This is a genomic window from Kineococcus sp. GCM10028916, assembly GCF_042674865.1.
Lineage (GTDB): Bacteria > Actinomycetota > Actinomycetes > Actinomycetales > Kineococcaceae > Kineococcus.
In genome coordinates this window covers 173015-288357 of sequence record NZ_JBHTFM010000016.1, presented here as the reverse complement: position 1 = coordinate 288357, position 115343 = coordinate 173015, and the positions used below count along the sequence as shown (strand labels likewise).

Sequence of the window (115343 nt, the reverse complement as noted above, 5' to 3'; positions counted from 1 at the left end):
CTGCTCGTCGAACGAGGCGACTGGCCGGGCACCGCGGAACTTTCGCGCGACCACCTGCGCAACCCGCGGGCGGCGACCGGTCTGGACCCGCTGACCGGACCGCGCGGTGCTGAGGACCCGCGCACGCTGGCCGGTCGGGTGCTGCAGCCGGGGGACGGCGGGTGGAACGCCAACGCGATGCTCGTGGGCGGCGGCACCCGGGTCTACGGCGCGCAGGCCTGGCGGTTCGCCCCCGACGACTTCCGGATGGCCACCCGCTACGGGGTTCCCGACGGCAGCGCACTGGCGGACTGGCCCATCGGCTACGCCGACCTCGAGCCCTACTACGACGAGATCGAGTGGACCCTCGGCGTCAGCGGCCGGGCCGAGGGGGACACCGCGGCGGGGCCCCGGCGTCGGCCGTACCCCATGCCGCCGTTGCCGGGCGGGGTCCAGGAACGGCTGCTCGCGGCGGGGGCCTCGACCCTCGGCCTGAGCACGACGGCCGTCCCGCTGCTGGTGAACACCCAGGATTTCGGCGGTCGGGCGGCCTGTGCCCGGTGCGCGCAGTGCGTGGGTTTCGCCTGTCCCGTCGACGCCAAGACGGGGACCCACAACACGGCCGTGCCGTGGGCGGTGGCGAGCGGGAACTGCGACGTCGTGCCCGGCGCGCGGGTGGACCGCGTCCTGCCCGGGACCGCCGGCCGCGTCGCGGGGGTCTCCCTCGTCGGGACCCTCGACGGCGTCGCCTGGCGGCGCACCGTCCTCGCGGAGGAGGTCGTGCTGGCCGCCGGGGCCGTGGAGACGGCGCGGGTGCTGTTGACGAGCGCGCACGACGGCGACCCGGCGGGGATGGGCAACGCCACCGACCAGGTCGGGCGCCACCTGCAGGGCCACGTCTACGGCGGGGCCACCGCGGTGTTCGCCGAGGAGGTCGTGGACCTCCTCGGGCCCGGGCCGGCCATCGCGACCGGCGACTTCCGGCACGGCAACCCCGGCCTCGTGGGCGGCGGGATGCTCGCGAACGAGTTCGTCCCCACGCCCGCGGGCACCCGCCGGGCGCTGGTGGCGGCGGGTTTCCTCCCGGCGTGGGGACCGGCCGCCCGCTCCGGGCTGCGGGAACTGGCCCGGCACCTGGTGCAGGTCGTGGGACCGGCGCAGGAGGTCACGCTCGCGTCGTCGCGGGTGCGCCTCGACCCCCGCGTGCGGGACGGTTCCGGGGTCGCGGTCGCGCGGTTCTCGGGCGGCATCCACGACGAGGACCGGCGGACCCAGGAGTTCCTCTCGGCCCGGGCCGCGGACTGGCTGTCGGCCTCCGGCGCGTCGCGGGTGGCGCGCCGCCCGCCGCCGGGCCCCGGGCCGAGCGGCGGTCAGCACCAGGCGGGGACCGCCCGGACGGGAACGGACCCCGCGCGTTCGGTGACCGACCCGTTCGGACGGGTCTGGGGCTACCGGAACCTCCGCGTCGTCGACGCGTCCCTGCACGTCACCAACGGCGGGGTGAACCCGGTCCTGACGGTCCTCGCCGGAGCCGCCCGGATCGCCGACGACATGGTCCGGGGGAGCACCCGCCGCTCGCCCGCCTGATCACCGTCGGGCATCACCGTCGGGCATCACCGTCGGGCATCACCGTCGGGCATCACCGTCGGGCATCACCGGCCGAGCGCCCCGGCCCACGCCTCGCCCGCCGTCCGCACCGGCCCGCCCGTGGCCAGCGCCTCGGTGATGGCCAGCGACAGCAGCTGGTCCTGGGCGGCCTCGGCCAACGGGTACGGTCCGGGCCCCTCACCGCGGGCCCAGGTGCCCGCGCGCTCCAGCAGCGTGGCGACCGCGATCTCCTCGTCGGAGAGGCGCGCCCCGACGTAGGGGTTGCGGAACAGGACCTCCCCGTCCGCGGAGAGGACGTCGAGGTCGAAGCCCTGGACGTCCTGGTGGTGCCCGGTCTGGCGACGCTCGATCGAGGACGTCAGCACCGTGGTCGCGTCCGCGAGGCGGACGAGGCGGTCGTCGACCAGCTCCCCGAGGCTGCCGCGCACCACGAGCCGCCGGTGGCGCAGCGGGTTGCGGGTCTGGGTCTCGGTGAAGTCGTAGAGCGCGCTGCGGCCGTCGCCGAAGTCGAACGTGGCGATCGTGGTGACCTGGGGGCGCGGTGCGGCGTTCCCGGTCCAGCCGGCGCGGGTGATCGGGTCGGCCAGGGGGGCCGTCGTGGCGCTCGCCACGACCCGGGCGGGCTCCGCGCCGAGACCCAGGAACCCGCGGACCACCGAGGTGGCGTGGTGCAGCTGGGTGGAGGACACCTGGACCGAGGTCGGGGTCCCCAGCGAACCCTGCCGGACCAGCTCGAGGCGGGCCGCGTTGTGCGGGGACAGCAGGTACTGCTCCGCCACCTGCACCCGGGCGTCCGGCCCGGTCGCGTCCCAGAACGACCGCAACCCGTCCAGGTCGGCGGCCGGCGGGGTCTCCGTCAGCACCGCGGCGCCCCGCTCCAGCAGCTCCACCACCAGCCCCGGGGCGGCCGCGGCGGCCACCGAGACGACGACGAGGTCCGGGGCGGCGCCCAGCAGCCCGTCGAGGTCGCGGTGGACGGGGAGCCCCCGCGCGGTCGCGGTCGCCGCGGCGGCGTCGCTGCGGACCAGGACGCCGCTCACCTCGAAGTGCTCCGGCAGCCGCGCCACCAGGTCCAGGTGCAGACCGGCGCGGAAACCTCCCCCCGTGAGGGCGATGCGCGCGGGTCGGGTGGGGAGGCTCACCCCGCCGACGGTAGTGGCGCCAGGACGCGTGTCCACCCGGCCGCACGGGGTAGCTGGACCCCGTGAGCGTGCGCATCGGCATCTCGGGGTGGAGCTACCGCGCCTGGCGGGGAGACTTCTACCCCGCGGGCCTGCGCCGGCGCGACGAGCTCGCCCACGCCGCGGCCCGGCTGTCGACGATCGAGATCAACGGGTCGTTCTACTCGCTGCAACGCCCGACGACCTACGCGACGTGGCGCGAGCAGACCCCCGACGGGTTCGAGTTCGCCGTCAAGGGCGCCCGCTTCGTCACCCACCTCAAGCGGCTGCGCGACGTGGAGCGCCCGCTGGCCAACTTCTTCGCCTCCGGGGTGCTGGCCCTGCAGGACCGGCTGGGACCCGTGCTCTGGCAGCTGCCCGAGAGCGTGCACTACGACGAGGAGGTCGTGGCCACCTTCCTCGCGCTGCTGCCCCGGACCGTCGGGCAGGCCGCGGCCCTGGCCCGGCGCCACGACGAGAGGCTGCCACCGGAGCGGGCGCTCACCCGGGCACCGCGGGGCTTCGCCGGACGGCGCCTCCGCCACGCCCTGGAGTTCCGGCACGAGTCCTTCTGCACCGAGGAGGCGCTCGCGCTGCTGCGCGCCCACGACGTCGCCTGCGTGGTCGCCCAGTCGGCCGGGCGGTGGCTGCAGGCCGAGGCCGTCACCAGCGACCTGGTCTACGTCCGCCTGCACGGCGACGAGGAGCTCTACAGCAACGCCTACTCCGACGCGGCGCTGGACGCCTGGGCCGCGAAGGTCCGTGCCTGGTCGCGCACCGCGGACGTCGTCGTCTACTTCGACAACGACGCCCACGGCCACGCTCCGCACGACGCGTTGCGGCTGGCCGCCCGGCTGCCGGAGGCGGACACGGGGAACGCGGAGGCCCTCCGGGCGAGGGCTCGTTAGGATCGGGGACGACAGCGCACCCCTCAGCACGGAGGCGAACTGCCCCACAGGGCGATCATGGCCAGCACCGACCGCACCCCCGAACCCTCGGCCCAGACCTCGGCCGTGACCCGTCACGTCATCGTCGTGCCGCCCGAGGTCGCGATGGTCTCCCTGCTCGGCGCCCGCGACGAGCTGTTGCGGGTCCTCGAACGGGCCTTCCCCAAGGCCGACGTCCTGGTCCGCGGCAACGAGATCACCGTCTCCGGCGCCGCCGGTGAGGTCGCCCTCGTCGAGCGCCTCGTGGACCAGATGACCGCCGTCCTGCGCGCGGGTCAGCCGTTGTCCCCGGACGCCGTCGAACGCTCCGTCTCCATGCTGCGGGCCCAGGCCAACGGCACCGGCGACGACCGTCCCGCCGACGTCCTGACCCTCAACATCCTCTCCAGCCGGGGTCGCACGATCCGGCCGAAGACGGTCGGCCAGAAGCGCTACGTCGACGCCATCGACGAGAACACCATCGTCTTCGGCATCGGCCCGGCCGGTACCGGCAAGACGTACCTCGCGATGGCGAAGGCCGTGCAGGCGCTGCAGGCCAAGCAGGTCAACCGGATCGTGCTGACCCGCCCGGCCGTCGAGGCGGGGGAGCGGCTCGGGTTCCTGCCCGGCACCCTGACCGACAAGATCGACCCCTACCTGCGTCCGCTCTACGACGCGCTGCACGACATGCTCGACCCCGACTCGATCCCGCGGCTGATGGCGGCGGGGACGATCGAGGTCGCGCCGCTGGCCTACATGCGCGGGCGCACCCTCAACGACGCGTTCATCATCCTCGACGAGGCGCAGAACACCTCCGCCGAGCAGATGAAGATGTTCCTGACCCGTCTCGGGTTCGGCTCGAAGATCGTCGTCACCGGCGACGTGACCCAGGTCGACCTGCCCAGCGGGACGGACTCGGGGCTGCGCGTCGTCCAGGACATCCTCGAGGACATCGACGACGTGCACTTCTCGCGGCTGACCTCCACCGACGTCGTCCGCCACCGCCTGGTGTCGGAGATCGTCGACGCCTACGAGCGCTACGACGACACCCGCCCCGCCCGCCACGGCGGTCACGGGGGCCGCAGCCGATGAGCATCGAGGTCGTCGACGAGAGCTCGTTCGCGGAGGGCCGCGGCGTCGACACCGTCGAGGTCTCCCACCTGGCGCGCTACGTGCTGGAGGAGATGCGGGTCCACCCGCTGGCGGAACTGTCGGTCCTGATGATCGACACCGAGGCGATGTCCCGGCTGCACGTGCAGTGGATGGACGAACCCGGCCCCACCGACGTGATGTCGTTCCCCATGGACCAGCTCCGTCCCGGCCGCGAGGGCCGCACCTCCGAGCCGGGTCTGCTCGGCGACGTCGTCGTGTGCCCGGAAGTGGCTGCCGCGCAGGCGAAGGCCTCCGGTCACGCCACGGCCGACGAGGTCCTGCTGCTCGTGACCCACGGCATCCTGCACCTGCTCGGCTACGACCACGCCGAAGCCGACGAGGAGCGCGAGATGTTCACGCTCCAGCGACGCCTGGTGCTGGGGTTCCTGGCCCGCATCGGTCGCCCCGGTGACCCGACCCCCACCGTCGGCCACCGCGCGCTGCCGTCGGGGGGCTGAGCGGTGGGTGCGCCGGCCGTCCCGCTCCTGCTCCTGGCGCTCGCGCTCCTCTTCGCCGGCGGACTCGTCGCCGCGGCCGAGTCGGCGATCGCCGGCACGTCGCGACGCCGGGCCCGCGATCTCGAGGCCGACGGGCGCCGGGGCGCCCCGGAACTGGGCCGGGTCCTGGAGTCCGCGGCCTCGGTGCTCACCGTCGCGACGCTGCTGCGCGTCGTCTGCGAGACCCTCGCCGCGGTCTGCGTGACCGTCGCGGTGGCGAGCTGGACCGGTTCCTGGTGGCTCGTCCTGCTGCTGGCCGGTCTCGGGATGTCGGCGCTGGACTTCGTCCTCGTCGGCGTCGGTCCGCGAACCCTCGGGCGGCTCCACTCCGAGTCCGTGGCCCTGCGCGCCGCGCCCGTGCTGGTCCGCCTGACCACCGTCCTGGGGCCGGTGGCCCGGGCGCTGGTCGCCGTCGGCAACGCCGTCACGCCCGGGCGCGGACTGCGGCACGGACCGTTCGGTTCCGAGGCCGAGCTGCGCGAGATCGTCGAGCTGGCCGGGGAGACCTCGGTCATCGAGGCCGGTGAGCACCGGATGATCCACTCCGTCTTCGAGTTCGGCGACACCCTCGTCCGCGAGGTCATGGTGCCGCGCACCGACATCGTGTCGGCTCGCCGCGGCACGGGGCTCTACGAGGTCGAGGCCCTGTTCCTGCGCTCGGGCTTCTCCCGGATGCCCGTCGTGGGCGATGACTCCGACGACGTCCTGGGCGTCGTCTACCTCAAGGACGTCGCCCGCCGCTTCCACGCCGACCCCGACGCCGCCCGCGCCGAGCGGGTCGAGAGCGTCGTCCGCCAGACGGTGTTCGTCCCCGACAGCCTGCCCGTCGACGACCTGCTCAAGCAGATGCAGCGCGACACCACGCACGTCGCGATCGTCGTCGACGAGTACGGCGGGACGGCCGGTCTCGTGACGATCGAGGACGTGATCGAGGAGATCGTCGGCGACATCGCCGACGAGTACGACCGCGAGGCCCCCGAGGTCGAACCGTTGCCCGACGGGGGTTTCCGGGTCTCCAGCCGCCTGCACGTGGAGGAACTGGGCGACCTGTTCGAGAAGGAGATCGAGGACGAGGACGTCGACACCGTCGGCGGGCTCCTCGCCAAGACCCTCGGGGAGGTCCTCGTCCCCGGCGCCGTGGGCGAGGTCCACGGGTTGCGGCTGGAGGCCGACGGACGCGTCGGCCGCCGCAACCAGGTGCGGACGGTGCTCGTGCACCGCCTGCCCGAACACCCCGAGGACGCAGAGTCCGAACTCGTCGACGACCACGCCGGAGGGCACCAGAATGACTGAAGAGACCACCCCCCACCGGTCCGGGTTCGCCTGTCTCGTCGGGCGACCGAACGCGGGCAAGTCGACCCTGACCAACGCCCTCGTCGGCCAGAAGGTCGCGATCACGTCGTCGCGACCGCAGACCACCCGCCACACCGTGCGGGGCATCGTGCACCGCCCGAACGCCCAGCTCGTCCTCGTCGACACCCCGGGTCTGCACCGGCCCCGCACCCTGCTCGGGCAGCGGCTGAACGACCGGGTCCACGAGACCCTCGCCGAGGTCGACATCGTCGCGATCTGCATCCCCGCCGACGAGAAGATCGGCCCCGGGGACAAGTTCATCGCCGAGGCCCTGGGCAGGATCCCGCGCTCCACGAAGATCGGCCTGGTCACCAAGACGGACAAGGCCTCCAAGCAGCAGGTGGCCGAACAACTGCTGGCGCTGGTCTCCCTGGGCGAGCAGGTGCTCGGAGGTTTCGCCGACGTCGTCCCCGGGTCGGCCAAGACCGGCGAACAGGTCGACACCGTCGCCGACGTCCTGCTCGGGCACCTGCCCGTCGGGCCGCGGTTGTACCCGGACGGGGAACTCACCGACGAACCCGAGTCCGTCATGGTCGCCGAACTCGTCCGCGAGGCCGCGCTGGAGGGGGTCCGCGACGAGCTCCCGCACTCCCTCGCGGTCGTCGTCGAGGAGATGAACGAGGGCGACAACGGTGTGCTGCAGATCTTCGTGTGGCTCTACGTCGAACGCGATTCCCAGAAGGGGATCATCATCGGCAAGGGCGGCGCGCGGTTGAAGGACGTCGGGACGAGGGCTCGCCGCTCGATCGAGGCCCTGCTCGGGACCCGCGTCCACCTCGACCTGCGCGTGAAGATCGCGAAGGACTGGCAGCGCGACCCCAAGCAGTTGCAGCGCCTCGGGTTCTGAGCGCCTTCGGTGCGCACCTGGTTCGCCTTCACCGCCCGCGACACCCGGGACCTGCTGCTGTCGTTGCTGCCCACGGCGTTCGCGCTGTGGATCAGTGCGCACCTGGTCGCCGGGGTGGAGGTGTCCTCGCCGTTCTGGCTGCTCGCCTCCGCCGCGGTCCTCGCGGTCGGTGACCTGGTCGTCCGCCCGTTGCTCGGCCCGCTGGTCGCCTTCCTCGGCCCGCTGCCGACGGTCCTCATCGGGGTCTCCGTGCAGCTGCTGCTGCTGCACACGGCGCTGACGGTGGTACCGGGTCTCGACCTGCGTGACCTCAACGCCCTGTGGTTGGTCTACTTCTGGACCGGGCTGGTGGCCGTCGTCGCCCGCTGGGTCATCGGGGCCAACGACAGCCGGTGGGTGGTGCGGGAACTGCTGCGCCACCGGCCGCGTCCGCCGGGGGAGGCGTGCCCGCCGGGGTTGCTCGTCGTGCAGGTCGACGGGCTCTCGATGCCGTTGCTGCAGTTCGGTTTGCACTCGGGAACGCTGACCACGATCGCGCGGTGGCTGCGCGAGGGCAGTCACCTCGCGGAGGGCTGGCGCGCGGCGCTGCCGTCCACGACCCCGGCCAGCCAGGCGGGGTTCCTGCACGGCAGCACCGAGGACGTCCCGGCCTTCCGCTGGTGGGACCCGGAACTGCGCCGGGTGCTGGTCTCGAACCGCCCGGCGGACGCCGCGATCATCGAGGGACGGGTCCGGGCCGCGGCGCACGCCGCCGGGCGCACCGGGCTGCTGGCCCGCGACGGGGCCAGCATCGGCAACGTGTTCTCCGGCGAGGCCGGCCACGCGCACCTCGTCGTCTCCACCTCGCGGGCGGGGGGATCGGGGCGCCCCTACCTGCGCTACGTCGCCCGTCCGTTCGTGGTGCTGCGCAGCCTGCTGCTGACGGTCGGGGAGATCGTCAAGGAGCTCTACCAGGGCTGGCAGCAGCGGGTCCGTCGCGTCGAACCGCGCATCCCGCGGCGCGGCTGGTACGTCCTGCTGCGCGCGGTGACGAACACCCTGCTGCGTGACCTCAACGTCGTCCTGGTGGCGCAGGAACTCTCCGCCGGGCGCTCGGTGGTGTTCGTCGACTTCCTCGACTACGACGAGGTCGCCCACCACGCCGGCGTGGCCCGGGCGGAATCGCTGGACGCCCTCGCCGGGATCGACCGGGTGCTGCAGACGCTGGCGGACGTGGCCGCGGCCGCGCCCCGCGACTACCGCGTCGTCATCGTCTCCGACCACGGGCAGGCGCAGGGGCCGACGTTCGAGCAGGTCTCCGGGCGGCACCTGCGCGACCTCGTCTACGACCTGATGGACCGCGAGGGCCCCACCCACCCCGTCGTCACCACGGCCGCCGGGGAGGAGATGCGGGGCCGCGTCGACGTCCTGGTCCGCGACTTCGCGACGTCGACCCGGGCCGAACTGGTCAGCAACCGGCACGAGGAGGTCGTCGCCTCGGGACGCGACTCCGTCGTCGTCGCGACCGCCGGCTGCACCGCCCTGCTCTCGATGCCCGACGCACCGCAGGGGCGGCTGGACCTGGACGAGGTGGACCGTCGCTGGCCCGCGCTCGTACCGGGTCTGGTCGAGACCCGCGGGGTGGGTTTCGTCGTCGGCCGTCGCGACGAGGAGGTCGTCGCCGTCGGTCCCGAGGGTGAGCACCACCTCGTCTCCGGCCGGGTGGAGGGAATCGACCCGCTGCTCCCGTTCGGGCCGCGCGCCGCCGGGGAACTGCTGCGGATGATGCGGTTCGCCACCGCTCCCGCGCTCTTCGTGCACTCCACGGTGGACCCCGTCTCCGGTGAGGTCCACGCCTTCGAGGAACAGGTCGGCTCGCACGGCGGACTCGGTGGGTGGCAGACCGAGGCGGTGCTGGTGCACCCCGCGGAGTGGAAGGTCGCCGAGGACCTGCGCGACCGGTCCGTGCCGGGGGAGGCGCCGATCGTCGGGGCGGCGACGATCCACGAACAACTGGTCCGCTGGATGAAGGAGGTCGACCTGTGAGCGCGTCGTTGCGGTGGCTGGGACACTCGACGGTGACGCTGGACGTCACCCGTTCCGCCGGGAACCTGCGCATCGTCACCGATCCCGTGCTGCGTCCGGGGTTGGGGCACCTGCGGCGGCGTCCCCCGACGCCCGCGCCGTCGGCGTCGGCCGGGTGCGACCTGGCCCTGGTCTCCCACCTCCACCACGACCACCTGGACCTGCCCTCGCTGCGACGGCTGCGGCCGGCGGTGCTCGTGACCCCGCCGGGTTCCTCGGACTGGGTGCGCTGGAAGCTCCGCGTTCCCGCGACCCGGGTGCTTGAGGTCGCCGTCGGGGCCACGGTGGAACTCCCGTTCGCCTCCGGTGCGGTGCAGGTGAGCGCGTTGCCCGCCCACCACACCGGCCACCGGACGGGAGCCCGGTTCAGCCGGGCCCCGGAGGCCGTGGCCGTGGAGCACCTCGTGCGGATCCCCGGGACCTTCCCGGAGCGCGACCCCGACGACCTGCTGGTCTGGGCCGTCGGCGACACCGGTGAGTTCGAGGAGTCCGACGCGGTGCTCGCCGCGGGGGGACGTTCCCCCGACGTCGCCCTCGTCCCGGTGGGGGGCTGGGGTCACACCCTCGGCCCGCACCACCTCGACCCGCAGCAGGCCGCGGACCTCGTCGCGCGGGTCCGGCCGGGAACCTCGATCCCCGTGCACTGGGGGACGCTGCACCCCGTCGCGCTGGGCGCGACCATGGGGGACCGGTTCGTGGAACCCGGCCGCCGCTTCGTCGCCGAGGCCGCACGCCGCGGCGTCACCGGCGCGGTGCAGTTGCCCGTCGGGGGTTCGCTGACCCTCTGAGGAGCAGGGTTGCGCGACGTGCGGCAGGTGCCGACGTCCGCGACCTCCGGCGTGCCGGTCCCCTCACCGCCTCCGACGCCGAGCGCCTGGTCCGCGAGGCCCGCCGGGTCCCGCGCTGAGACGCGAACGGCCCGCCACCCCGAGGGGGCGGCGGGCCGTTCGTCGTCCGGGGACCGCTCAGAAGAACGTCGGCTGGCGCAGGACGTAGTGCTCCTCGAGCGCGGTGACCTCGTCGTCGGTGAGGTCGACGTCGAGGGCGGCGACCGCGTCGCGGAGGTGGTGCACCTTGGTCGCCCCGACGATCGGTGCGTCCACGACCGGATTGCGCAGCACCCAGGCCAGCGCGACCTGCGCCATCGACACGCCACGCTCGCCGGCGATCCGCTCGATCGCGTCGACGATGCCCTTGTCGGTGTCGAGGCGGACGGGGTTGCCCTTGGGGTCGGTCTGCGGTTCGTCCCCGGCGCGCGCGGTGCTCTGCTCGCTCCACGGGCGGGCCATCTTCCCGGCCTGCAGCGGACCCCAGGGGATGGAACCGACGCCCTGGTCGGCCAGGAGGGGGAACATCTCCCGCTCCTCTTCGCGCTGGGCGAGGCTGTACTGGTTCTGCATGGAGACGAAGCGCGTCCACCCGCCGAGGTCGGCGGCGCTCTGCAGCTTCGCGAACTGCCAGGCCCACATGCTCGAGGCGCCGAGGTAGCGGACCTTGCCGGCCTTCACGACGTCGTGCAGGGCCTCCATCGTCTCCTCCACCGGGGTGGCGGGGTCGAAGCGGTGGATCTGGTACAGGTCGATCCAGTCGGTCCCGAGGCGTTGCAGGGACGCGTCGACCTGCTCCAGGACGGCCCGGCGCGAGAGCCCGGACTGCCCGGGACCGGGACCCATCTCCCCGAACAGCTTGGTCGCCAGGACGACGTCCTCGCGGCGGGTGTACTTCCGGATCGCCTCACCGGTGACGCGTTCGGAACTACCGCGGCCGTAGACGTTGGCGGTGTCCCAGAACGTGATGCCGAGTTCGACGGCCTCGCGGAAGATCGGCTCGGCGCCCTCGGCGTCCAGGGTCCAGGTCTGCTGCTCGTTGCCGTCGCCGAAGCTCATGCAGCCGAGGACGATCCGGCTCACGGTGAGGCCGGTCGGGCCCAGGTGGGTGTGTTCCACGGTGTCTCCTCGGGGGTTCGCGGGGGCGTGCGACGGCACCGCCGCCCGGGGGGCGGGGGCGGCGGTGCCGAGTGGGGGGAGGGTGCTCAGGGGACGCGGTAGCCCGCGGCGCGGAACAGTTCGTACCACTCCGCCCGGGTCAGGGCGAGGTCCGAACCCTGGGCCGCGGCCCGCACCCGTTCGGGGTTGGTCGTGCCGAGGACGACCTGCATGTTCGCCGGGTGCCGGGTGATCCAGGCGGTGGCGATCGCGATGGTGGGAACGTCGTACTGCTTCGCCAGGCGGTCCAGGACGGCGTTCAGTTCCGGGTACTTCGGGTTGTCCAGGAAGACCCCGTCGAAGAACCCGGCCTGGAACGGCGACCAGGCCTGCACGGTGATGTCGTGCAGGCGGCAGTAGTCGAGGGTTCCGCTGTCGCGGGAGATCGACTGGTCGAGGCCCTGCATGTTCGAGGCGACGCCCTGGGCGATGAGCGGGGCGTGCGTGATCGAGAGCTGCAGCTGGTTCGCGACCAGGGGCTGCGTGACGTGCTTGCGCAGCAGGTCCATCTGGCCGGGGTTCTGGTTGGAGACCCCGAACGCGCGGACCTTGCCCGCGGCGTGCAGTTCGTCGAACGCCTTGGCGACCTGCTCGGGTTCGACGAGGGCGTCGGGACGGTGCAGCAGCAGGACGTCGATGTAGTCCGTGTTCAGCGCCTTCAGCGAACCCGTCACCGACGCGATGATGTGCTCGTAGGAGAAGTCGAAGTACGGGCCGTCGGGGACGATCCCGGCCTTGGTCTGGATGATGGTGTTCTCGCGCTCGGAGGAGCTGAGGGTCACCGCCTCGGCGAACCGCTCCTCGCACTTGTGCATCGAGCCGCCGTAGACGTCGGCGTGGTCCAGCATCGTGATGCCGACCTCACGACCGGTCGCGACGAGGGTGCGGATCGCCTCGTCGTCCATCTCGGCGATGCGCATCAGGCCGAGGACGACGTTGGGCACCTGCAGGTCGGTTCCACCCAGGGGGAGGGTCTTCACGAACGGGCTCCTTCGGAGAGGCGGGTGATCTCGTCGGCGGTCAGTTCGAGGTCGGCCGCGGCCAGGGAGTCCTGGATGCTGGCCGGGCGGGAGGAGCCGGGGATCGGCAGGACCACGTCGGCGAGGGCGAGTTCCCAGGCCAGCGTGACCTGCTGGGGGCTGACGCCGTGGGCCTGCGCGACCTCGGCGAACACCGCGTGGTTCGACCCGAGGTCGGCGGCGTTGGAGATGCCGCCCAGCGGCGACCACGGCAGGAACGAGACGCCGAGCGAGGCGCAGTGCTCCAGCTCGCCCTGGCTGGAGCGGAACGCGGGGGAGAACTGGTTCTGCACCGAGGTGAGGCGGCCGCCGAGGAGGCGGTCGGCCTCGTCGATCTGGGCGACGTCGGCGTTGGAGATGCCCGCGCGGACGATGACGCCCTCGTCGAGGAGTTCCACGAGCGCGCCGATGGAGTCGGCGAAGGGGACGTCGGGGTCCGGGCGGTGGAACTGGTAGAGGCCGATGGCCTCCACGCCGAGGCGCTTCGCGGAGGCCTTGGCAGCCTCCTTGAGGTAGGCGGGGTGGCCGTTCTTGGTCCAGGACCCGTCGCCGGGGCGCAGGTGGCCGCCCTTGGTGGCCACGACCACGTCGTCGGTGGGGGAGCCGTACGCACGCAGGGCGCGGGCGATGAGCGACTCGTTGTGCCCGACCTCGTCGGCGTCGCGGTGGTACGCGTCGGCGGTGTCGATGAGCGTCACGCCCGCCTCGAGGGCGGCGTGGACGGTGGCGATCGCGCGGTCGTCGTCGGGACGACCTTCGATGGAGAGGGGCATCCCGCCGAGTCCGATGGCGGAGACCTGGCGGGTGGTGGGGGATCCGGGGCGTCCGAGGCTGCGCTGCTTCACGTCTTCGACCCTAGGAACCCATCGGCCAGAAGTCCAACATCTGCTCCTTCTCGTTCGCAGAAGTAGGATTCATGGCATGGACCTCCGGCAGATGCAGTACGTCGTCGCCCTCGCCGACGAACGGCAGTTCACCCGGGCCGCCGCCCTGAGCGGAGTGTCGCAGTCGGGTCTGTCCGCCGCGATCCGGACGCTCGAGGACGAACTGGGGACGGCGCTGTTCGCCCGCAGCCCCCGCGTGGTGCAACCGACCGACGCGGGACTGGCGCTGCTGCCCTTCGCCCGCACGATGCTGGCCCAGGCCACCGCGGCGCGCGACGCCGTCGTCCAGGCCACCCAGCGGCTCTCCGGGACGTTGCGGGTCGGGGCCGAGCAGTGCCTCGGCGTCGTCGACGTCTCGACGTTGCTCGAACGGTTCCACCGCCGGTTCCCGCAGGTCGAGATCCACTTCGAGCAGGCCGGGTCGCACGACCTGCTGGGGCGGTTGCGCGAGGCGGAGCTGGACCTCGCCTTCGTGGCGACGACGGAACACCTCGGGGCGCTGTCCGCGGACGAGCTCGGGCGCGAACCGCTCGTGCTGCTCACCCCGCCCGAGCACCCGCTGGCCGGGCGCTCCGTCGTGGAGTGGAGCGAACTGGCCGGCTTCCCGTTCATCGACTTCGTCCCCTCGTGGGGGGTGCGACCCATCACCGACGCCGCCTGCGCCGCCCACGGCGTGCACCGGCGGGTCCGCTTCAGCGTCGGCGACGTGCACGCGCTGCTCGACCTCGTGGGCCGGGGCCTCGGCGTCGCGATCGTGCCGCGTCACGTGGCCGCGAAACCCGAGGCGACCCGGCTGTCGGTGGCGGCGATGCCCGCCGACACCCCGGAGTGGATCGTCTCCGTCGTCACGTCCCCGGGGTCGTCGCCGGCCCCGCAGCTGCTGGAACTGCTGGAGGTCGATCAGGCGGGGACGGTGGAGACCGCGAACGTGCGCAGGAACGGGAACGGCGTCCCGTAGTCGCGCGCCGGGTACGCCTCGCGGAGCAGCGCCGCGTACTCGCGCTCGAACTCCACGGCGCTCTCGGCGTCGAGGGCCTGCAGGACCGGGCGCAACCCCGTGCCGCGCACCCACTCCAGCACCGGGTCCGGGCCGGGGAGGACGTGCTGGTACTCCGTCTGCCACACCTCGGCGAGGAGTCCGGCCCCCGCGAGGAGGTCGAGGTACTCCTGGGGCGTCGCGACGGACTCGGTGCCGCGCAGCACCCCCGCCAGCCGGTGGCGCCACGGCGGGGACTCGGCGAGTTCACGCATGAGGCGGTGCGAGGGGGCGTCGAAGTTCGACGGGACCTGGAAGGCGAGCCACCCGCCGGGGACGAGCTGGGACGCCCACCTCCGCAGCAGGTCGCGGTGCTCGGGAACCCACTGCAGGACGGCGTTGGAGACCACGACGTCGACGCCGGTGGCGTCGAAGTCCTGGGCGCTCGCGACGCCGAACTCCACGCCCGCGTGGGTCGGGGCCTTCGCGATCATGTCGGGGGAGGAGTCGAAACCCCGCACCCGGGCCCCCGGCCACCGCTTGGCCAGGGTGGCCGTGAGGTTCCCCGCCCCGCAGCCGACGTCGACGACCTCACGCGGCGCCTTCGCCTGGATCTGCGCGACCAGGTCGCCGAACGCCCGGGAGCGCGGGGTGGCGAACCGGGCGTACTGACTGGGATCCCACTTCACGGTCCCGACCCTACGCCTGCACCCCTCGGGTGGTCAGCGGTCGAGCGCGGGACGCTTCGGGTCGAACGTCCAACCGGGGTGCAGGAACTGCATGGCGATCGCGTCGTCGCGGGCTCCGAGACCCTCGCGCTGGTACAGCTCGTGCGCCGCCGCGACACGTTCCTCGTCGAGTTCCACCCCCAGGCCGGGGGTGGTGGGGACGTCGAGGTGGCCGTCGCGGATCGGGAACGGTTCCTTCGTGAGGCGCTGGCCGTCCTGCCAGATCCAGTGCGTGTCGATGGCCGTGACGTCACCCGGCGCGGCGGCCGCGACGTGGGTGAACATCGCCAGCGAGACGTCGAAGTGGTTGTTGGAGTGCGAACCCCAGGTCAGACCCCACGCCTCGCACAGCTGGGCGACCCGGACGGATCCGGCCATCGTCCAGAAGTGCGGGTCGGCGAGCGGGATGTCGACGGCGCCGGCGCGGACGGCGTGCCCGAGCTGGCGCCAGTCGGTGGCGACCATGTTCGTCGCCGTTCGCATCCCGGTCGCCCGCTTGAACTCGGCCATCACCTCCCGTCCGGAGTACCCGCCCTCGGCCCCGCACGGGTCCTCGGCATAGGCGAGGACATCGCGCAGGTCGCGGCCGTGGCGGATCGCGTCGGCCAGCGACCAGCCGCCGTTGGGGTCCAGGGTGATCCGGGCGTCGGGGAAGCGCTGCGCGAGCGCGGTGACGACCTCGACCTCCTGCTCGCCGGGGAGGACACCGCCCTTGAGCTTGAAGTCCGCGAACCCGTACCTCGCCTGCGCCGCCTCGGCGAGGCGCACGACGGCCGCGGCGTCCAGCGCGGGTTCGTGCCGCAGCCGGGACCAGTCGTCGGCCGCGTCCGGTTCCTCCCGGTAGGCGAGGTCGGTCGTGCTCCGGTCGCCGACGAAGAACAGGTACCCCAGGGCCTGGACCCGGTCCCGTTGCCGTCCCTCCCCGAGGAGGTCCGCGACGGGGACCTCCAGGAACTTCCCGAGCAGGTCCAGCAGCGCCGCCTCGAACGCCGTGACGACGTGCACGGTGGTGCGCAGGTCGAACGTCTGCGGGCCGCGTCCGGCGGTGTCGCGGCCGGCGAAGGTGCGCTGCACCTCGGCCAGCGTCTCGCGGTACCGCGCGAGCGGGCGTCCCACGACGAGACGGCCCGCCTCGACGAGCGTGGTGCGAATCGCCTCCCCGCCGGGAACCTCACCGACGCCGGTCCGCCCGTCGGAGTCGGTGAGGACGACGACGTTGCGGGTGAAGAACGGGGCGTGGGCACCGGAGAGGTTGAGCAGCATGTCGTCGTGGCCGGCGACCGGGACGACCCGGAGGTCGACGACGACGGGGGTGCCGCTCACGAGTCCGGTTCCGTCGCCAGCGGGGCGAGGTCGCCGGTCAGCTCCACCACGTCAGACCACCCTCGTGACCAGGTCGCTCAGTTCGGCCAGTTCGCCCGCGGTGAGGTCGACCAGCGGCGGGCGCACGGGACCGGCCGGCCGGCCGGCGGCGGTCATCCCGGCCTTCACGATCGAGACCGCGTACCCGTTGGTCCGGTTGCGGATGTCGAGGTAGGGGATGACGAACTCCCGCAGGCGGTCGTAGACGCCGTCGCGGTCCCGGGCGGTGACCCGGCCGTAGAAGTCCAGCGCCCACTGCGGAGCGAAGTTGAAGATGGCCGACGAGTACGTGGTGGCCCCGAGTTCCAGGTAGGGCAGGGCGTAGGTCTCGGCCGTGGGCAGCCCGCCGACGTAGACGAGGCGGTCGCCGTGGGTGGCGTACAACGTCGCCATCAGGTCGATGTCGCAGATGCCGTCCTTGAACCCGATGAAGTTCGGGAACTCCTCGACCAGCCGGTTCACCGTCGCCGCCGTGAACCTCGCGTTGGCCCGGTGGTACACGACGACGCCGAGGGACGTCGCCCCGCAGACGGCGGCGACGTGCTGGTACAGCCCCTGCTGGGTGAGTTCGTTGAGGTAGGGCGGCAGGACGAACACACCGTCCGCACCGGCCGCCTCGACGGCCCGGGTCATCTCGACCGCGGTGGACGTGCCGTACCCGACCGGGCCGACGACGGGGCTGCGGTGCTCGTTGGCCTCGACCGTGGCGGAGACGACCTGCAGGACCTCCGCGATCGTCAGCGCCGGGAACTCGCCCGTGCCGCCCGCCGCGAACAACCCCGACGCGCCGAACCCGCTCAGGTGGGTGACGTGGTCGCGGTAGCCGGCCTCGTCGAAGCTGAGGTCGGTGTGGGTGTGGGTGACGGGGAAGGAGAGGAGACCGGAGCCGAGGGCGGCGCGGAGGTCGGTGGGGGCGAGGTCGCTGGGCTGGGTCACGGGATCTCCGGTTCGGGGGGTGGGGTTCACCAACGGGCGGTGTTCGGGCGGAAACCCGGGTCGACGGTGCGCATGTAGGTGGTGTCGTCGCGGTTGCGGATGCCGCACGCCAGGTACTGCTCGTGCAGCCGGGCGAGCGCGTCCCGGTCGAGTTCCACCCCGAGGCCCGGGGTGGTCGGCACCTTCACCGCGCCGCCCGCGAAGGTGAGCACCCCGGGGAGGACGACGTCGTCCTCGGGCCGTTTCCACGGCCAGTGCGTGTCGCACGCGTAGTCGAGGTTCGGGGTCGCGGCGGCGAGGTGGGTCATGGCGGCGAGGCTGATCCCGAGGTGGGAGTTGGAGTGCATCGACAACCCCATCCCGAACACCTCGCAGATCCGGGCCAGGTCCTGCGAGCGGCGCAGCCCGCCCCAGAAGTGGTGGTCGGAGAGGACGACCTGGACGGCGTCCTGCGCGACCGCCGGGGGGAGGTGTCCGAAGGCGACGACGCACATGTTGGTGGCCAACGGCATCCGCCCCTGCAGCTTCGCCGCGACGGCCGCCATGCCCTCCAGGCCGGGGGTCGGGTCCTCGAGGTACTCCAGGACCCCGTCGAGCTGCTCGGCAACCCGGACCGACGTCTCCGGGGTCCACGCGCCGTTGGGGTCCAGGCGCAGCGGCAGATCGGGGAACTCCGCGCGCAGGGCCCGGATCGCCTCGATCTCCTCGGCCGGCGGGAAGACCCCGCCCTTCAGCTTGATCGCGGTGAACCCGAACTCGTCGACCATGCGGCGGACCTGGGCGACGACCCCGGCGGGGTCGAGGGCCGCGCCCCAGCTGTCGTCTTCCTGGCCGGGGTGGGCGGCCCACTTGTAGAACGCGTAGGCGCTGTAGGCGACCTCGTCGCGGACCCTCCCGCCGAGGAGGTCGCTGACGGGGCGGCCGACGAGCTTGCCCTGCACGTCGAGGGCGGCGACCTCGAACGCCGCGACGACGCGGTCGGCGGTGTTGGAGGTGGTGATCTGCAGGCCCGTGCCGTGCCCACCGGTGGTGGTGTCCCCGCGGAGGGAGTCCACCACCGCGCGCTGCAGCGCGTTCAGGTCGAAGACGTCGAGACCCCGGAGCCGGACCGCGGCCGCGCGGAGGCGGTCGAGGTGGGCGGCGTCGCCGTAGCTCTCGCCGAGTCCGTGGACGCCGTCCTCGGTCTCGACCTCGATGACGCTGCGCAGGGCGAAGGGTTCGTGGACGCCGACGTTGTTGAGCAGGGGGAGGTCGCGGAAGGCGACCGGGGTGATCTCGACCCGGGTGATCCGGCTCGTGGTGCTGCGGCTGGGCATGTCCGTCCTTCGTCATCGGCAGGAGGTGACGCCATCGTGCCACACGTCCACATCTGCGGACAACGATTGCGGACGTGACACACGACATGGTTGCCGTTCTCCCCGCCGGTGGGGGTACGGTGGCCTCGTGGCTCGTCTGGAGAACCTCCTCCTTCGTCGCCGCGGCGGGGCCAGCTAGGCCGGTCTCCCCGTCGCGGGACCTCGTCGTGCGTGCCGGCCGCCCCACCAGAGCCGCCCATGAGGAGCAGAAGTGCAGAACACCCAGAACCCCAGTCCGATGCCGTTCGGCAAGTACGTTCCCTTCCACGAGCAGATCACCGTGGAACTACCGGACCGCACCTGGCCGACCAAGCGCATCGAGAAGGCTCCGCGCTGGTGCGCGGTGGACCTGCGCGACGGCAACCAGGCCCTGATCGACCCCATGAACGCCGAGCGCAAGCTGCGGATGTTCACGCTGCTCGTCGAGATGGGCTACAAGGACATCGAGGTCGGCTTCCCGTCGGCGAGCCAGACGGACTTCGACTTCGTCCGCACGCTGATCGAGAACGACCTCATCCCCGACGACGTGCGCATCCAGGTCCTGACCCAGGCCCGCGAGCACCTCATCGAACGCACCTACGAGTCCCTGCGCGGGGCGAAGCAGGCGATCGTCCACCTGTACAACTCCACCTCGGTGCTGCAGCGCCGCGTCGTCTTCGGCAGTGACGAGGACGGCATCGTCGACCTGGCCCTGCAGGGGGCGCGGCTGTGCCGGAAGTTCGAGGAGACGATCCCGGACACGACGGTCTACTACGAGTACTCCCCGGAGTCCTACACGGGCACCGAGCTCGAGTTCGCCGCCCGCATCTGCAACGCCGTCATCGAGGTCTTCGAGCCGACCCCCGAGCGCCAGGTCATCGTCAACCTGCCCGCCACCGTCGAGATGACGACGCCGAACGTCTACGCCGACTCCATCGAGTGGATGTCGCGCCACCTCGCTCACCGCGAGAACGTCCTGCTGTCGCTGCACCCGCACAACGACCGCGGAACCGGCGTCGCCGCAGCCGAACTGGGCTACCTGGCCGGTGCGGACCGCATCGAGGGCTGCCTGTTCGGCAACGGCGAGCGCACCGGCAACGTCGACCTGGTGACCCTGGGCCTGAACCTGTTCAGCCAGGGGATCGACCCGCAGATCGACTTCTCCGACATCGACCACGTCCGCCGCACCGTCGAGCACTGCAACCAGCTGCCCGTCGGCGAGCGCGTGCCCTACGGCGGCGACCTCGTCTTCACGGCCTTCTCCGGCTCCCACCAGGACGCCATCAAGAAGGGGCTGGAGGCGATGGAGCGCGACGCGGCGGCCGTCGGGAAGACCGTCGACGAGATCCCGTGGGCCGTTCCCTACCTGCCGATCGACCCCAAGGACGTCGGGCGTTCCTACGAGGCCGTCATCCGGGTCAACTCCCAGTCGGGCAAGGGGGGCGTGGCCTACCTGCTGAAGGCCGAGCACCAGCTCGACCTGCCGCGCCGGCTGCAGATCGAGTTCAGCCGCGTCATCCAGGAGCACACCGACGCCCAGGGCGGCGAGGTCTCCTCGAAGCAGATCTTCGACGTGTTCTCCGACGAGTACCTGCCCTCGAAGACCGGCACCCCCGACTGGGGCCGGTTCGCGTTGCGCGGCACCCGCTCCGTGAGCGTGGTCGACGGGGCGGACACCCTGGAGGTCGACCTCTACGACGGCGGGGTGGTCACCACCGTCCAGGGCACCGGCAACGGCCCCATCGCGGCGTTCTGCGCGGCGCTGGGGGAGCAGGGCGTCGACGTCCGCGTCCTCGACTACGCCGAGCACGCGCTCTCGGCCGGTGGCGACGCGCAGGCCGCGGCCTACGTCGAGTGCGCCGTCGACGGGCGCGTCCTGTGGGGTGTGGGCGTGGACCACAACATCACCACCGCGTCGCTGAAGGCCATCGTCTCCGCGGTGAACCGCGCTCGGCGCTGACGCCCGGCCCCTCTCGCCCCGTGATCTCGTGCGGTGTCCCCCACCAGATCACGGGGCGAGGTGGTTGAACGTGCATCTAGAAGATTCAGCCACGCTCCGCGATCGCACCCGGTAAGATCTGTCACCACGTGTGATCGTGGCGGTGTGATCGAAGGGGGCGCGGTGGGCAACGAGCTCGAGGTCGTCAGTCCGTTCGGACCCTTCGACGCCCTCGCGGAGTCCGCGCACCGCCTCTACCTCGACGGCTACGGCGAAGCCGCCATCGCCGCCAGCCGCGAAGGCCTCCTCTTCACCGAACTCGCCGGCGACGAACGCACCGCCCGCTACCTGCAGTTCATCTGCGGGGTCGCGCTGCACCAGCTCGGTCGCGCCGCCGAGGCCAGCGAAGAGGCCGGCCACCTGCTGCGCCGCCTCGGCACCGACGCCGAACCCGTCTGGCGCGCCAAGGCCCTCGCCCTGCTCGCCGAGTCCCGCGTCGACCTCGGCATGACCGCCCTCGCGATGGACCACCTCGCCGAGGGCCAGCTGATCGTCTCCGCCCAGCCGATCCGCACCTACGACCACCTCTCGGCCACGATGTCGGTCGCGCTCGCCCTCAACGCCCTCGCGCTCTTCGAACCCGCCGACGAGCTCATGGTCCAGATGCTCGCCCTCACCTTCCCGCCCGCCCGGGTCCGGCTCAACGTCGCCCAGGAAGCCGCCGTCCTGCAGGTCGCGTGGGGCGCCATGCTCGAGGTCGCCGGCCGCGCCCCGGAAGCCTGGCCGCACTACACCGTCGCCCTCGCCCGCGCCGCCCGCATGCGCGCGCTCGCCCACGAGGTCGGCTACCCCGAGATGCTCGCCCGCGCCGAGGCCATCGAGGCCTTCGTCCTGCAGCGCACCGGGCAGACCGACCTCGCCCAGGGCCGGCTGCGGCCCGCGATGGCCGCGTTCCGGCTGCGCGAGGAACTCGCCGAGACCCAGATCGCCCGCATCGCCATGGCCCAGGCGCGCGCCGACGCCGGCGACCAGACCGAGGCCGCCGAGCTCCTCGCCGCCGTCCAGCGCGTCTCCTCCTCCACCCAGCTCGACGTCTGGGGCCTCACGGCGCTCGCCGTCCGGGCGCGCAACGCCGTCCTGCGCGACGGACGCAGCGAGGCCGCGGACGCCCTCGAGCTCCTCGCGCAGATCTCGCTGTCGCGGCTGTGGGAGGACCGGGAGAGCCGGTTCGAGGCCCTGCAGGACCGCATCCAGCAGCGCGAGATGGCCGAGCAGCACGAGCGCATCGGGCGCGCCGCCCTCGTCGACCCGATGACGGGTCTCGGCAACCGCCGCCGGCTGCAGCAGGTCCTGGAGCGCCCCGACCAGCGCTTCAGCGCCGTCCTGCTCGACGTCGACCGCTTCCGCGCCGTCAACGACGAGCACGGCCACGACGCCGGCGACGCCGTCCTGCAGCGCATCGCCGACCTCCTGCAGCGCAACGTGTCCGACGACGACATCGTCGTCCGGTTCGGCGGTGACGAGTTCGTCGTCCTGGTCCCGGGCAACCGGAACGCCGAACCGACCGCCGAGCGCCTCCTCGAGGTCGTGCGCAAGGAACCGTGGCTGGAGATCTCCCTCGGGTTGCGGGTCACGGCGTCGGTGGGGTTGGCCGGGCCGGCCTCGGCCGCCGAGGCCCTCGCCGGCGCGGACGCCGCCTGCGACGTCGCCAAGCGCGCCGGGCGCGACCGCCTCGTCACCGCCTGACCCCTCCGGGTGGGGGACGCCTAGAGTGGGGGTGTGGCGGGGGCGCGGGGATCGAGCATCGGCGGGGCGAAGACCTACCGCGACGAGGCCGTCGTCCTGCGCTCCACCAAGCTCGGTGAGGCCGACAAGATCCTCTCGCTGCTGACCCGCCACCACGGCCGGGTGCGGGCCGTCGCCAAGGGGGTGCGGCGCACGTCGTCGAAGTTCGGCGCGCGCCTGGAACCCTTCACCTGCATCGACGTCCAGCTCCACCACGGCCGCACCCTCGACACCGTCACCCAGGTCGACGTCCTGGCCCCCTACGGGCAGAACCTCGCCACCGACTACGGCCTCTACACCGTCGGCTCGGCGATGCTGGAGACCGCCGAGCGGTTCACCGAGGTAGAACGGGAGGTCGCGACCCAGCAGTACCTGCTGCTCGTCGGTGCGCTGCGTTCGCTCTCCCGCCGCGAGCACGACTCCTCGCTCGTCCTCGACGCGTTCCTGCTGCGCTCGCTGGCCATCGCCGGCTACGCCGCGAGCTTCACCGACTGCGCGAGGTGCGGAGCGCCCGGCCCGCACGCGGCGTTCAACATCTCCGCCGGCGGGGCCGTCTGCTCCTCCTGCCGCCCGCCGGGTTCCGCCGCGCCCGACCCGCGGACCCTCACGCTCCTCGCGGCGCTGCTCAGCGGGGAGTGGGAGATCGCCGACGCCGTGGAGGAGCGCTGCCGCCGCGAGGGCAGCGGTCTCGTGGCGGCCTTCCTGCAGTGGCACCTGGAGCGCGGGATCCGCTCGCTGCGCCACGTCGAACGGGAACCGCTCGTCCCGCGGTGAGGGGCAGGTCAGGCGTTCTGCGGTTCCCGGGCCAGCTGCCAGTCCTCGCCGGCCCCTTCCAGCAGCACCGCGGAGGCGTTCGCGAGCCGCGTCAGCTCCACACCGGTCAACCCGTCGACGGTGGCGCGGATGAAGGTGCCGTGGGCCACGACCAGCAGCGCCGCGTCGCCGTGCTCGGCGCGGATCCGGCGCACGGCCCCCGCGCCGCGGTCCACGATCTCGGGCCAGGACTCCCCACCGGGACGTTCGCCGTTCGGGAACCGCGCGGTGAGTTCCTCGCGGTTGCCGCCCTCGGCCTCGCCGAAGTTGCGCTCCACCAGGTCGTCGTGGGCGGGCAGCAGTTCCAGGCCGAGGTGGTCGGCGATGATCTGGGCGGTCTCGCGGGCCCGGGAGAGCGGTGAGGAGGTGATGGCGCTCCAGCCCTGACCGGCCAGGGTCCCGGCGAGCGCACGGGCCTGGGCGCGGCCGGTGTCGTTCAGCGGGATGTCGGTGCGTCCCTGCAGTCGACCGTCCCGGTTCCAGTCGGTCTCCCCGTGCCGGACGAGTGCGGTGCGGGGAGGAACGGTGGGGGAAGGCACGTCCCCATGGTCTCACCTGGCACCCTGGGGACCGTGCCAGGACGTCGACGCTCAGCCCCGCCTCCCGTGACCCGTGAGGTGGTCGCGCCCCCGCCCCACCCCTCCGGCGCGCGGCCGCCGCAGCTGCCCGCCGACCTCGTCCCGAAGCACGTCGCGATCGTCATGGACGGCAACGGCCGCTGGGCGAACACCCGGGGTCTGTCCCGCGTCGAGGGCCACAAGATGGGCGAGGCGTCCCTGCTCGACGTCGTCGCCGGGGCCATCGAGGTGGGGGTGACCCACGTGTCGGCCTACGCGTTCTCGACCGAGAACTGGAAGCGCAGTCCCGACGAGGTGAAGTTCCTCATGGGGTTCAACCGCGACGTCATCCGTCGCCGGCGCGACGTCATGAACTCCTGGGGGGTGCGGGTGCGCTGGGCGGGGCGTCGTCCCCGCCTGTGGCGCAGCGTGATCACCGAGCTCGAGACCGCCCAGGAGATGACCCGGGACAACACCGTCTGCACGTTGACGATGTGCGTGAACTACGGCGGCCGGGCGGAGATCGTCGACGCGACCCGGGCCATCGCCCAGGAGGTCGCGGCGGGGAGGCTGAACCCGGACCGGATCGACGAGAAGACGATCGCCCGCTACCTCGACGAACCGGACATGCCCGACGTGGACCTGTTCTGGCGTTCCTCCGGGGAGCAGCGGACCTCGGGGTTCCTGCCGTGGCAGTCCACCTACGCCGAGATGGTGTTCTCCGACGTGCTCTGGCCCGACGTGGACCGGCGGTCGTTGTGGGCGGCCATCGAGACCTACGCCGAACGGGACCGGCGCTACGGCGCGGCCCGGGACACGCCCACCGCCTGAGCGCCGGTCGCGGCCGGGGCGGGTGGGTGGACCGTTGACGCATCGGGACGAACCTATTGGCCCGATGCGTCAACGGTCCCGACTCGCGGACCGCCCGGATCCGGTCAGCCGGTGTTGCGCATCCCCGCGGCGATGCCGTTGATGGTCAGCAGCAGGGCGCGGCGCAGGGCGGGGTCGACGTCGTCACCGCCGGCCCGCGAGCGGGCGAGCAGGGACACCTGCAGGGCGTGCAGCGGCGCGAGGTAGGCGTCGCGCAGTTCCAGGGTCCGCTTGAGCACGGGCGCGGACTGCAGGAGTTCGTCCTGCTCGGTCAGCAGCAGGATCTCCTCCAGCGTCGTCGCGTGCTCGGCGCGGATCACGTCGAACGTCGCGCGCTGGTCGGGCGAGACGAGCTCGTCGACGTAGTGCCGGGCGATGCCGAGGTCGGTCTTCGCCAGGGTCATCTGCACGTTGGAGATGAAGCTGCGGAAGAAGCTCCAGTCGGCCGCCATGGCCTTGAGGTCGTCGCTGCGCCCGGCCTCACGGGCCGCCTTCAGACCCGAACCCACCCCGAACCAGCCGGGCACGTTGATGCGGGTCTGGGTCCAGCCGAACACCCACGGGATCGCGCGCAGGTCCTCGAGCCCACCCGTCCCGCCGGGGCGCCGGGAGGGACGCGAACCCATGTTGAGGTTCCCGAGCTCCTCGACCGGGGTGGCGGTGAGGAAGAACGGCACGAGACCGGGGTCGCCGATGAGGCGGCGGTAGGCCTCCTGGCCCTTCGCGGCGACGATGCCCATCGTCACGTCCCAGTCGTCCAGGACGGTGTCCGGCTGCAACGGCGTGCGGTGCAACGTGGACGCCTCGAGCGCGGCGGACAGCGCGACCTCGAGGTTGTGGCGGGCCAGGCGCGGCTGGACGTACTTGTCGGAGATCACCTCGCCCTGCTCGGTGACCTTGATCGGACCGTCGAGGGTGCCGTACGGCTGGGCCAGGATCGCCTCGCCGGTGGGACCGCCGCCGCGCCCGACCGACCCGCCGCGGCCGTGGAAGAGGCGCAGGGTCACCCCGTAGCGGGCGGCGACGTCGCGCAGCGCGCGCTGGGCGCGGTGGATCTGCCAGCGCGAGGCCGCGATCCCGGCGTCCTTGGAGGAGTCGGAGTAGCCGAGCATGATCTCCTGCACGTTCCCCCGGGCCGCCACGACACGACGGTAGGAGGCGTCGGAGAGCAGACCCTCGAGGAGTTCCTCGGCGTTCTCGAGCTCGGTGACGGTCTCGAAGAGCGGGGCGAACCCGATGCGCGCCACGTCGTTGGCGCCCGGCGTCTCGGCCAGGTCGACGAGGCCGACCTCACGGGCCAGGACGACGACGGCGAAGAGGTCGTCGATGCCCTTGGTCATCGAGACGATGTAGGTCTCGATCGTCTCGTCGCCGTAGCGGTCGAGGGAGTCGCGGATGGTCGAGAACAGCCGCACGACCTTCTCGGGGGTCCCCGTGAGGGTGCGGACCGCGGCGCCGATGAGCGGGCGGTGGCCCGTCATCTCCTTCGAGAGGAGCTTGGTGCGGGCGGTGCGGTCGAGGTCGGCGTAGGGCGTGATGAGTTCACCGAGGCGGTCGTAGATCGCGCCGAGCGCCTCGTGGTGCTTGCCCGCGTCCTCGCGCACGTCCAGGGTCGCCAGGCCGAAGCCCACCGCGCGCGTGACGCGCAGCAGCCGGGCCACGGCGCCGTCGGCGACGAGGTGACCGTCGTTGGCGCGCAACGACTCCGAGATCATCACGATGTCGGCGGTGAACTCGGCCACCGACGCGTAGTCGCGGCCGGGGACGTGGTCGTTGCCGGTGTGCAGCCGCGCCCGGGTCCCCTCGAGGCGGGCCAGGACGTAGGACAGCTTGAAGCGGTAGGGCTCCTCGCCGTTGAGGTGGACGCGGGAGGCGTGCACGTCGGGCAGCGCGGCGGCGTCGGCCTCGAGGGAGGCGAGCAGTTCGTCGGAGAACCCGACGATCTGGGTCGAGGCCGCGAGCTGGGTCATGAGGTCGCGGGTGGCGGCGCTGAGGACGTCCAGGGCCGCGTCGTGCTGCATGCCCAGGACCTCGGCGGTGACCTCCGGGGTCACGTTCGGGTTGCCGTCGCGGTCCCCGCCGACCCAGTTGCCGAAGCGCAGCGGCTGGGCGTCCAGCGGCAGGTCCAGGCCGAGCTCGGCGAGCCCGACCGAGAGGTCCTCGAGCAGGTCCGGCAGGACCGTGGAGGTCAGGTTGCGCAGGTAGTGCAACGCCGAGCGGGCCTCGTCGGCCGGCCGGGGGCGCAGGACGCGCAGCTCGTCCGTCTGCCACAGCTCGTCGACGAGCTCGGCGAGGCGGCGCTGGCCGCGCTGGGCGTCGACGGGGCGCTGCGTCGGGTCCTCGGAGGCCTCGACGATGGTGGTGATCCGCAGCAGCAGGTCCAGCACCGAGCGACGGCTGGACTCGGTGGGGTGCGCGGTGAAGACCGGGCGCAGCTGGAGGCGACCGAGGATCTGCTGGGCGGTGGCCCGGTCGAGGTCACCGGCGGCCAGGGCCTCGCCCAGCCGGGCGAGCGTGGCGTCGAGGCCGCCACCGGACTGCTTGGACAGCTCCAGACCGCGGTGCAGCTGCTCGGAGGCGTTCGCGAGCTGGAAGTAGGCGGTGAAGGCACGGGCCAGGACGATGGCGGTCGCGTCGTCCACCCCGGAGAGCAGCCGGGCCAGCTCCGCGCCGTCGTCGGCCTCGCGGGCCAGGGCGCGCACCTGCTCGACCAGGTCGAGGAGGTCCTGACCCTCGTGCCGGGTGAGCGAGGCACCCAGGAGTTCCCCGAGCCGCCGGACGGAGGCCCGCAGGGCCGCGTGACCCTCGTGGGAGGAGACGCCGTCGACCGTCAGCCCGTCCTGGGACGTGCTCCGTACCTGGTCGTCCACTCCACTGGTCTCGTCGTGCGTGGTGCTCATCGCCTCGCCTCGCCTCCCTGCCGGTGCTCGGGTCGACGCTGACTCCGGGTGCACGTCCTGACTTGCCGTCCGCCGCCCGGAGGGGGCGGCGGGGGCAGTCTTGCGTGTCCGTCGCCAGGGACGAAACCGGGGGAGGCGAGGCGCAGGTGCGTCCTCGGTGCGACGCGACCTCAGCTGCCGTTGGCGGCGGCCTTGAGCTTGGAGCCGGCGGTGAGCTTGGCGCCGAAGGAGGCGGCGATCTCCATGGTCTCGCCGGTGCGCGGGTTGCGGCCCGTGCGGGCGGCGCGTTCCACGCGCTCGACGGTCATCAGGCCCGGGAGCTTGACGGCCTCGCCCTTGCCGACGGCCTCGACGAGGACGTCGCCCAGGGCGTTGAGCATGGTGTCGGTGTCGGACTGCGTCAGGCCCGCGCGCTGGGCGACGGCGGTGACGAGTTCGGAGCGGTTCACGGTCTCTCCCGTTTGTCTCGAAGACGGTGGTCGGCCTGTGACGTTACCGGTCGTCACTGCTCGTGCTCAGCACGCGGCTCCCCGTGGGCCGCGTCGGAGGGGTCCGTGGAGGTCCGCGAAGAGCGTCCCGCGGTGCTCAGACGAGCTCGCTGCACTCCGCGCACACGCCGAACACCTCGACGACGTGCTGGACGGCGGTGAAGCCGTGGTCGGCGCCGACCCGCTTGGCCCAGGCCTCGACCGCGGGTCCCTCGACCTCGACGGTGGCACCGCAGCGACGGCAGACCAGGTGGTGGTGGTGCCCCGTGGAGCAGCGGCGGTAGACCGCCTCGGCGCCGTCGTCGGTGCGCAGCACGTCCACGTCACCGTCCTCGGCGAGGACCTGCAGCGCGCGGTAGACCGTGGCCAGGCCGACGTTCTCCCCCCGGGCCCGCAGCTTGGCGTGCAGGTCCTGGGCGGAGAGGAAGGCGTCGGCCTCGTCGAGGACCGCGGAGACGGCCGAACGCTGCTTCGTGGACCGGCGGGCCGGGATCGACACGACTGGCTCGTCTCCTTCCGTTCGTCCTGCGAGCCGTTCTCGACAGGCGGGTCAGGTCACCCTACGTGCTCGCGTGCGCTGGGCCGAGCGGCGTCGGGCAGCGAGCAGGCGGGATCGCTCAGCGCGTAACCTCTGCGAGGACGCCCGCCCCGCCCGCGGGGTGGCGCTCGACCGCCGACACCCAGCCGGACAGGAGATCCCGCGTGGCCTCGCCCACCCCTCGCCTCGACGCCGTCATCAACCTCGCCAAGCGCCGAGGTTTCGTCTTCCCCTCGGGTGAGATCTACGGCGGTACCCGCTCGGCCTGGGACTACGGCCCCCTCGGGGTCGAGCTGAAGGAGAACATCAAGCGCCAGTGGTGGCGCCAGATGGTCTCCTCCCGCGACGACGTCGTCGGCCTGGACTCCTCCGTGATCCTGCCGCGGCGGGTGTGGGAGGCCTCCGGTCACGTCGAGGTCTTCAGCGACCCGCTGGTGGAGTCGCTGCAGACCCACAAGCGCTACCGGGCCGACCACCTGCTCGAGGCCTACGAGGCCAAGCACGGTCACCCCCCGGTCAACGGTCTCGCCGACGTGCCGGACCCGGAGACGGGCGTGCGCGGGCAGTGGACCGAACCCCGCGACTTCTCCGGCCTCATGAAGACCTACCTCGGTGCGGTCGACAACGAGGAGGGGATGCACTACCTGCGCCCCGAGACCGCCCAGGGCATCTTCGTGAACTTCGCCAACGTCATGGGCTCCGCGCGCAAGAAGCCGCCGTTCGGCATCGGCCAGATCGGCAAGAGCTTCCGCAACGAGATCACCCCCGGCAACTTCATCTTCCGGACGCGTGAGTTCGAGCAGATGGAGATGGAGTTCTTCGTCGAACCCGGCACCGACGAGCAGTGGCACCAGTACTGGCTCGACGAGCGCATGTCCTGGTACACGGGCCTGGGCATCGACGCCGGCAACCTCCGGTTCTTCGAACACCCGCAGGAGAAGCTGTCGCACTACTCCAAGCGGACGGTCGACATCGAGTACCGGTTCGGGTTCCAGGGCTCGGAGTGGGGCGAGCTCGAGGGCGTCGCCAACCGCACCGACTACGACCTGACGACGCACGCCCGGGAGTCCGGCGTCGACCTGTCCTACTTCGACCAGACCAAGGGCGAACGCTGGGTCCCCTACGTCATCGAACCCGCAGCGGGTCTGACCCGTTCGCTCATGGCGTTCCTCGTCGACGCCTACACCGAGGACGAGGCCCCGAACACCAAGGGCGGCGTCGACAAGCGCACCGTGCTCCGCCTGGACCACCGCCTGGCCCCGGTCAAGGCCGCGGTGTTCCCGTTGTCGCGCAACGAGTCCCTCTCCCCGAAGGCGCGTGACCTCGCGGCCGAGCTGCGCCGGAACTGGAACGTCGAGTTCGACGACGCCGGCGCCATCGGCCGTCGTTACCGCCGTCACGACGAGGTCGGCACGCCGTACTGCATCACCGTCGACTTCGACACCCTCGAGGACGAGGCGGTGACCATCCGAGAACGCGACACGATGGCGCAGGAACGCGTCGGGCTGACCCAGGTCACCCAGTGGCTGGGGGCGCGCCTCATCGGCGCCTGAACCACGAGCGGACGGCCGGAACCCCCGAGGGTTCCGGCCGTCCGTCTAGGCTTGCCGCGTGGACTCCAGCTTCGGGATCGGTGAGGTCAGTGAGCTGACGGGGATCGGCGTCGACGCGCTGCGCTTCTACGAACGCGAAGGGCTCCTCGTCGGACCCGTCCGGCGCGACCCGGGTGGTCGACGCCGCTACTCGACGCTCGAGGTCGAGTGGCTGCGGATGTGCGCGCGGCTGCGGGGCACGGGGATGCCCGTGCCCGACGTCCGCCGCTACGCGGAACTCGTCCGGGCCGGCGAGGGCAACGAGGCCGAACGACTCGGCCTGCTCGCCGCCCACCAGCACCGCGTCGAGGAGCAGCTGGCGGAACTCGCCTCCGCCCGCGACGTCATCGCCGCGAAGGTCGACCTCTACGCGGCGCGCCTCGCCGCCGGGACCGTGGGGGAGGCGTGGGTCGGCGACCCCTCCCCGTGCGTCGCCGCGGTCCCCGCGCGGGTCGACGAGGTGGCCTGATCCGCTCCCCGTCCGGCGAACCCCGTCACGAGCTGGCCCGTCCCGAACTCGTCCGTCCCGTCGTCGCGGGTGTCGTCGCCGCGCTGACCGGGTTCGCGAGCTCCTTCGTCCTGGTGCTCGCGGGGCTGACCGCCGCCGGAGCCTCGCCCGCGCAGGCGGCGTCCGGCCTGCTCGCCCTCTGCCTCGCCCAGGGGGTCCTCGCCTGCCTCATGTCCTGGCGCACCGGGCAGCCGCTGTCGTTCGTCTGGTCGACGCCCGGCGCCGCGCTGATCGTCGCCGCGCAGGGACGCACCGGTTCCTTCGCCGCGGCCGTCGGGGCGTTCCTCCTCTGCGCGCTGCTGCTCGTGATCACCGGCGCCTGGCCGTGGCTGGCGAACCTCGTCCGGCGGGTTCCCGCCCCGGTCTCGGGGGCGCTGCTGGCCGGGGTGCTGCTGCCGTTGTGCCTGGCCCCGGTCACCGCGGTGCGCCGCGAACCCGTGGCCGCGCTGGCCGTCGTGGTGGTGTGGCTGGTGCTGCGCCGCTACGCCGCGGCGTGGGCGGTGCCCGCCGCGATGGTCGTCGGACTCCTCGGCACGGCGTGGCTGCTGGAGGGCGGGATCGCGCTCGAGTGGGCGCCGCGGCTGCTGGCGGTCGTCCCCGCGTTCGACCCCTTCGTCATCGTCTCGCTCGGGGTCCCGCTCTACGTCGTGACGATGGCCGGGCAGAACGTCCCGGGTTTCGCGATCCTCGACACCTTGGGCTACCGCGACGTCCCCGTCGCCCGCGTGCTCGTCGGGGCCGGGGTGGGCAGTGCCGTCGCGGCGTTCTTCGGCGGGCACGCGGTGAACCTCTCGGCGCTCGCCGCCGGGATCATCGCCGGGCCGGGCGCGTCGGCGGACCCGCGCCGGCGCTGGGTCGCCGCCGTGGCCGGGGGCGGCGGGTACCTGGTGCTCGGGCTGCTCGCGACCCCGATCGCCGAGTTCGTCGGCAGCGGTGACCCGGTCCTCGTCGAGGCCGTCGCCGGGCTCGCCCTGCTCTCCTCCTTCGCCGGGGGACTGACCTCCGCGCTGAGCGACCCGAGACACCGGGTGACGGCAGGCCTCACGTTCGCCGTCGTCGCCTCGGGAGTGACCTTCGCCGGAGTGGGGTCGGCGTTCTGGGGACTCGCGGCCGGACTCCTCGTCTTCTGGTGGTCGCGGGAGCGCGCCGTCCGAGAGGCGGTTGGGACCGTTGACGCATCAGACCAATAGGTTCAGGCCGATGCGTCAACGGTTCACGACGCGAGGCGCGCAGCCGCCGTGGTGAGCGTCTGGCGCAGCGTGCTCAGGAACCCCTGGGGGTCGGCGAGGAGGTCCGCCGGGGCGACCGAGACCAACAGGAGTCCGGCGGCCGCGTAGCGGCGAGCCTTCGCCTGCGTCCTGCGCAGGGCTCGAGCGCCCAGGTGCCACGTCATCGAGTCGATCTCCAGCACGACCCCGAGTCCGGGCCAGTAGGCGTCGGCTTCGCCGATCCACTCGCCGTCGACCACGACGGCCTGGTTCCACAGCGGCTGCGGGAGCCCCGAGGTCTCGATGAGTCGAAACCCCCGAGCCTCGGCAGCGCTCCGGACACCGGCGCCGAGCTCCAGGAGTGCACCACGCGCGTGACCGCTGCGTTGCGTCGGTCCGGACAACACCGCGCGCTGCAACTGCTTCAGGGTGCAGAGGTCCTCGCGGAGCAGTCGGCTGAGGAGTTCGCGGACGTCGTCGAGGGTCATGTCCTGGCGGCGGCAGGCGTCTCCGCCGGCGCGGGGGATCGTCGTGACCGGTAACCCCTGTCGCACGGTCGTTCCCGGGTTCCGCTCGGAACGCTCGACGACGCAGAACCGGGACGAGGTGCGGTGGTGGTGGTTCGGCACGATCAGCAGGATCTCCGTGCCGACGTCGGTCTCCCGCCCGAGAGCGCCGTGCAGGTCGAGGGCGTGGTGCCCGCTGATGCGTGCCCCTCGTCCGGCGTAGACGAGCGCACCGCGGCGGCGTTCCGCGAGGGTCGCCGTGCCCCGGTGCGCCAGGACCACACCCGGCAGCAGGCGTTGCCATCGGCCCTTCGCACTCGTGTGGTGGGTGATCGTCGACTTCGGCATCCCGAGCGCGACCAGGTCCGCGTGTCTGACGACCTGGTCCGATCGCTGGACGAGGGCATCCACCGCGGCGCGGTCGTAGGGGTTGAGGCGAGGCACGGTCCGGATCCTGCGGTGTCGCGCGGCCTGCGGTGAGCGCGAACTCCTCGGCTGTGGAAGGAGGGGGTGTCGGAGGGCGTGTGGAGACCGCGGCGACGCCCTCGGGGTGGACCGTTGACGCTACGGTCCGAACCTATTGGCCCGATGCGTCAACGGTCCAAACCCTGGACCCGACCCCGCCCGACGCCCGCCCGAAGCCCGTACGCGCCGGCGGTCAGGAGCAGCCGCAGGAGTTCCGGTGCCGGAAGGTGGGGGGGATGCGTTCGCGGCGGGGGGTGTCGGGGGCGGTGCCGGCGAGGCGCTCGAGGATCATGGTGACGGCGCGGGTCGCCATCGCGGGGACGTCCTGGTGGATCGCGGTGAGGCGGGGTTCGACGAGGTCGGCCCACTCGGGGTCGTCGTAGCAGGCGAGGGCGACGTCGTCGGGGACGGACAACCCCAGCGACCGCAGCGCGCGCAGGGTGCCGACGGTCATCGAGTTGTTGCCGACGACGACGGCGCTGGGACGCTCGGCGCCGGCGAACGCCGAGAGCACCGCGGTCTCGGCGAGGGAGGTCTCGCTGCCCCCGTCCAGCACGACGCCGGTCAGTCCGCGTTCGGCGAGGACCCGGGAGAATCCCGCGTGGCGTTCGGAGGTGGAACTCAGCCCGGTCAGCCCCGCGACGAACGCGAGGCGGCGGTGGCCGAGGTCGGCGAGGTGGGAGGTCAGCAGCGCGGTCGCCTCGGTGTTCTCCGGCGCCACCTGGTCCACGTCGGCGTCGGCGAAGCGGTCGAGCAGGACGGTGGGGATGCCGTGCGCGGCGAGGAAGGGGAGGGCCTCGACCTCGGCGTGGACGGAGGGGGCCAGCAGCATCCCGTCGACGCGACGGTCCGCGAGCTCGTGGACGGCCCGCACCTCCTCGACGGGGTCGTCGTGGGTGTCGGCGAGGACGAGGGTGTACCCGGCGGCGCGGGCGGCGCCCTCGATGGAGGTCACGAGGTCCGCGAAGTGCGGGTTGGAGACGAAGCGGCTCGCCAGGCCGAGCGTGGTCGTCGAGGACCGGGCCAGTGAGCGGGCGAGGGTGTTCTGGCGGTACCCGGTGCTGGCGATCGCGGACAGGACCGCTTCCCGCGTGGGTCCGCTGACCGCGCGGGTCCCGTTGAGGACGTGCGAGACGGTCGAGGCGTTCACCCCGGCCAGCCGCGCGACGTCGGCCATGGTCACCACCGCAGGAGCCCCCTCGCTCGTCGAACCCGGCCCGGTGGGCCCTGTCACGGTCTGGCAACAGGACCAGGCAAGCGCTTGCGCAAGCGCTTGCCTGGATCCTACGGTGCCCACGTCGTCGATCCACCCCTGACGCGAAGGAGCGTTCGATGTGCGGTCCGAGGTCCCGGCAGCACCCGTTGATCGTCGTCGGCTACGAACCGGGGGACGAGCACGCCGTCCTCGAGGCCCTCGCCCAGGCCCGCCTGCGCGGCGGGACGATCGCGGTGGTGACCGCGGCGCCGCTGCCGGACGGGCTGCTGCTGCGCCTGCGCAGCGCCCCCGTCGAACTCGACCTGCGCCTGCCCCCGGAGGGGGCCGACGTCGTCGAGGCCGTCCTCGACCTGGCCGAACGCGAACAGGCCGCCCTGCTGGTCGTCGGCCTGGCCCGGCGCGGGGTCGACGACCTCCTGGGCGGTCGCGCACGGCTCGTCGTGCTCGACGCGCCGTGCCCGGTGCTGTCCGTCCCCGAGCCGGACACGAGCGCCGGCTCCCCGGCACCCGCGTGGGCCGTCACAATGGGTGTGTGAGCGCACCTACCCTGACGGCCGTCCAGCCGCTGCGGATCGGACCGCACGTCTCCGCGACGCCGGTCGTCCTCGCACCGATGGCCGGCATCACCAACTCCGCCTACCGGCAGCTCTGCCGCGAGCAGGGTGAGGGCTTCTACGTCAGCGAGATGGTCACCTCGCGCGCCCTCGTCGAACGCAACGCCGAGACGATGCGCCTGGTGACGTTCACCGAGACCGAGACCCCGCGCAGCCTGCAGCTCTACGGGGTCGACCCGACGACGGTCGCCGCGGCGGTCCGGATGGTCGTCGAGGAGGACATCGCCGACCACGTCGACCTCAACTTCGGCTGCCCCGTCCCCAAGGTCACCCGCAAGGGCGGCGGGTCCGCGCTGCCCTGGAAGGCGACCCTGTTCCGCGACATCGTCCGCGGGGCGGTGCGCGAGGCGTCCAAGGGCGGCATCCCGCTGACGGTGAAGATGCGCAAGGGCATCGACGACGACCACCTCACCTACCTCCAGGCCGGCAAGGCCGCCGAGGAGGAGGGGGCCGCCGCCGTCGCGCTGCACGGGCGGACCGCGTCGCAGCACTACTCCGGGCACGCCGACTGGGAGGCCATCGCGCGCCTCAAGGAGACGGTCACCACCATCCCCGTGCTCGGCAACGGCGACATCTGGAGCGCCGAGGACGCGGTGGAGATGATGCGACGCACCGGGTGCGACGGGGTCGTCGTCGGCCGCGGCTGCCTCGGGCGACCGTGGCTGTTCGCCGACCTCGAGGCGGGGTTCGCCGGTCGCGAGGACCGGGTGAGGCCCGGGATGCGCCACGTGGCGAAGGTCCTGCGCCGCCACGCCGATCTGCTCGTCGAGTTCTACGGCGACGAACTGCGCGGCTGCCGCGACATCCGCAAGCACATCTCCTGGTACTTCAAGGGCTACGCCGTGGGCGGCGACATGCGGGCCCGCCTCGGTCTCGTCGACACCCTCGAGGCCCTCGACGAGCTCATCGCCGACCTCGACCTCGACCAGGACTACCCGGGGGCCGCCGCGGAGGGTTCCCGCGGCCGGGCCGGGTCGCCGCAGGCGAGGGTCGCGCTGCCGGAGGGCTGGCTGGAGACCCAGGAGCTCACCGGCGCCGCGGCCGAGATGATCGCCCAGGCCGAGCTCTCGGTGTCCGGCGGATGAGCGCGGGCTACCAGGAGGGCGACCTCGAACGCTGGGCCACGGAACCGCCGAAGACGCACGGTCGCAGCGCCTTCATGCGTGACCGCGCCCGCGTCCTGCACTCCTCCTCGCTGCGCCGGCTCGCCGCCAAGACCCAGGTCGTCGGGCCCGCCACCGACGACTTCGTCCGCAACCGCCTCACGCACTCCCTCGAGGTCGCGCAGGTCGGCCGCGAGCTCGGGGCGGCGCTCGGCTGCGACCCCGACGTCGTCGACACCGCCTGCCTGGCTCACGACCTCGGCCACCCGCCGTTCGGCCACAACGGCGAACGGGCGCTGGCCGACGCGGCTCAGGAGATCGGGGGTTTCGAGGGCAACGCCCAGACGCTGCGGCTGCTGACCCGGCTGGAGTCCAAGACGGTCGCCGCCGACGGTTCGCCCGTCGGCCTGAACCTGACCCGCGCCAGCCTGGACGCCTCGACGAAGTACCCGTGGTTGCACGGGAAGGCGCCGCGCGTGACGTCGAAGTTCGGGGCCTACGTCGACGACGCTGAGGTGTTCGCGTGGTTGCGCGACGGCGCGCCGGAGAACCGGCCGTGCGTCGAGGCCCAGGTCATGGACTTCTCCGACGACGTCGCCTACTCGGTGCACGACGTCGAGGACGCGATCGTCGCGGGCCACGTCCGCCTCGACTGGCTGGACCAGGACGAGATCCGCGCCCGGGTCGCCGCCCAGGTGCGGGACTGGTACCTGCCCGACGCCTCCGACGAGGCCGTCGCCGCTGCGCTGCAACGGCTCTCGACGTCGGGTTTCTGGGCCCGGGAACAACCCGGTGAGGTGTTCGGCGGTCGTCGCCACCTGGCGGCGTTGAAGGACATGACCTCCCAGCTCATCGGCCGGTTCGCCAACGCGGCCGAGCACGCGACCCGGGAACGCCACGGTGACGGTCGCCTCACCCGCTACGCCGCCGACGTCGTCATCCCCGTGGACACGACCCTCGAGGTCGCCGTCCTCAAGGGCGTCGCGGCCACGTTCGTCATGAGCGCGCAGGAACGTCAGCCGTTCTACGCCCGCCAGCGGGAACTGCTGCGCGAGCTCCTCGACGCCCTCGTCCGGCAGGGGCCCGACGTCCTCGAACCGCCGTTCCGCGAGGACCACGCCCTCGCGCCCGACGACGCGGCCCGCCTGCGGGTGGTGATCGACCAGGTCGCCTCGCTCACCGACGTCTCCGCCCTGGCCTGGCACCGCCGGCTCACGCCCCGCGATCTCACGACGTGACGGCGGCGTCCCCGTCCAGGACGGAACCCTGCAGGTCGCCCTCCCAGCCGTGGATGGTGCACTGCAGCAGCCGACTGCCGTCGGCCCAGTTCTGCTCCAACGGGTAGTAGTAGCCGTACTCGAAGTCGTCCGGGTCGAGGCCGGCGTCGTCGACCGCGGTGGAGGCGTCGGACTCGCAGTGGTCCTCGGCGTAGGTCTCGAGCTCGGCCTCGCCGGGGTAGGTCCCGTCGGGCAGGGTGACGACCTCGAGGACCTCGCCGTCGTGGGTGTCGGCGCAGGCGGTGCGCTCGACGGTGCCGTGCAGACCGTCGTCGTCCCCGCTGTCGAAGCAGTCGCCGGCCGTCAGGTCGTCGATCGTCGTCGGGCCCGTGCTCGTCCCGAAGGGGTCGGCGGGGAGGCGGCCGAGGAACGAGACCCCGGTCACCGCGGCACCGACGATCCAGGCGACGGCGATCGACGTGGCGAGCATCTGCAGCCCGCCCAGCACGATCCCGGCGATCGCGAACCCGCGGCCCGCCGTCTGCGCACGACCGGTGCGGTGCAGCCCGATCGCGCCGAGGGCGAAGGCGACCGGGCCGGTGCCCAGGATTCCCGTCACGAGCGCGGCGAGGGAGAACCCGTCGGTGGGTCGTGGCGGCCGGTGCTCGATCACCCGCCCAGGTTACGGCGGGTCACGTCGCGGCGGTCGGCACACTGCGCCCCGTCGTGTCCGGGACTCACTCGAAGGGAGCCGGGGCGGTCGGCCCGACCAGGTCCCCGCCGGTCCAGGACCCCCGCACCGGGGAGTCGTCGGCGGCGACGAGCAGGCAGAACACCCGCTCGTCGTGGAACCGGTGGGGCGGGTAGGCGGAGGCGTAGGTGACGGTGTCCGGCCTGAACTCCCCGACCGCGATGACGGCCGCCACCTCGCGGGCGCAGGAGGAGTTCGCGCCCCAGCGCCGTCGTCCGTCGCGGAGGTCGGCGGTGACCGGGACGACGGCGACGACCTCCGCGTCGTGTCCGCTCGCACAGGAGACCTCGGAGCGTTCCGCGAGACAGGTCCCCACCGTCCACGCGACGGGCGAGGAGAGGCGGACCGACTGCGGCGCAGCCGTGCTGCGCACGTCGGCCGCGCCGCGTGCGAACCCGGCGACGACCACCGCCACACCGATCAGGAGGTGGAGGCCGACGGTGGCGCCGACCCCGACCAGGATCCAGAGGAGCTTCTTCGGGGGTCGTCCGGTCATGGCCGCGACGCCAGGCGCGTCGCGGCCGCCCCGGAGTTCCTCCGCGGTCGAGCTGTGGACGACTCTCAGCGGGCGCGGCGCCGGGCCGAGATGACGCCCGTGTCGAAACCGGCGAGGTGCAGACCGCCGTGGAACCGCGCGTGCTCGATCTTCAGGCAGCGGTTCATCACGACCGTCACCCCGTGCTCGGCGCCGCGCCGGGCGACGGCGTCGTCCGCGAGGCCCAGCTGCATCCACATCACGGGGGAGCCGACCGCGATGACGTCGTCGAGCACAGCCCCGAGTTCGCTCGGGCGGCGGAACACGTCGACGAGGTCGGGAACCCCGGGGAGTTCACGCAACGACGGGTAGCTCGGGCGGCCGAGGATCTCGGTCTCGTTCGGGTTGACGAACCACAGCTCGAAGTCGGAGTCCGCGAGCAGGTAGGTCTCGACGAAGTACGAGGCGCGCGAGGGCTTGTTCGAGGCGCCGAGGATCGCGACGGTCTTCGTGCGGCGCAGGATGCGCAGGCGTTCCCCGGCGCCGGGGGCCGTCCACGACGTCGGGGCGGCGTCCTTGGAGCCGGTCGCGGCGGGAGCCTGCTCCAGGTTCTCCGGGGCGGCGACCGACCCGAGGTCCGCACCCGCGTCCGGGACGGTGCCGGTCGCCCCACTGGTCGAGTCGTTCATCGGTTCCCCTCCACAGCGACGGTGAGCGCCTGGTCCAGGTCCCACAACACGTCCTCGACGTCTTCCAGTCCCACGCTGATCCGGATGAGGTCCTCAGGGACTCCGGCGGCGGTGAGCTGCTCCGCGGAGAGCTGCTGGTGGGTCGTGGAGGCGGGGTGCAGCACGAGGGTGCGGGCGTCGCCGATGTTGGCCAGGTGCGAGCACAGCTGGACGTTGTTGATGAAGCGTTCGCCGGCGGCGCGGCCCCCGACGACGCCGAAGGAGAAGACGGCGCCGGGACCTTCGGGCAGGTACTGCTCGGCCCGGCCGTGGTGCGGGTGGCTGGGCAGACCGGAGTAGCGGACCCAGGAGACGCGGTCGTCGGCTTCGAGCCAGGCGGCGACGGTGCGGGCGTTGGCGACGTGCTCGCGCATCCGCTGCGGCAGGGTCTCCACGCCCATGAGCAGCAGGAACGCGGAGTGCGGCGAGAGGGTCGCGCCGATGTCGCGCAGCTGCTCGCTGCGCAGCTTGGTGAGGAAGCCGTACTCGGCGAAGTTGCCCCACCAGCTGAGGCCGCCGTAGGAGGCGACCGGTTCGGTCATCGCCGGGAACTTCCCGTTGTCCCAGGGGAAGGTGCCGGCGTCGATGACGACACCGCCCAGCGTGGTGCCGTGGCCGCCGAGGAACTTCGTCGCGGAGTGGATGACGATGTCCGCGCCGTGCTCGATGGGCCGGCAGAGGTAGGGGGTCGCGGTGGTCGCGTCGACGATCAGCGGGATGCCGGCCTCGTGGGCGACGTCGGCCAGGGCCCGGACGTCGGCGATCACCGTGGAGGGGTTGGCGACGAGCTCGGTGAAGACGAAGCGGGTCTTCTCGGTGATCGCGGCGCGGACGGTCTCGGGCTCCGGGGCGACGAAGACGGTGTCGACGCCGAAGCGGCGCAGCGTGACGTCGAGCTGGGTGACGGTGCCGCCGTAGAGGTTGTTGGAGGCGACGACGTGGTCGCCCGCACCGGCGAGGGCGGCGAAGGTGAGGAACTCCGCGGCCTGCCCGCTCGCGCAGGCCAGCGCCCCGAGTCCGCCCTCCAGGGAGGCCATGCGCTCCTCGAGGGCGGCGACGGTGGGGTTGGAGATGCGGGAGTAGATGTTGCCGTACTTCTGCAGGGCGAAGAGGTTCGCGGCGTCGGCGGCGTCCTCGAAGACGAAGCTCGTCGTCTGGAAGATCGGCACGGCGCGTGCGCCCGTCGTCGGCTCGGGGACCGCCCCGGCGTGCACGGCCCGGGTCCGGAAGCCCCAGGCCCGGTCGTCGCTGCCCGCGGCGCTGCTGCTCGTCCGTTCGCTGCTCACAGGGGCGATCCTGCCACCCGGTCGGTGGCGCCCCGGCGCCTACACTCCACTCCGTGGCCGGGCGCATCCATCCAGACGATCTGCAGACGGTCAAGGATCGCGTGCGCCTCGATGAGGTCGTGGGCGAGCAGGTCTCCCTGCGGACGGGGGGTGTCGGCTCCTTCAAGGGCCTCTGCCCCTTCCACGACGAGCGGACCCCCAGCTTCACCGTGCGTCCTGCGACGGGGCGCTGGCGCTGCTTCGGCTGCGGGGAGTCCGGCGACGCGATCGAGTTCGTCATGCGCATCGACGGTCTCGGCTTCGCCGACGCCGTGGAGCGCCTCGCCCAGCGCGCCGGGATCCAGCTGCGCTACGTCGACGACGGTGGTCGCAGCGCCCAGCGCCCCGCCTCCAACGCGGGCCAGCGCCAGCGCTTGCTCGAGATGCACACCCTCGCCGAGGAGTTCTACGCCCAGCAGCTCGAGGGGGTCGGCCCGGCGGAGACGGCGCGGGGTTTCCTCGCCGAACGCGGGTTCAGTCGAGAGGACGCCGCCCGGTTCGGGGTCGGGTTCGCCCCCAACACCGGTGACGCGCTGCTGCGTCAGCTGCGCGCCAAGGGGTTCGGCGAGGAGGAGCTCGTCACCTCCGGGTTGGCCGGGCAGAGCCAGCGGGGCCTCTACGACCGCTTCCGCGGGCGGCTGGTGTGGCCGATCCGCGACGTCAGCGGGCACACCGTCGCGTTCGGGGCCCGCCGGCTCTTCGACGACGACCGCATCGAGTCGAAGTACCTGAACTCCCCGGAGACCCCCATCTACAAGAAGTCGCAGGCGCTCTACGGCCTCGACCTCGCCAAGCGGGAGATCTCGCGCACCAAGCGCGTCGTCGTGGTCGAGGGCTACACCGACGTCATGGCCTGCCACCTCTCCGGGGTCGGGCAGGCCGTCGCGACCTGCGGCACGGCGTTCGGCGAGGACCACGCCCGGATCGTGCAGCGGATGCTGGGGGAGAGCGACGGTTCCGCCGAGGTCGTCTTCACCTTCGACGGCGACGCCGCCGGGCAGAAGGCGGCGCTGAAGGCCTACGAGCTCGACCAGCGCTTCAGCGCCCAGACCTACGTCGCCGTCGCCCCGCAGGGTCAGGACCCGTGCGACCTGCGGTTGTCCGCCGGGGAAGCCGCTGTGGCGCAACTGGTCGACGGCCGGGTACCGCTGTTCGAGTTCGCGATCCGCTCCACCATCGAACGGTTCGACCTGAACTCCGACGCCGGCCGCCTCGCCGCGCTCGACGCCGCCGCGCCCATCGTCGCCGCCATCCGCGACCGCGGGCTGCAGCAGCGCTACGCCATCAACCTGGACCGCTGGACGGGGTTCCTCGACGAGCGCTTCGTCCTCGACCGGGTCCGTCGCCACTCCGGGAGCGGGGCACCGCAGCAGCAGGGGCGCCCGCAGCAGCCGCCCGCCCGGCAGCCGGTCCGCTCGATCGCCTCCAACGACCCCGTGGCCCAGCTCGAGCGGCAGGTGCTGGCCTGCGTCCTGCAGGCGCCGTGGGCCGTCGCCGAGGTCTTCGACTCCCTCGAGTCCGACGCGTTCGCCGCGCCCGGCCACCGGGCCGTCCACGACGCCGTCACCGCCGCCGGTGGCCCCGGGGAGGCTCCGCAGGGACCGGCCTGGCTGGCCGGCGTCCTCGACTACGCCGACGGCCCCGTCGCCGCCCTCGTCGACGAGCTCGCGGCCACCGACCTGCCCGTCTCCAGCGAGGAGCAGCTGGAGAGCTGGGGACGTCAGCTCGTGGCCGCCCTCGCCGGGCAGTCCGCGACCCGCGCCGTGGCCGAGGCCCGCCGCACGCTGCAGCGCCTCGACCCCGCGAGCGCGGAGTACGGGGAGGCTTCGGCCGAGCTGTTCCGCCTCGAAGCCGCCCGCCGGACCTGGCAGGAGCGCGCCCAGGGCGCGTGATCCCGTGCCGTGCACGGAGCGGTCCGTGGGGCTGGTACGGTTGGACAGTCGTGACCGGGGGTTACCTCCTGGTCGTGAGAAGTGGTCCCGCATAGCTCAATTGGCAGAGCAGCCGGCTGTTAACCGGCAGGTTGTTGGTTCGAGTCCAACTGCGGGAGCTTCCACGGAGGGGCGGGCCGAGAGGCCCGCCCCTCCGTCGTTCCGGGTGCGGCCAGCGGTCGGCGGCGCGTGCTCCCACCACGCGGACCTCGTCGTGCACGACGTCCGGGCCGGTGACGGGGGTGCGTGCGCGACCATGGGGTGTGCGTGACGTCCTGGACCAGGTGGACCGGTGGCTCTCGGCGGGTCGCCGGGTGGCCGTCGCGACCGTCGTGCGCACCTGGCGCTCGGCTCCCCGACAACCCGGCGCGTCGCTCGCCGTCGACGACCACGGTGAGGTCGTCGGGAGCGTGTCCGGGGGGTGCGTCGAGGGGGCCGTCTACGACCTCGCCCGCCAGGTCGTCGCGGACGGGCGGCCCGTCCTCGCGCGCTACGGGGTCAGCGACGACGACGCCTTCGCCGTCGGGCTGACCTGCGGGGGCGAGCTGGAGGTCTTCGTCACCCTCGTCGACGACGTCGACCTCGTCCGCGCGCTGTCGAGAGCCGTCGCGGAGCGTTCGGCGGTGGCGCTGGCGACCGTCGTCGGACCGGGCGCGGCGCAGGGCCGGCGGATGCTCGTGGACCCGCTGGGCCGTACCGGGTCGCTCGGCTCGCAACGCCTCGACGACGCCGTCACCGACGACGCCCGCGGACTGCTCGACGCCGGCGTCAGCGGTGTGCTGCACGTCGGTCCGGACGGAGAACGCCGCCCCGACGACCTCGAGGTGTTCGTCGAGTCGTTCGCGCCGCCGGCCCGCATGATCGTCTTCGGGGCCATCGACTTCGCCGCGGCGCTCGCCCGCGTCGGGAGCTTCCTCGGGTTCCACGTCACGGTGTGCGACGCGCGGCCCGTCTTCGCCACCGCGCGGCGGTTCCCGATGGCCGACGAGGTCGTCGTCGACTGGCCGCACCGCTACCTGTCCCGGACCGCCGTCGACGACCGGACGGTGCTCTGCGTGCTGACCCACGACCCGAAGTTCGACGTGCCGCTGCTCGAACTCGCCCTGCGCGGCCCCGCCGCCTACGTCGGGGCGATGGGGTCCCGTCGGACCCACGAGGACCGCGTCGAGCGACTGCTCGACGCAGGGGTGTCGCAGGCGCAGCTGTCCCGGCTGCACTCACCGATCGGGCTCGACCTCGGTGCCCGGACCCCCGAGGAGACGGCGATCTCGATCGCCGCCGAGATCACCGCCGCGCGGTGGGGTGGGACGGGGAAACCGTTGCGGGACATCGCCGGACGGATCCACCACGACCGCCTGGCGACCGTCGTCGCGGCCGAGGGGTTCGAGGACGTCCCGCCCTCCTGAACCGACCTGGGGCCCCGGGGGCGTGGGGGCCGGTCGGGTAGAGTCCGGCGGAGCGTTCGCTCGCCGGCACCGTCGCGCGGGGGTCGCGAGGGGCGGTAGCTCAGTTGGTCAGAGCAGGGAACTCATAATTCCTCGGTCGTGGGTTCGAGCCCCACCCGCCCTACCGCGGGGAACGGAGTTCCTCCGTGCCGCCGTCCTCAGGTCCTCAGTGCGACACCGTGCCGCGCAACAGGTGCAGCACGCGACCACGGGGGGTGCGCGTCGAGGCGCGGGGACGACCGGACGGGGTGTGCGGGAAACCCGTGCCGTTCACGACGATCGGCCAACCCGCCGGGGCGGGCGGCCAACCGGGGTCCGGTTTCCAGCCCGCGGGTGGCAGCCAGCCCGCGGGGGCGGACGGCCAGCCCGGGGCCGGGTTGAAACGCGCAGCCATCGTGGTGCGGTACCTCTCGTCGAAGGGGGCAGGGGGCGCTGACCAGGGAGGTTTCGAATCGTGGGGTGCGGTGCGAGAGGCAGTCGGTGATGACTAGAAGATCGGGGCGCGACGGCGGTGACGACAGCGGCTGATCGGGTGAAACCCGGCCCACGACCCGTCCGCAGTCACGGCGCCGTGATCGCCGGTGGCGACGCTCAGACGGCGCGACCCATCGCCGCCAGCAGTTGCGGCAGCGTCGGGGCGCCCGCGGCGCGGAAGACCTCGCTCCCGTCGTCGTCGCGCACCACGATCGTCGGGGTGCTCGACACGTCCGCGGCCTCGGCCCGGGCGGTGTCGTCGGCGACGTCGACCTCGTCGAACCGCGCCTGCGGGACGAGGCGGGCCGCCTGGCCGAGGACGGAACGGGCCGTGCGGCACGGACCGCAGAACGCGGACGAGAAGAGTTCGACGATCACGACGGGAACAACGTCGAGGAGGCCGACAGCCTTCCGCCGGTCTGGATCGCGCAGTCCCTCGGCGGCGCGGTGAGGCGCCTCAGAGCAGGTAGCGGTAGAGCGGCTCGGCGGCGGAGATCCGTTCGAACGTCGGGGGAGCGGCCTCCATCCGGGCGAGCAGCCCGGGCAGGTCGTCCTTGCCGGGGATCTCGATCCCCACCAGGGCGGGCCCGAACTCGCGGTTGCTGCGCTTCACGTACTCGAACAGCGCGATGTCGTCGTCCGGCCCGAGGACCTCGTCGAGGAAGCGGCGCAGCGCACCGGGTTCCTGCGGGAACTCGACGAGGAAGTAGTGCTTGCGGCCCTCGTGCACCAGGGCGCGTTCGATGATCTCGGCGTAGCGGCTGATGTCGTTGTTGCCGCCGGACACGACGCAGACCACGCTCTGGCCGGGTTCGACGCGCACGGCCTCGGCCAGGGCGGCCGTCGCGAGCGCACCCGCGGGTTCGGCGATGATCCCGTCGGTCTGGTACATCGCGAGCATCTCGACGCAGATCGCCCCCTCGGGCACGGTGACGAGTTCCACCTCGTGACCGGCGACGACGGCGTGCGTGACGTCGCCGACGCGACGCACCGACGCGCCGTCGACGAAGGTGTCCAACGTGTCCAGGCGCACCGGGTGGCCCGCGGCGAGCGCCGCCGCCATCGACGGCGCCCCTTCGGGTTCCACGCCGACGATCCGCACCTGCGGGTGGCGTTCGCGGACCCAGGTCAGGACCCCGGCCAGCAGGCCGCCACCGCCGACGGGGACGACCAGGACGTCCGGGGGGTCCTCGTCGAACTCGGCGAGCTGCTCGAACACCTCGACCGCGACCGTCCCCTGCCCGGTCAGGGTACGGGGGTCGTCGAAGGCGGGGACGAGGGTTGCGCCGCTGCGTGCGGCGTCCTGCGTCGCGGCGGCCGCGGAGTCGTCGTAGGTGTCGCCGAGGACGATCGTCTCGACGAACTCCTGACCCAGCGCCGCGATGCGGTCGCGCTTCTGGCGGGGCGTGGTGCGGGGCACGTAGATGCGGCCCTGCACGCGCAGGGCCGCGCACGCGTAGGCCAGGCCCTGGGCGTGGTTGCCGGCGCTGGCGGTGACGACGCCCCGGGCCCGCTCGTCCTCGCTCAGCTGGGCGACGAGGTTGTAGGCCCCGCGCAGCTTGTAGGACCGCACGGCCTGCAGGTCCTCGCGCTTGACCCGGACGTGCGCGCCGAGGGCGGCCGACCACCGCGGGTTCGTCTCCAGCGGCGTGCGGGTGACGACCTGCGCCAGTCGCTGCGCCGCCTCCTCGACGTCCGCGGCCCTCGGCAGGCTGCCGGCCCTCGGCAGGCTGCCGGACGGGCTGGTGGAGGGCGCCGGGGGGCGGGCAGCGTCGAGCGACATGGGGTCGATCCTGCCCGTGCCTCCCCATCGAGAGCCAGCAGGGGTGTGGGACCGGGTCCCTCAACGCCGCCGTCCCCGCCATGTTCCTGCGCGCCCGTGTGATGTGGCGCACATCCGGGCCCCGAGGGAGTTCGGAGCGGGTGAGGCAGGCCTAGCATCGGCCAGGCTCACCTCACTTCGGTGGGTCCCCATCGTTCCGGCCGGAGGAGTTCCCAGTGCTCGCCACGTTCGTCATCGGACTGCGCGAAGGCCTCGAAGCCTCCCTCATCGTCGGGATCGTCGCCGCCTTCCTCGTCCAGCGCGGGCAGCGTCGTGCGCTGCGTTCCGTGTGGGCGGGGGTCGTGCTGGCCGTGCTCCTCTGCATCGGGGTCGCCGCCGCCCTGCAGGCCGCGACGCAGCAACTCCCGCAGCGCCAGCAGGAACAGCTCGAGACCGTCCTCGCCCTGGTCGCCGTCGCGATGGTCACCTACATGATCGTCTGGATGACCCGCCACGCCCGCTCCATGAGGTCCGACCTCGAGGCCTCCGCCTCGAGCGCCCTGGCCAAGGGCTCCGCGTGGGCGCTGGTCGCGATGGCCTTCCTCGCCGTCCTGCGCGAGGGGCTCGAGACCTCGGTCTTCCTGCTCGCCACCTACCAGGCGTCGGGCAGCAACGCCGAGGGTGCGGTCGGCGCCTCGCTCGGGATCCTGCTGGCCGTCGGTCTCGGCTACCTGATCTACCGCGGCGGCATCACGCTGGACCTCGCTCGCCTGTTCCGCGTCACGGGTGTCCTGCTCGTCCTCGTCGCCGCCGGGCTGGTCATGTCCGCCGCGCACACCGCCTACGAGGCGGGCTGGCTGCTGGCCGGACAGGCCCAGGCGCTGGACCTCTCCACCGTCGTGGAGCCCGGCACCGTCCGCGCGGCCCTCCTGATGGGCGTCCTCGGCTGGCAGCCCCGACCGACCGTCGCCGAGGTCATCGGCTGGCTGGTCTACCTGGTGCCCATGCTCGTCGTCGTCCTGTGGCCGCGGCGCTCGCGCCAGCCTGCCGCGCAACCCGTCTCCGTCTGACTCCCGCTCTCCCGCATCCCTGCGAAAGGTCTGTCGTGACCACGAAGCCCCGCCTGTTCCTCGCCCTCGCCGCGAGTCCCCTCCTGCTGCTGACCGCCTGCGGCGGGGGTTCCGAGGCGGCCTCCGGCGGGGCCTCCGGCGCCCCGGGCACCGTGAGGATCACCCTCACCGACGACGGCTGCACCGCGGAGCCGACCTCGGTGACGGCGGGGGCCAGGACCTTCGAGGTCGTCAACGAGGGCGCGAGCTCGGTGACCGAGGGGGAACTGGTGAACTCGGGCGGCCGGATCGTCGGTGAGCGGGAGAACCTGACCCCCGGGCTGAAGGGGACGTTCTCGCTGACGCTCGACGCCGGCGACTACACCGTCCAGTGCCCGAACGCCGCCACCGAGTCCTCGAAGTTCACCGTCACAGGGGCCGCCGCGTCGGCGTCGGGCACCGCGGACCCGCTCTTCGCAGCCGCCACCCAGGGCTACCAGGACTACGTCAAGGCCCAGGTCGCCGACCTCGTCACCGCGACCTCGGCCTTCACCGCGGCGGTGCAGGCCGGCGACGTCGAGAAGGCCAAGTCCCTCTACGGCCCGGCGCGCGTGCCCTACGAGCGCATCGAACCCGTCGCCGAGAGCTTCGGCGACCTCGACCCGCTCATCGACGCGCGCATCGCCGACGTCGAGGACCCGAGCACCTGGGGCGGTTTCCACCGCATCGAGCAGGCCCTCTGGGTCGACGGCACGACGGCGGGCATGACCCCCGTGGCCCAGGAGCTCGACGCGAACGTGGCGAAGCTCGCCGAGCTCGTGCAGACGACGACCTACCAGCCGGCCGACCTCGCCAACGGGGCCAGCGGGCTGCTCGACGAGGTCGCCAAGTCCAAGGTGACGGGCGAGGAGGAGGCCTACTCCCACCTCGACCTGCTCGACTTCGCAGCCAACGTCGACGGCGCCCGCAAGGCCTTCGACCTGCTGACCCCGGCGCTGCAGGTCACCGACCCCGACCTGGTGACGACCCTCACCACCCAGTTCGACACCGTCACCGGCGCGTTGGCGCCCTACCAGCAGGGCGACACCTACGCCCTCTACACGACGTTGACCCAGGACCAGGTCCGCGAGCTCGCGACCGACGTCGACGCGCTGGCCGAGCCGCTGTCCACGGTGTCCGGCAAGGTCGTCGGCGCTGCGGACCAGTGAGGACGAACCCGTGAACGCAGCTCGTCCCAGCCGTCGCGGCGTCCTCACGGGCGCCGCGGTCGTCGGAGCCGCCGGGGTCGGTGTCGGCGTCAGCGCCCTCGCCGGGCGGGACACGGCGACCACCACGGCCACGGCGGCCGCGGCTGCCTCGACGGTCGCCTTCCACGGCGCCCGGCAGGCCGGCATCGTCACCCCCGCCCAGGAATCCCTGGTGTTCGCGGCGCTCGACGTCACGAGCCGCAACCCCGCCGACCTCGCCGACGTCCTGCAGCGCTGGAGCGAGGCCACCGCGACCATGACGACCGGTGTCCCGGTCGGCGGCCCGGGCGGCCTCGGAGGCGCTCCGGGGGAACCGCCCCAGGACACCGGTGAGGCCCACGAACTGCCGGCCGCGAACCTCACCGTGACCCTCGGCTACGGGCCCTCGTTGTTCGACGAGCGCTTCGGTCTGGCCGAGCGCCGCCCCGCGAACCTCGAGGAGCTCCCCGCGCTGCCGGGGGAGCAGCTCGACCCGACCAAGTGCGGCGGCGACCTCTGCCTGCAGGCCTGCGCGGACGACCCGCAGGTCGCCTTCCACGCGATCCGCAACCTCGTGCGCATCGGGCGCGGCGTCGTCACCGTGCGCTGGATGCAGCTGGGCTTCGGGCGCACCTCGACGACGTCGAGCACGCAGGCGACACCGCGCAACCTCATGGGCTTCAAGGACGGCACCGCCAACCTGCGAGCCGAGGACACCGCCGACCTCGACCGCTTCGTCTGGGTCGGGGGCGAGGGGTCGCCCGCCGTCGACCAGGAGTGGATGCGGGGCGGGACCTACCTGGTCGCCCGCCGCATCCGGATGCTCATCGAGAGCTGGGACCGGGCCTCGCTGCGCGAGCAGGAACGCGTCATCGGCCGGGCCAAGGTCTCCGGGGCGCCGCTGTCAGGCACGGGGGAGTTCGACGCGCTCGACCTGGCGAAGACCTCGGCCACCGGGAAGCCGGCCATCGACGTCGCCGCGCACGTGCGCCTGGCGGCGCCGGAGACCAACGGGGGGATGCGGATGCTGCGCCGCGGCTACTCCTACACCGACGGCCTCGACCTGGCGACGGGACAGCTCGACGCGGGCCTGTTCTTCATCGTCTTCGGCAACGACCCCGCGTCGCAGTTCGTCGCGGTCCAGCGCAAGCTCGGCGCGAAGGACGCGCTCACGGAGTACCTCAAGCACACCGGCTCGGCGATCTTCGCGTGCCCGCCCGGGATCTCCGCGGGGGGCTCGTGGGGCGAGGGGCTCTTCACCTGACCCCGGTGTTCACGAAGGTGCGCCGGACCGGGAAGCGCCTCACGGCGCACGGCCGCTCGTAGCGGCTTCAAATTGGGACCCGGGGCTACCGCGGCCCGACGCACTCCCATTGTAACGAGCCCTCGGCGATGCGCCCAGCCCAGACGCCGCGAGTCAGCCCAGATCTCCGTGTCGCCACCGGCCGGCGGCGTGCTCGAGCTGCTCCGCGGTGCGGACGAGGCGGGCCGCGGAGTGGGTCAGCGCGCTCGCGGCGTCCTCCGCCGCGGGGGCGTCGGCGTCGTGGGCCCGGCCGACGGCGAGGATCCGGCAGAAGGCCGCGGCCCGTTCGAGGGTGACGGCGAAGTCGCCCTCCGCCACCCCGGTGAGGACGGCGTCGACCATGGCCGAGACCTCGGCGGGTCCTGGCGGGTCGGCGACCCCGGCGACGACCTCCAGGACGGGGGCGTGCCGGCGGCCCTCGGCGTACTGACGGGAGACGGCGACGGGCTGGCGCTGAACCCACGTCCGCAGGACGTACAGCCGCCACAGCGCGCCCGCGAGGGTGTCCGCGGGGGCGTCGGCCCACAGGTCGGCGATGACCTCGAGGCCCTCGTCCTGCGCGAGCCGGACGACGCGACGGGTGACCTCGGAGTCCTGGGCGGAGCGGGCCCCGTGGACGAGTGCGCTGGCCGCGGCGTGGGCGGCCTCCTGGACGGCGGAGGGGTCGACCCCGCCGGCCATGGAGACGATGGCGTCGTCGCCGGGCAGGGCGGGACGGTGGTGGTGACGGCGCGGGGGCTGTGCGGGATCGGGCACGCGACGATGGTGCCACCGTTCTCGCGAGCAACGACTCGTGGGGGACTTCCCACCTCTTCCGAGCCTGGGAAGGGTGGAACGTCTCCCAGCAGTGGGGAGGGTCAGCCCCGGAAGGGGGGCGGGGGAGCGGCGAGGGTGGCGCGGGGGCAGTCCTGCAGGCGCAGGCCGCCGTGTCCGAGTGCCTCGTCGCACAGCGACTCCACGCTCCAGCCGAGCTGGCTGCCGAAGAGGGTGACGGTCACGCGGTAGATCGTGATCTCGTACTTGGTGGGGGTGCCGTAGGCGACGTGGATGCGCCCGATCAGCTCGGCGCCCGCGGCGTTCTCCGTGCCGTTCCAGGGGCGGTCGTAGCGGCTCCAGAGCGAGGGGCCGGCCTGCCAGACGCCACCGTTCTGCACGTCGCGCAGCGCGAGCTCGACGAGAACGGACCGGGCCGCCTCCTCGGGCACGATCGCAGCCGGGCGGATGACCTCGGAGATCTCCCCGGTGGCGGCCCTGGTCGTGGGCTGGGTGAGCTGGTCGTCCACGTGGGGTCCCCCTGGTCTGGTGCTGCCTCGCTGGTCCAGAGGGTTCATCGGCAGCCCGGGGGTGGTTCCTGAGAGTCCGGCGGGGCGGTGGTGCCACCGGTGTCCGGTGAGGCATGATGGCGGTAACGGAGCAGCACACCGTGTAGTCAGAGCATCACCGCTAGTCGTTCGCTGCGTGTCGTGAGGTCGTTGGGGAAGACGTCCCTCACACCGACGCAGAAGGAGAACGGCATGTCCGGTGCGACGACCCGCGGCGTGCTCTTCGTGCACTCCGCACCGCGAGCGCTGACCCCGCACATCGAGTGGGCAGCCGGCGGTGTTCTCGGTGTGCGCGCGTCCTTCGACTGGACGGGCCAGCCGGTCGCTTCCGGCTGCCTGCGTGCGGAGTACTCCTGGCAGGCGCCGCAGGGCAGCGGGGCACTGCTCGCCTCCGCTCTGCGCGGTTGGTCGCACCTGCGCTTCGAGGTCACCGAGGAACCGTCCCAGGGCTGCGACGGCGGTCGCTGGAGCCACACCCCCGCGCTGGGGATCTTCCACGCCGTCACCGACGTGCACGGCAACGTCCAGGTACCCGAGGACCGCGTCCGGGCCGCGATGGACCTCATGGCCGAGGGGAACGCCGACGCCGCCCGTCGTGCGCTGGCGCTGGCCGTCGGCGAGGCCTGGGACTGCGAGCTCGAGGCGTTCCGCCACGCGGGTGACGACACCCCCGTGCGCTGGCTGCACCAGGTCGGCTGACCTCCCCCCAACGACTTCTGGGGACTTCTCCACCCTTCCCGCGCTCGGGAAGGGTGGAGAAGTCCCCAGAAGTTGGTGGGGCAGGGCCTCAGGGGGTCGCGAAGACGGCGCTCACGTTGTGGCCGCCGAAGCCGAACGCGTTGTTGAGGCCGACGAGGCGCCCCTCCGCCGGCAACGGACGGGACTCCTTGCGGACGACGTCGAGGGTGATCGCGGGGTCGAGGTCGTCGACGTTGATCGTCGGGGGCGCCATCCGGTCGCGGAGCGCGAGGATCGTGAAGATGCTCTCCACCGCGCCGGCCGCACCGAGGAGGTGACCGGTCATCGACTTCGTCGCCGAGACCGCGATGCCGTCCACGGCGTCACCGAAGGCCAGGCGCAGGCCCTTGTCCTCGGCCACGTCGCCGACCGGGGTCGACGTCGCGTGCGCGTTCACGTGCACGATGTCGGCTGGGGTCAGGTCGGCCTGGCGCAGCGCGTCGAGCATGGCCCGGCTGATCCCCGCACCCTCGGGTTCGGGGGCGGCCACGTGGTACGCATCGGCCGAGAGCCCTGCGCCGAGCACCTCGGCGTGGATGCGTGCCCCCCGGGCCTTCGCGTGCTCCTCGGACTCCAGGATCAGGATCCCGGCCCCCTCCCCGAGCACGAACCCGTCACGGGCGGAGTCGAAGGGGCGGGAGGCGCGTTCGGGGTCCTCGTTGCGTTTGGACATCGCGTGCATCGAGGTGAACGACGCGATCGGCAGCGGGTGGATGGCGGCCTCGGTGCCACCGCAGATCACCATGTCGGCGCGGCCGGTGCGGATCATGTCGGCGCCGTAGGCGATGGCCTCGGCACCGGACGCGCAGGCGCTGACCGGGGTGTGCGCCCCGGCCCGGGCGGTGAACTCGATGCTGATCGCCGCCGTCGGGCCGTTGGCCATCAGCATCGGGACGGTGAGGGGGAGGACGCGGCGGGCGCCCTTCTCCTTGAGGGTGTCGTAGGCCGTCAGCAGGGTCCAGATGCCACCGATGCCGGTAGCGACGACCGAGCCCAGGCGCAGCGGGTCCACCTCGGGGGAGCCGGCGTCGGCCCACGCCTCCCGGGCGGCGATCACGGCGAACTGCTGGGACGGGTCGAGCCGCTTGATCTCGCGGCGTTCGAGGATCGAGTCGGCGCGCACCGCCGCCTGGGCGGCGAAGGTCACGGGGAGCTCGAACTCCTCGATCCACGGGTCGGTGATCGAGCGGGCGCCGGAACGGCCGGCGAGCGCGGCCTCCCAGCTGGTGCGGACGTCGCCGCCGAGCGGAGTCGTGGCGCCCAGCCCGGTGACGACGACGCGGCGCGACGAACTCGTCCTGTTCGTGGTCGTCGAGGTCATGATCGGTCAGCTCCTCCTGAAGCCCTGCGGCGAACTGTGGTGTGGGGCGGGGTGGCCGGCCCGCGGGAGCGGGCCGGCCGGTGGGTGGTGCTCAGCCCTGGGCCTGCGAGATGTAGGCGACGGCGTCGCCCACGGTGCGCAGGTTCTTGACGTCCTCGTCGGGGATGCGGACGGAGAACTTCTCCTCGGCGTTCACGACGATCGTCATCATCGACAGCGAGTCGATGTCGAGGTCGTCCGTGAAGGACTTGTCCGCGAGGACGCTGTCGGTGGGCAGGCCCGTCTCCTCGTTCACGATCTCGGCGAGACCGCTGAGGATCTCCTGCTCACTGGCCATGCGTTGCTCCTCCATCTGGTCGGCGACCTGGTGGTCACCGGTAACGACCTGACCACGGGGTTCGTGGCCAGGAGACGACATCCGACTACGGGAGCCGGACGACCTGGGCGGCGTAGGACAGGCCCGCGCCGTAGCCGATGAGCAGGGCCAGCCCACCGGAGGGCGCGTCACCGTCGGCGACCGCGCGCTCCATCGCGAGCGGCACCGAGGCGGCGGAGGTGTTGCCCATGTCGACGATGTCGCGGGCCACGTGGACGCTCTCCGGCAGCTTCAACTGCTTGACCATCGCGTCGATGATCCGCGCGTTGGCCTGGTGCGGGACGAACACGTCGATGTCCTCGGCGCTCACGCCGGCGGCGTCCATCGCGGCCTGCGCCACGGGGGCCATCTGCCACACGGCCCAGCGGAAGACCGACTGGCCCTGCTGCTCCAGGAACGGCCAGTGCTCGACCTCGCCGACCGTCCCGGGCTCCTCCGCGGCCAGCGCGGCGTCCGCGGACTGGCCCGCACGCAGCTCCAGCCAGGAGAACTTGGACTTGATGAGGTCGGCCTGACCGCCGTCGGAGCCCCAGATCGTGGGCCCGATGCCGGGTTCGGTGGAGGCGCCGACGACGACGGCACCCGCGCCGTCGGCGAAGAGGAACGCCGTCGAGCGGTCGTGCTGGTCGGTGAAGTCGGAGAGCTTCTCGGCCCCGATCACGAGGACGTTGCGGGCGGTGCCGCCGCGGACGAGGTCGCTCGCGAGGGCGACGCCGTGGCAGAACCCCGCGCAGCCCGCGGAGATGTCGAACGCGGCCGCCGGGGTCGCCCCCAGGCGGTGGGCCACGACGGCCGCGGCCGCGGGGGTCTGGAAGGGGTAGGAGACCGTCGCGAGGATGACCGCGTCGACGTCGGAACCACTGAGACCGGCGGCGGCCAGGGCCTTCGCGCCCGCGTCCTCGCTCATGTCGACGACGGAGACGTCGGGGGCCGCCCAGCGACGGGTCTTGATGCCGGTGCGCTGCTGGATCCACTCGTCGGAGGAGTCGATCCAGGTGCACACCTCCGCGTTGTCGATGACCCGGGGCGGGCGGTGGGCGCCGACCCCGAGGATGCGTGCCTCGCGGGTGGGTGCAGCGGTCAGTGCGGTCACAGGGTGGCCTCCGAGGTCGTCACGGTCGCGGCCAGGCCACCGTGGTCGGTGATCATGGTGCGGGCCTTGTCCAGGTCGTCCGGCGTCTTGAGCGCCAGGACGTCCACGCCCTTCAGTGTGCGCTTGGCCAGGTTCGTGAGTGTGCCCGCCGGGGGCACCTCGATCAAACCGGTCACCCCGAGCCGGGCGAACGCCTCGGTCACCAGGTCCCAGCGGACGGGGCGGCTGACCTGCGCCACGAGCCGCTGGAGGAAGGCCTGACCGTCGGTCACGAGCTCCCCGTCGGCGTTGGCGGCGATCGGCACGCTCGCCGTCCCGGGATCGATCCCCGCGGCCAGCGCGGCCAGCGCGCCGACGGCGGGGGCCATGTGCTCGGTGTGGAAGGCGCCCGCGACCTGCAGCGGGACGACCCGCGTCTTGGCCGGGGGGTCCGCCGCGAACGCGGCCAGCGCCTCGAGGGTGCCGGCGGCGACGGTCTGCCCGCCGCCGTTGGCGTTGGCGGGGGTGAGTCCGTGCTCCTGCAGCGCCGCGGCGACCTCGGCGGGGTCCCCGCCCAGGACGGCGCTCATCCCGGTGGGGCGGACGGCGGCGGCGGCGGCCATCCCGCGACCGCGCTCGCGGACCAGGACGAGGGCCTGCTCGGGGGTGAGCGCACCGGTCGCGGCGGCGGCGGTGAGTTCACCGACGGAGTGGCCCGCGACGACCCCGGCCGTGGCGGCGAGGTCGGCGGGGGAGGTGACGAGTTCGCGCAGCCCCAGCAGGCCGGCGGCGACGATGAGCGGCTGGGCGACGGCGGTGTCGCGCAGCGTCTCGGCGTCGGAGACCGTGCCGTGGGCGAGCAGGTCGTCGCCGACGACGGCGGAGGCCCAGTTCAGCCGGTCCGCGACCCCCGGCAGTTCGAGCCAGGGGGCGAGGAAGCCGGGCGACTGCGAACCCTGGCCGGGGAAGACGAAGACGAGCACCGTGACAGCCTGCCCGGTGCGGGGCCTCGGACACGGTCACGACGCGAACCGACTTTGCGGGCCCGCCTTGTAGGGATCCTCCAAGGAGGGGGCTGGAGACCACCCGCAGGGGTGAACGGTGCGTCACCAAGTCGGGACGCTGCGTGGGGAACGGTTCAGCGACCGAGCGGTGGGCCCTCTGCCCGCCCACCCGGCCCGGCCTGCGACAACCGGCCCAACGCCAGAGCCGTCTGCAGGACGAAGCGCTCCCGCGGGGCCGACGGCGTCCAGCCGCAGACCTCGGCGACCCGTCGCAGCCGGTAGCGGACCGTGTTGGCGTGGACGAACAGCGAGCGTGCGCAGGCCTCCAACGACCCGCCGTGGGCGAGGTAGGCCGTCAACGTCTCCAGCAGGGCCCCGCCGGCCTCTTCGAGGGGGACGTAGGCGCGGTCCACCAGGGCGCGTCTCGCCGTCGCGTCCCCGCTGAGGGCGCGTTCGGGGAGCAGGTCGTCGGCCAGCACCGGCCGGGGTGCTTCCGGCCACGCGCGGGCCGCGACGACACCCGCGAGCGCCGCGCGGGCCGAGCGCGCGGCGACCGGCAAGGTCGCGACGGTGGGCCCGACGACGACCGGACCGGGCCCGAACTCGCTGCGCGCCAGCTGCTCCGCCGTCGCCTGCACGTCCAGTCCGCCGGTGAGGACGACGACCAGGCGGTCACCCTGCACACCGACGAGCGCCTCGCCGCCCGCCGCGCGGGCCAGCGTCCGGATCCGGGCCACCGCGCCGGCGGAGGTCTCGCCGGAGGGACCGATGACCACGGTCGTCGACTCGTCGAGGCTCCAGCCCAGCGCCGCCGCGCGGGAGGCGATGGTGTCCTCGCCGTCGCCGCGCAGCACCGCGTCGACGACCAGCGCCTCCAGCCGCGCGTCCCACGCGCCGCGGGCCTCCGCGGCCCGGGCGTAGACGGCGGCCGCGGCGAAGGCGACCTCGCGGGAGTAGCGCAGCAGGGCCTGGCGGGCGATGACCTGCTCCGCCGGGTGACCGTCGCCGACCACCGCGTCCAGTCCTTCCTCGACGACCGTGATCGCCGTCCGGACGAGCTCCACGGTCTGCTGCAACGTCACCGAGCGCATCAGCTCCCGCGGTGCCGTCCCGAAGACCGCGATCCCGGCCAGGACGTCGGGCTCGGGTTCGGAGAGCCACCGCAGGAAGTCGCCGAACCCGGCCTGGGCGACCAACCCGACCCAGGACCGCTCGTCCGCGGGCAGCGCCGCGTACCAGGGGTGGGCGGAGTCCATCCGGGCCGCGATCGCGGAGGCGAAGGATCCCTGGGCCGCCTCCAGGCGTCGGACCGTCGGCGGGGACAGTTCGGACCGGACGGTGGACACGCACGCGAGCGTAGGGCGTGACGGGCCCACCCCCGGTGTCGAGCGCGGGTGCCGGTCCGCGCAGGGGGCCGGGTTCCCCCGCCTGGGCTAGGGTCAGCCCGGGTGACCCGCCCGACGACCTCCGGGGACGTTCCCCGGGGGGTCCACGGAAGGGGACGCATGGGACTGCTCGACAGGTGGCGCACGCCGCGCCCCGCAACCGTTCCCGATGCCCGCCCGCCCGGCCGCCGTCCCCGTCGACGCGCGAAGCAGGCCGAGGCGGTCCTGGGCGAGGCCCAGCTGCGCGACGTGCTGCGTGAGGACCCCAACGACGAACGGGCCTTCGCCACCCTCGCCGAACTCGTCCGCACCCGCGCCGCACTGGCCCACGAGGAACTGAGCGGACGGGAGTCGCAGGACGCCACCCCCGACCCCGCCGAGGTGCAGCGAGCCGCGGACAACGCGGTGTGGGCCCTCGCGGAGGAACTCGCCCAGAGCCCCAGGGCGTGGCGACCGCTGCTGGTGCTCGGGCGGCTCTCGCTGACCGACGACCGGGACGCGGCCCTGCGTCGGCTCGGGATCGCGGCCGACCGCGACACCAGCGGCCGGGCCCTGGCCGCGGCGCTCGCCGGCCTGCGCGAGGCCGGGATGAACGACGAGGCCCTGAGCCTCGGGGTCGGGCACTGGCGCCCGCGCGACCACGACCTCGAGGCGGGCCGTCACCTGGTGGCGGCCGCGATCGACGCCGGTCGCCTCGCCGAGGCGCGGCGTCACCTCAAGGCGCTCGCCGACCACCCGGACACCGGTCGTGTCGTGCAGCTGCGCACCGAGCTCGAGGACGCCCTGGCCCGCGCGGACCGCGCGCGCCGCTGAGTCACCACCGGGGCCGCGGGTAGGGGGCCAGGCACCACCGCACGGTGGCGACGGCGGCCACCGCGGCCAGGGACACCGCGGCGACGGCGCCCGCGAGGCCCAGGTCGGCCGGCAGCGGATCGCCCGCCAGCACCGCGAGGACACCCGAGGCCAGCACGGGGGGCACGAGGGCGCTGCGCTGCACCGTCCCCCACGCCACGCGGTGGTGCACGAGGTGCACCACCAGGGCGGTCACGGACTGGGTCAGCACGCCGGTGAAGAGCCCGACCACCACGCCGAGGTAGACGTAGACCTCGGTCCAGGGGCCACCCGCCGTCCCCGAACCGAGGACGGCGCCGGTCGCGCCCCCGATGAGCGCGCCGGCGCCGAGTCCGACCAGCAGCAACCGCCCGAGGACGGTGATCCCCACCTCCTCGGGCAGCAGCTGCCGGCTGCTCATCGCGTGGTCACCGCCGGGTCAGCTCTCGCCGCCCGCGTTGCCGCTGCGCCCGGCACGGACGTCGTGCAGCCGGTACTTCTCGATGGCCTGACCCGGTGCGCGCCAGTCGACCTCGCCGCGCTTGGCGAGCATCTCCAGGGCCCGGACCGTGACGGAGGGCCCGTCGATGTGGAAGTGGCGACGGGCCGCGGCGCGGGTGTCGGACAGGCCGAACCCGTCGGCGCCCAGGGAGGCGAAGTCGCCCGGGACCCACTGCGCGATCTGGTCGGGCACCTGACGCATCCAGTCGCTGACCGCCACGACGGGGCCGGTGGTCTCCCCGAGCTTCTGCTCCACGAAGGGCACCCGACGGTCCTCACCGGGGTTGAGGAACGCGTGCTCGTCGCTCTCCAGGCCGTCGCGGCGCAGCTCGTTCCAGCTCGTCACCGACCACACGTCGGCGACGACGCCGAAGTCGTCCTTCAGCAGCTGCTGGGCCTCCAGCGCCCACGGCACGCCGACCCCGGAGGCGAGCAGCTGGGTCCGGGGACCGTCGCCCTCGCCCACGGAGATGCGGTGCATGCCGCGCAGGATGCCCTCGACGTCCACGCCCGCCGGTTCGGCCGGGTGGATCATCGGCTCGTTGTAGACCGTCAGGTAGTAGATGACGTTCTCGGGGTCCTCGCCGTACATCCGGCGCAGACCGTCCTTGACGATGTGGCCGATCTCGTAGGCGTAGGCGGGGTCGTAGGACACGACCGCCGGGTTCGTCGCCGCGAGCAGCAGCGAGTGGCCGTCGGCGTGCTGCAGGCCCTCACCCGTCAGCGTCGTGCGCCCCGCCGTCGCGCCGATCATGAACCCGCGGGCCATGGTGTCGGCCGCGGCCCAGATGTTGTCGCCCGTGCGCTGGAACCCGAACATCGAGTAGAAGACGTAGATCGGGACCATCGGCTGCCCGTGTGTGGCGTAGGACGACCCGGCCGCGGTGAAGGCGGCCATCGAACCGCCCTCGTTGATGCCCACGTGCAGGATCTGCCCGTCGGTGGCCTCCTTGTAGGCGAGCATCAGCTCGCGGTCCACGGAGGTGTACTGCTGCCCGTGCGGGTTGTAGATCTTGATCGTCGGGAACAGCGAGTCCATCCCGAAGGTGCGGGCCTCGTCGGGGATGACGGGCACGACGCGCTTGCCGAACTCCTTGTCCCGCATGAGGTCCTTGAGCAGGCGGACGAAGGCCATGGTGGTGGCGATCTCCTGCTTGCCGGACCCCTTGGCGGCGATCTTGTAGGAGTCCTCGCCCGGCAGGTGCAGCGGTGCGTGCTGGACGCGTCGCTGCGGGACGGGCCCGCCGAGGTCGGCGCGGCGCTTGCGCAGGTACTGGATCGACTCGTCGCCCTCACCCGGGTGGTAGTACGGCGGGCGGTAGGGGTCCTTCTCGAGCTGCTCGTCGCTGATCGGGATGCGCAGCGAGTCGCGCAGGAGCTTGAGGTCCTCCAGCGTCAGCTTCTTCATCTGGTGGGTCGCGTTGCGGCCCGCGAAGTGCGGCCCGAGGCCGTACCCCTTGATGGTCTTGGCCAGGATGACCGTCGGCTGACCGGTGTGGTTCACCGCCGCCTGGTAGGCCGCGTAGACCTTGCGGTAGTCGTGGCCGCCGCGCTTGAGGTTCCAGACCTCGTCGTCGGACATGCCCTCGACGAGCTTCGCCGTGCGCGGGTCGCGCCCGAAGAAGTTCTCCTTGACGAAGGCGCCGTTCTCGGCCTTGAACGTCTGGTAGTCCCCGTCGGGGGTGGCGTTCATGAGGTTCACCAGGGCGCCCTGGTTGTCCTGGGCCAGCAGGGTGTCCCACTCGCGACCCCAGAGGACCTTGATGACGTTCCAGCCGGCCCCGCGGAAGAACGCCTCGAGTTCCTGGACGATCTTCCCGTTGCCGCGCACCGGGCCGTCGAGGCGCTGCAGGTTGCAGTTCACGACGAACGTGAGGTTGTCGAGTTCCTCGTAGGCCGCGAGCTGGGCGAAACCGCGCGATTCCGGTTCGTCCATCTCGCCGTCGCCGAGGTAGGCCCAGACGTGCTGCTGCGAGGTGTCCTTGAAGCCGCGGTTGTGCAGGTACTTGTTGAACTGCGCCTGGTAGATCGCGTTCGCCGGGCCGAGGCCCATCGAGACCGTCGGGAACTCCCAGAAGTCCGGCATGAGCCGGGGGTGGGGGTAGGACGACAGTCCGTTCGGGGCCTTGGAGACCTCCTGGCGGAACCCGTCGAGCTGTTCGGCGGAGAGCCGGCCCTCGAGGAAGGCGCGGGCGTAGACGCCGGGGGAGGCGTGGCCCTGGATGAAGACCTGGTCGCCGCCGCCCGCGTGGTCCTTGCCGCGGAAGAAGTGGTTGAACCCCACCTCGTAGAGCGTCGCGGAGGAGGCGTAGGTGGAGATGTGGCCGCCGACGCCGATGCCCGGCTGCTGCGCGCGGTGCACCATGACCGCCGCGTTCCAGCGGATCCAGGCGCGGTAGCGGCGCTCGACCTCCTCGTCCCCGGGGAACCAGGGCTCGCTCTCGGGGCCGATGGTGTTGATGTAGTCCGTCGCCGTGAGGCTCGGGACCCCGACCTGGCGCTCGCGCGCGCGCTCCAGCAGCTTCAGCATCAGGTAGCGCGCCCGGGTGCTGCCGCGCTCCTCCACGAGCCCGTCGAGGGAGGCCAGCCACTCGGCCGTCTCCTCGGGGTCGATGTCCGGCAACTGCGAGGGCATCCCGTTGAGGATGGGTCCCTTGCCGGCGGGGCCGTTGCCCGCCTCATCGCGTCTGGCCACGGTGGTGGTCCTCCCGCTGTCGTCGAGGGTCCCGCGGTCCGGTTGGAAGCCGCGGGGGCCCAGCTCTTCCTGGACTCAGGTTAGGACCGACGTCGGACACCGACCCACCCCGGTCCGCTCCGGCGGCCCGGGAGGGACCAGCCGGTCCTCCCGGGAGTAGGCGTTGGCGCGCGGGGGACGGACGAAACCCAGGAGCGTCATCCCCACCTCCCGGGCCAGCGAGACGGCGAGGGAGGAGGGGGCGGACACCGCCGCCAGGACGGGCACCCCGGCCATCGCGGCCTTCTGGACGAGTTCGAAGGACGCGCGTCCGGAGACGACCAACACGGTGCCGCGCAACGGGAGGCGCCCCTCGCGCAGGCCCCAGCCGACGACCTTGTCGACGGCGTTGTGCCGGCCGACGTCCTCACGCAGGCAGAGCAGGGTGCCGTCGGCGTCGAACAGTCCCGCCGCGTGCAGCCCGCCGGTGCGCTCGAACGCCGCCTGCGCCGCGCGCAACGTGTCGGGCATCACGGCGAGGACGTCGGTGCGCAGCGTGAGCGGGTCGTCGTGCAGCGGGGCGGGGACGCGGGCGAGGACGTCGTCGACGCTGGCCGAGCCGCAGACCCCGCAGGCCGACGTCGTCGTGAAGGGCCGGGCCACCCGGGGACCGGCGAGCCGGCTGCCGGGGCGGGCGGTGATCCGGAGCAGGTTGTACGTCGGTTCGCCGTCGGGGCCCACGTCGGTGCAGTGGATCGCCTGGACCACGTCGTCGGCGCCGGTCAGCAGTCCCTCGGCGTGCAGGAAGCCCAGGGCGAGGTCGACGTCGTCGCCGGGGGTGCGCATCGTGACCGTCAGCTGCTCGCCGTCGACCTCGAGCTGCAGCGGTTCCTCGACGGCGAGGGTGTCCGGTCGGGCGTCGGCGGATCCCTCGGCGAGGTCGAGACGGATGGTGCGCGTACGGACGGTGACCCTTCCCACGTGCTCAGAGTGCCACCCCCCGGGGCCTCCTGGCAGCCCCCGCCGCGACGTCGGTGGACGAGTCGTGATGGGCTCGTGATCCCACCGTGCGGGCGGTTCGCCTTGCGCTGGGGGTGCACTGTCCGGTGCACTAGGAGGTCACGAGCACGTTCAGCGTCCCCACCGACCGGGAGTGGGGCCTTGAGAGAGGCAGGAACACGAGTGGGTGCGACCGCGGACCCTGCGGCCGATGAGGCTGCAGTGGCCAAGCTGGGCTTCAAGTCCGGGCAACTGGTCCAGGAGTTCGGCTGGGACGAGCAGGTCGACGAGGACTTCCGGCAGGCCGTCGAGGACCTGGTCGGCAGCGAGCTGCTCGACGAGGACGCCGACGACGTCGCGGACGTCGTGATCTGCTGGTACCGCGAGGGTGACGGTGATCTGGTGGACGCACTCGTCGACGCCATCACCAACCTCGCCGACGGCGGCATCGTCTGGCTCCTGACGCCGAAGAAGAACCGCGCGGGCCACGTCCCCGCGGCCGAGATCGACGAAGCGGCCCCCACGGCGGGTCTGCACGCGACGACGAGCGTGAGCGCCTCCGCCAACTGGGCGGGGACGCGCATGACGACGCCGAAGAACGGCCGTCGCTGAACGAGCTGCGCACCACGCCGGGACGGGGAGACCTCTTCCCCGTCCCGGACGCGGTGGTGCCCGACCAGCACGGCGAGCGGCTGGCCCTGCGTGAGCTGTGGGCCCAGGGGCCCGCGCTGCTGGTCCTCGTGCCGGCGGCGTTCTCGACGCACTGCACGGCCGAGCTCGGCTCCCTCGCCTTCGAGATCGAGCGCTTCGACGACGCGGGCGTGCAGGTCGCGGCGTTGTCCTGCGATCCCGTCACGTCGCTGAAGTCCTGGGCCGAGGACCGGTTCTACCCCTTCCCCCTGCTCAGCGACTTCTGGCCGCACGGGGCGGTGTCCCGTGACCTGGGCGCCTTCGACGAGGACCTCGGCGTGTCGCAGCGCGTGTCGCTGCTGGTCGTCGACGGCACCGTGCGCTGGAGCCTGCGCGGGGAACTCGGTGCGCCCCGGTCCCTCGCGACGCACCTGAGCGCGCTCGACCAGCTCTGAGGTGGGCCCGGCCGGGCTCGAACCGACGACAGCCGCGGTGTAAACGCGGTGCTCTACCAACTGAGCTACAGGCCCCAACCGGACCACCGTAGCGCCCGCCCGACCGCTAGGGTCAGGGCCCGTGATCTCCCCGGCCGGCGAGCCCCCCACCCTGCGCCAGGTGACCGACGCCCTCGAGGCCATGCACCCGCTGGAGTGGGCGCAGTCCTGGGACGCCGTCGGTCTCGTCTGCGGTGACCCGAGCGCGCCGGTGCGCCGGGTCCACTTCGCGGTCGACCCCGTCGAGGCCGTCGTGGAGGAGGCCATCGCCGCCGGGGCGGACCTGCTCGTCACCCACCACCCGCTGCTGCTGCGGCCGGTGAACTCCGTCGCGGCCACGACGTTCAAGGGCGGTGTCCTGCACCGCGCGATCCGGTCCGGGCTGGCGATCTACGTCGCCCACACCAACGCCGACGCCGGCGCCCCCGGCGTCTCCGACGCCCTCGCGCGCGTCCTCGACCTCGACGACCTCGTCCCGCTGGACCCGCTGCCGGGACACCCGGAGCTCGGGATCGGTCGCGTCGGCAACCTCGCCGTCCCCGAGCGCCTCGGGGACTTCGCCGACCGCGTGGCCCAGGCGCTGCTCGAGACCGAGCAGGGCGTCCGCGTCGCGGGGGACGCCGACGCGGTGGTCCAGCGGGTCGCCGTCTGCGGCGGATCGGGCGACAGCCTCTTCGACCAGGTCCGGGCCAGCGGCGCCGACGTCTACGTCACGGCCGACCTGCGCCACCACCCCGCCTCCGAGGCCCGCGAGCGGGCGGGCTTCGAGGACGGGCGCCCGTACCTCGTCGACGTCGCCCACTGGGCCAGCGAGTGGCCGTGGCTGGCGGGGTGCGCGGACCGCCTGGTGGTGGCGTTGGCCGCTCTCGGCCGTACGGTGGTCGCCCACGTGTCCACCACGCGCACCGACCCCTGGACGTTGCGCGTCCCCAGCCGAGGAGAGTGAGCCGGCGCATGCCGAAGGCTCCGGCGATCGACCAGCAGCGACTGCTGGACCTGCAAGCCATCGACACCCGTCTCGCGCAGCTCGCGCACCGTCGCAGGACGCTGCCCGAGCAGGTCGAGCTGGACGGCCTCGAGAAGGAACGCCGTCGTTCGGCGGACATGCTCATCGCCGCCCGCACCCTCGTCAGCGACGTCGAACGACTGGTCGCGAAGGCCGAGGGTGACGTCGCGCAGGTCCGCGACCGCGCCGACCGCAACACCAAGCGGCTGCAGTCCGGCGGGGTCTCGGCCAAGGACGCCGCCGCCCTGGAGCACGAGCTCGAGTCCCTCGGACGCCGGCAGGGGGTGCTCGAGGACGAGGAGCTCGTGGTCATGGAGCGCCTCGAGCAGGTCCAGTTCGCCGCGGCCGAGCTCACCACCACCGACAGCGAGCTCGCCGAGCAGATCGCCGACGTCACCGGACGTCGCGACGCGGCGCTCGCGGCCATCGCCGGTGAGGAGACCGCCACCCTGGCGCGTCGCCAGGCCATCGTCATGGGGATCGACGACGCCCTCGTGGCCCTCTACGAGAAGGTCCGCGCGCCCCGCAGCGGGGTCGGCGCGGCGATGCTGCGGGCCCGTCGGTGCGAGGGGTGCCACCTCGACCTCAACGCCTCCGACATCTCCACGATCCGCTCGGCGCCCTCCGACGAGATCGTGTTCTGCGAGGAGTGCGGGCGGATCCTCGTGCGCACGGACCAGTCGGGTCTCTGAGGATGTCCCGCGTGCTGCGGATCGAGGCCGACGGCGGGTCCCGGGGCAACCCGGGCCCGGCCGGCTTCGGCGCCGTGGTCAAGGACGCGACGAGCGGTGAGGTCCTCGCCGAGGTCGCCGAGTCGATCGGACGGGCCACCAACAACGTCGCCGAGTACCGCGGACTGGTCGCGGGGTTGCGGGCGGCGCACGCCATCGACCCGGACGCGCGGATCGAGGTCCGGATGGACTCCAAGCTCGTCGTGGAGCAGATGTCGGGACGCTGGCAGGTCAAGCACGCCGACATGCGCACCCTGGCCCAGGAGGCCCGCGCGCTGGTCCGGCCGGGTCTGGTGGACTTCGGCTGGATCCCGCGGGCGCAGAACTCCCACGCCGACCGCCTCGCCAACGAGGCCATGGACGCGGCCGCGGCGGGTCGGCAGTGGCAGCGCGCGACCGTCGCCCCGGCGGCCGCCTCCGGCGGTCCCGCGGCTCCGGTGGACCCCGACGCACCGCCGACCGTCCTGGTCCTCGTGCGCCACGGTTCGACCCTGCTGACCGAGCAGCGCCGGGTCTCCGGCCGCTACGGCGAGGACCCGGAACTCTCCGAGAGCGGCCTCGCCGAAGTGCGGTCCGCCGCGGCCTGCAGGGACGTCGCGGGCGCCGACGTCGTCGTCTCCTCGACGATGCGCCGTTCCCAGCAGACCGCGCGGGCCATCGCCGACGCCCTCGGTGTGGACGTCGTGACCGACCCGCAGTGGGACGAGACCGACTTCGGCGAGTGGGACGGCCTGACGGCCGGTGAGGTCGTCAAGCGCTGGCCCCGGGAGTTCGCCGCCTGGAACGACTCCCCGGACGCGGCCCCACCCGGCGGGGAGTCCCTGCTGACCGTGGAACGACGGGTCCTCGCCGCTCGCGACGCGCTCCTGCGGCGCTGGGCCGGGAAGCGGGTCGTCCTGGTCAGCCACGGCGACCCGCTGCGGGTGCTGCTCCGCTCCGTCCTCGGGGTGGACGGACGGATGCAGCGCCGGATCCACGTGGACCCGGGTTCGCGCACCCTGCTGCGCTACCGCGCCGACGGCACGTCCGAGGTGCTGGCCGTCAACCGCGTCTGACGCCCGTCCGGGGAGTCGAGCGCGCTGGGCCACCACACCCGGTGGCCCAGCAGCGCGAACAAGGCCGGCACGAGGACCGTCCGCACCAGCAGCGTGTCGAGCAGGACCCCGATGCCGACGACGACCCCGATCTGGGTCAGGACGATGAGCGGCAGGACGCCGAGGACGGCGAACACCGCCGCCAGCAGGATCCCGGCGCTCGTGATCACCCCGCCGGTGACCGCGACGCCGACCCGGACCGCCTCCCGCGTCCCCAGCTCCGGGGTCTCCTCCCGGATCCGCGTGACGAGGAAGATGTTGTAGTCCACCCCGAGCGCGACGAGGAACAGCAGAGAGAGCAGCGGGACCTGGTTGTCCAGGCCCGGCATCCCGGCGACGTGGGTGAAGAGCAGGTTGGCGGCCCCCAGCGCGGCGGCGTAGGTCGCGAGCACCGTCGCCACGAGCAGCAGCGGGGCCACGAGGGAGCGCAGCAGCGCGATCAGGACGAGGAGCACCACGAGGACCACCAGCGGCGTCACGACCAGCAGGTCGCGGACCGTCGCGGTCCGGGTGTCGAGGGCCTCGGCCTCCGTCCCGCCGACGAGGGTGCCCGGGGCCACGGCCTGCACGGCGGTCCGCAGCCGCTCCACGGTCTCCCGGCTCTGCGCCGAGCCCGGCTCGGCGTCGAGGGTGGCGAGCAGTTCGCTCACCCCGTCCGCGGTGCGTCCCGGCCTGACCCCGTCGACGCCGGTCACACCCTCGGCAGTGGCGAGCACCGCGCCCAGCTCGCCCGCGTCCCCGGGGACGAGGACCTGCGCGGGTTCGGCCGCGGCGCCCGGGAAGTGCTCCGACAGCGTGCGCGAGCCGTCCACGGACTCCGCGGAGACCCGGAACTGGTCGGTCTGCTGCAACCCCAGCGACGCGCCGCTCAGCCCCGTGGCCAGTGCCCCGAGCAGCACCAGGGAACCGACGACGATGCGGGTGGGGCGGGCCAGCACGGCCCCGGCGATCCGTGCCCAGACCCCGGTGCGGGTCGTCTCGACCGAGCCCACCGTCGGGACGAACGGCCAGAACAACCGCCGCCCGCAGACCACGAGGGCGCTCGGCAGCACCAGCAGCCCGAACACGAGGGCGACGACGATCCCGATCGCGGCATCGCGGCCGATGGTCCTGTCCGCCGGCAGGACGGCCGCCTGCAGGGTCAGCAGCGCGAGCACGACGGTGGTCGCGCTCGCGGCGATCGCCGGTCCGGCCCCCCGCAGGGCGTTGCGCATCGCCGCCCGCCGGTCGGGTTCGCGACGCAGCTCCTCGCGGTAGCGGGCGATGAGCAGCAGGGCGTAGTCCGTCCCGGCGCCGAAGACGAGGACGCTCGTGATGCCGGTCGCGGAGGGGTCGACCGGGGAGTCCGTGAGGCGCCCGACGATCTCCAGCAACCGGGTGGTGACCTGGTCCGCGATCCCGACGACGACCAGCGGGATCAGCCACAGCACGGGGGAGCGGTAGGTGATGAGCAGCAGCAGCGCCACCACCGCGGCCGTGACCAGCAGCAGCCGCGTGTTCGCGCCGCTGAAGGAGTCGGCGATGTCGACGCTGAACGCCGGCCCGCCCGTCACCTCGACCGTGAGCCCGGCCGGCAGGTCGCGCGCGACCCGGGTGCGCAGGTCCGTCACGGTGGCGGCCAGCTCCTCCCGGGGGACGTCGACCTGGACGGGCACGGTCACGAGCGCCGCCTGCCCGTCCTCGCTGGGGATCGGGGTCCCCAGCGCGCTGGCGGTGGCGAGGTCGGCGGGGGTGAGGGTGGAGTCGCGGGAGTAGACGACGAGCAGGCTCCCGGCCCCGTCGTCGGGGAGGGTGGCGGCGAGCTCCGCCGCGCGGACGGACTCCGCCGAGGCGGGGGGCCCGCTGGTCGCGGAGGTGCCCGCGGGGGCCTCGCCACCGAAGGCGTTCACCCCGCCGGCGAGGAGGACCGCGGCGAGCAGCACGAGCCACGCCGTCAGACGGCCGGTCAGGAAACGCATGGTCACCTCGTTCAGTGAATCTCTCAGTGACTGAGATGTCTACCGGTCGAGGAGTAGGATGGCAAACCGATGAGCATGTACCGGCCCCGAGACACTCCCCGCGCCCGCCGCGAGCAGGAGGTCGTCGACGACCTCCGCGACCTGGTGGGCGTCTCCGAACGCATCGCGCACGCCTTCGCCGCCCGGCACGGCCTGCACCCCACCGACCTGCAGGCCCTCATCCACGTGATGCGGCGCGAAGGCGCGGGGGACCCGTTGACCGCGGGCGAGCTCGCCGGTCTGCTGAACGTCACGACCGGGGCCGCGACCGGCGTGGTGGACCGCCTCGAACGGCACGGCCACCTGCGCCGAGATCGCGGCGACACCGACCGCCGCAAGGTGTTCCTGCGCTACGGCGAACCCGGCCAGGAACTGGCCCAGGAGTTCTTCGGGCCCCTCGGCCGGCGCTCCGGTGCGGTGATGGACCAGTTCGACGACGCCGAGCTCGACGTGGTGCACCGCTTCCTGACCGGCATGGGTCGGGCGTTCACGGAGCACCACGACGAGCTCTGATCAGCTCACCCCTGCGGCATCGGCGTCGGCGTCGACCAGGGTGATCGCCTTCGCGTAGCCGCCGGGGGTCTTGGTCACCTCGATGACCCGCTGCATGAGCGGTTCGATGGCGGGCACCTTGTCCAGCGGTGCCGCGATGACGAGCTGGAACCCCAGCCCGCGCCAGGCGTTCACCCCGCGGGCGGTGAACTCGCCGTCGGACTTCACGAAACCCTCGTCGAGGAAGACGGGCGCGAAGACGGGCAGGGCGTTGCGGCTCGTCCCGAGCTGGTAGCGCAACGCGGCACCGACGATGAACGCGATGAGTTCCTGGACCTCGCCGCCGGACTTGCCGCCGAGGTGGTCGTAGATGCTCAGCGTCGCCCCGGTCCCGGCGTCGACCCGCAGCGCCCGGACCGAGGTGTGCTTGCGGACGTCGAGCAGCAGTTCACGTTCCGAGGCCGCCCCGGCGCCGCTGCGGATGCGGTCGATGAACCCGCGCAGGGCGAGGAAGCGGGCCTCGACGGCCACGGGGTCGTCGATCCGCGTCGTCCCCGACGCCAGCTCGCGCAGTTCCCGCTGGAACACCACGACCTCGGGGATCACCTGCGGCTGGACCTCGATGTGCAGGCGGTCCTGGTGCGGCCCGAACGGGAGGCCGGCGAGGATCTCGTTCACCGGGGCCAACCGGTTCACGATCTCGGCCCCGGCCTGGCGCAACCTCGTCTGCAGGGTGAGCAGGTCGTCGCTGGACCAGCTGAGCACCTGGGACCGGAACTCCTCGGCCCGCGCCGCGAGTCCCTGCTTCGTCAGCTCGTCCAGGATCTCGCGGTAGCCCTCGTAGGAGCCGACGCCCTGGCCCAGGTTCGGCTGCGGCCAGCGGCTCTGGAACGCCCGGAAGGCGCGCTCCAACCGGGCCGCGGCGTCCGCCTCGCGCCCGACGGCGGCGACCCGTCCCTCGGACGTGGCCTGCTGGATCTTGGGTTGCACCCGGCGGAAGTTCTCCAGGGTGTTCTCGGTCCGGTACCGCTGGTGCAGGGCGTCCAGGTGCGCCACCTGCTCCTCGGTCACGCCGACGCCGCGTTCCTCGAGCTCGAGGAGCAGGTCGTTCACCTCGTCCTGCACGGCGACGAGGTCGCCCCAGACCTTCTCGCCGGACCTGCGCGCGACCTTCGCCGAGGCCTCGACCTGCCGGGCGAGGTCGGCCTCGGCCTCCAACCGGTCCCGTTCGGCGCTCAGCACCCCGATCTGGTCGTTCGTGGCGAGCAGGGCGTCGATCTCGGTCTGGCGTCGCGCGATGGCACCCGCGGTCGCGGTCGTGTCGATCTCGGCCCAGCGGACCTCCCCGCGCCGCTGGTGGGCCTTCTCCTGGCGCAGCAGGGACTCCCGCTGCCCGGCGAGGTCCCGCTGGCGCTGCAGGTGTCCCGCGAGGCGGGCGTCGACGTCCGCGAGCTCGTCCCCGATGCGCTGCAGGAGGGCCTGGGGCGAGAACCCCAGGATCGCCCGCAGGCCGTCCTGCCCGCCGTGCGCGCCCCGGTCGCCGTTCTGCACCTGACCGGCGCGGGTGATGCGCCGCACGCGGTCGTCGCGGAAGGCGTCCGGCCCCTCGACCGCGAGGTGCGGGAAGTCCTGGGCCAGCAGCGCGGTGAGCCACCCCCGGTAGGGGGAGTCCTCCGCGACCCGCAGCCTGGCGACGAGGGTCGCCGGATCGAGGTCCGGCACCGGGCGGTCGGCCTCGGCGAAGCGGAACTGCACCCGCTTGCGCAGCCGGAGCTGGTCGACGCGCTCGCGGAAGGTGGAACGCAACGAGGTCTCGACGACGAGGGTCCGGGCGAAACCCCCGAGCAGGAGTTCCGCGGCGCTGCGCCACTGCTCGTGCTCGGGGGAGACGTCGAGGAGTTCGGCGGCGAACGGGAGGTCCTGCGGGGCGATCCCGAGCTGGTCGGCGATGGCGTTGCGGGTCGCGTCCAGGTCGTGGGGGACGAGGTCGGACCGCTGGGAGAACCAGCGCTGCTCGGCGAAGAGCCGCTGCCGGTCGGCGAGGTCCGGCGCGGCGGACTCGTCGAGGGCCCGGCTCTGCTCGTCGAGGCGCTGCAGGGTCGCGGGCAGTTCGCGCAGGAAGTCGGCGGAGGCGCGCTGCTGCGCGGTGAACCCGGCCTGGTCCCGGGGGAGCTCACCGAGGACGCGGGTGTGCTCGGCGAACCGCCTCCAGGCGGCCTCGGTGTCGGCGTGCTCCTGCTCGGCCGCCTTCACCTGCAGCCCGAGGGTCTCCAGCGCGCCACCGCCCTGGGCCTCGAGCAGTCGCTTCGTGTCGTCGAGCTGCAGGTCCACCGCGAGACGCGCCGCGCGGGCCGCGCGCAGCGACTCGGTGGCCTCGTCGGCCACGGCCTTGGCCTGGCGCACCTCGACGTCCAGCAGGTCGCGCTCGGTGCGGGCGACCCACGCTCCGAACACGCTGTGTCGCGACGACCCGACCGCGTCGAGCGCGTCGACGAGCGCGATGGACTCGCGGGCGCCCTGGAGTTCGGCGTGCAGCCGGGGGACCTCGCCGAGGATGGTGATCTGCTCCTCGGCGGTCTTCATCGTCTCGTACGTCGCCTCGAGGTCGGCGAAGTGGGTGATCGCGGCGTCGGCGGCCTCGAACGTGCGGGGGCGTTCCAGGACCATCGTCCGGTACAGCTGGTCGACGGAGACGACCTCGCGGCCGGCCTGGATGCGGCCCAGGAGCTTCATCGCGGCGGTGCCGTCGCCGTCGGCGCCGATGCCCAGCAGGGGGTGCAGGAAGGCCGCGAACTTCGAGTAGGAGTCGTAGAACTCCAGGCCGGTGAACTGGCGGCGCAGGAGCTTGTGGTCGAAGCGGCGCTCCGCGAAGGGTTCGACGAGGCGCAGGTCGAAGTCACCGCGGAACACCGCGAGGTGGTCCTTGACGTCGCGCGGGTCCTTCGCCGACGCGGGCGCGAAGTACAGCCGCATCGTCGTGACGCTCTGACCTCCGGTGTGCCGGAACGTGAAGGCGAGGCCGGACCAGGCGTTGGTCGCGTTCCCCCCGGCGTCGCGACCGCGCAACGTCTCGTCGCGGTTCCTGCCCGTGTCCTCGTCGAGGACCTCGTCCAGCTTCCCGCGCACGTAGGACAGCGGGTTGCGCTGGGTCGAGGAACGGGCGCGGCCGGTGGTGGCGTCGTTGCTGGCGCCGTTGAACGCGGTCGTGGTGTTCATCATGACCGCGATGTAGGCGTCCAGCGTGGTCGACTTCCCCGTGCCGGAGGCGCCGGTGATGAGGTTCGCCCGGGGGTCGAACTCGACCCGGTGGTAGCCGTCGAAACCACCCCAGTTCACCAGTTGGACGTGGGCGACGTGCCACTGCTGGTGACCGGCACCGGCCAGGGCCAGCCCCGGGATCATCGGTCCGTCGTTCACAGCGTCTCCTGCAGGGCCTCGGGCGAAGCGTGGGTGGGGGTCTCGGGGCCCGTGAGCCGGGCGACGATGCGCTGGACGACGTCCACGGGCAGCAGGAGTTCCAGGATCGGGGACACCCGGTAGCGGTTCTCCGTGCCGGTGCGCAGCAGGACCTCCTGGCGCAGCAGGCTGTCGACGGCCGTCGCGGCCTGCTGCTCGTCACGGGCCTGGTTGGTGCTGCTCAACGGCCGGAAGTGGCCGACCTCGTCGACGAGTTCGGCGCGCTCGACGAACACCTGGGCCTCCCCGGAGGCCGCGCGGGAACGGGCGAGGCGACGCAGGCAGATCAGCAGGATCGTCTCCTCCCTCGACCACGGCTGGTCGAAGAGCAGGGTCGGGAACCGCTGGCCGTCACGGGCGGGCGCCTGCTGCTTGTAGGCGACCTGGTGGTCGGTGTCGATCACGAGGTCGAGGAACAGGTCGTTCAGCCGGGCCCGGACCGCCCGCTGGTGCTCCAGCAGGATCCGCCAGGGTCGGGGGTGCGCCTCGGCGGAGAGGTAGCGGCGTTTCAGCAGCTGCACCAGGACCGCCCGCACCGCCTGCGGCAGGGCGCCGGTGTCGCCCGGGAAGAGACCGTCCTCGTCGAGGGTGGTCTCGGAGCCCTCGTCGACCGCTTCGAGGGCCTCCGGTTCGGCGTCGGTCCACTCGTCCTCGTGCGTGCTCATGCGGGGGTCTCGATCTCCTGCTCAGGGGTGGCGAACGTCAGGTCGGGGCCGCGGAAGCGGTGCACGACGCCGTCGGGGCGGGTCGTGGTGTAGACCGTGGCGCCGGGGGAGGTGTCCGGGTCGCCGCCGGCGGTGGAGACGGCCAGGTGCAGCAAGCCCATCAGGTCGGCGGGACGGCGCAGGTCGCCCGGGAGCTCGTCGAACAGCTCACCGGTGCCGGTCACCCCGTCCTCGCGCGCTCCGGTCAGGGCGGCGCGCAACCGCTCGAAGTCCGGTCCGCCCCAGCGCTTCAGCTGTTCCAGCGAGGACGACGTGACGGGGGTGTCCGCGTGCTCGCGCAACGGCGGGGGGCTGGCGTCGTCGGCGGGGTCGTGCAGGCGGGTCCGCAGGGTGGTGATCGCGATCCGGGCCGCCGGCACCGGCAGGTCGAGGTCGAGGGTGGCCCGGGGTCCGGCGGTGGCGACCCACCCCGTCAGGGCCTCCGCCGCCGCGCGCAGCGCGTCGTCGAGCTCCCGGTCGCGCAGCGGGTCGTGGCGCAGGATGTGCGAACGCAACGAGGCGGACAACCGCCGACGCTGCTCCAGCACGAGTTCGATGCCCTCCGCGATGGTCTCCAGCGTCGTCCGCAACGCCGAGCGCTGCTCGGAGCTCAGGTCCGCGGCGAAGTCGTGGTCGAGGATCGAGGTGAGGTCGGAGCCCAGCGCGCGGGCCGTCGCCTCGTCCCGGACGAGTTCGACGGCACCGGCGAACGCCCGCCCGGACATCGACTCCGTCAGCATCTCCTCGGCCCGGCGCAGGTAGTCGTCGAGGACGTCACCCGAGGGGCGCGTCTCCGCGCGGAAGTCGCCCACGATCTCGCGGTGGATGCGGCGGACCTCCTCGGAGACCCGCAGGAAGTCGCCGGGCAGGGCCGAGAGCAGGTCCTCGAGGTTGAGGTACTCCCCGAGCATCTGCTCCCGGGACGCGTGCTCCACCTCGCCACCCGCCAGCAGCCGGTCCCGTTCCAGGGTGAGGTGGCGGATCTGCTCGTCGAGGCGCTGCACGCGGACGTCGCGGTCCTGGGTGGCCTCCAGGGCGCACCGGCGGGCCACCTCGAGGATGGTCCGGATGCGCGACTCGCCCAGCAGGACGCGCTGCCCGGACAGGCGGGAGACCTGCTCTATCGCGTCCTGGGTGTGCGAGGTCAGCGCGTACTCCTCCTCGCCGTCCTCGCCCGTGGGGGCCAGGGAGAGCCACTGCTCGCGGACCCAGGCCCGGACCAGCTCGCGCGAGGGGGTGTCGGGGATCTCGTGGCCGTGCAGCGCCACCTCCTCCAGCAGCCCCTGGACCTGGGCGTGGAAGCGGTCGGCGGGGATGCGGGTGCGCTGACCACCGAAGGCGCACGTCAGGACGGCGACGACCAGCGGACCGCTGGGGCGGCGCAAGAGGTTGAGCGTCGGCCGCGCGAACGCCTGGGTGGCGCGCGCCAGGTCGTCGCGGATGTTGCTCATCGGTCCCCGATCCATGTCCTGCGGTCTGCGGTGGTGCTCGGAGAACCGTAGGGGAGAGCTCGGACGGGACGTGCCCCGCGGGGCGAGGACAGGAGGGGACCGGAGGGGACGGTGGGCCGAACGGGTGACCGCGGCGGTTCGCCGCAGGTGGCGCAGAGGGCCGCGCAGGAGCGGGCGTCGACCTGGTGGACGACGGCCCACCGTCACCGGGTGGCGTTCACCGCTCGGCGCGTCCTCGCTGCGAGCGGGCGGCGCGGACGACCACGACGTCGGCCAGGAGCAGCAGGACGAGGATCCCGACGAGCTTGAGCGCCGGGGCCCCGGTGACCTCGGCGTGGATCGTCACGCCGAGGACGAGGACCGTCATCGCGACGAGGAGACCGCCGAACATCTCCAGGTGCTGCGCGTTCCGGCGTGCACGGACGACGTCGGTCGTGGCGCCGGGGCGGGGGGAGGGGGGCACGGCGGTCTCCTGTCCGAGAGGGGTGCGTCAGCTCTTGACGCCGCCGGCGGTCAGGCCGGAGACGATGCGGCGCTGGAACACCAGCACCATGATGATCAGCGGGACGGTGACGATCGTCCCGGCCGCCATGACCGCGGTGTACGGCTCCTGGTGGGGCTGGGCCCCGGCGAAGCTGGCGATCGCGACGGTGACCGGTTGCACCTTGTCCCCACCCAGCTGACTGGCGAGCAGGAACTCGTTCCAGGCCGCGGTGAAGGCCAGGATCGCCGTGGTGAAGATCCCGGGGGCGGCCAGCGGCAGGATGACCTTGCGGAAGGCCTGGCCGGGGGTGCACCCGTCCATGCGCGCGGACTCCTCCAGCTCCCAGGGCATCTCGGTGAAGAACGCCGTCAGCGTGTAGACCGTCAGCGGCAGGATGAACGAGATGTCCGGGATGATGAGGGCCTGGTAGGTGTTGATCCAGCCGATGTTGGTGAACAGCTGGAACAGCGGGGTGACGAGGGCGACGCCGGGGAACATCGAGGCCCCCAGGATCAGGCCCAGGACGTAGAACTTCCCGCGGAACTCCAGCCGCGCCAGGGCGTAGGCGGTGAACACGCCGACGATCAGACCCACCACGGTCGTGATGACCCCGATGACCACGCTGTTCAGCAGGGCCCGGCCGAAGTGGTTGCCGCGGGCGGTGGAGAAGGCCGTGCTGTAGTTCTCCCAGGTGACGTGCGTCGGCCACGGGGTGGTGTCGAAGGTGAAGCCGACGTCGCGGAAGCTCGTGACGATCATCCAGTAGAAGGGCAGCAGGCCCCACAGGCAGATGAGCACCACCCCGGCGTAGGTGAGGACGGCGCCCGGGACGTTGCGGCGCTGGACGACCTCCACGCCGGACGCGGTGACCTTGCCACTGCGCCCGGTCGCGGTGCTGTGGGACGTGATCGCCATCTCAGACCGCCTTCTTCGTCTTCGGTGCCCGCTGCTCGGTGACGTTCGCGCCCAGGAACTTGATGAAGACGAACGCCACCGCGAACACGATGAGGAACGTCAGCGTCGACAACGCCGAGGCGGCGTTGAAACCCGTCCGGACCTGGTCGACGACGAGCATCGACAACGTCGAGGTGTCTCCGGCCCCGCCGGTGAGGATCTTCGGGAGGTCGTACATGCGCAGGGTGTCCAGGGTGCGGAAGAGCACCGCGACGATGAGGGCCGGACGGACCAGTGGCAGGGTGATGTAGCGGAACCGCTGCCACGCGCCCGCGCCGTCCATCTTGGAGGCCTCGTAGACGCTGCCGTCGATGACCTGCAGACCGGCGAGGATCAGCAGGGCCATGAACGGGGCCGTCTTCCAGGTGTCGGCGATGATGATCGCCGCCTTGGGCGGCCACCCCTCCCCGGTCCACAGGATGTTCGTCCCGAGGACCTTGTTGGCGATCCCGTCGTAGGCGAAGATGAAGTACCAGAGCTTGGCGGTGACCGCCGTCGGGATCGCCCACGGCACCAGGACGCTGGCGCGCAGGATGGCCCGGCCCTTGAAGTTGCGGTGCATGACGAGGGCGAAGACGAACCCCAGCACCGTCTCCAGCGAGACGGCCACGACGGTGAACAGGAACGTCACACCCGTCGCGGTCCAGAACTGCGACCCGAGGGTTCCGGGCGGGCACGAGAAGGCGCCGCCGCCGCAGTCCTGCAGGAGCCACAGCTTGTAGTTCGAGACGCCGGCGAACCCGCCCTCGACGAACATCCCGGTGTTCGGGTCGAGCCCGGCGTCCTTCGTGAACGACTGGGAGACGGCTGAGACGACCGGGTACAGGATGACGATGGCGAGCAGGATCAGGGTGGGGGCGATGAGGACGGCGGCACGCCGTCCGGAACCGTCGTGCAGGCTGGCGCGTTTCCCCGAGGGGTTCAGCGGGGGTTTGCCCTGCGCGAACTCGCCGGTGGCCACACCGGACGTGGAGCTCATGGGTCCTCCTCAGGACTCGTCACCGGGGGCGGGACGTCGGCGTCCCGCCCCCGGTTCGCGGCTTCCGGGTCACTTGCCGCCGGAGATGGCGTTCTGGAGCGAGGCCTGCATGTCCTTCAGCGCGGCGTCGCTCGACTTGCTGCCGGACAGGGCCGCGAAGGCGTTGTCCTGGATGGCCTTGGTGACGGCCGGGTAGAACGGCGTCACGGGCCGCGGCACGGCGTTCTCGATGGAGGTCTTCAGCTCGGGCAGGTACGGGAACTGCTGGACGAGCGTCGGGTCGTCGTAGAGGGACGCGATGACCGGGGCCGCGGAGCCCTTGGTCAGCCAGTCCTTCTGGATCTCCTCGGACTCCAGGAACTTGACGAACTCGAAGGCTGTCTTCTTGTGGTCGGAGTACACGCTGACGGCCGCGGCGTGACCGCCGAGGCTCGACGCGCCCGGCTTGCCGTCACCGCCGCCGGGGAGCACCGCGACGCCGAAGGTGTCCTTCACCGTCGAGGAGCCGTCGGTCTTGGCCAGGCTGTAGACGTAGGGCCAGTTGCGCAGGAACAGCAGCTTCCCGTCCTCGAAGGACTGCCGGCCCTGCTCCTCCTGGTAGGTGGTGGCCTGCTTGGGGATGTTGCCGTCCTGGAACGCGGTCACCAGGGCGTCCAGGCCCTTCTTGGCCTCGGGGGTGTCGACCGTGGCCTTCTTGCCGTCCTCGGACAGGACCGAACCGCCGAAGGTGTTGATGGCCTCGGCGACGTTCACGGTGAGGCCCTCGTACTGGGAGTACTGCCCGGCGTAGCAGTCGATGCCGTTCTGCTTCGCGATGCTGCACATGGACATCATCTCGTCCCACGACTTCGGCGGGGTGGGCACGAGGTCCTTGCGGTAGTAGAGCAGGCCGCCGTCGGAACTGGTGGGGCCGGCGTAGAGGGTCTTGTTGTAGGTCTCGGCGGTGACGGTCGCCGGCAGCAGCCCCGAGGTGTCCAGGGCGAACTCGCCGGTGAGGGGCTGCAGCCACCCCTTGGCCGCGAACTCCGACGTCCAGATGTTGTCGACGCTGACGACGTCGTAGTCGGCGTTCTTGGCCTGGAAGTTCTGCACGAGGTCGTCGTGCTGCTGGTCGGCCTGGTCGGTCTGCTCCTTGAGCGTGACCTTCTCGTCGGGGTGCGCGGCGTTCCACTTGTCGATCGCCGGCTGGACGATGTTGCTGTTGTCCTTGCCCTGCACGTAGGTGATCGGACCGGTGGAGTTCCCGGCGGCGGCGGCGTCGCCGGACCCGCCGGAGTCGTTGCCGCCACCGCAGGCGGCGAGGACGAGGATGCTGCTCGCCGCGAGGGCGAGGGAGTGGGTGGCCTTGCGCGAAAGGCGGGACGTGCCGAACACAGCGTTCTCCTCTTCGTCGAGAGCAGGCGGGAAATCCCGCCGGGAGTGCAGCAGGGCACTCCGGCGCGTCCGGGTGCCTTCGACCGGGGTTCCACGGCGAACCCGGACCGGCTGGAGCACTACACACCCGACCGTTCCCGAGCGTCAACGCGCAACCCGCCATCACGCAAGCGGTTGCGTGAACGAATCCGCAGGTCAGCTCTCCGCAAGCGCTTGCGTTGCACTTTGGTAACACAGGCGATTGTGGGACCGGGTCCGCGGGGCGGGAACTGGACCGGGGCGGGTTTCCGGGTGTTGCATTCCTGCCATGCCCGCGACGTCGCGTTCTCCGTCCCGACCCGGGAGCCGTTCCCAGCCCCCGGTGTCCGAGGTCCGCATGGCGGACGTCGCCGAGCGCGCGGGGGTCTCGCTGGGCACGGTGTCCCGGGCGCTGCGCGGCCTCGAAGGGGTGAGCGCGGCGACGCGGGAGCGGATCCGGGAGGTGGCGGCGGAACTCGACTACGTCGTGAACCCGGAGGCCGCCGCGCTGGCCGGGCGTTCCACCGGCAGGGTGGCCGTCGTCCTGCACGACCTGACCACCTGGTACGGCAGCTCCGTGGTCCTGGGGCTCGAGCGAAGACTCCGCCCCGCCGGTCTCGACCTCCTCGTGCGCTGCGTCGACGATCCGGACGACCGGGTCGAGTTCTTCGCCCGGATGCCGGTGCGCCGCAAGGTGGACGCGCTCGTCGTCGTCGCGATCGCGCTGACCCCGGGGGAGTTCGCCAAGCTGGACGACGCCGGGGTGGTGGCCGTCGCCGCGGGCAGCCACTCCGAGACCGTGCCGTCCGTCTCCGTCGACGACGTCCTCGCCGCGCAGCAGGCTGTCAACCACCTGCTCCAGCTCGGTCACCGGCGCATCGCGATGCTGAACACCGTCGCCGACTCCGACCGTGCCTGGCAGGCGCAGCAGGACCGCGAGGAGGGGTACCGGACGGCGATGGCGATGGCGGGGATCCCCGTGGACGAGGAACTCGTCGTCTCGTGGTCGGGGGGTTCGCGCGGCGGGGCGCAGGGCATGGACCGGTTGCTGTCCGGTCGCCGGTCCCCGACCGGGGTGTTCGCCTTCTCCGACGAGGTGGCCCTGGGGGCCATCCGCAGCCTGCGGCGCGCCGGTATCGAGGTCGCCCGGCACATGTCGGTGATCGGGATCGACGACCACCCGTTGGCCGAGCTCACGGACCTGACGACGGTGGCCCAGGACCCGGAGGCGCTCGGGTCCGCCGCGGGGCAGAAGGTCCTGGACCTGTTGCAGGGGCGCCCGGTGCGCGACACGGGGTGCTTCCCCACCCGCCTCGTCGTGCGGGGCACGACGGCCCCGCCGTTCAGCGGGTGAGCTGCAGGGCGGCGACGGCGAGCGGGACGCAGACCACGACGCCGACCAGACCCAGCAGGGCGAAGCGCGGCAACGAGATCGTCACCCCGCGCGCCTTGCAGCGGTCCAGCCAGAGCAACGTCGCGAGCGAGGCCCAGGGGGTCACGAGCGGTCCGAGGTTCACCCCGATCAGCACGGCGACCAGCCGGTGCGCGCTGCCCGCGAGGGGTTCCACCGCGAGGTAGGCGGGGAGGTTGTCGGCGACGTTCGCGGTCAGGGCGGCCGTCCCGGCGAGCTGCAGGTGGTCCAAGAACCCCTCACCCGTCCCGGCGAGCGGTCGCAGCAGGTCCTCGAGGCCGTGGACCTGGGCCGTCTCGACGACGAGGAACAACCCGCTCACCAGGACGACCGTCCGCCAGGGGAGCAGGGAGAACCTCAGGGCGTCGCGCTTGCGGACCGCGAACACCACGGCCAGCACGACGGCGGCGACGGCGGCGGGGATCGCCGGGGTGATGCCGCTGACGAAGGCCGGCGCGAGCAGGCAGCAGACGACGGCCGCCGTCCAGAACGTCACCGGATCCCGTTCCGGCGCAGGCGGTGGTGCGCCGTAGGTCCCGCGCAGGGACCGTCGGTGCGCGAGCCCGAGGACGAGCACGGCCCCCACCAGACCGGCCAGGAACGGTGCCCAGGTGAGGGCGGTGAAACCCGCTGTCCCCGAGACCCCGAAACCCTTCATGGTGTCGAGGCCGATGAGGTTCGTGAGGTTGCTGACCGGCAGCAGCAGCGACGTCGTGTTCGCCAGCCACACCGTCGTCACCGCGAACGGCAACGGGTTCAGCTTCAGCTGGGCGGCCAGGGCGAGGACGACCGGGGTGAGCAGGACCGCGGTGGTGTCCAGCGACAGGACGACCGTCGCGAGGGTCCCCAGGACCACGACGAGCAGCCACAGCAGCCAGGTCCGGCCACGGCCCGCGCGGGCCGCGAGCCGGGCGGCCGCGTCGAAGACCCCCGCGGCGTCGGCGAGTTCGGCCACGACCGTGACGGCCAGCAGGAAGGCGAGGACGGGGGCGGCGCGTCCGGCCACCTCGTGGAAGCCGTCACCCCCCAGCAGACCGGTCGCGACGACGGCGACCCCGGCGAGCCCGCAGATCCACCACACGTCAGCGTGCCTCCACCTCGAGGGTCCAGGGACCCCCGCGTCGTACCGGTTCGAGCAGCTTCGCGTCGAAGGCCTCGGACACGGCGTCGTGCAGGGCGCCGGGGTCCTTCGGGGCGCGACCCCCGCGGGTGAGCAGGTGCCGGGCGACCAGGCCGCGGGTGTGCTTGGCGGAGTGCGAGACGACCTTCCCGCCGGCGAGGACGCGGACCCCGACGGTGCGGGCGGCGGTGTCGGGACCGGGGACCCAGGCCGCCGCGTAGGCGGCGGAGCGGCAGTCGACGACGACGCCCTCGGGGGCGAGCACCGCGGTGAGCCGCGGGCGCCAGAACGAGGCCAGCGGACCGACCCCCGGCAGGGTCGTACCCATCGAGAGCCGGTAACCGGGGACCCGGTCGCGGGGTCGCAGGACCCCCCAGAGCGCGGAGAAGACCAGCACCTTCCGGGCCGCGGTCGCGGGCAGGGTCGAGAGGCCGAGGGCGTCGTGGAGGACGCCGGTGTAGACCTGCGACACCTTCGCGGTCGGTCGGGTCCGCAGCGTCGTGTTGGCGGCGACGACGTCGGCGAGGCTCGCCCCGGCGCCCAGGACCTCGGGGGCGTCGGGCCGGGCGGAGACCTCGACGAGCGCGTCGAGCACCTGCTCCCGGGCCGCGGTGAGTTCGGGGGACGACAACGCGTCGAGACGGACGGGCGTGCCGCGTCGCGGGCCCGCCCACTTGGTCTCCGACGGGGGGAGCAGCACGAGCACGAGGCGGGAGCCTACGGGGTGATGCTCTAAGCTTCCTGGAGGACGAGTCGGCCGGGCGACCGCGTCGATCGGGGTGACCCGATCGCCGAGGAAAGTCCGGACTCCACAGGGCAGGGTGGTGGCCAACAGCCACCCGGGGTGACCCGCGGGACAGTGCCACAGAGAGCAGACCGCCTCTCCGCTCCGGCGGAGGGGTAAGGGTGAAACGGTGGTGCAAGAGACCACCAGCGTGCTGGGTGACCAGTGCGGCTAGGTAAACCCCACCCGGAGCAAGACCAGACAGACGGCGTTCGAGGGCTGCCCGCCCGAGTCGTCGGGTAGGTCGCTTGAGGCGTGCGGCAACGCACGTCCTAGAGGGATGGTCGCCGCCCGCTCCCCGGAGCGGGTACAGGATCCGGCTTACAGGCCGGCTCGTCCGCTCACACCCTGGTCCAGATCGCCGCCCAGATGCGGGCCGCGGCCAGGAAGTCCTGGAACGCCCGCGGCTGGGCGTGGACGACGAAGGCCCGGTCGCCGAGGCGCAGCGCGAGGCCCACGTCGGAGACGTCGACACCGAAGGACCGCAGTTCGGCGGCCAGGTCCGCGGGCAGGTGGGCGTGCGGGGACAGGGTCAGCAGATCGCCCTGCACGGCCGGTTCCAACTGTCGCCACCACGACGCGAGCGCGTCACTCTGTTGCTGCACTGCAAGGTTGTCGGCCGATCCGGCGCCGGCTGCAGCGGGCGTCACCCGCCCGGACCTACAGCGTCACCCGGTCAGCCGGACCGTCACGCTCGTCCCGCTGAGTGCCTCCCGCGGGTCACCAGTCCGAGCACGTGCTCGAGGACGTCGCGCTGCGAGCGGTCGTCGACGGCCGCGTCGCCCACGGTCAGGGAGCGCAGCAGCAGCGAGCCCATCAGCAGCTCCGTCGCCTGCGCCGGGGTGGTGGCCTCGACGAGCTCACCGCGGGCCGCGGCGCGGTGGAAGGCGTCCTCGAGGACGGCGGCGCACCGGTCGACGTGGTCGCGGCGGAACCGTTCGGTGATGGCCGGCGACGTCGCCACCTCGTCGACGCAGCGTTGCAGGACCTGACGGCGGCGACCCGAGAGCGCGGCCGCGATGGGGGGCACGAGGAGCTCCAGGTCGCTGCGCAGCGACCCGGTGAGCGGGGGTTCCAGCCGGGCGGTGAGGCTCGCCAGCGCGTCGACGACGAGGTCCTCGGTGCTGGGCCAGCGCGCCCCCACCCCGCGGCGGTCGACCCCGGCCCGGGTCGCGACCCCGCGGGTGCTGAATCCGGCGATGCCCTTCTCGGCGAGCTCCTCGACGGCGGCGGTCAGTACCCGGGCGTCGATCTCCGGGTCGCGGGGGCGGCCTCGCCTTGCGGTCTGCACCGTGCCATCCTATTCACGTACCAGCCTGGTGCATCAAAGCGAAGGAGTTCCGCGATGGCGACCATGTACGAAGCGACCGCAACCGCGTGGGGCGGCCGCGACGGCCGGGTCAGTTCCTCCGACGACCGCCTCGACGTCAGCCTCTCCATCCCCAAGGGCATGGGCGGCGACGACGGTCCCGGCACGAACCCCGAGCAGATGTTCGCCGCCGGGTACGCGGCGTGCTTCCACAGCGCGCTCAAGGGCATCGCCCGCATGCGCAAGGTGGACGTCTCGGAGTCCGCCGTCTCGGTCACCGTCGGGGTGACCGGTGGCATGGCCGAGGGCATCGACCTCGCCGTCAAGATCGAGGCGCAGCTGCCCGGTCTCGAGGAGTCCGTCGCGCGCGACCTGCTCGACGCCGCGCACCAGACCTGCCCCTACAGCCGTGCGACCCGCGGCAACGTCGTGCAGGAACTCGTCCTCGTCACCGACGAGGACTGACCCTCCACCCCGCGCCGTGATCCCGCTGGGTCTCCCCGCGGGATCACGGGTCAGTGGTCGGGGGACGGCGGGGTGCGGTGGGCGTTCCACATCCGCGCCAGCCGGGGGTTCGCGGGTGCGGGGTTCGCAGGACAGACCACCGCGTGCCGCACCCGCGCGCCGACCTGGTCCTCGTCGTCCTCGTCGTACTCGTCGTCCGCCTCCAGCTCGGCGACCGTGACGGCCCGGTCCGCGACCACCCGCCAGCGTTCGTCGGCGGGGACGCTCACCGCGAGCACCGATTCCTTGGCCAGCCCGACGTCGGCACCCGCGCTGTCGCGGTAGTGGTGCACGAGGTGGCCGCAGTGCTCGCACTCCTCCTCGGTGTACGGACGGTCCGCGGCGATCCTCGCCATCCGCTGGACGAGGGCGAAGACGGCACCCGACTGCTGGCCCAGCGTCGGCGGCAGGCCACGGGGTTCCTCGATCACCGGAGCCTTCGTCGCCGGCGCGTTCGCCCCCGCGAAACGCTCCCGGCAGGCCGCGCAGACCGCCACCTGCACCCCCAGCCGTTCCTGGGTGCGGACGTCGGCGTCCGGTTCCCGTGAACCGCAGAACGCGCAGCTGACCGGGGTCTCGTCCGGGAGGGTGTCGAGGTCCACGGGGCAAGCATGCCTGCTCCTGGAGTCGTTGGCCGCGGACGTCGTCTGCGCGGCGGGTCTGCTCCTGGGCGACTCCCTCGCCGGGTGGGCGGCGCTGCTGGTGGGGGGCGCGGGCTTCTCCGGCGGTCTGCTCGCCGCCCTGGTCGTCACCGCGCTCTGGCTGGGCCGGGCCCGTCGCAACGCCCAGCGCATCACCCCGGCCGTGCCGCACCGCCGGGCGGCGCTGTGGGCGTGGTTCGGCTGGTTCACGCCGATCGCGTGGTTCTTCGTCCCCCGCCAGTTGGTCGAGGACGTCTGGACCGCGTCCCGTCGTCGGGCCCCCCGGGGCGTCGAGGCGCCGCTGCGGCTCTGGTGGACGGTCTGGATCCTCGCCGGTCTGGCCGGGGGGCCTCGTTGCGGCTGGCCGACACCGCCTCCGACGGGGTCCTCACCGGTCTCGGCGTCCTCGAGGCGTTGTGCTGCGTCGCCGGTGTCCCGCTGTTCCGGTCCGTGGTCCACGCGGTGAACTCCGCCCAGCGACCCGACGCGGGCTCCCGCTGACCCCGACCGGACGGGAACGGGTACTGCCGCAGGTCCAGGAACCCTTGCCCTGCAGCAGTACCCGCGACGCTCAGCCGAGCAGCGCCGGCACGACCTCGCGCTCGAACAACTCGATGCCGCTGGTGTCGGTCGCGGCCTCGGGGAAGTAGAAGTTCGCGTACCCCAGGCCCGCATCGAGCAGGGGCCGCAACTTCTCCACGATCTGTTCCGGGGTGCCTACCCCCGCCGACCCCGGGGCGAGGCTCGCGAGGTCACGTTCGACGGCCTCGGCGCTGACGTGGGGTTCGAGCTGCGCACGGCGTGCCGCGATCCGGTCGGCGACCTCGGCCTCGTCGCGGCCGATGGCGATGTTGTAGTCGGCCGAGCGGGTGATCGTGGCGTAGTCGCGTCCGACGTCCTTGCAGTGCTGCTCCAGGACGGCGGACTTGTGCGTGAACCCTTCGAGGGTCCCGTCGAAGTTCGTGTAGTCGGCGTACTTCGCCGCGGTCAGCAGCGTCTTGCGTTCCCCGCCCCCGGCGATCCAGAGCGGGATCCCGCCCTCCTGCACGGGCAGCGGCCGGTTGATCGCACCGTCCGTCGTGTAGTGCTTGCCCGCGAAGGTGGAGATCCCCTCGGTCCACATCTGGCGCATGATCTGCACGCCCTCGTCGAGGCGGGCCAGGCGCTCACCGGCGCCGGGGAACCCGTAGTCGTAGGCGCGCCACTCGTGCTCGTACCAGCCCGCGCCGATCCCCATGTTGAGGCGGCCGCCGGAGACGACGTCGACTGTGGTCGCGACCTTGGCCAGGTAGGCGGGGTTGCGGTAGCTCATGCAGGTGCACATCTGCCCGAGGCGGATGCGGGAGGTCACCGCCCCGAAGGCGGCCATCAGGCTCCACGCCTCGTGGGTGGCCTGGTCGGTGGGTTCGGGAACGGTGTGGAAGTGGTCGAAGACCCAGATCGAGTCCCAGACGTCACCGCGGTCGGCGCGCTGCGCCAGACCGCTCATGACCTTCCAGTGGTCGACGGGGTCCACGCCCACCAGGTCGTGCTTCCAGCCCTGGGGAACGAAGAGCCCGAACTTCAGCCGCGGCGTCGCGTCAGTCATGGCCCGGACACTAGTGCGCCCGGGCCATGACCGGAAGGTCAGCCGCGGTCGGCCGCCCGGGCGGCGGCGAGGGCCGCCGCCCCGATGATCCCCGCGTCGTTGCGCAGGGTCGCGGGCACGATCGGGGTGCGCAGGTCCAGCAGCGGCAGGAACTTCTCGTGCTTCTTGCTCACCCCACCGCCGACGACGATGAGGTCCGGCCACAGCAGGTCCTCGAGGTGGGAGTAGTAGCGCTGCAGGCGCTTCGCCCACTGCGACCAGGACAGGTCGTGGCGTTCGCGGGCCGCGTCGGCGGCCTTCTTCTCCGCGTCGTGACCGTCGATCTCCAGGTGCCCGAGCTCGGTGTTCGGGACGAGCCGCCCGTCGACGATGAGGGCCGTGCCGATGCCGGTGCCCAGCGTCGTCACCAGGACGACCCCGTGGACGCCCTTCGCCGCGCCGAACTGAGTCTCCGCGTACCCGGCGGCGTCCGCGTCGTTGACGACGAGGACCGGACGGCCGAGGACCTCCGAGAACAGCGTCTCCGCGTCGGTCCCGATCCAGGACTCGTCGACGTTCGCGGCGCTGCGCGCGATCCCGTGCTGGATGACGGCGGGGAAGGTGATGCCGATCGGGGTGTCCCCGGGGACGTCGAACCCGGCCAGCACCTCGGCCACGACCGGTGCCACCGCCGCGGGGGTCGCCGGCTGCGGGGTCTCGATCCGCACGCGCTCGGCAGCGAACTCACCGGCCTCCAGGTCGACCGGGGCCGCCTTGATGCCGGAACCTCCGATGTCCACCCCGAGACCGACCCTGCCGGTCGGGGGGGTGGTCGTTGCGTGCGTCTCGCTGCTGGTCACGAGCGCGAGCCTAGGCCCGTCAGCGACCGGTGTCCTTCGGCATGACGATCCACAGCGCGATGTACACGAGGAACTGCGGTCCGGGCAGGATGCAGGAGGCGACGAACAGCGCCCGCACGACGTTGCTGGACAGTCCGAACCGGCGTCCGAGGCCGGCGCAGACGCCGGCGATGAGCTTGCCGGAGGTCGGGCGGGAGAGGTCGGTGCTGCTCACGGGTGGGGCTCCTTCGGGTCGTCCGCCGGGGTGTGCCGGCTACGACCATCCAACGCCCCGGCCCCCGCCCCCGTCGCGCTACCCAGGGCTGATCTTCACGCCGCCGACCACGACCTGGGGGCTACGCCCGGGGTCACGGAAGGGTGAGGATCTCCGCGCCCGTGTCGGTCACCACGAGGGTGTGCTCGAACTGCGCGGTGCGCTTGCGGTCCTTCGTGACGACCGTCCAGCCGTCCTCCCACATGTCCCAGTCGTGGGTGCCCAGCGTCAGCATCGGCTCGATGGTGAAGACCATGCCGGGCTCCATCACCAGCGCGTGCGAGGGCGCGGCGTCGTAGTGGGGGACGATCAGCCCGGTGTGGAAGGCCGGCCCGACGCCGTGGCCGGTGAAGTCGCGCACGACGCCGTACCCGAAGCGCTTGGCGTACTTCTCGATGACCCGGCCGATGACGTTGATGGCCCGTCCCGGTGCGACGGCCTTGATGCCCCGCATCGTCGCCTCGTGGGTGCGCTCGACGAGCAGCCGGGACTCCTCGTCGACGTCGCCGCAGAGGTAGGTCGCGTTGGTGTCGCCGTGCATCCCGTCCAGGTAGGCGGTGATGTCCAGGTTCACGATGTCGCCGTCCTGGAGCACCGTGGAGTCCGGGATCCCGTGGCAGATGACCTCGTTGACGCTGCTGCACAACGCCTTCGGGAACGCCCGGTAGCCCAGCGTCGACGGGTAGGCGCCGTGGTCGCAGAGGAACTCGTGCCCGATCCGGTCCAGCTCGTCCGTCGTCGTGCCCGGGACGATGCTCTCGGCCACCAGGGCCATCGCCTGCGCGGCGAGCCTGCTCGAGCGCCGGATCCGTTCGATGCCCTCGGCGTCGATGACGTTGGGGCCCTTGTAGGGCAGCGGCGCCTGCTGGTCGACGTACTCCGGGCGCTCGATCCGCGGTGGGACCGGACGGCGCGGGGAGATCGTGCCGGGCACCAGCGTGCCGAGGGGTGCGGTGGTGGAGGTGCCCGTGCTCATGGGGTGGAGTCTAGGTCGGGTGCGCACTCGGCCCCCACGCGCCAGGATGCCTCCATGGCGACGCAGTGGTTCTACGACGTGAACACCGGCGAGGTCCAGGAGCTGGAGAAGCGGGGGCAGAACAAGGACCTGCTCGGGCCCTACGCCTCCCGCGCGGAGGCCCAGCACGCGCTGGAGTCGGCGCGGGCGCGGACCGAGGAGAACGACCGCGAGGACCGCGAGGAGAACGACTGGTGACCCCGGGATCCCCCTGATCGTGGCGCTACCGCGGTAGGGGGGGCACCCCTGACCTGCGCCGCGCGTCGTCGGGGGTGGTCCCCGACGGGAGGACGACGGGCGTCGCGGATCTGTCCACCGAGGGGTGGATGCCCCGGGTCCTCACCCTGAGCCAGGATCGGACGACCGCACGTGGCGGACCTAGGATCGGCAACGAGCCCGGGGGAGGCGCGGGTGGCACGCACGGAGCACACGAGGGGAACCGCCTGATGTCGGAGTCGCTGGACCTGAGCAAGCCGCTGAACCCGCCGGCCGCACCGGCGACGCCGCCGGTCTCGGACCTGCAGCTGACGCCGCCCGCACCGGTGCCGGTGGTGGCCGACGAGCAGGCCGAGGGCATGATCCCGCTCGACGAGGCCACCCGGGTCGAGCTGCAGCGCAAGGCGCAGGCCTTCGTCGCCGACCTCGCGGCGCAGGACCCGCGCAGTCCCGCCTTCCAGAAGAAGGTCGACGACATCACGCGCATGGGGGAGCAGGAGGTCCGCTCCTCCGCGCAGGTCTCGAACCGGATGCTGGAACGCCCGCAGTCCAGCCTCGCCGGCGCCAAGGGGCAGAAGGCCAAGGGGCCGGGCGCCGATGCGCAGGTGAAGGTCGCGAACACGCTGCTGGAACTGCGTCAGACGGTCACCAGCCTCGACCCGGGCCGCGCGGACCTGCACGGGGCGAAGAAGATCCTCGGGATCATCCCGATGGGCAACAAGATCCAGCGCTACTTCGAGCGCTACCAGGACGCCCAGAGCCAGCTCGACGCGATCATCAAGGCGCTCGCGAGCGGCCAGGACGAGCTGCGCAAGGACAACGCCTCCATCGAGTCCGAGAAGCAGAACCTGTGGACCACGATGGGCAAGCTCACCGAGTACTCCACGCTGGCCAAGGCGCTGGACGCCGCGACGGTGGCGAAGATCGACGAGGTCCGGGCCACCAACCCGCAGGCCGCCGACGCGCTCACCTCCGACGCGCTCTTCCCGATCCGCCAGCGCCACCAGGACCTGCTGACTCAACTCGCCGTCAGCGTGCAGGGGTACCTCGCGCTGGACCTGGTGCGCAAGAACAACATCGAGCTCATCAAGGGGGTCGACCGGGCGCAGACGACGACCGTCGCGGCGCTGCGGACCGCCGTGATCGTCGCGCAGGCGCTGGCCAACCAGAAGCTCGTGCTCGACCAGATCAACGCCCTGAACTCGACGACGAACCAGATGATCCTGTCGACGTCGGAGATGCTCAAGCAGCAGACCGGGCAGATCCACGAGCAGGCCTCGACGGCGATGGTGGACGTCGCGACGCTGCAGAAGGCGTTCGACAACGTCTTCGCGACGATGGACGCCATCGACACGTTCAAGCAGCAGGCCGTGGTCAGCATGGCGAACACCGTCGACGCCCTCGAGGGCCAGGTGCACCGCTCGCGCTCCTACCTGGAGCGGGCGCGCAACGGCGAGCAGGGCCCCGGCCCCGCGCTCGAAGGCCCACGGTGAGTTCCGTGGCCCCGTCCCGGTCCGACCAGCGCCCCTCGCGGGCGCTGCGGCGGACGGCGGCGCTCGAGGGGAAGGTCGTGCGACGCGGCCCGGCACAAGCGCCACCGGAACTCGTGTCGCGTCGGCTGCGGAGCCGGACGTGGCGGGCGGCGAACTCCTGGTGGCTGGCGATCCCCGCGGTCGGGTTGCCCTGGTTGTCGTTCCTCTACATGGGGTTGCGCGGACGTCGGGCCCGGTGGGTCCTGGCGTCCCTCGTCTACCTGATCGCGTCGGTCGGGGCCGTGACGCTGTTGGCGATGGACGGTGTGTTGTTGGGTGTGCTCGGCCTGATCCTGGGCGCGGGCACCTGGGGATTGGGTCTGGTGCACTCCGTCATGGCGAACTCGACGTGGCTGCGGATCAAGGCGGCCTTCACGGGCGAACCCGTGCTGGAGCAGAACGCCCCGACGCCGGTGGAACCGGCGGCCCCGGTGGATCCCGTCGTGGGTCTGCAGAACTCGCTGCGCGAGGTCGTGCGGATCGCCAACCGCAACGGTGGTCGGCTGCCGGACGGTGCCGTCCCGGCGGTCCGGGAGATCGAGGACGTGCTCAAGCCGCTGCTGGCCCACGTCGCCAAGCGCGGGGCGGACGTCGAGGAACTGCACAACCTCGAGGCGATCCTCACCGAGTACCTCCCCGGGGCCCTGGACCACTACCTCGACCTGCCCGAGGACTACGCCCTCACCAACCGCGGGCCTTCGGGCTCCACACCGGCCGAGGAGCTCGTGACCCAGCTCCGCCTCCTGGTGGACGGCGCGAGGGACCTGCAGCGCGCGGTCCACGACCACGACGCGCAGAAGTTGTCGGTCCAGGGCCGGTTCCTGGACGCGAAGTTCCGTCGTTCCGACCTGGACCTCTAGGGAGCACGTCGTGGGTGTTGAGCTCGGCAAGGGTGACGGGCGGGGGGCCTCGCGCCACGAGGACGTCCCCCAGGTGCGCCCGGTCGCGCCGGTCGCCCGGACGACGCCGCCGCCGGTCCCGTACGAGAAGCGGGAACCCTCGCTGCCCGAGGACAACGTCCGCGGACTGAGCGAACCCGGCATGAAGCTGTTCACCGGCGTCTGGACGGCCGGTTGGATCGTCGCGTTCGCGGCGCACCTCTGGCCGCTGGGTCTGATCATGCTGCTGATGCAGGGTGTGGTCTTCGGCTACGTCAAGCAGCGGGGCGTCCCGTGGGCCGGTCCCCAGCGCGAGGAACGCCGGGCGCGTCGCCTCGAACGGCACCGGGCCCGCAGCGTCCGGACCGTCGAGGCACCGACCGCGCCGCAACTGCCCGACCCGATCTCCACCGCCGAACGCCTCCTCGCCGCTTCCGTCGTCCGGGCCGAGACCTCCGGGGGCCGGATGGACGCCGAGTCCGTGGACCTCGTCCGCGAGGTCGACCGGTTGCTCCGCCCGCTGCTGGCGAACCTGCGTACCCGCGACGCCGACCCGCAGGTCCGCCACGACCTGGAGACCCTCGCGGGGGAGCACCTCCCGCGGGCGATCGACGACTACCTCGTCCTGCCCGACGACTACGCCCACGAGCACCGGACGGCGGCGGGCACGACCCCCGCCGACGAACTGCGCGCTCAGCTGCACCTGCTCGTCGAGGGCTGTCGTCAGCTCCGTGATTCGGTCCTCAGCCGCGACGTGGACCGCCAGCAGCAGCAGAGCCGCTTCCTCGAGGCGAAGTTCCGCCGCTCCGACCTGGACCTGTGACGGGGGCCGCGGTGGGCATCGAACTGAGCAGGGGCGGGGGCTCCCGCGACGGATCCCACGACGACCCGCCGCGTCGCGCGGTGCTGCCCGAGCGGGAGGTCGAGGTCATCGGGCCGAACGACCTCGAACCCCGGCTCGGCGCCACCCTGCCGGTCCTCGGCTGGATCTCCGACCCGGCGTTCCAGCTCTTCCGCTTCGTCGGGCTCGGCGGGTGGATCGTCCTCTACGCGGCGCTGCCCGACGCGTTCTGGTGGGTCGGGTTCCTGGCCATGTGGGCCTGGATCGCGGCGAACGTCGCCTACGAGAACGAGTCCCGTCGGCGACGCAGGCTGCGACGGCACTACCGGCGGGCCCTGAAGTACGCGCTGATCTCCCCGAACCCCGTCCTGCTCCGCCCCGAGGAACCCGCCCACCCTGCGCCGGTGGCTCCCGTGGCTCACAGCCCGGCGGTCAGCGCCGCCGAACGCGCGCTCGTCGTCACCGTGCGCCGGGTGGACACCGCGGTGGACCGCTTCGAGCGGACCGACGTCGTCCTGGTGCACGAGGTCGCCGAACTGCTCGGCCCGTTGCTGCTGCGCATCGCCGAACGCGGCGGCGACCCGCAGGTCCGCCACGACCTCGAGACCCTGGCGGGGGAGCACCTGCCCCGCACCGTCGAGGACTTCCTCGCCCTGCCGGCCGACGTGGCGCGGACCAGCCGCAACGCCTCCGGCACCACTCCGGCGGAGGAGCTGCGCAACCAGCTGCACCTGATGGTCGAGGGGTGCCGGCAGCTGCGGGACTCCGTCCTCTCCGCCGACGTCGACCGTCAGCAGCAGCAGAGCCGGTTCCTGGAGTCGAAGTTCCGACGCGGCGACCTGGACCTCTGACCACGACGACCAGATCCTCGGACCCGACGAGTGCGGTAGGAAAGAGACCATGACCCTCGACGTGCAGCTCGTCGGTTCCACGACCCAGATGGCCGTCGTGACCCTGCGTCCCGGTCAGACGCTGTACTGCGAGGCGGGGAAGTTCCTCTTCTCCTCCGGCGACGTCGTCATGGAGACCAAGCTCAGCGCCCCCGGCGGCAAGGGCGAGAGCGGCGGGCTCGGCGGTCTGCTGCGCGGAGCGGCCAACGCCGGCAAGCGGATGCTCGCGGGGGAGTCCTTCGCCTTCCAGCACTTCCACACCCCCGGCGGGGACGGGCTGCTCGGTCTCGCGGGGGTGCTCCCCGGCGAGATGCGCCACCTCGAGCTCGACGGGGGCACCACGTGGTTCGCCGAGAAGGACGCCTTCGTCGCGGCCGAGGCCGGGGTGAACTTCGACATCGCCTTCTCCGGCATGGGGCAGGGGCTGATGGGCGGGGAGGGGTTCATCCTCGAGAGGTTCACCGGCCGCGGCTCGCTGCTCATCGCCGGGGCCGGCGACTTCATCGACATCAACCCCGCCGACTACGGCGGGACGATCCGCGTCGACACCGGGTGCATCGTCGCCTGGGACGACCGCATCACCTACGGCGTCGAGACCGTCGGCCGGCTCAACCGGCAGGGGATCATGAGCGCGGTCTTCGGCGGGGAGGGCATGACCCTGGCCACGCTGCGCGGCAACGGGCGGGTCATCCTGCAGTCCGTCACCATCGAGGCCTTCGCCAAGGCACTGGTCAAGAACACGGCCAAGCCGGACCAGCAGGGCCTCGGGGCCCTGGGAGGGTTGTTCTCGGGCTCGCGCGACTGAGCGCGGGCACTCATCGGGCCCGGTGATCGTTGGGCCCTTCGCAAGCACCACCAGACGAACGGAGCGAACACCATGGGCGTCAGCCTCAGCAAGGGCGGCAACGTCTCCCTCACCAAGGAAGCGCCGGGGATGACCAAGGCCGTCATCGGCCTGGGCTGGGACTCCAACAGCTTCACCGGCTCGGAGTTCGACCTCGACGCGCAGGCCATCATGGTCGGCGCCGACGGCAAGGTCCCCAACGACGGGTTCTTCGTCTTCTTCAACCAGCTGAAGTCCCCCGAGGGCTCCGTCGAGCACACCGGTGACAACCGGACCGGTGAGGGCGACGGCGACGACGAGGCCATCAACGTCGACCTCTCCCTCATCCCGGCCGAGATCGAGAAGGTCGTCTTCACCGTCGCCATCTACGACGCCGACACCCGCAAGCAGTCCTTCGGCCAGGTCCGCAACGCCTTCATCCGCGTCGTGAACGCCGAGGGGAGCACCGAGGTCGCGCGCTACGACCTGACCGAGGACGCCTCGACCGAGACCGCCATGGTCTTCGGTGAGCTGTACCGCAACGGCTCGGACTGGAAGTTCCGCGCCGTCGGTCAGGGCTACGCCAACGGTCTGCGCGGCATCGCGGCGGACTTCGGCGTCAGCGTCTGACCCGCTGACCGCACCCACCGCACGCAGGACGGCGCCCGGCAGTCAGCCGTGCGCCGTCCGTGCGTGTGGTGTGCGTCTCGTGAGAGGGTTTCCCGTCCGGCCCCGAGTGGGCTCCGCACGAACAGGAAGCTGACCGTTGATCCTCAAGACCTACGGGTGGGCCTTCGGCGTCACCGCGCTGGGCCTCGTCCTGGCCGTCCTCTACGACGGTGCGGCCGGCATCGGCCTCGTCGCGATCCTGGCCGTCCTCGAGATCAGCCTCTCCTTCGACAACGCCGTCGTGAACGCCACCGTCCTGCGACGGATGAACGACTTCTGGCAGAAGATCTTCCTCTCCGTCGGCATCATCATCGCCGTCTTCGGCATGCGGCTCGTCTTCCCGCTGCTGCTCGTGGGCATCACGGCGTCGCTGAACCCCGTCGACGCCGTCAAGCTCGCGCTCGAGAAGGGACCCGTCGACGAGCCGGGGACCTACGGGTACCTGCTGAACGCGGCGCACCCCACGATCGCGGCCTTCGGCGGCATGTTCCTGCTGATGCTCTTCCTCAACTGGATCTTCGGGGAGAAGGAGCACCACTGGCTCGGCCCGATCGAGCGCTTCCTGGAGAAGATCGGCCAGGTCGAGGCCATGTCGGTCATCGTCGGTGGCACGGTCCTCTTCCTCGTGGCCGAGACCTTCGCCACCGACCACGCCCAGACGGTGCTGGCCTCCGGCGTCCTCGGCATGGTCGTGTACCTGCTGGTCAACGGTCTCGGTGAGCTCTTCAACATCGAGGAGGACGACGACTCCGACGACGAGGAGGAGTTCGGCCAGTCCACCCCGGCCCGCAAGGGGCCCTCCGAGATCGCGAAGGTCGGCGGCAAGGCCGCGTTCTTCCTCTTCCTCTACCTCGAGGTCCTCGACGCGTCGTTCTCCTTCGACGGGGTCATCGGGGCCTTCGCCATCACCAACGACGCGATCATCATCGCGATCGGCCTGGGCGTCGGCGCCATGTACATCCGGTCGATGACCGTCCACCTCGTCCGCGAGGGCACCCTCTCGATGTACCCCTACCTCGAGAACGGTGCGCTCTGGGCGATCGGGGCCCTGGCCGCGATCCTGCTCTACAGCATCGAGCACGAGGTGCCCGAGGTCGTCACCGGTCTCATCGGGGTCGCGTTCATCGTGGCGGCCCTCATCACCTCGATCGTGCACAACCGTTCCCACCCCGAGGACGCCCACGTGGGGAAGTCGGCCTCGCCGGCGAGCTGATCGCAGGACCGGGGACGACGGAGGAGGGATTGCGGGACGGGAGGACGAACGGTGAGCGGCACGAGGAACGGTCGGCCGGCGGAGGAGGTCCACAACTTCCTCGGCCGACCGGGGCGGGCACGCAGCCCGCGGACCTTCGCCGACCACCTGAACCCGTCCCGTCCCGTCCCCGTCCCGGCTCGCGCGAAGCCACCCGCACCGCCGGCGCCCCGGCCGGTTCCCGCTCCCGTGCTCCCACGGGTGCGGGAACCCGCGCCGGCACCGGCGGCGGTCGTCGGGCAGGCCCGGGCCAGCGAGCGCCGCATCGTCCTCGACGACGAACGCCCGTCCCACACCATCACCGCCGCGGAGCGCTCGACCGGGTCGCTGCGCATCACCCTGCGCTGGGACCAGCTCGTCACCTCCGCCGGACTGCACCGTTCGTCCGACGTCCACCTGGGGTGCCTCTGGGAGACGCGCGACCGTCACGCGGGTGCGTTGCAGTCCCTGGGTGAACTCCTCGCCGCGCCCGGGTTCGGGGCACGCCAGGTCCTGCGCCTGGGCCCCCGCAGCGAACAGGAGGGCGAGGAGGTCCTCGCCGACGCCGCCCACCTCGACCTGCTGCGCCGGATGGTCTTCTACGTCTACGCGCAGGGAACGCAGCCCCCGGACTACGCGCGACTGGCGCCGCACCTGACGCTGGCCCGCCGCGGTGGGGGGACGTTGCAGATGTGGACCGGCGAACCACCCCCCGACGCGCGCACCTGCGTCATCGCCTCCGTGCACGACGTCGCCGGCGACCTCGTCGTCCGCCGCGAGAACGAGTTCTTCCCCGGTCCGGTCCGCGACGTCGCGCTCGCCTACGGCTTCGACGACCTCGACTGGAACCACGAGGGCACCGTCCCGCGTCCTTCCTGAGGACCACCCGCACCACCACGAGAGAGGGGCCACCCGTGGCCGTCAGTCTGAACAAGGGCCAGAAGCTGTCGCTGGAGAAGTCCGGCGGTGGCACCCTCACCCGGGTCTTCATGGGTCTCGGCTGGGACGCCGTCGCCAAGGGCCTCTTCCGCAAGAAGTCCATCGACGTCGACCTCGACGCCAGCTGCCTGCTCTTCGACAGCGCGGGCAAGCTCGTCGACGAGGTGTGGTTCCAGCAGCTGCGCAGCAAGGACGGCTCGATCACCCACACCGGGGACAACCTCACCGGTGAGGGCGACGGCGACGACGAGACCATCTACGTCGACCTGCCCGCCGTGCCCGCAAAGGTCACGACCCTGGTCTTCACCGTCTCCAGCTTCACCGGCCAGGACTTCTCCCAGGTCCAGAACGCCGTCTGCCGGGTCGTCGACGCCGCCCAGGCGCAGGAGGTCGAACTGGCCCGCTACGAGCTCTCCGACGCCGGCCCGCACACGGCGCAGATCATGGCCAAGCTGACCCGTGAGGGGTCGGGCTGGGCCATGACGGCCATCGGCGCCCCCGCCAACGGCCGCCACATCCGCGACCTGCGCGACGCCGTCGCCGCCCACGTCTGAACCTCCCGACACCGTGCGGCACTTCGCCACCCTCGACGCGGAGCAGAAGGACCAGCTCTTCCTGCACCCTCCGCAGCCGGTCGACGTCACCGCCGGGCGCGACGAACTCGCCGTCGCGCTCGGCGCCACGTTGTACTGCCCCGCGACGCGCGAGCGTCTCGCCGGTGACCTCGTCCGCCTCGCCCGCCGGGGCGTCATGTCGGCCGTCGCCTGCCTGGAGGACTCCGTCCCCGACCACCGCGTCGCCGAGGCCGAGGAGATCCTCGTCCGGGAACTGCGCGGCCTCGCCACCGCGCCGGAGTGGCGCGACGGCGCCCCCCTGATGCTCTTCATCCGCACCCGCACCCCGCAGCAGCTGCTCAGCGTCGTCGAGCGCAGCGGCGTGGGCCTGGACTGCCTCACGGGCTTCGTCATCCCCAAGTTCGGCGGCGCCGGCCAGCCCTCGCCCGACGAGTGGCTCGAAGCCGTCGGGACGGCCTCCGAACGGGCCGGGCGCCGGCTGTGGGCCATGCCGGTCCTGGAGAGCCGCGACGTCGCGCACCTCGACACCCGCCACGCCGCGCTGTTCGCCATCCGCGACGTCCTCGACGCCCACCGCGACGTCGTCCTCGCCGTCCGCACCGGGGCGACGGACCTCTCCGCCGCCTACGGCCTGCGCCGCCCCCGCGGCTCCACCGTCTGGGACGTCCGCGTCGTCGCCGACGTCCTCGGCGACGTCATCAACGTCCTCGGCCGGGCCGACGGCAGCGGGTACCCGATCACGGCCCCCGTGTGGGAGCACTTCTCCTCCGGAGAACGCGTCTTCCGCACCTCGCTCGCGGCCAGCCCGTTCGCGGAGTCCGGCAACGAGGAGCTGCGCGAGCAGCTCATCGCGGACGACCTCGACGGTCTCGTCCGCGAACTCGTCCTCGACCGGGTCAACGGGCTGCAGGGCAAGACGGTCATCCACCCCAGCCACGTCGCCGTCGTGCACGCGATGTCCGTCGTCACCCACGAGGACTTCTGCGACGCCTCCGACGTCCTCGCCCAGCACGGGGGCGGCGCGATGGCCTCCACCTACCGGAACAAGATGAACGAGGCCGGCCCGCACCGCCCCTGGGCCGAACGCGTCCTCGCCCGCGCCGACGCCTTCGGGGTCGCCCGCGAGGACATCTCCTACGCCCACCTGCTGCAGGCGCAGGACGACTCCTGGCGGGCCGTGCGCGCCTCCCTCGACGGGGTCCACGCGTGAACCTCGCCGCCACGCACCCGACCGCGCGCTGGGTCTGGGAACGGCTCGGCGTCCACGTCGAGGGCCCGCCCGGCACCGACGGCCTGACCGTGCACGACCTCCTCGGGCTCGCGCTGCGCCGCAACCCGAAACGGGCGCACCTGCTGGTCAGCCAGGTCCTCGGCAAGCACGTCCCCACCGACCCCCGCCTCGTCCGGGCCGCCGGGCTGCGGCTCGGGGCCCGCGTCGCGGAGCTCCTCGGCGTCCCCGACGCCCCCGTGCTGGACGCGTCGACGTGGCGGGCGGCGCTGAAGGGCCAGGAGCGGGCCACGGCGGCGCTCGACGCCGCGGTCCGGCGGCCCCCGGCCCGCCCCGACGCCCTGGTCATCGGCTACGCCGAGACCGCCACGGGCCTCGGGCACACGGTGGCGGACGCGCTGGGCTGCGCGGGTCTGCACTCCACCCGTCGCGCGGTGCCCGAGGCGATCGACTACGCGGGTTTCGAGGAGGAGCACTCCCACGCGAGCGGCCACCAGCTGCTGCCGTGCGAACCGGCCGTGCTGGCGGCGCTGGCCGATCCGGACGCGCCGGTCGTGCTCGTCGACGACGAGCTGTCCACCGGCCGCACCGTGGCGAACACCCTGCGCGTCCTGCACGCCAAGGCCCCGCACCGCCACTACGTCGTCGCGGGCCTGGTCGACGTGCGCTCCGCGGCCGACCACGACCGGTTGGCCGACCTGGCCGTGGAGCTCGGGACCCGCATCGACGTCGTGAGCCTGGCGCAGGGACGGGTGGAGCTGCCCGCGGACGTGCTGGCCCGGGGTACGGCCCTGGTCGCGGACGCCGAACCGGTGCTGCCCGGGGTGGGTCGTCCCGGCGACGTGGTCCCGGTCGCGGTCGACTGGCCGGCCGGTGTCCCGACGACGGGCCGGTTCGGCAGCGCCCCCGCCCACGCGGAACTCCTGGCCGGTGCGGACCTGGTGCGCCACCTGCTGCCGGAGGTCCACGCCGCCGCCGGTTCCGTCCTCGTGCTGGGGTCGGAGGAACTCCTGCACGCCCCCCTGGCGGTGGCGGTGCAGCTCGCCGAACGCCACCCGGGGGAGGTGCGGTTCTCCTCCACGACCCGCTCGCCCGTGCTCGCCGTCGACGACCCGGGGTACGCGGTGCGCAGTTCGGTGGCGTTCGTCTCCCACGACCCGGTGCTCGACGGGGCGGGGATCCGCTACGCCCACAACGCGACCCGTGCGGGCGGGTGGGACGCGATCGTGCTGGTCGTCGACTCGGCCTCCGCACCCGCCGACCTGCACGCCCCCGACGGCGTGCTCGCCGCGCTGGCCCCGCTGACGTCGCGGTTGCTGCTCGTGACCCTGCCCGCTGATTCCTGGAGAAGCTCCCCGTGACGTCCACACCCGCCCCGCTGTCGGGGCCGCAGTTCGGTTCCTACCTCCCCGACGAGGTGAGCTGGCTGCTCACCGACCTGTCCGGGGTGGAACTGGAGGCCCCGGCGGAGGAGCGCGAGGAGGCGATCCAGAGCGGCGGCGCGCACTACGCGGAGTCCCTGCCCGTGGAGTACCAGCCGAGCGCGGAGTACCGGAAGCTGTTCGCCGACGCGCTGGAGCGCACGGCCCGCCGGGTCGCGCTGGGGGTGGGCGTCGTCGCGGAACTGCTGCGCGCCGAACGCGGTGACGACCTGCTGCTCGCCTCGCTGGCCCGCGCCGGCACCCCGGTGGGGATCCTGCTGCGGCGCTGGGCGATCCGGCAGGGCCTGCACTGGCCGCACGTCGCGGTCTCGATCGTGCGCGGTCGCGGGATCGACGAGGTCGCCCTGCGCTGGATCGCGGCGCACCACGACCCCGCCTCCGTCGTGTTCGTCGACGGCTGGACGGGCAAGGGCGCCATCGTGCGGGAACTGTCCGTCGCGCTCGAGCGGTTCGGGGGTCCCGCCGGGGGGTTCGACGACGACCTGGCCGTGCTCGCCGACCCCGGCCACTGCGTGCGGACGTTCGGGACCCGCGAGGACTACCTGATCCCCTCGGCCTGCCTGAACTCGACGGTGTCGGGCCTGGTGAGCCGCACGGTGCTGAACGAACGGCTGCTCGCACCCGGGCAGTTCCACGGCGCGAAGTTCTACGCTGACCTCGCCCCGGCGGACGAGTCGAACCGGTTCCTCGACGTCGTGAGTTCCTGGTTCGACGACGTCGCGGCCGAGGTCCCCGCCGTCGTCGAGGGGTTGCGCTCGGGGGATCGCACGGCGAGCTTCGCCGGGTGGGCGGAGGTCGAGCGGGTGAGCGAGCACTACGGCATCGGGGACGTCAACCTGGTGAAACCCGGGGTGGGGGAGACGACGCGCGTGCTGCTGCGGCGGGTGCCGTGGCGCGTCCTCGTGCGTCCGGCGTCGGAACTGTCGCACCCCGACGACCTGGCCCACGTGCGGTTGCTCGCCGACCAGCGCGGTGTCGTCGTCGAAGAGGTTCCCGGGTTGTCCTACTCCGCGATCGGCCTCATCCACCCGCGGTTCACCCGCGGGGCGACCGGTGCTGATGGGTTGGCGGTGTGAAGCTGCTCGCCGCCAGTGATCTCGATCAGACGCTGGTCTTCTCCTCCCGGTCCGCCGGGGTCGACGTCGCCGGGCTCGTGGAGGTCGAGGAGTACCAGGGTCGCACCATCTCCTACGTCACCCCCACGGCGTGGGAACTGCTGGGTTCGCTCGTCGCCTCCGACCGGTTCGTCCCCGTGACCACGCGGACCCTCGAGCAGTACGAACGGATCCGCTGGCCCGGCGCGGCCCCGCGCTACGCGGTGTGCGCCAACGGCGGGGTGCTGATGAACTCCGGTCGTCCCGACGCGGAGTGGGCCGCCGCGGTGCAGGAACGGTTGTCCGTCTGCGCGCCGTTGGCGGACGTGCACGCGGAACTGTCGCGGCTGGCGGCGGAACTCGTCCGGGCCGTCCCGGGGTCGGAGGACCCCGCGGTCCGGAGCGTTCCCGACCTGTTCTGCTACGTGGTGCTGCGCGACGGTCAGCGCGCAGAACTCGAGGGGCCGCGTCTGGGGGAACTCGTGATGCTGATGGACGGGTGGGGGTACACGGTCTCGTTGCAGGGGCGCAAGCTCTACGCCGTGCCGCGGCCGCTGACGAAGTCCGCGGCGGTCGCCGAGGTCGTGTCCCGCTGCGGTGCGTCGGGTTTCGTCTCGGCGGGCGACTCCCTCCTCGACGTGGACCTGCTGGTCGCGGCGCAGGAGTCGCGCCGTCCCCGGCACGGGGAACTCTTCCGGGCCGGTTGGGAGCACGAGGGCGCCGAACTCACCGGCGCCAGCGGCGCCGCGGCGGGCGAGGAGATCGCCGCGTGGTTGCTCGCCCGGCTCAGCTGAACGCCGGCAGGGCTGCATCGGTCGCGCAGGGAACCTGCTCGCCGCCGGCGTCGGCGGCGATCGAGCGCAGTTCGGCGAGGCGGTCGCGCGCCACGGAGAGCCGGTCGATCTGTTGCTGGAGACGGTCGTGCTCCCCGGCCAGGCGCTCCTCCATCTCCGACGTCACGACACGGGTGTCCAGGAACGGCAGGAGCCCGGCGATGACGGTGCTCGCGAGCCCGGCGGAGTACAGCTGCTGGATGAACCGGACCCGCTCGACGGCGGACTCGGGGTACTCCCGGTGGCCCCCGGGGGTCCGCTCGGCCGGGACGAGGTCCTGCTCCTCGTAGTAGCGCAGCGAACGGACGCTGACACCCGCCCGGTGGGCGAGTTCTCCGATGCGCACAGAACCTCCCCGCAACTCGACTTGAACCTCACACTTGTGTGAGGTTCTAGCGTACCCGGCATGAACCTCAACGGAGCCACCGCACTCGTCACCGGAGCCAACCGGGGCATCGGCGCCCACCTCGCCGCCCAACTCCTGGAGCGGGGGGCGAAGGTCTACGCCACCGCCCGTCGTCCGGAACTGCTCGACCTCCCCGGAGCCGAGGTGCTCGCCCTCGACGTGACCGACCCCGCGGCGATCGAGGCCGCTGCCCGCCAGGCCGGCGACGTCGACCTGCTGATCAACAACGCCGGGATCGCCTCCGGTGCCACCCTGCTCGGCGACCTGGACCGGGTCCACACCGAGATGGCCGTGAACGTCTGGGGTCCGCTGGCCATGGTCCGCGCGTTCGCGCCCGTCCTGGCCGCCAACGGTGGCGGTGCCGTGGTCAACGTCGCCTCGGCCGCGTCCTGGCTGGCCCTGCCGGGCGCCACCGCCTACGCCATGACCAAGGCGGCGGTGTGGAGCATGAGCAACGGCCTGCGCCACGAACTCGCCGCTCAGGGGACCCAGGTCACCAGCGTCCACATCGGCATCGCGGACACCGACATGACGGCGGGCCAGGACCTGCCCAAGGCCGATCCCGCCGACATCGCCCGCGCCACCCTGGACGGGGTCGAGGCCGGGGAGTTCGAGGTGGTGACCGACGACCTCGCCGCGCTGGCCAAGACCCTCCTGGCCGGGGACCCGCGGGAGTCGTACGCGACGGTGGCCCGGATGCTGTCCGCCTGAACCGCCCCGACGTGCGGGTCCTGCCCGGCGGACGATCGGACCGCGCTGCGGGACCGGGTCCGATCAGGGCCGCTCCGTCCGCCGGTACCGGGTCAGCAGGACCACCGCGGTCACGGCGGCGCCGGCCCAGACGCTCACCTGCACCCCGAGCGCCTCGGGGTGCAGGCCGCCGCCCGGCGGGCGGAGAACCATCTCCAGCGCGGCCCCCGCCGGGACGACCAGCCGGGCCGGCAGACCGAGCCGGTCCGGGCGCCGGAGCTGGGAGCCGACGAGGCCCAGGAGGGGGCAGAGCACCAGGCTGACCGCCCACCAGGACAGGTCCGCCCGCAGCGCCGACACCAGGGGCGCACCGCGGACGACCGCGTCCGTGGCGTCGAAGGCGAACAACGCGCACCCCGCCGCCAGCCACCCGGTCATGGCGCCCGGGACCGGCCGCGCGACGAGCGCGCCCGCCAGCACCGACAACCCCGCCCAGGCCCACCCCGCGTTCAGCAGGTACCCGCCGAAGCGCGCCGCCGGGTGCTCGGCCAGGTTCACGAGCCCCGCGGTGAGGCAGCCGAAACCCACGGCGACGGTGAGGGCGGTCGGCAACCTGCGGGTGGGCACCCCTCGACGCTAGGGACGCCGACGACCACCGGTCGGGCCCGGTGCACGATCGACCGACCGTCACCGCCAGATCTCCACCAGCTCCGCGAGAGCCGCGGGCGCCTCGGCGAGCACGGAGAGGTGGCTCGCCCCCGGGACGACCCGCAGCGAGGACCCCGGGACGGCGGCGGCCACCCGGCGGGCGTGCCCGACCGGGACGACCCGGTCCGCGTCGCCGTGCAGCAGGAACACCGGGACCGGGATCGAGGCCAGGTCGAAACCCCACGGGCCCACCCCCGCGAGGTCGTCGTCGACCATCCCGCCCGGCCCGTTCGCGGTGGCCCGCTGCACGACCGGGCCGAACCAGCCCCACGGCCCCTCCAGCGTCTGCCAGTCCGCGGCGGTGAAGTCGATCGCGTCGGGCCCCGGCACGAACGTCTCCCGGGATGCGCGTCCCGCCACGGCGGAACCCAGGCTCGCCCGACCGGCGGGGCCGATCCCGTCGAACCAGTCGGGGCTCCCGTCGTAGGGCGCCAGACCCGAGATCGACAGGGCCGCGACGACCCGGTCGGGCGCCAGGGCCGCGCAGGCGAGGGCGTGCGCCCCGCCTCCGGAGTGCCCGAGCGTCACGCAACGCTCGATCCCCAGGTGGTCGAGGACGGCCACGACGTCCGCGGCGACGCTCGCGACGTCGCGCCCCTCCCGACGGGTCGAGCCGCCGTAGCCGGGGCGGTCGACGCCGATCCAGCGGACGTCCGGGGTCAGCAGCGGTGCGGGGGGTTCACCGGTGTTCGGGGTCCCGCCGTGCCACAGCACGACCGGTCCGCGGGTGGCTGGGTCGTGGACCGGACCCGTGTCGTGGGCGTGCAGGACGCGCCCGTCGGGAAGGTCGAGATCGAACTCCGTCGTCGTCACGAGCCGAACCTAGCGAAGCGGACCCGCCCCGTCGCGGGAGTTCCGCCGCCGGGCTCGGCTCACGGACCGACGTCGCCGAAGAGCGGGGCCAGCACCGCCCGGGCGCCGTCGAGGTCGAGGCCCCGCCCCTCGGCCCAGGCGTCGGAGTAGTACGTGTCCAGGTAGCGGTTCCCGTCGTCGCAGATGAGGGTGACGACCGACCCGGGCCGCCCGTCGCGGCGCATCCGGTCGACGAGGCGCAGTGCCGTGGAGAGGTTCGTCCCCGTGGAGGCACCGGCACGGATCCCGGTGCGCTCGAACAACATCCGCATCGCGGCGACGGACTCGGCGTCGGGGACGGTGAAGACCTCGTCGATCACCGAGGGCACGAACGAGGGTTCGACCCGGGGGCGCCCGATCCCCTCGATCCGCGAACCCGGACCGGTCACGGTGCGCGACCCGGTGCGCCAGGCCTCGGCGAACACGGAACCCTCCGGGTCGGCCACGGCCAGGCGGGTCGCGTGCTGCTGGTAGCGGCAGTAGCGCCCGATCGTCGCGCTCGTCCCACCGGTCCCGGCGCCCACCACGATCCACTCCGGTTCCGGGTGGGGTTCCATCGCCATCTGCTCGAAGATCGAGCAGGCGATGTTGTTGTTCCCGCGCCAGTCCGTGACCGTCGAGGCCGTCGAGAACTGGTCGAAGTAGTACCAGCCCTCCCGCGACCCCAGGTCCTCCGCGGCCGCGTAGACGTCACCGGGTCGATCGACCAGGTGCAACCGTCCGCCGTAGCGGGTGATGAGGTCGAGCTTCACCGCCGCGGTCTGGCGGGGGACCACCGCGACGAACTCCAGTCCGAGCATCCGGGCGAAGTAGGCCTCGGACACGGCCGTGGAGCCGCTCGAGGCCTCGACGAGGGTGGTGTCGGGACCGATGGCGCCGTTGGCCAGGCCGAAGAGGAACAGCGAGCGGGCCAGCCGGTGCTTCAGCGAACCGGTCGGGTGGACGGACTCGTCCTTGAGGTAGAGCTGGACCCCCCAGCTCGCCGGCAGCGGGAACACCCGCAGGTGCGTGTCGGCGCTGCGGTTGGCGTCCGCCTCGACCGTGCGCACGGCACGGTGCACCCAGTCGCGCGGGTCCTCGGGCGCCGGCCCCGGGCCGGCCCCCTGCGGTGGGCTGAGCGGGCGGTCCACGGTGGTTTCCTCCGGCGGGGTGGGCGGGCTGTCCTACCGTCGGATCATGGCACCTCCGCACGACCCGCCCCACCGACCACCGGCGTCCGTGACCGCGCCGGCCGTCGTCCTGCTGCTCGCCGCCGGCGTCCCGCTGGCCCTGCTCGTGCTCGCGTCGGCGCTTCCGACGCTCCTCGTCCTCGCGACCGCGGCGGCGGTCCTCGCCGGGGGTCTCGACGCGGACGACGTCGCGGCCTACCCGGGACTCACCGAGGCACCCGGCCTCGGCGACCACCTCCGCTCGGTCGCGTGGCTGGACCCCGCGCTGCCGCTGCTCTGCACCGCCCTCGACTCGTGCGCTTCGGCGGCGTCTCCCGGGGGGCGGTCCTCGGGCCGGCGGCGACGGTGCGCGGGCGTGGTGGCCCTGGTGGCCGCCCTCGTCGGCGTCGCCCTGGCCGGGCTCGCGGCGTGGGCCTGGTACGCCCCGCCCACCGCGTTCCAGCGCGAGCAGAGCGCGCAACCCACCGAGGGCGCGGTGATCTTCGTCTCGAGCCTGCAGGGTGGTCCCTGGTCCGACGTGGCCGCGGTGCTGGTGCCCGCCCTGCTCGCGGCCCTGGCCGCCACGGTCCTGCTGCGACCGGTGTCGCAGCAGGACCGGGCGTTCACGTGACGGCGCCCCGGGTGAGGTGGGCACGACCGAGCGCTACCGCCGCATCCATCGCCGTCGCCGTCAGGCGGAGGGTCGTCCAGCTTCGTCCTCGAGCCAGACCGTGGTGTCCGCGGGAACCAGGTCGCTCCCGAGTTCACCGCTGCACAGCACGACCTGCCCGGCGGGCAACGGCACCGGGTCGGGACCGAAGTTCGTCAGGCACGTCCAGCCGCCGGGTCGGGTGAACTGCACGACACCCTCGGGGGTCCCCTCCACCCACGACAGTTCCTCGACGGTCTGGAGTCGACGCCGCACCGCGAGCGCCGTCCGGTAGAACTCCAGCGTCGATCCCGGGGTGCCGTCCTGGCGGTCGGCGGCGACGTCGGCGAACCACGACGGTTGGGGCAGGTGCGAACCACCCGGCCCGAACCCGTGCGAGGGACCCTCGGCGCTCCAGGGCAGCGGGACCCGGCACCCGTCGCGTCCCTTCTCGGTGCCGCCCGAGCGCAGCCACGTCGGGTCCTGCAGGTCGGCCCGCGCCAGGTCCGCGACCTCCGGCAGTCCGAGTTCCTCCCCCTGGTACAGGTAGGCGCTGCCGGGGAGGGCGAGGACGAAGGCCGTGGCCGCCCGGGCGCGGCGCAGACCGCCGGCGACGTCGGGTTCGGGGTCGTGGCCGTCGCTGAGCAGCCAGGCCTTCTCGTCGGTGCCGGGCGGCAGCGCGAAACGGCTGGCGTGGCGGACGACGTCGTGGTTGGAGAGCACCCAGGTCGAGGAGCTCTCGGCGTCCCGGGCGAACCGGAGGTTCTCCTCGACCACGGTGCGGTAGGTCGCCGCGTCGAAGCGGGCCAGGAGCAGGTCGAAGTTGAACGCCTGGCCGAGGCCGAGCGGGGAGGCGTAGCGGGCGCGGCGGTGGGCGGGGACCCAGGCCTCGGCGACCGCGGTGCGCGGCGGGTCGTAGGAGTCGAACACCTCGCGCCATGCGGCGTAGACCTCGTGCACCTCGTCGCGGTCGAAGTAGGGGTGCGCTCCGTCGGGCAGGTCGGCGGCACGCAGTTCCTCGGCGCTCGGCAACGTGGCCGGGAGGTGCTTGGTGAGGGCGTTGGCGACGTCGATCCGGAACCCGTCGACACCGCGGTCGGCCCAGAACCGCAGGGTTTCGAGGTGGTCCGCACGCACGTCGGGGTGGTCCCAGTTCCAGTCCGGCTGTTCGGGGGCGAAGAGGTGCAGGTACCAGTCGCCGTCGCCGACGGGTTCCCAGGCCGGACCGCCGAACACCGAGGTCCAGTCGCTCGGGGGTCGTTCCCCGTCGACGCCGAGGCCACGCCGGAACACGTAGCGCTCCCGCTCGGGGGAACCCGGACCGGCCGCGAGCGCGGCCTGGAACCACCGGTGCCGGTCGGAGGAGTGGTTGGGCACGATGTCGACGACGAGCCGGATCCCGGCCGCGTGGAGCGCGGTGACGAGGTCGTCGAACTGCGCCAGGGTGCCGATGCGCGGGTCGACGGCGCGGTGGTCGTCGACGTCGTAACCGCCGTCGGCGAGTGCGGAGGGGTAGAAGGGGGAGAGCCAGACGGCGTCGACCCCGAGCCGGCGCAGGTGCGGGACGCGGGCGGTGATGCCGGGGAGGTCGCCGATGCCGTCGCCGTCGCTGTCGGCGAAGCTGCGCGGGTAGACCTGGTAGACGACGGCCTGCCGCCACCAGGTGGCGTCGGTCGCGGGGGCGGTGGGTCGTTCTTCCAGCAGGTGGGACACACGGTCTCCAGTGACGGTGAGTATTTGATGTGAGGCCTAAATCTAAGCCGTGGCTAAAGTGTGCCCAGTGCCGAGGGGAGGGGTCAAGGGGTGACGACGACGGGTTCCACCACCGGGTCGGTGACCCGCCGCCTGCGCGACGACAACGCGCGCGCCGTGCTCCTGCACGTCTGGGACCTGCCCCCCGGTGCCGCCGTCACGGGCAGCGACCTGATCGCCGTGACGGGACTCTCCCGGGCGACGGTCCACGACGTGTGCGACGAGCTCATCGACCGCGGCTGGCTGCGGGAACTGGAGAACCAGCGCTCCACCGGGACCTACACGAAGGGGCGCCCCGCCCGTCGCTACGGGTTCGACGCCCGCGCCGGGGCGGTCGTCGGGATCGACGCGGGGGAGCGCCGGATCTCGGCGCGGGTCACCGACCTGCGCGGTGTTCCGCTGGCGGCGGTCGAGCGGGTCGTCGACCAGGTCGCCGGCCGGACCCCGGTCGCGCACCGGATCGCCGCCCTCGACGAGGTGCTTCGGGAGGCGTGCGCGGCGGCGGGCTCCCCCCGGGTGCTGGCCGTCTCGGTCGGGGTCCCGGCCCCGGTGGGGGTCGACGGGCGGACCGTCGGCACGGACAACCCCTTCTGGGCGTTCACCAACCCCGACCTCGCCGGCGTCCTCGGCGACCGGTTCGGCTGGCCCGTCCTCGTCGAGAACGACGCGAACCTCGCGGCGCTGGCCGAGGGTTGGTGCGGGGCCGGAGCCGGTCTGGCGCACCAGGTCACGGTGCTCGCCGGGGAACGCATCGGGGCCGGCGTCGTCGACGACGGGCGGCTGCTGCGCGGGGTGCGCGGTGGGGTGGGGGAGATGCGCTACCTCGACATCGTCGAGGGGGTCGGGTCCTCGGCGGGTCTCGGCAAGGTGCTGCGCGACCTCGGCGGGACGGAGGAGGCCGCCGACGTCCTGGCCGCCGCGCGGGCCGGTGGGCTCGTCGCGACCGCGCAGGTCGAGATCGCCGGACTGCGCCTGACGCGGATCGTCGTCACGCTCGTGAGCCTGTTCGACCCCGAACGGGTGATCCTGGCCGGCGGCGCGGCGTCATCGGCGCTCGTGGAGGTCGTGAACCGGGAACTGCCCTCGTTCCTCGACCTGCCGCGCCCTCTCGTGGTCGCCTCGACGCTGGGTCGCGACGTCGTCGTCCTGGGTGCGCTGCGGCGCGCCCTGGACCACGTGCGCGGCGAGGCCCTCTCGCTGCGCCTCGACTAGAAGGAGTGGCCCGGCCCGGGGAAGGAGCCGTCGCGGACCTCGGCGGCGTAGGCGCGGGCCCCGTCGAGCAGCGCGGTGCGGACGTCGGCGAACTTCTTCACGAACGACGCGGTGCGCTCCGTCAGGCCCGCGAAGTCCTGCCAGACCAGGACCTGACCGTCGGTGCCGCTGCCGGCCCCGATGCCCACCGTCGGGACGGCCAGGGTCTTGGTGACCTGTTCCGCGACGTCGGCCGGGACCATCTCCATGAGCACCGCGAAGGCGCCCGCCTCGGCCAGTGCGCGGGCGTCGGTGAGGACCCGGTCGGCCGCGTCACCGCGGCCCTGGACCCGGTACCCGCCGAGGGCGTGCTCGGACTGGGGGGTGAACCCGATGTGCGCCATCACCGGGATGCCGGCGTCGACGACCGCCCGGACGCGGCCGGCGCGCTGCGCGCCGCCCTCGAACTTCACCGCGTGCGCGCCGCCCTCCTTCATCATCCGCACCGCGGAGGTCACCGCGAGCTCGTCGGAGGCCTCGTAGGAGCCGAAGGGCAGGTCGGCCACGACGAAGGCGTGCGGGGCGCCCGCGACGACGGCCCGCACCAGCGGCAGCAGCTGGTCGACGGTGACCGGGATCGTCGAGGACATCCCGAACACGGTGTTGGCGGCGGAGTCGCCCACGAGCAGCGCCGGGATCCCCGCCTCGTCGAAGACCGCCGCGGTCATCGCGTCGTAGCTGGTCAGCATCGACCACTTCTCGCCCGCGTCCTTCCACTGCTGGAAGTGGTGGATGCGGGTCCGGCGCCGTTTCGCGGGCGCCTCGGTGGCGTAGGCCATGTCAGTTCCGTCCCAACGACGAATCGGTCTTGACCTCGACCGGCGGCGTCAGCGTCGCCGACGCCGCCGGTTCGCGCCAGCGGTTCGTGATGGGCAGGCGCCGGTCACGTCCGAACGCCTTGTAGGAGATCTTCGGCCCGGGTGCGAACTGGCGCCGCTTCCACTCCGCGCGGTCGACGAGCGTGACGACGGAGTCCACGACCGTGGGGTCGAAACCCGCCTCGAGCATGTCCGCGCGGCCCTTGTCGCCCTCGACGTAGTCCTCGAGGATCGCGTCGAGGATCTCGTAGGGCGGCAACGAGTCCTGGTCGGTCTGGTCCGGGCGCAGTTCCGCCGACGGGGGTTTGGTGATGGTGTTCTCGGGGATCGGTGGCTGCTCGCCCCGCGAGGCCGCGTCGGCGTTGCGCCAGTTCGACAGGTCCCACACCAGCGTCTTGGGAACGTCCTTCAACGGCGCGTAGCCGCCCACGGAGTCGCCGTACAACGTCGAGTACCCCACGGCGAGCTCGCTCTTGTTGCTCGTCGCCAGGGTCAGGTGACCCTCCTGGTTCGCGAGTCCCATGATCGTCGTCCCGCGCACCCGGGCCTGCAGGTTCTCCTCCGCGACCCCCTGCAGGGGAACGGTTCCGAGGAACGCGTCGACCATCGGGGCGATCGGGTACTGCCGGTACTCGAAACCGCAGCGGGTCGCGAGGTCCTCGGCGTCGTCCTTGGAGTGCTGGCTGGAGTACCCCGACGGCAACGAGATCCCGACGACGTTCTCCGGACCGATCGCGTCGCAGGCCAGGCTCGCGACGAGCGCGGAGTCGATGCCCCCGGAGACCGCGATGACGACGGAACGGAAACCGTTCTTGCGCACGTAGTCGCGCAGACCCAGCACCAGCGCCGCGTGCACGTCGGCCACGTCGGGCAGCGGCTCCAGGACCGGGGAGACGGTGGGCTGGTAGGCCGGGACGAGGTCCGCGCTGATCGTCGCGCGCTGGACGTTCTCCTCCCAGCCCGGCGTCTTCACCCCCTCGGGGACCTCGAGGTCCACGACGACGAGTTCCTCGCGGAACTGCGGGCCGCGGGCGAGGACGGTGCCCTCGGGCGCCACGACGAGGGAGTCGCCGTCGAAGACGAGTTCGTCCTGACCGCCGACGGCGTTGACGTAGGCGATGGGGCAGCCGGCCTCCGCCGCGCGACGCGCGACGAGTTCCAGGCGGACGTCGTCCTTGTTGCGTTCGTAGGGCGAGGCGTTGATGACCGCGAGCAGCCCCGCCCCGGCGTCACCGGCCATCTGCACCGGTCCGCCGTCCTGCCAGAGGTCCTCGCAGATCGCGATGGCCACGTCGACACCCTTGACCCGGACCACGAGGAGGTCGTCACCCGGGACGAAGATGCGGTACTCGTCGAAGACGCCGTAGTTGGGCAGGTGGTGCTTCGCGTAGCGCGCCACGACCCGCCCGCCGTGCAGCACGGCCGCGCAGTTCTGCGGCAACCCCTTGGGCCGTCCCGCCGTCGCCGGCCGGGTGTCCTCCCCGGCCCGGTCGACGTAGCCGACCACGACCGTCACGTCGCCGTGACCGTCGTCGGCGAGCTCGCGCGCCAACCGCTTCACGGCCTGCTGGGAGGCGTTCACGAAGGACGTGCGCAGCGCGAGGTCCTCCACCGGGTACCCCGTGACGGCGGTCTCGGGGAACAGCGCCAGGTGCGCCCCCTCCTGCGCCGCCCGCCGCGTCCACTCGCGGATGGCCGCGACGTTGCCGTCGAGGTCACCGACCGTCGTGTCGATCTGGGCCATGGCCACCCGCAGCTGAGGCATGGGGTCAGCGTAGTGAGCGCGGCGAGGGGCGGTTGCCCAGGTGCACGGGTGGCTCACCACCCGCCCCGTCGCACCCATCGGTGTCACCACCCTCCTGAGGTGTGGAGTGAGGTATCGGTGCGACGGATCGGCTGCCCCGGCGCCCACTTCGTCGCACCGACACCTCACTCCACGAGGTCGGCCCGGACGTCACCGCGGTGTCCACAGGGCGCCCCGCCGCCGAGTCGTCCACAGCGTGCGCCGCAGCGGCGGGACGACGGGCGGAACCACGCGCACCCTGCGCACGTGTCCTGGATCCCCGACTCCCTGCGCCCCGTCCTGCACGAGCAGCACGGCCTGCTCACCCGGCGTCAGCTCTACGACGCGGGGGTGAGCACGCACCAGATCCGCTGGGCCCTCGGCCGGCGGTGGCGGCTCGTGCACGGCAGCGTCGTCGCGACGACCACGGGCCGGCTCGATCCGGCGCAGAAGCTCGTGGCGGCCCAGCTCTTCGCCGGTCCGGGCGCGCAGATCGGCTCCACCACCGCGGCCCGCTACTTCGGACTCACCTCGGTACCGGAGGACGGGGTGCGACGCCTGTTCGTGCCCTGGGGGGCGAAGAGTCGCGAACGTCCCGGCGTGTCGGTCCGTCGGACGCGACGACCCGATCCCCACGAGTGGTCCAGAGGCCCGCTGGCCTTCACCTCACCACCGCGCACCGTCGTCGACGCGGCCCGTCAGCTGCGCGGCGACGCCGTCCGGGCCGTGGTCTTCGAGGCGGTGCAGCGGCGGTTCGTGACGGTGGACCAACTCGCGTCGGAGGTGGAGGCCGGGGCGGTGCGGGGGAGTGCCGCCGTCCGGGCCGCGGTGCAGGAGGTCTCCGGTGGCGCCTGGTCCCTGCCCGAGAGCGAGCTCGCCGACCTGCTCGCCTCCAGCTCCCTCCTCCCCACCGTGCTGCTCAACCCGGTCCTCACCACGATCGCCGGTGAGACCCTCCCCAGCCCGGACGGGTTCGTGGACGAGGTGGGCCTGGCGCTGCAGGTGCACTCCCGCAGCCACCACTTCGCCGAGGAGGACTGGGAGTGGACGCTGCGCACCGACACCGCACTGGGAACGGCGGGCGTACCGGTGATGGCGTTCTCGCCGCGCACCCTGCGGACCGACGGTCGCCGGGTCCTCCGGGCGGTCGAGCGCGCCTACCTCGCCCTGCGCCGGGCGACGCGCCCCGCCGTGGTGGCGCGTCCGCGGCTAGTCGTCTGAGGAGGCCGGTCGTGGAGTGAGGCGTGGGTGTCCCGAACCAGGCGTTCTGGCGACCACTTCGGCGCACCCACGCCTCACTCCACGCGTCCGCGCGTGGTGACACCGGTGGGTGCCCCCGATGGGTGCGACAGGCGGGCGCGGCGGGGTGTGCGTCCCCCCGGGGGCGGGGGTGCGCGATGATGAGACCGGGGCCGGCGACGACCGCCGACGGCCCGGCGAGGGAAGCGACGGAAAGGGTGCCATGGACCGCCAGCAGGAGTTCGTGCTGCGGACGCTGGAGGAGCGGGACATCCGCTTCGTCCGGCTCTGGTTCACCGACGTCATCGGGACGTTGAAGTCGGTGGCGATCGCACCCGCCGAGCTCGAAGGAGCCTTCGGCGAGGGGATCGGGTTCGACGGTTCCGCGATCGAGGGACTCTCGCGGGTGTCGGAGTCCGACATGCTGCTCAAGCCCGAGCCGTCGACGTTCCAGGTGCTGCCCTGGCGCGCCAGCGACGAGCACCAGGGCACGGCCCGCATCTTCTGCGACATCCTCACCCCGGACGGGCAGCCGGCGCGCTCGGACCCGCGGTTCGTGCTCAAGCGCGCCCTCGACCGCGCGGCGCAGCAGGGCTACACCTTCTACACCCACCCCGAGATCGAGTTCTACCTCTTCAAGACCCCCCTGGAACGCGGGGCGGTGCCCGAACCCGTCGACTACGTCGGCTACTTCGACAACCACCCGGGCAGCACCACCACCGACTTCCGCCGCACGGCGATCTCGACGTTGGAGAGCATGGGCATCTCCGTCGAGTTCAGCCACCACGAGGGCGGCCCGGGGCAGAACGAGATCGACCTGCGCTACGCCGACGCCCTCACCACGGCCGACAACATCATGACCTTCCGCACCGTCCTCAAGGAGGTCGCGGGCGACCAGGGCGTCTACGCCAGCTTCATGCCCAAACCCCTCGCGGGGGAACCGGGTTCGGGCATGCACACCCACCTGTCCCTCTTCGACGGCGACGCCAACGCCTTCTACGAGGCCGGTGCGGAGTACCAGCTCTCCCGCACCGGACGGCAGTTCATCGCCGGCATCCTCCGCCACGCGGCCGAGATCACCGCCGTGACGAACCAGTTCGTCAACTCCTACAAGCGGCTCTGGTCCGGGGGCGAGGCCCCCAGCTACGTCTGCTGGGGCCACAACAACCGCTCCGCGCTCGTCCGGGTGCCGATGTACAAACCCTCCAAGGGCCAGTCGGTGCGCATCGAGTACCGCGCGCTGGACTCCGCGGCCAACCCCTACCTCGCCTTCGCGCTGCTGCTCACCGCAGGGCTCAAGGGCATCGAGGAGGGCTACGACCTGCCCGACGGCGCCGAGGACGACGTCTGGTCCCTCACCGACGCCGAACGCCGCTCGATGGGCATCGAACCGCTCCCGCAGAGCCTCGAGCACGCCATCGCCGTCATGGAGAAGTCCGAACTCGTCGCCGAGGCCCTCGGTGAAGGGGTGTTCGACTACTTCCTGCGCAACAAGCGCCAGGAGTGGGCCGACTACCGCTCGCAGGTGACCCCCTTCGAGCTCAAGCGGTACCTGCCCCTGCTGTGAGCACCACACCGGGCGGCACGCGCGGACGCCGTTCCTCCGCCACCGCGCAACTGGTCCGGGCCGGGTTCGCCGACCCGGACCGGGCCGCGCGGCTGCTGCGCGACCCGGCGCTGCGGGGCGTCGTCCGCGACGCGGACGAGGCGGTCGCCGACGGTGAGTTCACCGACTCCACCGGCGAGCTCGTCCGCTCCCTGGCCCGCACCGCCGACCCGGACCAGGCCCTGCTCGGCCTGGTCCGGTGGGCCGAGTCCCTCACCGCCGGGTTCGACCGCAGCTCCGCCTCCCACGAGGTCGAGGGGATCGCCGCCGCACTCGACCTCCTCCGGGGCGACCACGTGCCCGAGGTCGTCGGGACCCGCGCCCGCCTCCTCGCCGTCCTCGGCGGCTCGATGGCGCTGGGCGACCACCTGGTGCGCCACCCCCGGCACTGGACGGTCCTCGCCGCCGCGACCCCGCCCGACGCCGGGGAACTGCGCGCCGAACTGCTCGCCGCCGTCGGTGCGAACGCCGACGACCCGGTCCCGGTCGCCACGACGGGCCGTTCCGGACGGACCCCCACCGACGCGCTGCGGGTCGCCTACCGCCGCCGTCTCCTCGGCCTCGCCGGACGCGACCTCGCCTCCGCCGACCCGCTCACCGTCCTGCCCGTCACCTCCGCCGAACTCGCCGACCTCGCCGCCGCGGCCCTCGAGGCGGCGCTCGCGATCGCCCGTGCGGAACTGCCCGACCACGACCCGGGCGAGGAACCCGGGTCCTGGCGCGCCTGCCGCCTGGCCGTCCTGGGGATGGGCAAGACCGGTGGGCGGGAACTGAACTACCTCTCCGACGTCGACGTCGTCTACGTGGCCGAGCCCGCGCCGGGGGCCGCCGAGGACGACGCGCTCGCCGTCGGCGCCAAGCTCGCCGTCGCGCTGCAACGCATCTGCTCCGAACCCACCGGCGAGGGATCGCTGTGGGAGGTCGACGCGGCGTTGCGCCCGGAGGGGAAGTCCGGGTCGCTGGTCCGCACCCTGGACAGCCACGTCGAGTACTACCGCCGGTGGGCCAAGACGTGGGAGTTCCAGGCCCTGCTCAAGGCCCGGCCCGTCGCCGGGGACCTCGAGCTGGGGTGGGCCTACATCTCCGCGATCGCGCCGATGGTCTGGAGCGCCAGTGAACGCGAGGGTTTCGTCGCCGACGTGCAGTCGATGCGGCGCCGCGTCGAGGCGCTCATCCCCTCCAAGGAGGCGGACCGGCAGCTGAAGCTCGGCGCCGGTGGTCTGCGCGACGTCGAGTTCAGCATCCAGCTGCTGCAGATGGTCCACGGTCGCAGCGACGAACGCCTGCGCCGCAGCGCGAACACCCTCGAAGCCCTCGACTCCCTCGCCGCCTACGGCTACGTCGGACGCCACGACGCCGGCGAGCTCGACCGCGACTACCGGCTGCTGCGGTCGTTGGAGCACCGCATCCAGGTGCACCGGTTGCGGCGCACCCACGTCATGCCCACGGGGGAGGCGGACCTCCGACGGCTGGGACGCTCCCTGGGCCTGCGCCCCGACCCGGTGAAGGCGCTCGACGAGGTGTGGCGCGGAACCCGGCGCGACGTCCGCCGCCTGCACGAGAAGCTGTTCTACCGGCCGTTGCTGACGGCCGTCGCGAAACTGCCCGCCGCCGACGCCCGCATCGACGCGCAGCTCAGCCCGCAGGCCGCCCGCGAACGCCTCGCCGCCCTCGGCTACCGCGACCCGGCCGTGGCGCTGCGCCACCTCGAGGCGCTGACCTCCGGGGTGAGCCGGCGCGCGAGCATCCAGCGCACCCTGCTGCCCGTCATGCTCGGCTGGTTCGCCGACGGCGCGGACCCCGACGCCGGGTTGCTCGCCTTCCGGCAGGTGTCCGAGGCGCTCGCCGGGACCCAGTGGTACCTGACCATGCTGCGCGACGCGGGCGCCGCCGCGGAACGTCTGGCGTACGTGCTCTCCGCGGCCCGGTTGCCGGTGGAACTGCTGCTGCGCTCCCCGGAGGCGGTCGCGGTGTTCGCGGGGGAGGACCGGCTCGCGGCCGAGGACGTCTCCGAGGTCATCGCCGACGCGGAGGCCGCCGCCCGTCGCCGCGAGGACCTCGGCGCCGCCGTCCTCGCCGCCCGCGGGGTCCGTCGCCGGGA

The 115343-nt window shown here is 72.7% G+C and carries 108 protein-coding genes, 3 tRNA genes, 1 other RNA gene and 1 pseudogene (2 of these 113 running past the window's edge); 57 read left to right on the top strand and 56 right to left on the bottom strand.

The genetic code is table 11. From position 1 onward, the window contains the following. Positions 1–1566, top strand: partial view of a GMC oxidoreductase gene (locus ACFQ46_RS15195; RefSeq protein ID WP_380260221.1) — the 3' portion only. 450 nt of this gene lie to the left of the window's left edge; 1566 of the gene's 2016 nt are visible here — the last part of the coding sequence; the start codon falls outside the window, past its left edge; the stop codon is at positions 1564–1566. 65 nt (positions 1567–1631) lie between these two features. Here the strand turns inward: ACFQ46_RS15195 and ACFQ46_RS15190 are convergent, their stop codons facing one another. Then, positions 1632–2729, bottom strand: coding sequence for a Gfo/Idh/MocA family oxidoreductase (locus ACFQ46_RS15190; protein WP_380260220.1), 1098 nt, complete (start codon positions 2727–2729; stop codon positions 1632–1634). Positions 2730–2791: 62 nt separating this feature from the next. Between ACFQ46_RS15190 and ACFQ46_RS15185 the strand changes: the two genes are divergently transcribed. The 7 genes from ACFQ46_RS15185 to ACFQ46_RS15155 are packed head-to-tail and all read left to right on the top strand — an operon-like array spanning position 2792 to position 10374. Beyond that, the gene (locus ACFQ46_RS15185; protein WP_380260219.1) at positions 2792–3655 is read left to right on the top strand and encodes a DUF72 domain-containing protein; all 864 of its coding nucleotides are present in this window, start codon (positions 2792–2794) and stop codon (positions 3653–3655) included. A gap of 57 nt (positions 3656–3712) precedes the next feature. Further along, positions 3713–4765, top strand: coding sequence for a PhoH family protein (locus ACFQ46_RS15180; protein WP_380260218.1), 1053 nt, complete (start codon positions 3713–3715; stop codon positions 4763–4765). After that, complete coding sequence (gene ybeY, locus ACFQ46_RS15175) at positions 4762–5283, top strand: rRNA maturation RNase YbeY (RefSeq protein ID WP_328295472.1); 522 nt, start codon at positions 4762–4764, stop codon at positions 5281–5283. The genes ACFQ46_RS15180 and ybeY overlap by 4 nt, the downstream gene beginning before the upstream one ends. A 3-nt stretch (positions 5284–5286) precedes the next feature. Then, entirely contained in the window at positions 5287–6615 is a 1329-nt protein-coding gene (locus tag ACFQ46_RS15170; RefSeq protein WP_380260217.1) for a hemolysin family protein, read from the top strand. Then, positions 6608–7522: a GTPase Era gene (gene era, locus ACFQ46_RS15165; protein ID WP_380260216.1), complete on the top strand. Its 915-nt coding sequence runs from the start codon at positions 6608–6610 to the stop codon at positions 7520–7522. The genes ACFQ46_RS15170 and era overlap by 8 nt, the downstream gene beginning before the upstream one ends. A gap of 9 nt (positions 7523–7531) precedes the next feature. Then, positions 7532–9547, top strand: a complete 2016-nt coding sequence (locus ACFQ46_RS15160; RefSeq protein ID WP_380260215.1) for an alkaline phosphatase family protein — start codon at positions 7532–7534, stop codon at positions 9545–9547. Then, a complete protein-coding gene (locus ACFQ46_RS15155; RefSeq protein ID WP_380260214.1) occupies positions 9544–10374 on the top strand; it encodes an MBL fold metallo-hydrolase in 831 nt (276 codons plus the stop codon). The genes ACFQ46_RS15160 and ACFQ46_RS15155 overlap by 4 nt, the downstream gene beginning before the upstream one ends. A 177-nt stretch (positions 10375–10551) precedes the next feature. Here the strand turns inward: ACFQ46_RS15155 and ACFQ46_RS15150 are convergent, their stop codons facing one another. The 3 genes from ACFQ46_RS15150 to ACFQ46_RS15140 all read right to left on the bottom strand — a co-directional run bounded on the left by ACFQ46_RS15150 (position 10552) and on the right by ACFQ46_RS15140 (position 13435). Further along, positions 10552–11532, bottom strand: a complete 981-nt coding sequence (locus tag ACFQ46_RS15150) for an aldo/keto reductase (protein ID WP_380260213.1) — start codon at positions 11530–11532, stop codon at positions 10552–10554. Between the two features lie 86 nt (positions 11533–11618). Next, positions 11619–12551, bottom strand: a complete 933-nt coding sequence (locus tag ACFQ46_RS15145; protein WP_380260212.1) for an aldo/keto reductase family oxidoreductase — start codon at positions 12549–12551, stop codon at positions 11619–11621. Then, a complete protein-coding gene (locus ACFQ46_RS15140) occupies positions 12548–13435 on the bottom strand; it encodes an aldo/keto reductase (RefSeq protein ID WP_380260211.1) in 888 nt (295 codons plus the stop codon). The genes ACFQ46_RS15145 and ACFQ46_RS15140 overlap by 4 nt, the downstream gene beginning before the upstream one ends. A 76-nt stretch (positions 13436–13511) precedes the next feature. Here ACFQ46_RS15140 and ACFQ46_RS15135 point away from each other — a divergent pair, with 76 nt between their 5' ends. Beyond that, entirely contained in the window at positions 13512–14432 is a 921-nt protein-coding gene (locus ACFQ46_RS15135) for a LysR family transcriptional regulator (RefSeq protein WP_380260210.1), read from the top strand. Here the strand turns inward: ACFQ46_RS15135 and ACFQ46_RS15130 are convergent. From ACFQ46_RS15130 to ACFQ46_RS15115, 4 genes are all read right to left on the bottom strand, one after another. Next, positions 14375–15139: a trans-aconitate 2-methyltransferase gene (locus ACFQ46_RS15130; RefSeq protein ID WP_380260209.1), complete on the bottom strand. Its 765-nt coding sequence runs from the start codon at positions 15137–15139 to the stop codon at positions 14375–14377. The genes ACFQ46_RS15135 and ACFQ46_RS15130 overlap by 58 nt on opposite strands. Before the next feature lie 33 nt (positions 15140–15172). Continuing rightward, on the bottom strand, positions 15173–16441 hold the full coding sequence (locus ACFQ46_RS15125) for an enolase C-terminal domain-like protein (RefSeq protein WP_380260445.1): 1269 nt from the start codon (positions 16439–16441) through the stop codon (positions 15173–15175). Positions 16442–16552: 111 nt separating this feature from the next. After that, positions 16553–17476, bottom strand: coding sequence for a 5-dehydro-4-deoxyglucarate dehydratase (locus tag ACFQ46_RS15120; RefSeq protein ID WP_380260208.1), 924 nt, complete (start codon positions 17474–17476; stop codon positions 16553–16555). 26 nt (positions 17477–17502) lie between these two features. Then, entirely contained in the window at positions 17503–18792 is a 1290-nt protein-coding gene (locus ACFQ46_RS15115; protein WP_380260207.1) for a glucarate dehydratase family protein, read from the bottom strand. 277 nt (positions 18793–19069) lie between these two features. On the opposite strand from ACFQ46_RS15115, the gene leuA reads away from it, so the two are divergent. From leuA to recO, 3 genes are all read left to right on the top strand, one after another. Continuing rightward, positions 19070–20770 (top strand): 2-isopropylmalate synthase, encoded by a 1701-nt coding sequence (gene leuA / locus ACFQ46_RS15110; protein ID WP_380260444.1) that lies wholly within the window; start codon positions 19070–19072, stop codon positions 20768–20770. Positions 20771–20914: 144 nt separating this feature from the next. Next, positions 20915–22495: a GGDEF domain-containing protein gene (locus ACFQ46_RS15105; RefSeq protein WP_380260206.1), complete on the top strand. Its 1581-nt coding sequence runs from the start codon at positions 20915–20917 to the stop codon at positions 22493–22495. Between the two features lie 33 nt (positions 22496–22528). Continuing rightward, entirely contained in the window at positions 22529–23308 is a 780-nt protein-coding gene (gene recO / locus ACFQ46_RS15100; RefSeq protein ID WP_380260205.1) for a DNA repair protein RecO, read from the top strand. An 8-nt stretch (positions 23309–23316) separates the two neighbouring features. On the opposite strand, the gene ACFQ46_RS15095 is transcribed toward recO, so the two are convergent. Beyond that, positions 23317–23886: a histidine phosphatase family protein gene (locus ACFQ46_RS15095; protein ID WP_380260204.1), complete on the bottom strand. Its 570-nt coding sequence runs from the start codon at positions 23884–23886 to the stop codon at positions 23317–23319. A 78-nt stretch (positions 23887–23964) separates the two neighbouring features. Between ACFQ46_RS15095 and ACFQ46_RS15090 the strand changes: the two genes are divergently transcribed. Further along, on the top strand, positions 23965–24735 hold the full coding sequence (locus ACFQ46_RS15090) for an isoprenyl transferase (protein WP_380260443.1): 771 nt from the start codon (positions 23965–23967) through the stop codon (positions 24733–24735). Positions 24736–24839: 104 nt separating this feature from the next. Here the strand turns inward: ACFQ46_RS15090 and ppc are convergent, their stop codons facing one another. From ppc to ACFQ46_RS15075, 3 genes are all read right to left on the bottom strand, one after another. After that, the gene (ppc, locus tag ACFQ46_RS15085) at positions 24840–27674 is read right to left on the bottom strand and encodes a phosphoenolpyruvate carboxylase (RefSeq protein WP_380260203.1); all 2835 of its coding nucleotides are present in this window, start codon (positions 27672–27674) and stop codon (positions 24840–24842) included. A gap of 170 nt (positions 27675–27844) precedes the next feature. Then, on the bottom strand, positions 27845–28123 hold the full coding sequence (locus ACFQ46_RS15080) for an HU family DNA-binding protein (RefSeq protein ID WP_380260202.1): 279 nt from the start codon (positions 28121–28123) through the stop codon (positions 27845–27847). Positions 28124–28259: 136 nt separating this feature from the next. Next, positions 28260–28661: a Fur family transcriptional regulator gene (locus ACFQ46_RS15075; protein ID WP_380260201.1), complete on the bottom strand. Its 402-nt coding sequence runs from the start codon at positions 28659–28661 to the stop codon at positions 28260–28262. A gap of 203 nt (positions 28662–28864) precedes the next feature. Between ACFQ46_RS15075 and ACFQ46_RS15070 the strand changes: the two genes are divergently transcribed. The 3 genes from ACFQ46_RS15070 to ACFQ46_RS15060 are packed head-to-tail and all read left to right on the top strand — an operon-like array spanning position 28865 to position 31990. Further along, positions 28865–30253 (top strand): glycine--tRNA ligase, encoded by a 1389-nt coding sequence (locus ACFQ46_RS15070; RefSeq protein ID WP_328295496.1) that lies wholly within the window; start codon positions 28865–28867, stop codon positions 30251–30253. A 58-nt stretch (positions 30254–30311) separates the two neighbouring features. Next, the gene (locus tag ACFQ46_RS15065) at positions 30312–30761 is read left to right on the top strand and encodes a MerR family transcriptional regulator (RefSeq protein ID WP_380260200.1); all 450 of its coding nucleotides are present in this window, start codon (positions 30312–30314) and stop codon (positions 30759–30761) included. Beyond that, entirely contained in the window at positions 30698–31990 is a 1293-nt protein-coding gene (locus ACFQ46_RS15060) for a benzoate/H(+) symporter BenE family transporter (protein WP_380260199.1), read from the top strand. Before ACFQ46_RS15065 ends, ACFQ46_RS15060 begins: the two co-directional genes overlap by 64 nt. Before the next feature lie 23 nt (positions 31991–32013). Here the strand turns inward: ACFQ46_RS15060 and ACFQ46_RS15055 are convergent, their stop codons facing one another. Next, on the bottom strand, positions 32014–32958 hold the full coding sequence (locus tag ACFQ46_RS15055; protein WP_380260198.1) for a hypothetical protein: 945 nt from the start codon (positions 32956–32958) through the stop codon (positions 32014–32016). 214 nt (positions 32959–33172) lie between these two features. Beyond that, complete coding sequence (locus ACFQ46_RS15050; protein ID WP_380260197.1) at positions 33173–34156, bottom strand: LacI family DNA-binding transcriptional regulator; 984 nt, start codon at positions 34154–34156, stop codon at positions 33173–33175. A 155-nt stretch (positions 34157–34311) separates the two neighbouring features. Here ACFQ46_RS15050 and ACFQ46_RS15045 point away from each other — a divergent pair, with 155 nt between their 5' ends. The 3 genes from ACFQ46_RS15045 to ACFQ46_RS15035 are packed head-to-tail and all read left to right on the top strand — an operon-like array spanning position 34312 to position 37150. Next, positions 34312–34731, top strand: coding sequence for a universal stress protein (locus ACFQ46_RS15045; RefSeq protein WP_380260196.1), 420 nt, complete (start codon positions 34312–34314; stop codon positions 34729–34731). Further along, a complete protein-coding gene (gene dusB / locus ACFQ46_RS15040) occupies positions 34728–35894 on the top strand; it encodes a tRNA dihydrouridine synthase DusB (RefSeq protein ID WP_380260195.1) in 1167 nt (388 codons plus the stop codon). The genes ACFQ46_RS15045 and dusB overlap by 4 nt, the downstream gene beginning before the upstream one ends. Continuing rightward, on the top strand, positions 35891–37150 hold the full coding sequence (locus ACFQ46_RS15035) for a deoxyguanosinetriphosphate triphosphohydrolase (RefSeq protein WP_380260194.1): 1260 nt from the start codon (positions 35891–35893) through the stop codon (positions 37148–37150). The genes dusB and ACFQ46_RS15035 overlap by 4 nt, the downstream gene beginning before the upstream one ends. Here ACFQ46_RS15035 and ACFQ46_RS15030 read toward each other — a convergent pair. The 4 genes from ACFQ46_RS15030 to ACFQ46_RS15015 all read right to left on the bottom strand — a co-directional run bounded on the left by ACFQ46_RS15030 (position 37140) and on the right by ACFQ46_RS15015 (position 40369). Beyond that, positions 37140–37802 carry a septum formation family protein gene (locus ACFQ46_RS15030; protein WP_380260193.1) on the bottom strand — a complete coding sequence of 221 codons (663 nt, stop codon included), beginning with the start codon at positions 37800–37802 and terminating at the stop codon, positions 37140–37142. The genes ACFQ46_RS15035 and ACFQ46_RS15030 overlap by 11 nt on opposite strands. Before the next feature lie 64 nt (positions 37803–37866). Next, positions 37867–38376 carry a hypothetical protein gene (locus tag ACFQ46_RS15025; RefSeq protein ID WP_380260192.1) on the bottom strand — a complete coding sequence of 170 codons (510 nt, stop codon included), beginning with the start codon at positions 38374–38376 and terminating at the stop codon, positions 37867–37869. Positions 38377–38441: 65 nt separating this feature from the next. Further along, positions 38442–39044 (bottom strand): CoA-binding protein, encoded by a 603-nt coding sequence (locus tag ACFQ46_RS15020; RefSeq protein WP_380260191.1) that lies wholly within the window; start codon positions 39042–39044, stop codon positions 38442–38444. Continuing rightward, positions 39041–40369 (bottom strand): O-acetylhomoserine aminocarboxypropyltransferase/cysteine synthase family protein, encoded by a 1329-nt coding sequence (locus ACFQ46_RS15015; RefSeq protein ID WP_380260190.1) that lies wholly within the window; start codon positions 40367–40369, stop codon positions 39041–39043. Before ACFQ46_RS15015 ends, ACFQ46_RS15020 begins: the two co-directional genes overlap by 4 nt. A gap of 53 nt (positions 40370–40422) precedes the next feature. Between ACFQ46_RS15015 and dnaG the strand changes: the two genes are divergently transcribed. The 4 genes from dnaG (at position 40423) to ACFQ46_RS14995 (ending at position 43908) form a co-directional block, all read left to right on the top strand. After that, entirely contained in the window at positions 40423–42300 is a 1878-nt protein-coding gene (gene dnaG / locus ACFQ46_RS15010; RefSeq protein WP_380260189.1) for a DNA primase, read from the top strand. Between the two features lie 85 nt (positions 42301–42385). Beyond that, a tRNA-Asn gene (locus tag ACFQ46_RS15005) sits at positions 42386–42458 on the top strand. Between the two features lie 144 nt (positions 42459–42602). Beyond that, the gene (locus ACFQ46_RS15000; RefSeq protein ID WP_380260188.1) at positions 42603–43745 is read left to right on the top strand and encodes an XdhC family protein; all 1143 of its coding nucleotides are present in this window, start codon (positions 42603–42605) and stop codon (positions 43743–43745) included. A gap of 89 nt (positions 43746–43834) precedes the next feature. Next, positions 43835–43908: transfer RNA gene (locus tag ACFQ46_RS14995), tRNA-Ile, on the top strand. Between the two features lie 42 nt (positions 43909–43950). Here ACFQ46_RS14995 and ACFQ46_RS14990 read toward each other — a convergent pair. From ACFQ46_RS14990 to ilvA, 3 genes are all read right to left on the bottom strand, one after another. Continuing rightward, positions 43951–44178, bottom strand: coding sequence for a hypothetical protein (locus tag ACFQ46_RS14990; protein ID WP_380260187.1), 228 nt, complete (start codon positions 44176–44178; stop codon positions 43951–43953). A gap of 197 nt (positions 44179–44375) precedes the next feature. Beyond that, positions 44376–44636, bottom strand: coding sequence for a thioredoxin family protein (locus tag ACFQ46_RS14985; RefSeq protein ID WP_380260186.1), 261 nt, complete (start codon positions 44634–44636; stop codon positions 44376–44378). 79 nt (positions 44637–44715) lie between these two features. Next, complete coding sequence (ilvA, locus tag ACFQ46_RS14980) at positions 44716–46041, bottom strand: threonine ammonia-lyase IlvA (protein WP_380260185.1); 1326 nt, start codon at positions 46039–46041, stop codon at positions 44716–44718. Between the two features lie 215 nt (positions 46042–46256). On the opposite strand from ilvA, the gene efeU reads away from it, so the two are divergent. Genes efeU through efeB form a run of 3 tightly spaced genes read left to right on the top strand, consistent with a single transcriptional unit; the run spans position 46257 to position 49559 of the window. Beyond that, positions 46257–47090 (top strand): iron uptake transporter permease EfeU, encoded by an 834-nt coding sequence (gene efeU, locus ACFQ46_RS14975; protein ID WP_380260184.1) that lies wholly within the window; start codon positions 46257–46259, stop codon positions 47088–47090. Positions 47091–47125: 35 nt separating this feature from the next. Further along, a complete protein-coding gene (gene efeO, locus ACFQ46_RS14970) occupies positions 47126–48277 on the top strand; it encodes an iron uptake system protein EfeO (protein ID WP_380260183.1) in 1152 nt (383 codons plus the stop codon). 10 nt (positions 48278–48287) lie between these two features. Continuing rightward, complete coding sequence (gene efeB / locus ACFQ46_RS14965; protein WP_380260182.1) at positions 48288–49559, top strand: iron uptake transporter deferrochelatase/peroxidase subunit; 1272 nt, start codon at positions 48288–48290, stop codon at positions 49557–49559. Positions 49560–49712: 153 nt separating this feature from the next. Here the strand turns inward: efeB and ACFQ46_RS14960 are convergent, their stop codons facing one another. Continuing rightward, complete coding sequence (locus tag ACFQ46_RS14960) at positions 49713–50354, bottom strand: hypothetical protein (protein WP_328295525.1); 642 nt, start codon at positions 50352–50354, stop codon at positions 49713–49715. Positions 50355–50455: 101 nt separating this feature from the next. Then, positions 50456–50881 (bottom strand): hypothetical protein, encoded by a 426-nt coding sequence (locus ACFQ46_RS14955; RefSeq protein WP_380260181.1) that lies wholly within the window; start codon positions 50879–50881, stop codon positions 50456–50458. Positions 50882–51112: 231 nt separating this feature from the next. Here ACFQ46_RS14955 and ACFQ46_RS14950 point away from each other — a divergent pair, with 231 nt between their 5' ends. After that, positions 51113–51619 carry a DUF3145 domain-containing protein gene (locus tag ACFQ46_RS14950; protein ID WP_328295527.1) on the top strand — a complete coding sequence of 169 codons (507 nt, stop codon included), beginning with the start codon at positions 51113–51115 and terminating at the stop codon, positions 51617–51619. Positions 51620–51707: 88 nt separating this feature from the next. Here the strand turns inward: ACFQ46_RS14950 and fabF are convergent, their stop codons facing one another. The 5 genes from fabF to ACFQ46_RS14925 form a co-directional block, all read right to left on the bottom strand. After that, entirely contained in the window at positions 51708–52979 is a 1272-nt protein-coding gene (gene fabF, locus ACFQ46_RS14945) for a beta-ketoacyl-ACP synthase II (protein ID WP_328295528.1), read from the bottom strand. Between the two features lie 91 nt (positions 52980–53070). Beyond that, positions 53071–53316 carry an acyl carrier protein gene (locus ACFQ46_RS14940; RefSeq protein WP_012086932.1) on the bottom strand — a complete coding sequence of 82 codons (246 nt, stop codon included), beginning with the start codon at positions 53314–53316 and terminating at the stop codon, positions 53071–53073. A gap of 85 nt (positions 53317–53401) precedes the next feature. After that, the gene (locus ACFQ46_RS14935; protein ID WP_380260180.1) at positions 53402–54448 is read right to left on the bottom strand and encodes a beta-ketoacyl-ACP synthase III; all 1047 of its coding nucleotides are present in this window, start codon (positions 54446–54448) and stop codon (positions 53402–53404) included. Beyond that, a complete protein-coding gene (locus ACFQ46_RS14930; RefSeq protein WP_380260179.1) occupies positions 54445–55410 on the bottom strand; it encodes an ACP S-malonyltransferase in 966 nt (321 codons plus the stop codon). Before ACFQ46_RS14930 ends, ACFQ46_RS14935 begins: the two co-directional genes overlap by 4 nt. A 155-nt stretch (positions 55411–55565) precedes the next feature. Further along, positions 55566–56777, bottom strand: a complete 1212-nt coding sequence (locus ACFQ46_RS14925; protein WP_380260178.1) for a PucR family transcriptional regulator — start codon at positions 56775–56777, stop codon at positions 55566–55568. 159 nt (positions 56778–56936) lie between these two features. Here ACFQ46_RS14925 and ACFQ46_RS14920 point away from each other — a divergent pair, with 159 nt between their 5' ends. Beyond that, a complete protein-coding gene (locus ACFQ46_RS14920; protein WP_380260177.1) occupies positions 56937–57629 on the top strand; it encodes a hypothetical protein in 693 nt (230 codons plus the stop codon). 1 nt (position 57630) lies between these two features. Here ACFQ46_RS14920 and ACFQ46_RS14915 read toward each other — a convergent pair whose 3' ends face one another. The 3 genes from ACFQ46_RS14915 to fdhD form a co-directional block, all read right to left on the bottom strand. After that, entirely contained in the window at positions 57631–58068 is a 438-nt protein-coding gene (locus ACFQ46_RS14915) for a hypothetical protein (protein WP_380260176.1), read from the bottom strand. A gap of 18 nt (positions 58069–58086) precedes the next feature. Then, on the bottom strand, positions 58087–60783 hold the full coding sequence (gene aceE, locus ACFQ46_RS14910; protein WP_380260442.1) for a pyruvate dehydrogenase (acetyl-transferring), homodimeric type: 2697 nt from the start codon (positions 60781–60783) through the stop codon (positions 58087–58089). Positions 60784–60918: 135 nt separating this feature from the next. Then, positions 60919–61803, bottom strand: a complete 885-nt coding sequence (fdhD, locus tag ACFQ46_RS14905; RefSeq protein WP_380260175.1) for a formate dehydrogenase accessory sulfurtransferase FdhD — start codon at positions 61801–61803, stop codon at positions 60919–60921. A 201-nt stretch (positions 61804–62004) separates the two neighbouring features. Here fdhD and ACFQ46_RS14900 point away from each other — a divergent pair, with 201 nt between their 5' ends. Next, positions 62005–62433 (top strand): DUF3052 domain-containing protein, encoded by a 429-nt coding sequence (locus tag ACFQ46_RS14900; protein ID WP_380157175.1) that lies wholly within the window; start codon positions 62005–62007, stop codon positions 62431–62433. Beyond that, positions 62388–62906: a redoxin domain-containing protein gene (locus tag ACFQ46_RS14895; protein ID WP_380260441.1), complete on the top strand. Its 519-nt coding sequence runs from the start codon at positions 62388–62390 to the stop codon at positions 62904–62906. Before ACFQ46_RS14900 ends, ACFQ46_RS14895 begins: the two co-directional genes overlap by 46 nt. A gap of 2 nt (positions 62907–62908) precedes the next feature. On the opposite strand, the gene ACFQ46_RS14890 is transcribed toward ACFQ46_RS14895, so the two are convergent. Beyond that, positions 62909–62981: transfer RNA gene (locus ACFQ46_RS14890), tRNA-Val, on the bottom strand. Between the two features lie 49 nt (positions 62982–63030). Here ACFQ46_RS14890 and ACFQ46_RS14885 point away from each other — a divergent pair. Genes ACFQ46_RS14885 through ACFQ46_RS14875 form a run of 3 tightly spaced genes read left to right on the top strand, consistent with a single transcriptional unit; the run spans position 63031 to position 65737 of the window. Further along, the gene (locus tag ACFQ46_RS14885; protein WP_380260440.1) at positions 63031–63891 is read left to right on the top strand and encodes a Nif3-like dinuclear metal center hexameric protein; all 861 of its coding nucleotides are present in this window, start codon (positions 63031–63033) and stop codon (positions 63889–63891) included. A gap of 8 nt (positions 63892–63899) precedes the next feature. After that, entirely contained in the window at positions 63900–64643 is a 744-nt protein-coding gene (locus ACFQ46_RS14880) for a zinc ribbon domain-containing protein (RefSeq protein ID WP_380260174.1), read from the top strand. Between the two features lie 2 nt (positions 64644–64645). Then, a complete protein-coding gene (locus ACFQ46_RS14875; protein WP_380260173.1) occupies positions 64646–65737 on the top strand; it encodes a bifunctional RNase H/acid phosphatase in 1092 nt (363 codons plus the stop codon). On the opposite strand, the gene ACFQ46_RS14870 is transcribed toward ACFQ46_RS14875, so the two are convergent. Then, entirely contained in the window at positions 65689–67734 is a 2046-nt protein-coding gene (locus ACFQ46_RS14870; RefSeq protein ID WP_380260172.1) for an MMPL family transporter, read from the bottom strand. The genes ACFQ46_RS14875 and ACFQ46_RS14870 overlap by 49 nt on opposite strands. Positions 67735–67809: 75 nt before the next feature. Here ACFQ46_RS14870 and ACFQ46_RS14865 point away from each other — a divergent pair, with 75 nt between their 5' ends. Next, positions 67810–68286 (top strand): MarR family winged helix-turn-helix transcriptional regulator, encoded by a 477-nt coding sequence (locus ACFQ46_RS14865; protein ID WP_380260439.1) that lies wholly within the window; start codon positions 67810–67812, stop codon positions 68284–68286. On the opposite strand, the gene ACFQ46_RS14860 is transcribed toward ACFQ46_RS14865, so the two are convergent. From ACFQ46_RS14860 to ACFQ46_RS14830, 7 genes are all read right to left on the bottom strand, one after another. Then, on the bottom strand, positions 68287–71682 hold the full coding sequence (locus ACFQ46_RS14860) for an ATP-binding protein (protein WP_380260171.1): 3396 nt from the start codon (positions 71680–71682) through the stop codon (positions 68287–68289). Next, positions 71679–72386, bottom strand: coding sequence for a DUF4194 domain-containing protein (locus ACFQ46_RS14855; RefSeq protein WP_380260170.1), 708 nt, complete (start codon positions 72384–72386; stop codon positions 71679–71681). The genes ACFQ46_RS14860 and ACFQ46_RS14855 overlap by 4 nt, the downstream gene beginning before the upstream one ends. Continuing rightward, positions 72383–73876: a DUF3375 domain-containing protein gene (locus ACFQ46_RS14850; RefSeq protein ID WP_380260169.1), complete on the bottom strand. Its 1494-nt coding sequence runs from the start codon at positions 73874–73876 to the stop codon at positions 72383–72385. Before ACFQ46_RS14850 ends, ACFQ46_RS14855 begins: the two co-directional genes overlap by 4 nt. A gap of 217 nt (positions 73877–74093) precedes the next feature. Continuing rightward, entirely contained in the window at positions 74094–74339 is a 246-nt protein-coding gene (locus ACFQ46_RS14845; RefSeq protein WP_380260168.1) for a hypothetical protein, read from the bottom strand. Between the two features lie 27 nt (positions 74340–74366). Continuing rightward, positions 74367–75275: a carbohydrate ABC transporter permease gene (locus ACFQ46_RS14840; RefSeq protein ID WP_380260167.1), complete on the bottom strand. Its 909-nt coding sequence runs from the start codon at positions 75273–75275 to the stop codon at positions 74367–74369. A 1-nt stretch (position 75276) separates the two neighbouring features. Next, positions 75277–76293: a carbohydrate ABC transporter permease gene (locus ACFQ46_RS14835; protein WP_380260166.1), complete on the bottom strand. Its 1017-nt coding sequence runs from the start codon at positions 76291–76293 to the stop codon at positions 75277–75279. Positions 76294–76362: 69 nt separating this feature from the next. After that, positions 76363–77667 carry an ABC transporter substrate-binding protein gene (locus tag ACFQ46_RS14830; protein ID WP_380260165.1) on the bottom strand — a complete coding sequence of 435 codons (1305 nt, stop codon included), beginning with the start codon at positions 77665–77667 and terminating at the stop codon, positions 76363–76365. A gap of 361 nt (positions 77668–78028) precedes the next feature. Here ACFQ46_RS14830 and ACFQ46_RS14825 point away from each other — a divergent pair, with 361 nt between their 5' ends. Further along, positions 78029–79039 carry a LacI family DNA-binding transcriptional regulator gene (locus tag ACFQ46_RS14825; protein WP_380260164.1) on the top strand — a complete coding sequence of 337 codons (1011 nt, stop codon included), beginning with the start codon at positions 78029–78031 and terminating at the stop codon, positions 79037–79039. Here ACFQ46_RS14825 and ACFQ46_RS14820 read toward each other — a convergent pair. Both ACFQ46_RS14820 and ACFQ46_RS14815 read right to left on the bottom strand, forming a co-directional pair. Beyond that, complete coding sequence (locus tag ACFQ46_RS14820) at positions 79029–80177, bottom strand: SLC13 family permease (protein WP_380260163.1); 1149 nt, start codon at positions 80175–80177, stop codon at positions 79029–79031. The two genes, ACFQ46_RS14825 and ACFQ46_RS14820, sit on opposite strands and share 11 nt — an antisense overlap. A gap of 1 nt (position 80178) precedes the next feature. Beyond that, positions 80179–80922 (bottom strand): YaaA family protein, encoded by a 744-nt coding sequence (locus ACFQ46_RS14815; protein ID WP_380260162.1) that lies wholly within the window; start codon positions 80920–80922, stop codon positions 80179–80181. 43 nt (positions 80923–80965) lie between these two features. On the opposite strand from ACFQ46_RS14815, the gene rnpB reads away from it, so the two are divergent. Then, positions 80966–81340: RNase P RNA component class A (rnpB, locus tag ACFQ46_RS14810), an RNA gene on the top strand. Position 81341: 1 nt separating this feature from the next. On the opposite strand, the gene ACFQ46_RS14805 is transcribed toward rnpB, so the two are convergent. Together ACFQ46_RS14805 and ACFQ46_RS14800 are read right to left on the bottom strand one after the other, a co-directional pair. Beyond that, on the bottom strand, positions 81342–81605 hold the full coding sequence (locus ACFQ46_RS14805; RefSeq protein ID WP_380260161.1) for a hypothetical protein: 264 nt from the start codon (positions 81603–81605) through the stop codon (positions 81342–81344). 83 nt (positions 81606–81688) lie between these two features. Then, entirely contained in the window at positions 81689–82291 is a 603-nt protein-coding gene (locus ACFQ46_RS14800; protein WP_380260160.1) for a TetR/AcrR family transcriptional regulator, read from the bottom strand. A 54-nt stretch (positions 82292–82345) separates the two neighbouring features. On the opposite strand from ACFQ46_RS14800, the gene ACFQ46_RS14795 reads away from it, so the two are divergent. Beyond that, positions 82346–82774 (top strand): organic hydroperoxide resistance protein, encoded by a 429-nt coding sequence (locus ACFQ46_RS14795; protein WP_328295553.1) that lies wholly within the window; start codon positions 82346–82348, stop codon positions 82772–82774. 50 nt (positions 82775–82824) lie between these two features. Here the strand turns inward: ACFQ46_RS14795 and ACFQ46_RS14790 are convergent, their stop codons facing one another. Next, positions 82825–83415 carry a DUF6083 domain-containing protein gene (locus ACFQ46_RS14790; RefSeq protein WP_380260159.1) on the bottom strand — a complete coding sequence of 197 codons (591 nt, stop codon included), beginning with the start codon at positions 83413–83415 and terminating at the stop codon, positions 82825–82827. Between ACFQ46_RS14790 and ACFQ46_RS14785 the strand changes: the two genes are divergently transcribed. Continuing rightward, positions 83402–83920 (top strand): DUF4328 domain-containing protein, encoded by a 519-nt coding sequence (locus ACFQ46_RS14785; RefSeq protein WP_380260158.1) that lies wholly within the window; start codon positions 83402–83404, stop codon positions 83918–83920. The genes ACFQ46_RS14790 and ACFQ46_RS14785 overlap by 14 nt on opposite strands. A gap of 105 nt (positions 83921–84025) precedes the next feature. Here the strand turns inward: ACFQ46_RS14785 and ACFQ46_RS14780 are convergent, their stop codons facing one another. From ACFQ46_RS14780 to map, 4 genes are all read right to left on the bottom strand, one after another. Continuing rightward, the gene (locus ACFQ46_RS14780; protein ID WP_380260438.1) at positions 84026–85021 is read right to left on the bottom strand and encodes an LLM class F420-dependent oxidoreductase; all 996 of its coding nucleotides are present in this window, start codon (positions 85019–85021) and stop codon (positions 84026–84028) included. 59 nt (positions 85022–85080) lie between these two features. Continuing rightward, positions 85081–85881, bottom strand: coding sequence for a polyphosphate--glucose phosphotransferase (gene ppgK, locus ACFQ46_RS14775; RefSeq protein ID WP_328295557.1), 801 nt, complete (start codon positions 85879–85881; stop codon positions 85081–85083). 19 nt (positions 85882–85900) lie between these two features. Next, positions 85901–86095, bottom strand: a complete 195-nt coding sequence (locus ACFQ46_RS14770; protein ID WP_328295558.1) for a PspC domain-containing protein — start codon at positions 86093–86095, stop codon at positions 85901–85903. Between the two features lie 133 nt (positions 86096–86228). Further along, a complete protein-coding gene (gene map, locus ACFQ46_RS14765) occupies positions 86229–87110 on the bottom strand; it encodes a type I methionyl aminopeptidase (protein ID WP_380260157.1) in 882 nt (293 codons plus the stop codon). A 54-nt stretch (positions 87111–87164) separates the two neighbouring features. Between map and ACFQ46_RS14760 the strand changes: the two genes are divergently transcribed. From ACFQ46_RS14760 to ACFQ46_RS14700, 13 genes and pseudogenes are all read left to right on the top strand, one after another. Then, positions 87165–87347 (top strand): hypothetical protein, encoded by a 183-nt coding sequence (locus ACFQ46_RS14760; protein ID WP_380260156.1) that lies wholly within the window; start codon positions 87165–87167, stop codon positions 87345–87347. Between the two features lie 248 nt (positions 87348–87595). Then, positions 87596–88858 carry a toxic anion resistance protein gene (locus ACFQ46_RS14755; protein ID WP_380260155.1) on the top strand — a complete coding sequence of 421 codons (1263 nt, stop codon included), beginning with the start codon at positions 87596–87598 and terminating at the stop codon, positions 88856–88858. A gap of 5 nt (positions 88859–88863) precedes the next feature. After that, entirely contained in the window at positions 88864–89757 is an 894-nt protein-coding gene (locus tag ACFQ46_RS14750; protein WP_380260154.1) for a hypothetical protein, read from the top strand. A 10-nt stretch (positions 89758–89767) separates the two neighbouring features. Beyond that, the gene (locus ACFQ46_RS14745) at positions 89768–90598 is read left to right on the top strand and encodes a hypothetical protein (RefSeq protein ID WP_380260153.1); all 831 of its coding nucleotides are present in this window, start codon (positions 89768–89770) and stop codon (positions 90596–90598) included. A gap of 11 nt (positions 90599–90609) precedes the next feature. Further along, complete coding sequence (locus tag ACFQ46_RS14740) at positions 90610–91467, top strand: hypothetical protein (RefSeq protein ID WP_380260152.1); 858 nt, start codon at positions 90610–90612, stop codon at positions 91465–91467. Between the two features lie 49 nt (positions 91468–91516). Next, complete coding sequence (locus tag ACFQ46_RS14735; RefSeq protein WP_380260151.1) at positions 91517–92311, top strand: AIM24 family protein; 795 nt, start codon at positions 91517–91519, stop codon at positions 92309–92311. A 72-nt stretch (positions 92312–92383) separates the two neighbouring features. Continuing rightward, positions 92384–92959, top strand: a complete 576-nt coding sequence (locus ACFQ46_RS14730) for a TerD family protein (protein WP_380260150.1) — start codon at positions 92384–92386, stop codon at positions 92957–92959. A gap of 136 nt (positions 92960–93095) precedes the next feature. Continuing rightward, positions 93096–94211 (top strand): DUF475 domain-containing protein, encoded by a 1116-nt coding sequence (locus ACFQ46_RS14725; RefSeq protein WP_380260149.1) that lies wholly within the window; start codon positions 93096–93098, stop codon positions 94209–94211. A gap of 51 nt (positions 94212–94262) precedes the next feature. Further along, complete coding sequence (locus ACFQ46_RS14720) at positions 94263–95108, top strand: hypothetical protein (RefSeq protein WP_380260148.1); 846 nt, start codon at positions 94263–94265, stop codon at positions 95106–95108. Positions 95109–95143: 35 nt separating this feature from the next. Then, the gene (locus tag ACFQ46_RS14715; RefSeq protein ID WP_380260147.1) at positions 95144–95722 is read left to right on the top strand and encodes a TerD family protein; all 579 of its coding nucleotides are present in this window, start codon (positions 95144–95146) and stop codon (positions 95720–95722) included. 13 nt (positions 95723–95735) lie between these two features. Then, on the top strand, positions 95736–96953 hold the full coding sequence (locus ACFQ46_RS14710; protein WP_380260146.1) for an HpcH/HpaI aldolase/citrate lyase family protein: 1218 nt from the start codon (positions 95736–95738) through the stop codon (positions 96951–96953). Next, positions 96950–99489: pseudogene (locus tag ACFQ46_RS14705) on the top strand (phosphoribosyltransferase). The gene ACFQ46_RS14710 and the pseudogene ACFQ46_RS14705 overlap by 4 nt, the downstream one beginning before the upstream one ends. Next, positions 99486–100301, top strand: coding sequence for an HAD family hydrolase (locus tag ACFQ46_RS14700; protein WP_380260145.1), 816 nt, complete (start codon positions 99486–99488; stop codon positions 100299–100301). The pseudogene ACFQ46_RS14705 and the gene ACFQ46_RS14700 overlap by 4 nt, the downstream one beginning before the upstream one ends. Here the strand turns inward: ACFQ46_RS14700 and ACFQ46_RS14695 are convergent. Further along, positions 100294–100686: a MerR family transcriptional regulator gene (locus ACFQ46_RS14695; protein ID WP_380260144.1), complete on the bottom strand. Its 393-nt coding sequence runs from the start codon at positions 100684–100686 to the stop codon at positions 100294–100296. The two genes, ACFQ46_RS14700 and ACFQ46_RS14695, sit on opposite strands and share 8 nt — an antisense overlap. Positions 100687–100746: 60 nt before the next feature. Here ACFQ46_RS14695 and ACFQ46_RS14690 point away from each other — a divergent pair, with 60 nt between their 5' ends. Continuing rightward, on the top strand, positions 100747–101457 hold the full coding sequence (locus ACFQ46_RS14690) for an SDR family oxidoreductase (protein WP_380260143.1): 711 nt from the start codon (positions 100747–100749) through the stop codon (positions 101455–101457). A 63-nt stretch (positions 101458–101520) separates the two neighbouring features. Here ACFQ46_RS14690 and ACFQ46_RS14685 read toward each other — a convergent pair whose 3' ends face one another. From ACFQ46_RS14685 to ACFQ46_RS14675, 3 genes are read right to left on the bottom strand one after another with little or no spacing between them, the layout of a single operon-like run. Next, positions 101521–102063, bottom strand: a complete 543-nt coding sequence (locus ACFQ46_RS14685; protein ID WP_380260142.1) for a hypothetical protein — start codon at positions 102061–102063, stop codon at positions 101521–101523. Between the two features lie 60 nt (positions 102064–102123). After that, positions 102124–102957: an alpha/beta fold hydrolase gene (locus ACFQ46_RS14680; protein WP_380260141.1), complete on the bottom strand. Its 834-nt coding sequence runs from the start codon at positions 102955–102957 to the stop codon at positions 102124–102126. Positions 102958–103016: 59 nt separating this feature from the next. After that, positions 103017–104126 carry a PLP-dependent cysteine synthase family protein gene (locus ACFQ46_RS14675; protein ID WP_380260140.1) on the bottom strand — a complete coding sequence of 370 codons (1110 nt, stop codon included), beginning with the start codon at positions 104124–104126 and terminating at the stop codon, positions 103017–103019. Positions 104127–104172: 46 nt separating this feature from the next. On the opposite strand from ACFQ46_RS14675, the gene ACFQ46_RS14670 reads away from it, so the two are divergent. Continuing rightward, entirely contained in the window at positions 104173–104775 is a 603-nt protein-coding gene (locus ACFQ46_RS14670) for a hypothetical protein (protein ID WP_380260139.1), read from the top strand. Between the two features lie 60 nt (positions 104776–104835). Here ACFQ46_RS14670 and ACFQ46_RS14665 read toward each other — a convergent pair whose 3' ends face one another. Further along, on the bottom strand, positions 104836–106506 hold the full coding sequence (locus tag ACFQ46_RS14665; protein WP_380260138.1) for a glycoside hydrolase family 13 protein: 1671 nt from the start codon (positions 106504–106506) through the stop codon (positions 104836–104838). 90 nt (positions 106507–106596) lie between these two features. Here ACFQ46_RS14665 and ACFQ46_RS14660 point away from each other — a divergent pair, with 90 nt between their 5' ends. Then, positions 106597–107757: an ROK family protein gene (locus ACFQ46_RS14660; protein ID WP_380260137.1), complete on the top strand. Its 1161-nt coding sequence runs from the start codon at positions 106597–106599 to the stop codon at positions 107755–107757. Here the strand turns inward: ACFQ46_RS14660 and panB are convergent. Together panB and ACFQ46_RS14650 are read right to left on the bottom strand one after the other, a co-directional pair. Further along, on the bottom strand, positions 107754–108575 hold the full coding sequence (gene panB, locus ACFQ46_RS14655; RefSeq protein ID WP_380260136.1) for a 3-methyl-2-oxobutanoate hydroxymethyltransferase: 822 nt from the start codon (positions 108573–108575) through the stop codon (positions 107754–107756). The two genes, ACFQ46_RS14660 and panB, sit on opposite strands and share 4 nt — an antisense overlap. Before the next feature lies 1 nt (position 108576). Next, positions 108577–110379, bottom strand: coding sequence for an NAD+ synthase (locus ACFQ46_RS14650; RefSeq protein ID WP_380260135.1), 1803 nt, complete (start codon positions 110377–110379; stop codon positions 108577–108579). A 285-nt stretch (positions 110380–110664) separates the two neighbouring features. Between ACFQ46_RS14650 and ACFQ46_RS14645 the strand changes: the two genes are divergently transcribed. From ACFQ46_RS14645 to ACFQ46_RS14635, 3 genes are all read left to right on the top strand, one after another. Beyond that, positions 110665–111618: a hypothetical protein gene (locus tag ACFQ46_RS14645; RefSeq protein ID WP_380260134.1), complete on the top strand. Its 954-nt coding sequence runs from the start codon at positions 110665–110667 to the stop codon at positions 111616–111618. A gap of 241 nt (positions 111619–111859) precedes the next feature. Next, entirely contained in the window at positions 111860–113203 is a 1344-nt protein-coding gene (locus ACFQ46_RS14640; RefSeq protein WP_328295586.1) for a glutamine synthetase family protein, read from the top strand. After that, a protein-coding gene (locus ACFQ46_RS14635; RefSeq protein ID WP_380260133.1) for a bifunctional [glutamine synthetase] adenylyltransferase/[glutamine synthetase]-adenylyl-L-tyrosine phosphorylase crosses the window boundary here: on the top strand, positions 113200–115343 show its 5' portion. 1021 nt of this gene lie beyond the right edge of the window; 2144 of the gene's 3165 nt are visible here — the first part of the coding sequence; the start codon lies at positions 113200–113202; its stop codon lies beyond the right edge, outside the window. The genes ACFQ46_RS14640 and ACFQ46_RS14635 overlap by 4 nt, the downstream gene beginning before the upstream one ends.

Bases quoted from the DNA above. Each gene is read 5' to 3' on its own strand.
- ACFQ46_RS15180 (WP_380260218.1), top strand. From the start codon at position 3,713: ATGGCCAGCACCGACCGCACCCCCGAACCCTCGGCCCAGACCTCGGCC.
- ybeY (WP_328295472.1), top strand. From the start codon at position 4,762: ATGAGCATCGAGGTCGTCGACGAGAGCTCGTTCGCGGAGGGCCGCGGC.
- era (WP_380260216.1), top strand. From the start codon at position 6,608: ATGACTGAAGAGACCACCCCCCACCGGTCCGGGTTCGCCTGTCTCGTC.
- ACFQ46_RS15135 (WP_380260210.1), top strand. From the start codon at position 13,512: ATGGACCTCCGGCAGATGCAGTACGTCGTCGCCCTCGCCGACGAACGG.
- ACFQ46_RS15125 (WP_380260445.1), bottom strand. From the start codon at position 16,441: ATGCTGCTCAACCTCTCCGGTGCCCACGCCCCGTTCTTCACCCGCAAC.
- ACFQ46_RS15115 (WP_380260207.1), bottom strand. From the start codon at position 18,792: ATGCCCAGCCGCAGCACCACGAGCCGGATCACCCGGGTCGAGATCACC.
- leuA (WP_380260444.1), top strand. From the start codon at position 19,070: ATGCCGTTCGGCAAGTACGTTCCCTTCCACGAGCAGATCACCGTGGAA.
- ppc (WP_380260203.1), bottom strand. From the start codon at position 27,674: ATGAGCACCACGCACGACGAGACCAGTGGAGTGGACGACCAGGTACGG.
- ACFQ46_RS15050 (WP_380260197.1), bottom strand. From the start codon at position 34,156: ATGGCCGACGTCGCGCGGCTGGCCGGGGTGAACGCCTCGACCGTCTCG.
- ACFQ46_RS15045 (WP_380260196.1), top strand. From the start codon at position 34,312: ATGTGCGGTCCGAGGTCCCGGCAGCACCCGTTGATCGTCGTCGGCTAC.
- ACFQ46_RS15035 (WP_380260194.1), top strand. From the start codon at position 35,891: ATGAGCGCGGGCTACCAGGAGGGCGACCTCGAACGCTGGGCCACGGAA.
- ACFQ46_RS15025 (WP_380260192.1), bottom strand. From the start codon at position 38,376: ATGACCGGACGACCCCCGAAGAAGCTCCTCTGGATCCTGGTCGGGGTC.
- ACFQ46_RS15020 (WP_380260191.1), bottom strand. From the start codon at position 39,044: ATGAACGACTCGACCAGTGGGGCGACCGGCACCGTCCCGGACGCGGGT.
- ACFQ46_RS14990 (WP_380260187.1), bottom strand. From the start codon at position 44,178: ATGGCTGCGCGTTTCAACCCGGCCCCGGGCTGGCCGTCCGCCCCCGCG.
- ilvA (WP_380260185.1), bottom strand. From the start codon at position 46,041: ATGTCGCTCGACGCTGCCCGCCCCCCGGCGCCCTCCACCAGCCCGTCC.
- ACFQ46_RS14950 (WP_328295527.1), top strand. From the start codon at position 51,113: ATGTCCGGTGCGACGACCCGCGGCGTGCTCTTCGTGCACTCCGCACCG.
- fabF (WP_328295528.1), bottom strand. From the start codon at position 52,979: ATGACCTCGACGACCACGAACAGGACGAGTTCGTCGCGCCGCGTCGTC.
- ACFQ46_RS14940 (WP_012086932.1), bottom strand. From the start codon at position 53,316: ATGGCCAGTGAGCAGGAGATCCTCAGCGGTCTCGCCGAGATCGTGAAC.
- ACFQ46_RS14920 (WP_380260177.1), top strand. From the start codon at position 56,937: ATGGGACTGCTCGACAGGTGGCGCACGCCGCGCCCCGCAACCGTTCCC.
- ACFQ46_RS14915 (WP_380260176.1), bottom strand. From the start codon at position 58,068: ATGAGCAGCCGGCAGCTGCTGCCCGAGGAGGTGGGGATCACCGTCCTC.
- aceE (WP_380260442.1), bottom strand. From the start codon at position 60,783: ATGCCCTCGCAGTTGCCGGACATCGACCCCGAGGAGACGGCCGAGTGG.
- ACFQ46_RS14880 (WP_380260174.1), top strand. From the start codon at position 63,900: ATGCCGAAGGCTCCGGCGATCGACCAGCAGCGACTGCTGGACCTGCAA.
- ACFQ46_RS14875 (WP_380260173.1), top strand. From the start codon at position 64,646: ATGTCCCGCGTGCTGCGGATCGAGGCCGACGGCGGGTCCCGGGGCAAC.
- ACFQ46_RS14870 (WP_380260172.1), bottom strand. From the start codon at position 67,734: ATGCGTTTCCTGACCGGCCGTCTGACGGCGTGGCTCGTGCTGCTCGCC.
- ACFQ46_RS14865 (WP_380260439.1), top strand. From the start codon at position 67,810: ATGTACCGGCCCCGAGACACTCCCCGCGCCCGCCGCGAGCAGGAGGTC.
- ACFQ46_RS14855 (WP_380260170.1), bottom strand. From the start codon at position 72,386: ATGAGCACGCACGAGGACGAGTGGACCGACGCCGAACCGGAGGCCCTC.
- ACFQ46_RS14850 (WP_380260169.1), bottom strand. From the start codon at position 73,876: ATGAGCAACATCCGCGACGACCTGGCGCGCGCCACCCAGGCGTTCGCG.
- ACFQ46_RS14840 (WP_380260167.1), bottom strand. From the start codon at position 75,275: ATGGCGATCACGTCCCACAGCACCGCGACCGGGCGCAGTGGCAAGGTC.
- ACFQ46_RS14835 (WP_380260166.1), bottom strand. From the start codon at position 76,293: ATGAGCTCCACGTCCGGTGTGGCCACCGGCGAGTTCGCGCAGGGCAAA.
- ACFQ46_RS14795 (WP_328295553.1), top strand. From the start codon at position 82,346: ATGGCGACCATGTACGAAGCGACCGCAACCGCGTGGGGCGGCCGCGAC.
- map (WP_380260157.1), bottom strand. From the start codon at position 87,110: ATGAGCACGGGCACCTCCACCACCGCACCCCTCGGCACGCTGGTGCCC.
- ACFQ46_RS14760 (WP_380260156.1), top strand. From the start codon at position 87,165: ATGGCGACGCAGTGGTTCTACGACGTGAACACCGGCGAGGTCCAGGAG.
- ACFQ46_RS14755 (WP_380260155.1), top strand. From the start codon at position 87,596: ATGTCGGAGTCGCTGGACCTGAGCAAGCCGCTGAACCCGCCGGCCGCA.
- ACFQ46_RS14735 (WP_380260151.1), top strand. From the start codon at position 91,517: ATGACCCTCGACGTGCAGCTCGTCGGTTCCACGACCCAGATGGCCGTC.
- ACFQ46_RS14730 (WP_380260150.1), top strand. From the start codon at position 92,384: ATGGGCGTCAGCCTCAGCAAGGGCGGCAACGTCTCCCTCACCAAGGAA.
- ACFQ46_RS14690 (WP_380260143.1), top strand. From the start codon at position 100,747: ATGAACCTCAACGGAGCCACCGCACTCGTCACCGGAGCCAACCGGGGC.
- ACFQ46_RS14670 (WP_380260139.1), top strand. From the start codon at position 104,173: ATGGCACCTCCGCACGACCCGCCCCACCGACCACCGGCGTCCGTGACC.
- panB (WP_380260136.1), bottom strand. From the start codon at position 108,575: ATGGCCTACGCCACCGAGGCGCCCGCGAAACGGCGCCGGACCCGCATC.
- ACFQ46_RS14650 (WP_380260135.1), bottom strand. From the start codon at position 110,379: ATGCCTCAGCTGCGGGTGGCCATGGCCCAGATCGACACGACGGTCGGT.
- ACFQ46_RS14640 (WP_328295586.1), top strand. From the start codon at position 111,860: ATGGACCGCCAGCAGGAGTTCGTGCTGCGGACGCTGGAGGAGCGGGAC.